The 115,343-nt window shown below is 53.9% G+C and carries 100 protein-coding genes, 1 other RNA gene and 1 pseudogene (2 of these 102 only partly in view); 95 read left to right on the top strand and 7 right to left on the bottom strand.

The window, feature by feature from the left end:
* The 29 genes and pseudogenes from addB to rnpB form a co-directional block, all read left to right on the top strand.
* A protein-coding gene (gene addB / locus EHV15_RS30160) for a helicase-exonuclease AddAB subunit AddB (protein ID WP_128634509.1) crosses the window boundary here: on the top strand, positions 1-655 show its 3' end. The gene continues 2,942 nt to the left of window position 1, outside the view; the window shows 655 of its 3,597 coding nt (coding positions 2,943-3,597); the start codon falls outside the window, past its left edge; its stop codon occupies positions 653-655.
* Entirely contained in the window at positions 652-4,656 is a 4,005-nt protein-coding gene (addA, locus tag EHV15_RS30155) for a helicase-exonuclease AddAB subunit AddA (RefSeq protein WP_128634508.1), read from the top strand. The genes addB and addA overlap by 4 nt, the downstream gene beginning before the upstream one ends.
* 456 nt (positions 4,657-5,112) lie before the next feature.
* Positions 5,113-6,049, top strand: a pseudogene (locus EHV15_RS30150) (ABC transporter ATP-binding protein).
* A 46-nt stretch (positions 6,050-6,095) separates the two neighbouring features.
* Positions 6,096-6,617: a hypothetical protein gene (locus tag EHV15_RS30145; RefSeq protein ID WP_128634507.1), complete on the top strand. Its 522-nt coding sequence runs from the start codon at positions 6,096-6,098 to the stop codon at positions 6,615-6,617.
* A 253-nt stretch (positions 6,618-6,870) separates the two neighbouring features.
* Positions 6,871-7,458, top strand: coding sequence for an RNA polymerase sigma factor (locus tag EHV15_RS30140; RefSeq protein WP_128634506.1), 588 nt, complete (start codon positions 6,871-6,873; stop codon positions 7,456-7,458).
* A complete protein-coding gene (locus EHV15_RS30135) occupies positions 7,433-8,494 on the top strand; it encodes a hypothetical protein (RefSeq protein ID WP_128634505.1) in 1,062 nt (353 codons plus the stop codon). The genes EHV15_RS30140 and EHV15_RS30135 overlap by 26 nt, the downstream gene beginning before the upstream one ends.
* Positions 8,495-8,690: 196 nt before the next feature.
* Positions 8,691-9,764, top strand: coding sequence for a hypothetical protein (locus tag EHV15_RS30130; RefSeq protein ID WP_128634504.1), 1,074 nt, complete (start codon positions 8,691-8,693; stop codon positions 9,762-9,764).
* A 756-nt stretch (positions 9,765-10,520) separates the two neighbouring features.
* The gene (locus tag EHV15_RS30120) at positions 10,521-10,823 is read left to right on the top strand and encodes a hypothetical protein (RefSeq protein ID WP_128634503.1); all 303 of its coding nucleotides are present in this window, start codon (positions 10,521-10,523) and stop codon (positions 10,821-10,823) included.
* A 360-nt stretch (positions 10,824-11,183) separates the two neighbouring features.
* Positions 11,184-11,549, top strand: a complete 366-nt coding sequence (locus EHV15_RS30115; protein ID WP_128634502.1) for a histidine triad nucleotide-binding protein — start codon at positions 11,184-11,186, stop codon at positions 11,547-11,549.
* Positions 11,550-11,652: 103 nt separating this feature from the next.
* Positions 11,653-11,826 (top strand): 30S ribosomal protein S21, encoded by a 174-nt coding sequence (gene rpsU, locus EHV15_RS30110; RefSeq protein WP_005547957.1) that lies wholly within the window; start codon positions 11,653-11,655, stop codon positions 11,824-11,826.
* A 15-nt stretch (positions 11,827-11,841) separates the two neighbouring features.
* Complete coding sequence (locus EHV15_RS30105; protein WP_128634501.1) at positions 11,842-12,285, top strand: GatB/YqeY domain-containing protein; 444 nt, start codon at positions 11,842-11,844, stop codon at positions 12,283-12,285.
* A gap of 182 nt (positions 12,286-12,467) precedes the next feature.
* Positions 12,468-12,755, top strand: a complete 288-nt coding sequence (gene yqfC, locus EHV15_RS30100; protein WP_128634500.1) for a sporulation protein YqfC — start codon at positions 12,468-12,470, stop codon at positions 12,753-12,755.
* 3 nt (positions 12,756-12,758) lie between these two features.
* Positions 12,759-13,940 (top strand): sporulation protein YqfD, encoded by a 1,182-nt coding sequence (gene yqfD, locus EHV15_RS30095; RefSeq protein WP_128634499.1) that lies wholly within the window; start codon positions 12,759-12,761, stop codon positions 13,938-13,940.
* Positions 13,941-13,946: 6 nt separating this feature from the next.
* Entirely contained in the window at positions 13,947-14,918 is a 972-nt protein-coding gene (locus tag EHV15_RS30090) for a PhoH family protein (protein WP_128634498.1), read from the top strand.
* Between the two features lie 18 nt (positions 14,919-14,936).
* On the top strand, positions 14,937-17,237 hold the full coding sequence (locus EHV15_RS30085; protein ID WP_128634497.1) for an HD family phosphohydrolase: 2,301 nt from the start codon (positions 14,937-14,939) through the stop codon (positions 17,235-17,237).
* Positions 17,209-17,706: an rRNA maturation RNase YbeY gene (gene ybeY, locus EHV15_RS30080; protein WP_128634496.1), complete on the top strand. Its 498-nt coding sequence runs from the start codon at positions 17,209-17,211 to the stop codon at positions 17,704-17,706. Before EHV15_RS30085 ends, ybeY begins: the two co-directional genes overlap by 29 nt.
* Positions 17,706-18,086, top strand: coding sequence for a diacylglycerol kinase family protein (locus EHV15_RS30075; protein WP_128634495.1), 381 nt, complete (start codon positions 17,706-17,708; stop codon positions 18,084-18,086). The genes ybeY and EHV15_RS30075 overlap by 1 nt, the downstream gene beginning before the upstream one ends.
* Positions 18,087-18,618: 532 nt before the next feature.
* Positions 18,619-19,032: a cytidine deaminase gene (cdd, locus tag EHV15_RS30070; protein ID WP_128635612.1), complete on the top strand. Its 414-nt coding sequence runs from the start codon at positions 18,619-18,621 to the stop codon at positions 19,030-19,032.
* A gap of 36 nt (positions 19,033-19,068) precedes the next feature.
* Entirely contained in the window at positions 19,069-19,971 is a 903-nt protein-coding gene (gene era, locus EHV15_RS30065) for a GTPase Era (RefSeq protein WP_128634494.1), read from the top strand.
* A gap of 109 nt (positions 19,972-20,080) precedes the next feature.
* Positions 20,081-20,215 carry a YqzL family protein gene (locus EHV15_RS30060; RefSeq protein WP_128634493.1) on the top strand — a complete coding sequence of 45 codons (135 nt, stop codon included), beginning with the start codon at positions 20,081-20,083 and terminating at the stop codon, positions 20,213-20,215.
* Between the two features lie 50 nt (positions 20,216-20,265).
* On the top strand, positions 20,266-21,015 hold the full coding sequence (gene recO, locus EHV15_RS30055; protein ID WP_128634492.1) for a DNA repair protein RecO: 750 nt from the start codon (positions 20,266-20,268) through the stop codon (positions 21,013-21,015).
* 664 nt (positions 21,016-21,679) lie between these two features.
* Positions 21,680-22,567: a glycine--tRNA ligase subunit alpha gene (gene glyQ / locus EHV15_RS30050; protein WP_128634491.1), complete on the top strand. Its 888-nt coding sequence runs from the start codon at positions 21,680-21,682 to the stop codon at positions 22,565-22,567.
* Positions 22,560-24,635: a glycine--tRNA ligase subunit beta gene (glyS, locus tag EHV15_RS30045; protein ID WP_128634490.1), complete on the top strand. Its 2,076-nt coding sequence runs from the start codon at positions 22,560-22,562 to the stop codon at positions 24,633-24,635. The genes glyQ and glyS overlap by 8 nt, the downstream gene beginning before the upstream one ends.
* Positions 24,636-24,848: 213 nt before the next feature.
* Positions 24,849-25,304 carry a YaiI/YqxD family protein gene (locus EHV15_RS30040; protein ID WP_128634489.1) on the top strand — a complete coding sequence of 152 codons (456 nt, stop codon included), beginning with the start codon at positions 24,849-24,851 and terminating at the stop codon, positions 25,302-25,304.
* 100 nt (positions 25,305-25,404) lie between these two features.
* A complete protein-coding gene (gene dnaG, locus EHV15_RS30035) occupies positions 25,405-27,225 on the top strand; it encodes a DNA primase (RefSeq protein WP_128634488.1) in 1,821 nt (606 codons plus the stop codon).
* A gap of 45 nt (positions 27,226-27,270) precedes the next feature.
* Positions 27,271-28,392 carry an RNA polymerase sigma factor RpoD gene (rpoD, locus tag EHV15_RS30030; RefSeq protein WP_128634487.1) on the top strand — a complete coding sequence of 374 codons (1,122 nt, stop codon included), beginning with the start codon at positions 27,271-27,273 and terminating at the stop codon, positions 28,390-28,392.
* 228 nt (positions 28,393-28,620) lie between these two features.
* The gene (locus tag EHV15_RS30025) at positions 28,621-29,391 is read left to right on the top strand and encodes a tRNA (adenine(22)-N(1))-methyltransferase (RefSeq protein WP_128634486.1); all 771 of its coding nucleotides are present in this window, start codon (positions 28,621-28,623) and stop codon (positions 29,389-29,391) included.
* Positions 29,367-30,482, top strand: a complete 1,116-nt coding sequence (locus tag EHV15_RS30020) for a Nif3-like dinuclear metal center hexameric protein (protein ID WP_128634485.1) — start codon at positions 29,367-29,369, stop codon at positions 30,480-30,482. Before EHV15_RS30025 ends, EHV15_RS30020 begins: the two co-directional genes overlap by 25 nt.
* Positions 30,483-30,562: 80 nt before the next feature.
* An RNA gene (gene rnpB, locus EHV15_RS30015) (RNase P RNA component class A) lies at positions 30,563-30,967 on the top strand.
* Between the two features lie 90 nt (positions 30,968-31,057).
* Here the strand turns inward: rnpB and EHV15_RS30010 are convergent.
* Positions 31,058-32,989 carry a S8 family peptidase gene (locus EHV15_RS30010; RefSeq protein ID WP_128634484.1) on the bottom strand — a complete coding sequence of 644 codons (1,932 nt, stop codon included), beginning with the start codon at positions 32,987-32,989 and terminating at the stop codon, positions 31,058-31,060.
* A gap of 155 nt (positions 32,990-33,144) precedes the next feature.
* On the opposite strand from EHV15_RS30010, the gene EHV15_RS30005 reads away from it, so the two are divergent.
* The 6 genes from EHV15_RS30005 to thiI all read left to right on the top strand — a co-directional run bounded on the left by EHV15_RS30005 (position 33,145) and on the right by thiI (position 37,870).
* Positions 33,145-33,651, top strand: coding sequence for a YpuI family protein (locus tag EHV15_RS30005; protein WP_128634483.1), 507 nt, complete (start codon positions 33,145-33,147; stop codon positions 33,649-33,651).
* 108 nt (positions 33,652-33,759) lie between these two features.
* On the top strand, positions 33,760-34,008 hold the full coding sequence (locus EHV15_RS30000; RefSeq protein WP_342774071.1) for a DUF1540 domain-containing protein: 249 nt from the start codon (positions 33,760-33,762) through the stop codon (positions 34,006-34,008).
* 36 nt (positions 34,009-34,044) lie between these two features.
* A complete protein-coding gene (locus EHV15_RS29995) occupies positions 34,045-34,467 on the top strand; it encodes a hypothetical protein (RefSeq protein ID WP_128634481.1) in 423 nt (140 codons plus the stop codon).
* A 170-nt stretch (positions 34,468-34,637) separates the two neighbouring features.
* Positions 34,638-35,375, top strand: coding sequence for a lytic transglycosylase domain-containing protein (locus EHV15_RS29990; RefSeq protein WP_128634480.1), 738 nt, complete (start codon positions 34,638-34,640; stop codon positions 35,373-35,375).
* 102 nt (positions 35,376-35,477) lie between these two features.
* A complete protein-coding gene (locus EHV15_RS29985; protein WP_128634479.1) occupies positions 35,478-36,617 on the top strand; it encodes a cysteine desulfurase family protein in 1,140 nt (379 codons plus the stop codon).
* Between the two features lie 17 nt (positions 36,618-36,634).
* Positions 36,635-37,870, top strand: a complete 1,236-nt coding sequence (gene thiI / locus EHV15_RS29980) for a tRNA uracil 4-sulfurtransferase ThiI (protein ID WP_128635611.1) — start codon at positions 36,635-36,637, stop codon at positions 37,868-37,870.
* A gap of 86 nt (positions 37,871-37,956) precedes the next feature.
* On the opposite strand, the gene EHV15_RS29975 is transcribed toward thiI, so the two are convergent.
* Positions 37,957-38,661, bottom strand: a complete 705-nt coding sequence (locus tag EHV15_RS29975; protein ID WP_128634478.1) for a TerC family protein — start codon at positions 38,659-38,661, stop codon at positions 37,957-37,959.
* Positions 38,662-38,789: 128 nt separating this feature from the next.
* Here EHV15_RS29975 and EHV15_RS29970 point away from each other — a divergent pair, with 128 nt between their 5' ends.
* The 6 genes from EHV15_RS29970 (at position 38,790) to EHV15_RS29945 (ending at position 44,202) form a co-directional block, all read left to right on the top strand.
* On the top strand, positions 38,790-39,452 hold the full coding sequence (locus EHV15_RS29970) for a TerC family protein (RefSeq protein ID WP_128634477.1): 663 nt from the start codon (positions 38,790-38,792) through the stop codon (positions 39,450-39,452).
* Between the two features lie 170 nt (positions 39,453-39,622).
* Positions 39,623-40,129, top strand: a complete 507-nt coding sequence (locus EHV15_RS29965; protein WP_128634476.1) for a hypothetical protein — start codon at positions 39,623-39,625, stop codon at positions 40,127-40,129.
* Positions 40,130-40,267: 138 nt separating this feature from the next.
* On the top strand, positions 40,268-42,109 hold the full coding sequence (gene typA, locus EHV15_RS29960) for a translational GTPase TypA (protein WP_128634475.1): 1,842 nt from the start codon (positions 40,268-40,270) through the stop codon (positions 42,107-42,109).
* 48 nt (positions 42,110-42,157) lie between these two features.
* Complete coding sequence (locus EHV15_RS29955; protein WP_128634474.1) at positions 42,158-42,466, top strand: YlaH-like family protein; 309 nt, start codon at positions 42,158-42,160, stop codon at positions 42,464-42,466.
* An 89-nt stretch (positions 42,467-42,555) separates the two neighbouring features.
* Positions 42,556-43,647 carry an LCP family protein gene (locus EHV15_RS29950; protein ID WP_128634473.1) on the top strand — a complete coding sequence of 364 codons (1,092 nt, stop codon included), beginning with the start codon at positions 42,556-42,558 and terminating at the stop codon, positions 43,645-43,647.
* Positions 43,648-43,749: 102 nt separating this feature from the next.
* On the top strand, positions 43,750-44,202 hold the full coding sequence (locus tag EHV15_RS29945; protein ID WP_128634472.1) for a pyridoxamine 5'-phosphate oxidase family protein: 453 nt from the start codon (positions 43,750-43,752) through the stop codon (positions 44,200-44,202).
* 41 nt (positions 44,203-44,243) lie between these two features.
* On the opposite strand, the gene EHV15_RS29940 is transcribed toward EHV15_RS29945, so the two are convergent.
* Complete coding sequence (locus EHV15_RS29940) at positions 44,244-44,831, bottom strand: YhcN/YlaJ family sporulation lipoprotein (RefSeq protein WP_178075989.1); 588 nt, start codon at positions 44,829-44,831, stop codon at positions 44,244-44,246.
* A 128-nt stretch (positions 44,832-44,959) separates the two neighbouring features.
* Between EHV15_RS29940 and EHV15_RS29935 the strand changes: the two genes are divergently transcribed.
* Complete coding sequence (locus tag EHV15_RS29935; protein ID WP_128634470.1) at positions 44,960-46,291, top strand: PhoH family protein; 1,332 nt, start codon at positions 44,960-44,962, stop codon at positions 46,289-46,291.
* Between the two features lie 844 nt (positions 46,292-47,135).
* Positions 47,136-48,404, top strand: a complete 1,269-nt coding sequence (locus EHV15_RS29930; RefSeq protein ID WP_128634469.1) for a sugar ABC transporter substrate-binding protein — start codon at positions 47,136-47,138, stop codon at positions 48,402-48,404.
* Here EHV15_RS29930 and EHV15_RS29925 read toward each other — a convergent pair whose 3' ends face one another.
* Both EHV15_RS29925 and EHV15_RS29920 read right to left on the bottom strand, forming a co-directional pair.
* Positions 48,405-49,481, bottom strand: a complete 1,077-nt coding sequence (locus EHV15_RS29925) for a coiled-coil domain-containing protein (protein WP_128634468.1) — start codon at positions 49,479-49,481, stop codon at positions 48,405-48,407.
* A 129-nt stretch (positions 49,482-49,610) separates the two neighbouring features.
* A complete protein-coding gene (locus EHV15_RS29920; RefSeq protein WP_036621366.1) occupies positions 49,611-49,847 on the bottom strand; it encodes a DUF2626 family protein in 237 nt (78 codons plus the stop codon).
* 344 nt (positions 49,848-50,191) lie between these two features.
* Here EHV15_RS29920 and EHV15_RS29915 point away from each other — a divergent pair, with 344 nt between their 5' ends.
* From EHV15_RS29915 to ftsZ, 27 genes are all read left to right on the top strand, one after another.
* The gene (locus tag EHV15_RS29915) at positions 50,192-50,842 is read left to right on the top strand and encodes an RsfA family transcriptional regulator (RefSeq protein WP_128634467.1); all 651 of its coding nucleotides are present in this window, start codon (positions 50,192-50,194) and stop codon (positions 50,840-50,842) included.
* Between the two features lie 159 nt (positions 50,843-51,001).
* Positions 51,002-51,961 carry a ketopantoate reductase family protein gene (locus EHV15_RS29910; protein WP_128634466.1) on the top strand — a complete coding sequence of 320 codons (960 nt, stop codon included), beginning with the start codon at positions 51,002-51,004 and terminating at the stop codon, positions 51,959-51,961.
* A gap of 52 nt (positions 51,962-52,013) precedes the next feature.
* Entirely contained in the window at positions 52,014-52,400 is a 387-nt protein-coding gene (locus EHV15_RS29905; protein ID WP_246061824.1) for a DUF3397 domain-containing protein, read from the top strand.
* A 232-nt stretch (positions 52,401-52,632) separates the two neighbouring features.
* Positions 52,633-54,336, top strand: a complete 1,704-nt coding sequence (locus tag EHV15_RS29900) for a peptide ABC transporter substrate-binding protein (RefSeq protein WP_128634465.1) — start codon at positions 52,633-52,635, stop codon at positions 54,334-54,336.
* Between the two features lie 206 nt (positions 54,337-54,542).
* Positions 54,543-55,475 carry an ABC transporter permease gene (locus tag EHV15_RS29895; protein ID WP_128634464.1) on the top strand — a complete coding sequence of 311 codons (933 nt, stop codon included), beginning with the start codon at positions 54,543-54,545 and terminating at the stop codon, positions 55,473-55,475.
* 3 nt (positions 55,476-55,478) lie between these two features.
* A complete protein-coding gene (locus EHV15_RS29890; protein WP_128634463.1) occupies positions 55,479-56,441 on the top strand; it encodes an ABC transporter permease in 963 nt (320 codons plus the stop codon).
* An 11-nt stretch (positions 56,442-56,452) separates the two neighbouring features.
* A complete protein-coding gene (locus tag EHV15_RS29885) occupies positions 56,453-57,448 on the top strand; it encodes an ABC transporter ATP-binding protein (protein ID WP_128634462.1) in 996 nt (331 codons plus the stop codon).
* Positions 57,445-58,389: an ABC transporter ATP-binding protein gene (locus tag EHV15_RS29880; protein WP_128634461.1), complete on the top strand. Its 945-nt coding sequence runs from the start codon at positions 57,445-57,447 to the stop codon at positions 58,387-58,389. The genes EHV15_RS29885 and EHV15_RS29880 overlap by 4 nt, the downstream gene beginning before the upstream one ends.
* Before the next feature lie 185 nt (positions 58,390-58,574).
* Positions 58,575-60,212, top strand: a complete 1,638-nt coding sequence (gene bshC / locus EHV15_RS29875; RefSeq protein ID WP_128634460.1) for a bacillithiol biosynthesis cysteine-adding enzyme BshC — start codon at positions 58,575-58,577, stop codon at positions 60,210-60,212.
* 16 nt (positions 60,213-60,228) lie between these two features.
* Positions 60,229-61,497 (top strand): adenosylhomocysteinase, encoded by a 1,269-nt coding sequence (locus EHV15_RS29870; protein WP_128634459.1) that lies wholly within the window; start codon positions 60,229-60,231, stop codon positions 61,495-61,497.
* Positions 61,498-61,857: 360 nt separating this feature from the next.
* Positions 61,858-62,295 carry a division/cell wall cluster transcriptional repressor MraZ gene (gene mraZ, locus EHV15_RS29865; RefSeq protein ID WP_128634458.1) on the top strand — a complete coding sequence of 146 codons (438 nt, stop codon included), beginning with the start codon at positions 61,858-61,860 and terminating at the stop codon, positions 62,293-62,295.
* A gap of 99 nt (positions 62,296-62,394) precedes the next feature.
* Entirely contained in the window at positions 62,395-63,369 is a 975-nt protein-coding gene (gene rsmH, locus EHV15_RS29860; protein ID WP_128634457.1) for a 16S rRNA (cytosine(1402)-N(4))-methyltransferase RsmH, read from the top strand.
* Positions 63,370-63,840, top strand: a complete 471-nt coding sequence (locus tag EHV15_RS29855; RefSeq protein WP_128634456.1) for a hypothetical protein — start codon at positions 63,370-63,372, stop codon at positions 63,838-63,840.
* A 23-nt stretch (positions 63,841-63,863) separates the two neighbouring features.
* Positions 63,864-66,137, top strand: coding sequence for a penicillin-binding transpeptidase domain-containing protein (locus tag EHV15_RS29850; protein ID WP_128634455.1), 2,274 nt, complete (start codon positions 63,864-63,866; stop codon positions 66,135-66,137).
* A 68-nt stretch (positions 66,138-66,205) separates the two neighbouring features.
* Positions 66,206-68,479: a penicillin-binding transpeptidase domain-containing protein gene (locus EHV15_RS29845; RefSeq protein ID WP_128634454.1), complete on the top strand. Its 2,274-nt coding sequence runs from the start codon at positions 66,206-66,208 to the stop codon at positions 68,477-68,479.
* 161 nt (positions 68,480-68,640) lie between these two features.
* Positions 68,641-70,593: a stage V sporulation protein D gene (locus tag EHV15_RS29840; protein WP_128634453.1), complete on the top strand. Its 1,953-nt coding sequence runs from the start codon at positions 68,641-68,643 to the stop codon at positions 70,591-70,593.
* A 78-nt stretch (positions 70,594-70,671) separates the two neighbouring features.
* The gene (locus EHV15_RS29835; protein WP_128634452.1) at positions 70,672-72,162 is read left to right on the top strand and encodes a UDP-N-acetylmuramoyl-L-alanyl-D-glutamate--2,6-diaminopimelate ligase; all 1,491 of its coding nucleotides are present in this window, start codon (positions 70,672-70,674) and stop codon (positions 72,160-72,162) included.
* Positions 72,162-73,559 (top strand): UDP-N-acetylmuramoyl-tripeptide--D-alanyl-D-alanine ligase, encoded by a 1,398-nt coding sequence (locus tag EHV15_RS29830; RefSeq protein WP_425464493.1) that lies wholly within the window; start codon positions 72,162-72,164, stop codon positions 73,557-73,559. The genes EHV15_RS29835 and EHV15_RS29830 overlap by 1 nt, the downstream gene beginning before the upstream one ends.
* Before the next feature lie 26 nt (positions 73,560-73,585).
* Entirely contained in the window at positions 73,586-74,551 is a 966-nt protein-coding gene (mraY, locus tag EHV15_RS29825) for a phospho-N-acetylmuramoyl-pentapeptide-transferase (RefSeq protein ID WP_128634450.1), read from the top strand.
* A 2-nt stretch (positions 74,552-74,553) separates the two neighbouring features.
* Entirely contained in the window at positions 74,554-75,978 is a 1,425-nt protein-coding gene (gene murD / locus EHV15_RS29820) for a UDP-N-acetylmuramoyl-L-alanine--D-glutamate ligase (RefSeq protein ID WP_128634449.1), read from the top strand.
* A 49-nt stretch (positions 75,979-76,027) separates the two neighbouring features.
* Positions 76,028-77,125: a stage V sporulation protein E gene (spoVE, locus tag EHV15_RS29815; protein WP_128634448.1), complete on the top strand. Its 1,098-nt coding sequence runs from the start codon at positions 76,028-76,030 to the stop codon at positions 77,123-77,125.
* A 4-nt stretch (positions 77,126-77,129) separates the two neighbouring features.
* The gene (gene murG / locus EHV15_RS29810; RefSeq protein ID WP_128634447.1) at positions 77,130-78,251 is read left to right on the top strand and encodes an undecaprenyldiphospho-muramoylpentapeptide beta-N-acetylglucosaminyltransferase; all 1,122 of its coding nucleotides are present in this window, start codon (positions 77,130-77,132) and stop codon (positions 78,249-78,251) included.
* Between the two features lie 238 nt (positions 78,252-78,489).
* Positions 78,490-79,395 carry a UDP-N-acetylmuramate dehydrogenase gene (gene murB, locus EHV15_RS29805; RefSeq protein WP_128634446.1) on the top strand — a complete coding sequence of 302 codons (906 nt, stop codon included), beginning with the start codon at positions 78,490-78,492 and terminating at the stop codon, positions 79,393-79,395.
* A 16-nt stretch (positions 79,396-79,411) separates the two neighbouring features.
* The gene (murA, locus tag EHV15_RS29800) at positions 79,412-80,692 is read left to right on the top strand and encodes a UDP-N-acetylglucosamine 1-carboxyvinyltransferase (RefSeq protein ID WP_128634445.1); all 1,281 of its coding nucleotides are present in this window, start codon (positions 79,412-79,414) and stop codon (positions 80,690-80,692) included.
* 92 nt (positions 80,693-80,784) lie between these two features.
* Entirely contained in the window at positions 80,785-81,555 is a 771-nt protein-coding gene (locus EHV15_RS29795) for a cell division protein FtsQ/DivIB (protein ID WP_128634444.1), read from the top strand.
* A gap of 244 nt (positions 81,556-81,799) precedes the next feature.
* Entirely contained in the window at positions 81,800-83,053 is a 1,254-nt protein-coding gene (gene ftsA, locus EHV15_RS29790) for a cell division protein FtsA (protein ID WP_128634443.1), read from the top strand.
* A gap of 57 nt (positions 83,054-83,110) precedes the next feature.
* Positions 83,111-84,229, top strand: a complete 1,119-nt coding sequence (gene ftsZ / locus EHV15_RS29785; protein WP_128634442.1) for a cell division protein FtsZ — start codon at positions 83,111-83,113, stop codon at positions 84,227-84,229.
* 749 nt (positions 84,230-84,978) lie between these two features.
* Here the strand turns inward: ftsZ and EHV15_RS29780 are convergent.
* Positions 84,979-85,860: an AraC family transcriptional regulator gene (locus EHV15_RS29780; RefSeq protein ID WP_128634441.1), complete on the bottom strand. Its 882-nt coding sequence runs from the start codon at positions 85,858-85,860 to the stop codon at positions 84,979-84,981.
* 148 nt (positions 85,861-86,008) lie between these two features.
* Here EHV15_RS29780 and EHV15_RS29775 point away from each other — a divergent pair, with 148 nt between their 5' ends.
* From EHV15_RS29775 to EHV15_RS29670, 22 genes are all read left to right on the top strand, one after another.
* The gene (locus EHV15_RS29775) at positions 86,009-87,295 is read left to right on the top strand and encodes a Gfo/Idh/MocA family protein (protein WP_128634440.1); all 1,287 of its coding nucleotides are present in this window, start codon (positions 86,009-86,011) and stop codon (positions 87,293-87,295) included.
* Between the two features lie 260 nt (positions 87,296-87,555).
* Complete coding sequence (locus EHV15_RS29770; RefSeq protein WP_128635609.1) at positions 87,556-88,440, top strand: ABC transporter permease; 885 nt, start codon at positions 87,556-87,558, stop codon at positions 88,438-88,440.
* Complete coding sequence (locus EHV15_RS29765; RefSeq protein WP_128634439.1) at positions 88,440-89,309, top strand: carbohydrate ABC transporter permease; 870 nt, start codon at positions 88,440-88,442, stop codon at positions 89,307-89,309. Before EHV15_RS29770 ends, EHV15_RS29765 begins: the two co-directional genes overlap by 1 nt.
* 87 nt (positions 89,310-89,396) lie before the next feature.
* Positions 89,397-90,932: an extracellular solute-binding protein gene (locus tag EHV15_RS29760; RefSeq protein WP_128634438.1), complete on the top strand. Its 1,536-nt coding sequence runs from the start codon at positions 89,397-89,399 to the stop codon at positions 90,930-90,932.
* Complete coding sequence (locus EHV15_RS29755; RefSeq protein ID WP_128634437.1) at positions 90,905-93,169, top strand: AraC family transcriptional regulator; 2,265 nt, start codon at positions 90,905-90,907, stop codon at positions 93,167-93,169. The genes EHV15_RS29760 and EHV15_RS29755 overlap by 28 nt, the downstream gene beginning before the upstream one ends.
* Positions 93,170-93,370: 201 nt before the next feature.
* Positions 93,371-95,422, top strand: coding sequence for a glycoside hydrolase family 65 (locus tag EHV15_RS29750; protein WP_128634436.1), 2,052 nt, complete (start codon positions 93,371-93,373; stop codon positions 95,420-95,422).
* Between the two features lie 76 nt (positions 95,423-95,498).
* Positions 95,499-96,644 (top strand): oligogalacturonate lyase family protein, encoded by a 1,146-nt coding sequence (locus EHV15_RS29745; RefSeq protein ID WP_128634435.1) that lies wholly within the window; start codon positions 95,499-95,501, stop codon positions 96,642-96,644.
* 240 nt (positions 96,645-96,884) lie between these two features.
* The gene (locus EHV15_RS29740; protein ID WP_128635608.1) at positions 96,885-98,000 is read left to right on the top strand and encodes a glycoside hydrolase family 88/105 protein; all 1,116 of its coding nucleotides are present in this window, start codon (positions 96,885-96,887) and stop codon (positions 97,998-98,000) included.
* A 162-nt stretch (positions 98,001-98,162) separates the two neighbouring features.
* Positions 98,163-99,152: a sigma-E processing peptidase SpoIIGA gene (gene spoIIGA / locus EHV15_RS29735; RefSeq protein WP_128634434.1), complete on the top strand. Its 990-nt coding sequence runs from the start codon at positions 98,163-98,165 to the stop codon at positions 99,150-99,152.
* Between the two features lie 57 nt (positions 99,153-99,209).
* Positions 99,210-99,932, top strand: a complete 723-nt coding sequence (sigE, locus tag EHV15_RS29730; RefSeq protein ID WP_128634433.1) for an RNA polymerase sporulation sigma factor SigE — start codon at positions 99,210-99,212, stop codon at positions 99,930-99,932.
* Positions 99,933-100,025: 93 nt separating this feature from the next.
* The gene (gene sigG / locus EHV15_RS29725) at positions 100,026-100,808 is read left to right on the top strand and encodes an RNA polymerase sporulation sigma factor SigG (RefSeq protein ID WP_036621413.1); all 783 of its coding nucleotides are present in this window, start codon (positions 100,026-100,028) and stop codon (positions 100,806-100,808) included.
* A 151-nt stretch (positions 100,809-100,959) separates the two neighbouring features.
* Positions 100,960-101,772, top strand: a complete 813-nt coding sequence (locus tag EHV15_RS29720; RefSeq protein ID WP_128634432.1) for a MerR family transcriptional regulator — start codon at positions 100,960-100,962, stop codon at positions 101,770-101,772.
* 149 nt (positions 101,773-101,921) lie between these two features.
* Complete coding sequence (locus tag EHV15_RS29715) at positions 101,922-103,871, top strand: FAD-binding protein (protein WP_128634431.1); 1,950 nt, start codon at positions 101,922-101,924, stop codon at positions 103,869-103,871.
* Between the two features lie 147 nt (positions 103,872-104,018).
* Positions 104,019-104,354: a YlmC/YmxH family sporulation protein gene (locus EHV15_RS29710; RefSeq protein ID WP_128634430.1), complete on the top strand. Its 336-nt coding sequence runs from the start codon at positions 104,019-104,021 to the stop codon at positions 104,352-104,354.
* A 65-nt stretch (positions 104,355-104,419) separates the two neighbouring features.
* Positions 104,420-105,271, top strand: coding sequence for a peptidoglycan editing factor PgeF (gene pgeF, locus EHV15_RS29705; RefSeq protein WP_128634429.1), 852 nt, complete (start codon positions 104,420-104,422; stop codon positions 105,269-105,271).
* Positions 105,272-105,279: 8 nt separating this feature from the next.
* Entirely contained in the window at positions 105,280-105,972 is a 693-nt protein-coding gene (locus EHV15_RS29700) for a YggS family pyridoxal phosphate-dependent enzyme (protein WP_128634428.1), read from the top strand.
* Positions 105,972-106,418, top strand: a complete 447-nt coding sequence (locus tag EHV15_RS29695) for a cell division protein SepF (protein WP_128634427.1) — start codon at positions 105,972-105,974, stop codon at positions 106,416-106,418. Before EHV15_RS29700 ends, EHV15_RS29695 begins: the two co-directional genes overlap by 1 nt.
* Before the next feature lie 7 nt (positions 106,419-106,425).
* Positions 106,426-106,695 carry a YggT family protein gene (locus EHV15_RS29690; RefSeq protein WP_128634426.1) on the top strand — a complete coding sequence of 90 codons (270 nt, stop codon included), beginning with the start codon at positions 106,426-106,428 and terminating at the stop codon, positions 106,693-106,695.
* Positions 106,696-106,704: 9 nt separating this feature from the next.
* Positions 106,705-107,487: a YlmH family RNA-binding protein gene (locus tag EHV15_RS29685; protein WP_128634425.1), complete on the top strand. Its 783-nt coding sequence runs from the start codon at positions 106,705-106,707 to the stop codon at positions 107,485-107,487.
* 130 nt (positions 107,488-107,617) lie between these two features.
* Positions 107,618-108,130 carry a DivIVA domain-containing protein gene (locus tag EHV15_RS29680; protein ID WP_128634424.1) on the top strand — a complete coding sequence of 171 codons (513 nt, stop codon included), beginning with the start codon at positions 107,618-107,620 and terminating at the stop codon, positions 108,128-108,130.
* A 961-nt stretch (positions 108,131-109,091) separates the two neighbouring features.
* Positions 109,092-112,187 (top strand): isoleucine--tRNA ligase, encoded by a 3,096-nt coding sequence (gene ileS, locus EHV15_RS29675; protein WP_128634423.1) that lies wholly within the window; start codon positions 109,092-109,094, stop codon positions 112,185-112,187.
* A 151-nt stretch (positions 112,188-112,338) separates the two neighbouring features.
* Positions 112,339-112,689 carry a DUF5665 domain-containing protein gene (locus EHV15_RS29670; protein WP_128634422.1) on the top strand — a complete coding sequence of 117 codons (351 nt, stop codon included), beginning with the start codon at positions 112,339-112,341 and terminating at the stop codon, positions 112,687-112,689.
* Here the strand turns inward: EHV15_RS29670 and EHV15_RS29665 are convergent.
* Positions 112,676-113,413, bottom strand: a complete 738-nt coding sequence (locus EHV15_RS29665; RefSeq protein ID WP_128634421.1) for a TraR/DksA C4-type zinc finger protein — start codon at positions 113,411-113,413, stop codon at positions 112,676-112,678. The genes EHV15_RS29670 and EHV15_RS29665 overlap by 14 nt on opposite strands.
* 231 nt (positions 113,414-113,644) lie before the next feature.
* Between EHV15_RS29665 and lspA the strand changes: the two genes are divergently transcribed.
* The 3 genes from lspA to EHV15_RS29650 all read left to right on the top strand — a co-directional run.
* Complete coding sequence (lspA, locus tag EHV15_RS29660; RefSeq protein ID WP_128634420.1) at positions 113,645-114,142, top strand: signal peptidase II; 498 nt, start codon at positions 113,645-113,647, stop codon at positions 114,140-114,142.
* Positions 114,139-115,086, top strand: a complete 948-nt coding sequence (locus tag EHV15_RS29655) for an RluA family pseudouridine synthase (protein WP_128634418.1) — start codon at positions 114,139-114,141, stop codon at positions 115,084-115,086. Before lspA ends, EHV15_RS29655 begins: the two co-directional genes overlap by 4 nt.
* 146 nt (positions 115,087-115,232) lie before the next feature.
* Positions 115,233-115,343, top strand: partial view of an LL-diaminopimelate aminotransferase gene (locus EHV15_RS29650; protein WP_128634416.1) — the 5' portion only. It continues 1,143 nt past the right edge of the window; only the first 111 of its 1,254 coding nucleotides appear in the window; it begins with the start codon at positions 115,233-115,235; the stop codon falls past the right edge of the window.

The raw sequence follows: 115,343 nt of genomic DNA, 5'->3' as shown, positions 1-115,343 counted from the left end.
GACCGACCTGAAGCTGCACGAGGTATATTACGGGTTGGCGCTGCAAATGCTGACGTACCTTGACGTGCTGTTGTCCTCGGCGGAGGAATGGCTCGGGCGTCCGGCCATCCCGGCGGGTACATTATACTTCCATGTGCATAATCCCCTGCTGCAAAGCAGCAACGCTATGAGCCCGGAACAGGCGCAACAGGAGCTGCTCAAGCGCTTCAAGATGAAGGGCCTGCTGCTGGCGGATCGCGACGTGATCGCGAAAATGGATGGACAACTGGAAAAAGGGTATTCCGATATTTTGCCGGTGGCTGTAAAAGCGGACGGCGGATTTTACAGCAGCGCCTCGGTGGCTACGCCGGAGCAGTGGCGAACGCTGCTGCGCTCGGTTCGGCAAACGATCACCGAGATCGGCACGCGCATTACCGATGGGGACGTGCGGATTGCCCCGTACCGGATCGGCGTGGAGACGGCGTGCACGCATTGCGTGTACAAGCCGGTATGCCGGTTTGAGGAGTCGCTGGAAGGCAGCTCTTATCAAATGCTGAGCAGACCCGGGAAGCAGGAAATTTGGCCGCTTCTGGAACAGGGTGGCTGGCAAGCAGGCGGACGGGAAGACGGACAACAAAGCGAACACGGAAGCGGAAAGGAGGCCATGCCATCATGATGACGGTCCCGGCAAAACCGCAGGGAAGCACCTGGAGCGACGACCAATGGCGGGCGATCACGCTGTCCGGCGGCGACATGCTGGTCGCGGCGGCGGCAGGCTCGGGCAAAACGGCGGTGCTCGTGGAGCGGATCATCCGCAAGCTGACGGACCCGGAGCGGCCGCTTAGCGTCGACCGGCTGCTGGTCGCGACGTTCACAAAGGCCGCCGCCGCGGAAATGCGGCAGCGGATCACGGAGGCGCTGGAAAAGGAGCTGACCAAAGATCCGGCGAACGCCGAAATCAGCCGCCAGCTTGCCATGTTGGGACGCGCCTCGATCACGACGCTGCACTCCTTCTGCATGGAGGTGATTCAGCGCTACTATACGCTGATCCCGCTCGATCCGGGCTTTCGGATCGCGTCCGAAAGCGAAACCGCCCTGCTGCGGCAGGAGGTGCTGGAGCAACTGTTCGAGGAAAAATACGGCGCTGCCGTACCGGGCAGCCCTTTCCTTATGCTCGTCGACCTGTTTGGCGGGGAGCGCAGCGACGACGCGGTGTTCGCGCTGGTGCTGCGGCTCTACGAGTTCTCCCGCAGCCATCCTTGGCCAGAGGGCTGGCTGCGCCAGGCTTCGGCCGCTTTTTTGGCCCCAGATGCGGGGGCCCTCGAAAATACGCCCTGGGTCGCCAGCATCCTGGCGGATACGGCGCTCACGCTGGGAGGCGCCAAGGGGCTCCTCTACCAGGCCAAGGCGCTGGCCCTGTCGCCCGGCGGACCCGAGCCGTACGCGGCGACGCTAGAGGAGGAGCTGGCCCTCGTGGAGCGTCTGCAGGAGGCCGTGGCCGCCGGAAAGTGGGCTTCGCTCTTCGAGGTTTTTCAGACCGTCGCTTTCGGCAAGCTGAAGCCCTGTAAAAAGGATCAGACCGATCCGGAGCTGCAGGAGCGGGTCAAGGCGCTGCGCGAGGAAGCGAAAAAAACGATCGCGGATTTGCGCACGCAGCTATACGGCCGGCCGGCCGGGGAATTCCTGCGGGAGCTGCACGAAATGGCGCCGCTGCTCGGCGCCTTGTCCGATCTGGTCAGCGAATTCGGCGAGCATTACCGGCAGGAAAAGGTGGCCAAGGGATGGCTTGATTTTTCCGACCTTGAGCATTATTGCCTGCAAATTTTACGCCACCCGGACTCCGCGCCGGACGAAATGCGTCCTTCGGAGGCCGCGCTCGAATACAGGCAGCAGTTCGATGAGGTGCTGCTCGATGAATATCAGGACACCAATACCGTCCAGGAAGCGATCGTCCGGCTCATTTCGCGGGAGGCGCCCGGCAACCGGTTTATGGTCGGCGACGTCAAGCAGAGCATTTACCGCTTCCGTCTGGCGGAGCCGGGGTTGTTCCTGGAGAAATACCGGAGCTACGGCGACGATTTCGCGGGAGCGGGCCTGCGCATCGATTTGGCCCGCAACTTCCGCAGCCGGCGGGAAGTGGTGGACGCGGTCAACCTGCTGTTCCGGCAAATCATGAACCAGAACGTGGCCGAAATCGCTTACGATTCGCGCGCCGAGCTGGTGTACGGGGACGGGTTCCCGGATGGCGAGGGGGATGATTACCGTCCCGAGCTGCTGTTGATCGACCGGGACAACGGTGCCTCGAATGAGGCCGCCGATGCCGGGGAAACGGGAAGCGGCGGCAGCTTTTCCGCTTCGGCGGCGGACGGTGAGGACGGCGGTGCGGAGGACGAAGCCGCCGTGCTGGAAGCGGTGCGCCTTGAGGCGCGCGCGATCGCGGCGCGCATCCGCGGCATGCTGGGCGATGGCGGCGCGCCGCTGCGTATTTACGATAAGCAGCTAAAGGCTATGCGGCCGGTACGCTACGGCGATATGGCGATTTTGCTGCGTTCGACGTTATCCTGGGCGCCGGCGATGATCGAGGAACTGCGGCTGGAAGGTATCCCGGCGTACGGGGAGCTGAGCCAGGGGTATTTTCAGGCCTCGGAAGTGGAAACGATGTTTTCCCTGCTGCAGGTGGTGGACAATCCACTGCAGGATATTCCGCTTGCGGCCGTGCTGCGTTCGCCGCTGTTTGGTTTGTCGGAGGAGGAACTGGCGGAAATCCGGCTTGCTGCCCCGGGGGGAAGGTTTTATGAAGCCGTTCTGGCGCGCGCCAAGGGCGGAGCATCCGAGGGAACGGACGCTGCGGACGGCGGGGACGGGGTCGCGCCTCTGGATCAAGCCGGCGGGGAGGAATTGACGGACAAGCTGAACGGCTTCTTGCAGCGGTTAAATGATTGGCGAAACCTAGCGAGGGAAGGGGATCTCAGCAGCCTTATCCGCGTGATTTACCGTGAGACCGGATATATGGACTGGGCCTACGGGCTGCCGGGAGGAGCGCAGCGGCAAAGCAATTTGCTGGCCCTGCTGGACCGGGCGCGGCAGTACGAAGCTTCCGCGCAGGCTCCGGGCTTGTTCCGCTTTTTGCGGTATGTCGAACGGCTGCGGGAAAACGGCGGCGATCTCGGCGCGGCGGCGGCTTCCGGAGAGCAGGGCGACGCGGTGCGTATCATGACGATTCATAAAAGCAAAGGGCTGGAGTTTCCGGTCGTGTTTGTGGCCGGATTGTCCAAAATGTTCAACCGCCAGGATTTGAACGCGCCGTTTCTGATGCACAAAGAGATGGGCTTCGGTCCGAAATTCGTGGATGCGGAAACCCGCGTCAGCTACCCGACTTTGCCGAATCTGGCCATCCGCCGGCGCGCCCAGATGGAGCTGCTGGCGGAGGAGATGCGCGTGCTGTACGTCGCTTTGACCCGGCCGAAAGACAAGCTGGTGCTCGTATCCGCGGTGAAAAATTTGCGCAAAGCGGTCGAGGCCTGGGGAGCGGCGCTGGAAGCGGCGGTCGAGCAACTGCCGGACTATATGCTGGCGCGAGGCCGCTGCTATCTCGACTGGATCGGGCCCGCGATCATTCGTCACCGGAGCGCTGCGGAGCTGCGGCGGTTTGCCGGGCTCCCCGAGCAGGCATCCGCTGTGCTGCCGGACGGCGCTTCCGATTGGGCCGTCGCGTTCGTCTCCTCGCGGGAGGTGGCCCAAACGGGCAGCGCCGAAGCGGCGGCAGCGATGTCGGCGGCAGCGCCGGAGGGAGCCGTGCCGGATGCGGCAGCGCTAAAAGCGCTGCTGTCCGGCGGGCCGGTGGCGGTACAAATCGACTCCGCCGCCGACGCAAAGCTGCGGGAGGCCGTCGCTTCCCGGCTGGACTGGACGTACCCTTACGCCGCGGCCAGCCGGGTTTCCGCCAAAACGTCGGTGACGGAGATGAAGTCGCTGCTGACGCGGCCGGAGGAAACCGCGCGCGACGTCTTCGCCGCGGCGGAGCTGCGGCAAGAGCGGGAGACGCCGGAGGACGAGGTGGAGTTCCGGCTCCACTTGCGGCGTCCGCGTTTCATGGAGCAGCGTAAGGCTACGCCGGCCGAACGGGGGACGGCCTACCACATGCTGATGCAGCATCTGCCGTTCGAAGACGGTCCCGGCGAAGCGCTCGTCCGGTCCACATTGGAACGGCTCGTGGCGCGGAAAATCATGACGGCCGAACAGGCGGCGGAAATCGATCCGGCCAAAATCGCGGGGCTGCTCAACAGCCCGCTTGGCGAGCTGCTCAAACGCGCCGATTGGTTGCAGCGCGAAATGCCCTTCAGCTATGGCTTGCCGGCTGCCGAGGCGTCTGGGCAGCTCAGCGGACTGGAATCCGGGAATCCGGAGGCCGAGGCGGCGGCAGGGCTGCAGCTGGCAGGGGAAACAGTGCTGATCCAGGGGATCGTTGACTGTCTGTTTTCGGCGGACGGCAAGGTGTTTTTGCTGGATTATAAAAGCGACCGGGTCCTTGATCATCGCGGCGGCGTCGAAGCTTTGGCGGCTTCGTACCGTTTTCAGCTGGATCTGTATGCTCAGGCGGTGGAAGAAATTACGGGCCAGCCGGTGGATGAGAAATGGCTGTACTTCTTCGACAGCGGCGATGCCGTCAAACTGTAAGGGAAAAAAATGGCGCTATTTCGGCGAAATTATCTATTATGTTTGCAATAGAGGAATTTTATGTCGCTATTTTCTCGAATCCCGGGGAAATGGCCGATGTTTTCATCTTTCATAGGGTATAAGACCCAAAAATTCCGCTATTGGTGATGAACATGATCAAATGTAGAAAATAAGACCGTGATATTCCGCTATTTTTGCAGGTCGCTACCGTTGGATTGGGAAAAAGGAAGAGAAGTGGCGAAAAAGGAGCAGGGGCATTGAAAATTCGAACGGGTTCAGTGTCACGACGCTGATTCCTTACGGCGGACATGAAAAAACTCATCCCTTCCCCTCCCCCTCCGCTTCCCGAAAATCATGAATAATCTCATTTTCAAAGGATGAACTTATGCACTGACATAAGGGCATCCTTTTTTTCTATGATAAGGACATGAACCGAAAGGAATGGAGTGGATTACGCTGGACGTACTAGAGATCAATGGATTGACGAAAAAATTCGGCGATTTTATCGCCGTCGACAACATTGTCTTTCTCCGTCAGGGACGGTGAAATATTCGGTTTTCTCGGCTCCAACGGCGCGGGCAAAAGCACGGCGATCAACCTGATCGCGTCGCTGCTGCGGCCGACCGCCGGAGAGATTCGGATCCTCGGCAAATCAATCGCCAAACACAGCCGCTTCGCCAAAATGAATCTCGGCATCGTGCCGCAGGATTTGGCAATCTATCAGGATATAACGGCTTATGAAAACGTGAAGTTTTTCGCCGGGCTATACGGGCTGCGGGGGGCGGAACTAAAGGAACGGACCGAGGAGGCGCTCCGTTTCGTCGGGCTTGAGGACAAGAGCAAGGGCATCCCGAAAAACTTCTCCGGCGGGATGAGGCGGCGGCTGAACATCGCTTGTGCCATCGCGCACCGCCCGAAGCTGATCATCATGGACGAACCGACCGTGGGCATCGACCACCAGTCGCGGAACTATATTCTCACTTCCGTCCGCAAATTGAACGAGATGGGCTGCACCATCATCTACACCAGCCATTACATGGAGGAGGTCGAGGAGATTTGCTCCCGCATCGCGATCGTGGATCACGGAAAAATCATCGCCGACGGCACGAAAGAGCAGTTGATCACGACGATCACGGACGTCAAGGACATCCGCATCGAATTAAAGGAAGCGGAAGACCGGCATGTCCGGCTGGTGGAGGCGGTGCCCGGCGTACGCAGCGCCGCTCGCGAAGGCAACGTGATCCGGATTCGCAGCGAGATGTTTGTGGATAATTTGAGCAGCATACTGAAGCAACTGATGGACAACGACGCGGTGATCCGTTCCGTGGAGGAGCGGGAGCCGAATCTGGAAACTGTGTTTCTGACGCTGACAGGGCGCAATCTGCGCGACTAACCCGTTTTTGCCCCACCCGCAGAACCGAAAGTTGGAGGTTGAATCTATGAATATCTTATCGATCGCGGCCACACAGATCAAAAGAGATTTCCGCGACCGCTGGACGCTGATTTTTATGCTGGCGTTTCCTATCGTGTTAATGCTTATACTCGGAACGGCGCTGGCGGGTACGTTTAACGGCACGATCGAGGTCGGTGATATCCGCGTGCTGGTGCGGGACAAGGGCGAAAACGCCGCGCTCTCGAAATCCTTTTCCCAGGAAGCGGCCCAATCCGGCATCACCTTTACACCGCTGCAGGCGGGAATGGACGGACGGAAGGAAGTGGAGCAAAACCGGTACGATGATTATGTGGAGCTGACCGGCAGCGGCATTTCGCTGTACGCGGGCAGTCAAAATGCCGTTGCAAGCGGCATCGTACAGGGGATGATCACCGCTTTTGCCGACAAATACAACGCGGTTTCCGCGGTGTTGCAAGTTGTGCCCGGACAAGCCGATTCCTTCTTAAGGTTTATCTGGAAGAGTGCTATTTCCTTTATAGGCTGTGTTTTTCTTCTTTTATCTTTGTGATTCAATGTAGGGAAGCACATCGAGAAATAATAAAGGCCGGCATATCCTCTAGGAGATTGTACTGAATAATTTGCCGGCTTCGTACGATACAAATGGAAAACAAGGCTTCTCTAGTGTTTTATACCCGTAAATATTCTTTTTCTTTTTCATCATTTCAAGGTCGATGATGTTACCAAGTATTATTTTTGATGTTGCTGTCACAAAATGAGCTGCTTAGGTGTATTAAGAGTGTAGGCAGGAGGGGGGATGATTTTTGGATAGAGACTACAGAGAGTATGAATCAAACTCAGGAGAAATTGAGATGCTGGTTGAAAGGACTAAACTTGGTGATAAGGAAGCCTTCGCTTCAATTATAAGAAACTATGAAAAACCGATGTATATCTATTGTTACCATATGCTCAAAAACAAGGAAGAAGCCGAGGATGCTAGGCAAGAAATCTTTATTAGAGTGTATGAACAGATACATAAGTATCGTCCAAATATGAGTTTTTCGGCATGGCTGTACAAAATTGCCTACAATTACAGTCTGAATCAAATCCGGGGCAAAAAAAGGTGGTTTCGTTTTATAGATCGTTATAAATATGATCAGCCTGAGACCTCGACTCAGCAAATAGACAGTCAAACTACACTGAAGGATTTTCTAAATTTACTGACGATCGAAGAGAGACATATATTAGTTCTCCGGGCGATTCATCAATATCACTTTGACGAGATTAGTGAAATGTTGAATATGAAACCAGCAACTGTGCGCAAAAAGTATGAACGCCTTCGCAAAAAACTACAGACGAAGGAAGTTAATGAAGGAGGAAGAGTGAATGCGTCAATCACCAAATCCATCTAAAACTCTAAGTATTCAACAGGTGGAGCAAATGATTCGGGATACGGAGACGCCAGAGCATAGCATTAGTCAACAGATTGTAGAAAAACTTGAATCAAAAAGCGTGCCACCCCAAAAGCCAGTCTTCACAAGAAGAGTGGGAGTCATCGCAGCGGCCTTGGTTGTTTTTTGTGTGTTTCTAACTCCTGTCATGGCTCAAACTATAGAGCGGCTATCATTGCTTGACTATTTGAATCCTTTTGTCGAAGAAATGAAAATGAATCCAAATGAGAAGGTGGATACACTTTATGCGACAGGTTTGGATGGGAGTAAGTATTTTCATACGGGGATGATTCGCTTTGATGACATTGAGGACCAAGAGTTTAAAAGCCAGTTGCAAAGGGTCTGGAATGAGATTTTTCCCCAGGGGGAAGAAATTAATGATGTGATTATGTACGAATATGATACGAACACATTTCACATAGAGGCGCGAAACGAAAACAGATCCATCGAATTTGACCAAGGTAAATGGTATTATGCGCAGCAAACGATTGGAGAGGAGCAGGTTCCAGATGCTGCAAAAGATGCAGCGGACCAAGCTTTTCATAAAGTTGGGGATTTTAAAGAAAGTGAACGGTCAGTAAGTCAAATGATCTTAAGACCCGATCAAAATCCGGTGTATAAGTTCGTGTATCATACACACAAGGGTTCTATCCTCATTGATGTACAAAAAAATACGAATCAGATCACAAGGGTATTAGCTTTTCCGTTGTCGGATCAACTTAATAAATTGGATGATAAAAATAAATATCATGACTTAGTTGACAAAACAAAAGCAATTGAACTGGACAAGATTCATGAGGAAGCAGTGAAACAAGCTAAAGTATGGATGAATTTGGACTTGGCTGATTATACCGTATCCAAACTTGAATCACGGTTTGATACATTAACTTTCACAAAAGAGGGTTCTCCAGACGTGACTGCGCTATTCACCTCTAAAGGAACGATCTATTCAATTAAAATTGAACTAAAGCAGTTATCTGAAAAAGGAACGGACTAATCAAGAAGATGCAGGGATTAGGCTGAATTAAAATGGCTCAAGCTGTACTGCCTGGCAAGTTGAACGTGCTGTTGCCCGGTCTAAGGCAGAGAGAGGGGGTGATGACTACTGTTTTTCTATAGATTCATTTCAACGTGACTGAAGCATTCCATTAAAAAGCTGTGGGTAAGCAAAAAAAATAAAGGAGTTTATTAATATGAACAAAAAAATAATTTTTCCTATCGTCGGAGTAGCCTTATTATCAGGAAGTCTGCTTGGATATGATACACCGATTCAAGCTAATACGTATAACAACGTGGATGTGAACATTGAGCAAGATGCTAAATCTGAGCAAACGCTTATGCAAACGGCTCAGGCAAAACTTGAAGAATTGACAGGAAATACGTATACGTTAATTCAAGGAACGGCTACGAAAGATTCTATCCATTTTAAAAGAGAGAACTTCAAGGACGATATTATTACTTATAAAAAGAATGGAAAGCTCGAAGATATCGGTATTAACATCAATTATGAAGATCTAAACGGTGGGAAATATCAAACCAAACTGAAGGAAACGTGGGAAGCTTTGTTCCCAGGGGAAACACCAAAGTATGTCAGCATCTCAGAGTCTATCTACCGTGTGGGTACAATCTCATCGAATGCCAAACAAAATAAACAAGTTTATATGGAAGACAACGGAGAGCTGCATGGCGTAAATTATGCACCTGACGATGCCCCGGTAAGCGTGCAGAAGAAGGCTGCTCAGGTATTATCCAAGCTTACTAATGGAAAGGTCAAGCAGGGTGCTAAGTTGGATCGTATGTTTGTCCGTGATGGCAAACCAAATGTGTATCAATATAAGTATAAATCAAAAACGATGGATGTGAGCTTTGCCATTGAAGAACAAACGCTGGAACTGCTCCAAGCAGGCGTACATCATAGTAATGGTAAAAGCATAGATAATTACGAAGAATTCCAAAAGGAAGAAAAAGCAAAAGATGCAAAGATCAAGAATCTGACGTTGGATACATTAATGAAGAATGCAGTGAAAGACGCAAAAACGATGCTAAATCTGGATTTGAAAGGATATAAGGGAGCAAGAGGAACAAATGCATGGGACAAGGATCAAATGACGTTTACCAAAAAAGGGGCTCCCACAGTCATTGCCACAGTGGATACAGACGGATCGTTTAACGACTTTATAGTAGAGAAGTATGGTCAGCATCTCAGTTTCGACGGAAACACGATCGTAGGGCCTGCAAATGAGGAACCAAAATTATTAATCAACTAATTCTAAATGTGGAAATCTCCTATATAATGAAAGGGCGTCTATCATGAAGGGACTGACCTATGCGCAAATACCAATATTTACCTTCTAAGGAACACTTCGACAGCACGAGAGAGTAGGAGGAACGTTTAGGGAATATGTATGTATTCCAAATTAAGTTCAGACAGTAATAAATAGAGATGATTAAGACTCATCCACAGTAAGCCTCTCCGTAATCCGGAGGGGCTTTGGTTACTCATCAGCATACCACCAATCGACTCCATTTATTGGTAGAAATGAAGGGTAGTTTACACTCTTCAAACAGAGGCGAAAACGAGTTGTTTTTATGTAAAATTTCAGCCGAAATTTTTACCAAAAAGGTTACGGTTTCTTCGTTTTACTGCCAACCCTTTCGATGGTATACCCTCAATATTCAAAGAAAGAATTTTGTGAAAATATGTCAAATTGGAGCTTGTGTAGGATGATTAGGTACACAACATGTCGAAACGATCATCCTTATTTCATCGCTTGAGCCAGATGAGAGACTTCCGCTTTACGTAAAGTAATATCAGTTTAGCGTAGGTTATCTGGGATTCCCCGGCAACAAAGATGCCAAGTCCGGCAACCTGAATAATGCGCTGAGCAAGACGTCTTCACCGCTGATTGCCACCTTTGATGCGGATATGATTCTGCAGCACACGTTTCTGATGAAAACCGTCCCTTATTTCCTGCTCTCCACGTTTATCGAAGAAAATGGAGAATGGCGGCTCCGCCGTGAGGATGAGATCGATCCAACCTTTAAACTGGGACTGGTTCAGACACCGCAAAGTTTCTATAACCCGGATCTGTTCCAGTTCAATCTGTACCTCGATTGTGGCCTATGTGGTGCTTAAGAAAAAGTGGAATCTGTGGAAAGTGCTGATTGCACTGGATGTGATGGTTGTACTGTACTATGCCGGCATCCTGGCCTTGTATCTGTTCTCCATGCCGCTGGATGAAGCGATCCGACTGGCCGGTTTTGAGCGTTATGCCTCAAGTATCGTTGTGCTATTTGCTGGTGGATTGGTGCTTTGCCGCTGTTGACATGGAGCGCACGTTTCATTACCGGATTGGTGAGGTTCCTGACTATCAGGCTTTCAAGACGGTGCAGACGAATAGGAAAAAATAATGATACAAGACAGTTTGTGTAAGTAAAGGGAAATTCATTTTTTTAGGTGATACTAATCACAGATACAGTATCACTCTGCTGTTATACTACAGTTAAGCCGACATCACTTTGCAAGCACCCCGCCGGACGTATTGGTGAGGAGAAATTCTTGTTTTTCCGCCCAATACGTCCGTGCGACCAGCTATTCTTATAGGAGTAGCAGGGTGCTTCTTTTTTTTGCCTTTTTTCGGTATGATGGATCTATTGGAAAAGACAACCGAATTAGGAGGATCAAGATGGACAACTGTTTGTTCTGTAAAATCGTAGAAGGATCGATTCCGTCCAGTAAAGTTTACGAGGATGACCGGTTTCTCGTATTCCGCGATATTCAGCCAGCCGCGCCTGTGCACGTGCTGATCATTCCGAAGAAGCATATCGGTTCGATGGACGAGGTCGCTCCGGAGGATTTTGTTTTGATTGGCGAAATGCACCGGATCGCCCAGGATGTCGCCAGACAGCTCGGCGTCGCTGAAAGCGGGTACCGTTTGATCAACAATTGCGGCCCGGACAGCGGACAGGCGGTGCAGCATATACATTACCATCTGCTTGGCGGGGCGAAGTTGGGGGCCTTGGTACAATCTTCCGACTCGCATGCGCTGTAAAGGGCTATTTAGAAGTTGACACTCTATTTCACTTTCCCCTATAATGAAGTTTGATGAACCGTGTTATGCTCTTGGACGGTCTGGTCGGAGGGAGGGAAAACTGGTGTCTGAAACTAAAGTTCGCAAAAACGAGACAATTGATGCTGCACTTCGTCGCTTTAAACGTTCCATCGCGAAAGATGGAGTATTGGCTGAGGTGAAGAAACGTAAGCATTATGAAAAGCCAAGCGTAAAGCGCAAGAAAAAGTCCGAGGCTGCTCGTAAGAGAAAGTTTTAGGAGGATTTAGCTGCTATGAATCTTAGCGAGCGATTGAACGAAGATATGAAGCAAGCGATGAAGAATCAAGACAAGTTCAAGCTCTCCACCATACGAATGGTTCGCGCTACGATGAAAAATCTTGAAATAGATTTGAAAAGAACTTTGAACGATAATGAAGTGCTTGATATCCTTAGTCGTGAAATCAAACAGCGCAAAGATGCCCTCCAAGAATTTGAAAAAGCGGGTCGTGACGATCTTGCCGAACAAGTGAAAGCGGAAGCGGAGATCCTTGCTGAGTATCTTCCCGAACAGCTAACCGAAGAAGAAATTAAAGTCATTGTACAGCAGACCATCCAGGAAACCGGTGCTTCTTCGAAAGCCGATATCGGGAAAGTGATGAGCGCGCTTATGCCAAAGGTGAAAGGCCGGGCAGAAGGCAAGCTTGTTAACCAGGCGGTTCAACAGCTTTTGCAATAACTCACAGACGAACACCTTCTACGTTACTATTGATGTAGAGGGTGTTTTTTCATTTTCATAAAGAGGTAGTTCAAACGCAATTTATGATCCCGTTCTCCTGGCGAGGGCGGGATTTTTTCCATTTTCATAAATCCTCGGCCCCCCGCATAATTTGTACAGTAGGGGAAGGAGGATTGCCTCATATGAGCCGGTTTGTCCGCAAAATCCGCAAATGGACGGTCGATGCGCTCGACCTGCCCAGCGACCTTGTATACGATTTGCCCAGGCTCACCTTGATCGGAGGTCAGCAGTTGTACATAGAGAATCACCGGGGCGTCATCCACTTTTCTCCCGAGGAGCTGCATTTGGCGCTAAGCCAAGGCACTTTGGAGGTGGAGGGTAAGGAACTGGTCATCAAAGCGATCATGCCCGAGGAAGTGGTTATTGAGGGCCGAATATTCGGCATTAAGTATCGAGGAATGGAGGAGTAAATCGTGAAATTACCGGCCATCACCAAACTGCGCGGCGTGGTCACCATCCTGGTCCGCGGGGGGAAGACCGAACAGCTCGTCAACGAGCTGGCCGGACAAGGCATCGAGGTCTGGGACGTGATGCCCTTGCCGGAAGGGCATATGGAAATGAAAGTGGGGCTTTCCGATTTTTTTCGCTTGCGTCCCTTTTTAAAAAGGACAGGCTGCCGGATATCCGTCAAAGGACGGTCAGGGCTGCCTTTTATTATGACGCGGGTCCGGAAAAGAAAAGCGTTTATCGCCGGCTTTGCCTTTTTTATCGCGGCAATCTTTTGTTTATCCTCGCTGGTATGGGATATTGAGGTTCAAGGCAACGAGAAAATCGCCACTGAAGACGTGCTTGCCGCCGCCAAGCAGGAAGGGCTTTATCCGTTTCAGTGGATTTTTCGCCTGCCCAAACAGGACAAGCTGTCGGCGGAGTTGACGCGCAAGCTTCCGGGGACATCCTGGGTCGGCGTCTCCCGGACCGGCACGCGGATCACGATACAGGTGGTGGAGGCGACCAAGCCGAAGGAAGAAGCGCTGCTCAGCCCGCGCCATCTCGTCAGCAAATCCGATGCGGTCGTTTCCCATATTTACGCGGAAAAGGGCCAGCCGGAAGTGAGCAAAAACGACCGGGTCAAAAAAGGCCAGGTGCTCGTATCCGGTTTTCAAGGAGGCAAGGCCGTCGTTTCCAAAGGCGTGGTGCGCGGCATCGTGTGGCATGAATACAAGATCGAGGTGCCGCTTTTGCATAAACAGAAAGTGTACACCGGGGAAAGGAAGCAGCGGGGTTATTTGTATTTCGGAAACACGGCGATCCAACTCACCGGTTACGGGAAAATTTCGTTCCAGCAATCGGAGACGATAACCGAGCTTGATCCGCTCACCTGGAGGAGCTTTAAGCTGCCGATCGGCTGGATGACCGAAAAGGTGCTGGAAACGACGGACATGGAATGGAAACGGACCGCGGAGCAGGCCAAGCAGGAGGGGATCGAGCGGGCGAAACGGGATATTTTGGCCAAATACGGCGTGGACAGCCTCATTATGAATCAAAAAATTTTGCATGAGAACACAGACAATGGTAAAGTTTATATGAAAGTGCATTTTGAAGTAGAGCAAAACATTGCGGAAGAACTTCCGATAGTACGAGATCAAGGAGAATGAGGCTATTTGTCTGAACAACTGGTGAGCATCAAGTTACCGCTTCAGAGCGCGGGGGAAGGACTTGCTTTATTTGGACCCCAAGACGCGTTCCTGAAATTAATCGAAGAGCATTTGCGCGCAGGCATCGTTTTGCGCGAATCGGAAATTGCGATCCGCGGCGAACAGCATGAGGCGGAGAAAGTGGAGCAGTTGTTTGAGGTATTGCTCGAACTGATTCGCAACGGGTATGTGTTGACCGAAAGGGACGTACTCTATGCGATCGAACTCGCCAAAGATTTCCGGGCGGATCAACTGCTTGATCTATTTAAAGGCGAAATTGCGGTCACATACCGGGGTAAGCCGATCCGCGTCAAAACGATCGGACAGAAGCATTACGTCACGACGATCAAGAAACGGGACGTCGTGTTTGGGGTCGGTCCGGCCGGTACGGGGAAGACGTATCTTGCGGTCGTGCTGGCGATCGCGGCGCTGAAGGAAGGAACGGTCAAGCGGATCATTTTAACCCGGCCCGCGGTGGAAGCCGGAGAGAGCCTTGGCTTTTTGCCGGGCGACCTGCAGGAGAAGGTCGATCCTTACCTGCGTCCGCTCTACGATGCGCTCTATGACGTAATGGGGCCGGAGCAAACGGCCAAAGCGCTGGAGCGCGGCCTGATCGAAATCGCGCCGCTGGCGTATATGCGCGGCCGGACATTGGACGATTCGTTTATTATTTTGGACGAGGCCCAAAATACGACGCCGGAACAAATGAAGATGTTCCTGACCCGGCTGGGCTTTGGCTCCAAGATGGTCATTACCGGAGACGTTACGCAGATTGACTTGCCCAAAGGCAAGAAGTCCGGGCTGGTGGAAGCTAAGACGGTTTTAAGCGGCATCGAGGAGATTGGTTTCGTATACTTTGCCGAATCGGACGTTGTCCGCCATTCGCTGGTACAGAAAATCATTGTTGCATATGACCGTGCTGCTGAAAATCAAGGGTAAGCAGGAGGGCTGTCTTTTATGACGAATAACGATCAGCAAAATAAAGGCGCGTTTCAATCCGCCTTTGCGGGATGGAAACATAGCACAACGGTGCGTTATTTGTTGTATGCGGTGCTTGTCGTTATGCTGTATGCCGGCATGGCGCCCAAACTGCTGCCCGAAACCTATGATATCGCCGTGGGACTGCCCAGCGACAAAGAGATTATGGCGCCGATGGACATCCCGGACACCAAAGCGACGCTGAAAGCCCAGGAGGACGCGGCCGAGAAGGTCGGACAAGTTTATACGATTCTCCCGCTTCGCAATCAAGCGCTGGTCGGCCAGATGCTGGACCGGATTTTCCGGCTGAATCAGGACGATCAGGTGTCCGAGGACGACAAAATCAAAATTTACCGCGAAGAGCTGCCGCAGCGCGTTAAGGACTACGTTCAAACTTTTATTATGAATAACCGGAACAACAGCGCTTATTCGGCGACCTTGTTTGAGGAAGTCACCCAGCGGATCGATGAACAGCAGTACCCTATTTCCGAGGAAACGTTCATCAAAATTCCCCGCTTGACCGCTGAGGACATCAACGAAATGAAAACGGTGGCGGCCGATATCGTGGCCCGCTTGACGGCGGATCCGATCGTGGACGCCCAGACGGCCCGGACCAAGGTGGCGGAAATGGTCAGCACGAGTTCCCTGAGCAAGCGGACTTCCCGGGAAGTCGTGCAGGAGCTGGCGCGGCTGTCGATTACGGCCAACAATTTTTACGATGAGGAAGCGACGAAGGCGGCCAAGGTTGAAGCGCGTGAAAATACGCCCACCGTCTATATCAAGCAAGGGGATGTCCTCGTTAAAAAGGGCGAAAAAATTACCGAGGAAATGTACACCCTGCTGGAGAAAAACGGGCTGCTGAAGGACGAGGTCGACTATTCGCCGCAGTTTGGCTTGATCTTGCTGTCCCTGCTGATGGCGACGGGACTTATTATGTATATCCGCCATTCGGAAGGAACCGGCCGGTTTAAATACAATAACGCCCAATTCGTCATGCTGCTGATGATTATTTTGATTACGATCGTTTCGATGCATGTCATCAACCTTCTGCAAGACGAGCAGCATTCGTACATCGGCTATTTGGCGCCGATCGCGACGGGGGCGATGCTGATCACGCTGCTGCTCGAAGTGCCGCTGGCTTATATTTGCTCCATCCTGTTCAGCGTGCTGGCGAGCATCATTTTGAATGTGCATCAAGGGGAGATTTTTGATTTTAAGTTCGGCTTTTTCGCCCTTGTCATCTCCTTTGCTTCAATATTCGCCATTCATCGGGCCAGCCAGCGGTCGACGCTGCTTAAGGCGGGAATCATGATTTGCCTGTTCGGTTCGTTTGCCGTCTTTTCGCTGACCTTGCTTGACAAAAATGACTGGACGCAAACCAGCACGCTGTACGATTTGGGTTTTGCCGTGGCGGGGGGCCTGTTAACGACGATCCTCGTTATCGGTCTGATGCCGTTTTTCGAGGTGACTTTCGGCATTTTGTCCGCGCTGAAGCTGGTGGAGCTGTCCAACCCGAACCATCCGCTGCTGCGCAAGCTGCTGACGGAAACGCCGGGAACGTACCACCACAGCGTCATGGTCGGCAATCTGTCGGAAGCGGCCGCGGAGGCGATCGGAGCCAACGGGCTGCTCTGCCGGGTCGGGTCGTATTACCATGATATCGGCAAGACAAAACGGCCGAGTTATTTTATCGAGAATCAGAACAATATGGAAAATCCGCATGATTTCATCGATCCGAAGCTGAGCAAATCGATCATTATCGCCCATGCCCGGGACGGCGCGGAAATGCAGAAGGAATATAAAATCCCGAAGCCGATTCGCGATATCGCGGAGCAGCATCACGGAACGACATTTTTGCATTATTTTTACCACAAGGCGCTGCGCCTGGCCGAAGAGCAGGGGGTAGAGCCCGACTTCACCGAAGAGGATTTCCGGTATCCGGGGCCCAAAGCCCAGTCCAAGGAGGCGGCCGTCGTTGGCATTGCCGACAGCGTGGAGGCGGCCGTGCGCTCGCTGCGCAAGCCGACGGTGGAGCAGGTCGAATCGATGATCGAGAAAATCATCAAAAGCCGGCTTGACGATCACCAGTTCAACGAATGCGATTTGACGCTGCGCGAGCTGGATATCATCGCCCAGACGCTAAAGGAAACCGTCATGGGGATCTTCCATTCCCGGATCGAATATCCGGAGGAGATCAAGAAAAGCCAGGAAAACAAACAGAATGAAGAGAAAGACAGGGGGCAGGGCGTAAATGGGCCTACAACTGGCTTGGAGCAATGAGCAAGATAAAATGGAGATCGGCCAGGACCTGATCGATTTGCTCGATCGGGCGCTGCAGACCGCCGGGGAGGCGGAGGGCATTACCGAAGGGGAAGTCGCTTTGACGTTCGTGGACGATGCCGCCATCCACGAGTTGAATCGGGATTACCGCGGGATCGACCGGCCGACCGACGTCCTGTCGTTTGCGATGAACGAGTCGTTGGACGAGGAGCTTGAAATCGTCTATGAGCTTGAAGAAGATGAAGAGCTGGACGATTTGGCCGACGTGCTTGGCGACATCATCATTTCCGTTGAGAAGGCCAAGGCGCAAAGCGACGAATACGGGCATTCCATCGAACGCGAAATCGGCTTTTTGTTCGTCCACGGGTTTTTGCATTTGCTCGGCTACGATCATCAGGACGCGGCGAGCGAAGCGGAAATGATGGGCAAGCAGGAAGCGGCGTTGGCCAAAGTAGGGCTGACGCGCTGATGAAGCCCAAAGCCAGGTGGACCGCTTCGTTCCGGTATGCGCTGGAAGGGATCGCGGCTTCGCTGAAGACGCAGCGGAATTTGCGTTTTCATTGTTTTGCCGCCGTCGTTGTGATTGCGGCTTCCTTTTATTTTGCACTTCCGCCCCGCGATATTGCCGTCCTGCTGCTGACGATCGCTTTGGTGATATCCCTCGAGCTGGTGAACACGGCGATTGAGGCGGCGGTTGATCTTATCACCCCGGAGCGGCATCCTCTCGCCAAACTGGCCAAGGATGCCGCTGCCGGGGCAGTGCTGGCTGCGGCGGTTTTTGCCGTCGTGATCGGGGTATTGATCTTCTACAGGCCGGTTATAGCCTGGTTTCACGCTTTGTTCGGCTGAAACCTAGAAATCGGCGCATGACACCCGGCAAACGGCCGGCAACTGGAACGACGAACCCTCCGCCCTTCAAAATAGCGGAACTTTGTGTTCTTATTATCCGGAGTCGCAGCATACTGATCCCCATTAGCGACATTTTTTGTCCTTATTTACCTATGAATGGTCCCAAACGTAGGTATTTCCTTACGATTTGAGCAAATAGCGACTTTAATTTCCTCTATTTCTCTCAAATGGACGGATACCGCTGAAATAACGCCCTTTTTTGCCCTTATGTTTTTCGCTGGAGTTTCTCGGGCAGCCTGGTTATAGCCGGTTTTCTCGGTGCAATACCAAATAGCGCCGCCACTTATCGGCGGACTCCTGCTTTGATATTCAGCGGCATCCCGCTTGCCTGGGGCCCTTCGGTCCAAGTACCATCGCATTGGAAGGATGAACAGGTTAGCCTGAAGATGTGCGCCTGATTGCTTTGTCAAACGCTGTTTGTGTTAAAGCCTTGTTATCTTGGTCATTTAAGGAGATGATATAGTTTATGGTCATGGATTACGAAAAACTGCTTCAAGAAGCAATAGAGGCCCGTAAAGCGGCTTATATCCCATATTCGGGTTTTGGCGTAGGCGCGGCGCTGCTGGATGAGCGCGGACAAGTGCATCGCGGCTGCAACGTCGAAAACGCCGCCTATTCCCCAACAAACTGCGCCGAGCGTACGGCTCTGTTTCGCGCCGTTGCCGACGGACACCGCCCCGGCAGCTTTCAGGCGATCGCCGTTGTCGCGGACACGGACGACCCCGTCGCTCCCTGCGGCGTTTGCCGCCAGGTAATGCTTGAACTGTGCGGTCCGGACATGCCGGTCATTCTCGGCAACCTGCGGGGCGGCGTCCGCCATACGACGGTTCGCGAACTGCTTCCGTACGCCTTTGCTCCTTCGCATTTGGAGGAGTCCGGCAAATAATCCGCCAAGTCACTAAAGGAAAGGAATAAACGACTTATGTCAAAAGCGAAATTCAAATCCGGCTTCGTAGCGATTGTCGGACGGCCAAACGTCGGTAAATCGACGCTGATGAACCACATTATCGGCCAAAAAATCGCCATCATGTCCGATAAACCGCAGACGACGCGGAACAAAATTCATGGGGTGTACACCTCGGAAGCGATGCAGATCGTCTTTTTGGATACTCCCGGCATCCATAAACGCCAGTCGAAGCTTGGCGACTATATGAACACCACGGCGCTGAACACGCTGGGAGAGGTGGAAGCGGTGCTGTTCCTCGTCGATGTCGCGGAAGGTTTGGGCGGCGGCGACCGGTTTATCATCGAGCGTCTGAAGGGCGTCGGTACGCCGGTCATTCTTGTGCTGAACAAAATCGACCGCGTCGAGCCGGAGCAGCTGCTGCCGATCATGGAGGAATACCGCAAGCTGTACGAGTTCGCGGAAATCGTGCCGATTTCGGCGAAGCTCGGCAACAACGTAAACACGCTGATCGAACAAATCGGCAAATATTTGCCGGAGGGGCCGCAATATTATCCGGAGGATCAGGTGACCGACCATCCGGAACAGTTTGTGTGCGCCGAACTGATCCGCGAGAAAATTTTGCATCTCACGCGCGAGGAAGTTCCGCACTCGATCGCGGTGACGATCGAAGATATGCGCGTGCAGGAGAACGGAGTCGTCTATATCTCCGCCGTCATTTTCGTCGAGCGCGATTCGCAAAAAGGGATCATCATCGGCAAACAGGGGGCCTTGCTTAAGGAAGTCGGCAAGCTGGCCCGTCAGGATATCGAAAATTTGCTGGGTTCGAAAATTTTTCTGGAGCTGTGGGTGAAAGTCAAAAAAGACTGGCGCAATCAGGAGCGTATCCTGCGGGACCTCGGCTTCCACAAGGACGCTTAAGTCCGGCGTATTCTATACTGGGAGTTATTGCAACGCATAGTTCCGGTCCTTCGGCACATCCTATTCTTTGAAGATGCAGGCGTCATTTCCGAAGAAAGGATGAATACGAATGCGAGATTTTTCGTGGAAGTATTTTGCGATGACTGGAGATGTCGATGCTTACTTGCTGTATAAAGAAGCCTGCGGCAGTTCCGACGAGGAGGCTGCGGCCGAAGAGCTGGTCTTGGAAGAAGAGGCCGAGTGACCGAAGGGAAGAATCGGGAGCAGCAGCCAGGACGGTTTGGGGGAAATATCATGCTTTACAGGGTGGAAGGAATCGTCATCCGCAGCATGGATTATGGTGAAGGCAATAAAATCATTACTTTATGCACGGAAAGCTATGGTAAGGTCGGGGTTCTGGCGCGCGGAGCCAAAAAGGTGAAAAGCCGGCATGCGGCGCTGACCCAGCCTTTTACGTACGGCGAATATGTGTTTTTTCGTCAAAACGGGGGGCTCGGAACGCTCAATTCAGGTGAGATCATCGAATCTCACTTTTCTTTGCGTGAGGACCTTTTTTTGGCGGCCTATGCTTCTTATGTCTGCGAGCTGCTGGACCGGACCTTGCAGGACGAGGAGGTCGGGAGCTTTTGGTTCACGCAATTAAAAGCTTGCCTCGACGCGCTCTCATCCGGGAAGGATCCGCAAATCGTCGTCCATTTGTTCGAAATGAAAATGCTGCAGGCCGCGGGCTACGGTCCGTCCTTCGCCAGCTGCATTGCCTGCGGGAGAACTGATGAGTCGCTCTATGTCAGTCCCCGCTTGGGCGGGAAGCTGTGCGGCGGCTGCCGGCACCAAGACCCGGCGGCGATGAAAGTATCGCCCGGAACATACAAGCTATTGTCGCTGTTCGAAAAAATGGATCTGCGCAGGCTCGGCAACGCCAGCGTCAAGGATGAAACGAAGCAGGAGCTGAAAACGGTGATGCGGGCCTTCATGGACATGCAGCTTGGCCTTAAGCTGAAATCGCGGAATTTTCTCGATCAGCTGGACAAATATGAGATTTGACGAGCGGCATAAAATCATATATTATAAATAAGAATTTCTCCTTTTTGGAGACATGCGTTGAACGGGAAAAGTAGTGAGATGGGAATTTGATTTGGTTTTGGCAAAAAAACAGCTTTTCAGCACCGAGAAGGTTGGATGAAGCTGGGACTGAGTAACGGAGCGTAGGGGAGCCTACGTGAGCAACGGAAGGCCCTGCTGAATTCAAGATTCGATGCCGAGTATGCCTCATGAATAACTTCGTGATCAAAAGTTGATTTTTTGCCTACCTTGAAAGCGAGCTGGGGATGGTGGGAGCCTGGCTGGATCGTCTCACGAAAACGGCGCCCCGGGAGCATGAAATGAACGTGAAAAGCGGATTTGCACACCGGGTTTGTGCTTTAGCGCAGGGTCGCACGCTTGACCGAAACATGGTTGCAAATCAAGTAGGGTGGAACCGCGGGAACTTTCAGCTCTCGTCCCTACGTCTGTCAGCAGGCGTAGGAGGCGGGGGCTTTTTGATTTGCCTCGTTACGATCGGCTGATGCGCGGGCAGGAGCGGCTGAGCCTTGTTTTACGGGCGGCGCTCCTTCAAGTTCCAAAGCCCAAGCGGCGGGCCTTTCGGCGCCGGCCGAGACAACTCCGTTTCGTGTTGGGTATCCTCTATAGTGCAAAGGAGATGTGGTAGATGAATTTTCAGCAAATGATTTTAACGCTGCAGCAGTTTTGGGCGGAACAAAATTGCATCGTCGTTCAACCGTACGACGTGGAGAAGGGGGCCGGCACGCTCAACCCGATGACCTTCCTGCGGGCGATCGGTCCGGAGCCGTGGAACGTAGCTTATGTGGAGCCCTCCCGGCGTCCGGCCGACGGCCGTTACGGGGAAAACCCGAACCGGCTGTATCAGCATCACCAGTTTCAGGTCATCCTTAAGCCGTCTCCGGACAACATCCAGGAAATTTACCTCGAAAGCTTGAAACGGCTCGGCATTAATCCGCTGGAGCATGACATCCGTTTTGTCGAGGACAACTGGGAGCATCCGGGTCTCGGCGCGTGGGGCCTCGGTTGGGAAGTGTGGCTGGACGGGATGGAAATCACCCAGTTCACCTACTTCCAGCAGGTCGGCGGGATCGAAGCGAATCCGGTCGCGGTGGAAATCACCTACGGGATGGAACGTCTTGCCTCCTACATTCAGGACAAGGAAAACGTGTTCGAGCTGGAGTGGGTGGACGGTACGACTTACGGCGACGTTTTCCATCAAGCGGAATATGAGCATTCCAAATATACGTTTGAAATTTCCGACGTCAAAATGCTGTTCACGTTGTTTAATATGTACGAGCAGGAAGCCGGCAAAGCGATGGAGCAGCATCTGGTGTTCCCGGCGTACGATTACGTGCTGAAATGCTCGCATACGTTTAACCTGCTCGATGCCAGAGGCGCGATCAGCGTAACGGAACGGACCGGTTATATTACGCGGGTACGGAACTTGTCGCGGCAAGTCGCCGCAACGTATTTGGAGGAGCGCGAGAAGCTCGGCTTCCCGATGCTTCAGAAAGGGGGAGCTGCACGTGGCTAAAGATCTGCTGTTTGAAATCGGTTTGGAAGAAATGCCGGCCCGCTTTATCCGCGGAGCGATGGAGCAGTTGAAGGAACGGACGTCAAAATGGCTGGAGGAGTCGGTCATTGCCCACGGCGCCGTTGAAGCTTACGCCACGCCACGCCGTTTGGCCGTACTGGTAAGAGATGTGGCCGAAAAGCAGGAGGATGTGCACGAGGAAGTCAAAGGCCCATCGCGCAAAATCGCGCTGAATGAAAATGGCGAGTGGAGCAAAGCGGCGCTCGGATTTGCCCGCAGCCAAGGGGCCGAACCGGAGCAGTTTATGTTCCGCGAGGTTGCCGGCACGGAATACGTCTATGTCAGCAAAAGCCGCACAGGCGTGGAGACAGCGGGGATTTTGGCCGAAGGGCTGCTGGGTATTTTGCAGGCGATGAATTTTCCGAAAAACATGCGCTGGGGCAGCTACGACTTTAAATTCGTACGCCCGATCCGCTGGATGGTGGCCTTGTTCGGAAAGGACGTGGTCGACCTGGAAATCGCCGGCGTCAAATCGGGCAACGTTACGCGCGGCCATCGTTTTCTCGGTGCCGAAACCATCATCAAAGAGCCGGCGGCGTATGTGGAAACGCTGCGCTCCCAGTTCGTCATCGCGGACGTGAATGAACGCCAAACCATGATCCAAAGCCAAATCGACGCCTTGGCCAAGGAAAAAGGCTGGCATATCGCGGTGAAGGACGATCTGCTGGAAGAAGTGCTGTTCCTGGTCGAGACGCCTACCGTGCTGTTTGGCGCGTTCGAGGAATCGTTCCTGAACATTCCGCAGGAAGTGCTCATCACATCGATGCGCGAGCATCAGCGTTATTTCCCGGTATTGGACGGCCAGGGGCGCCTGTTGCCTTATTTCGTCACCGTCCGCAACGGGAACAATGCTTCCCTGGACGTCATCGCCCGGGGGAACGAAAAGGTGCTGCGCGCCCGGTTGTCCGACGCGAAGTTCTTTTACGAGGAAGACCAGAAGCTGGCGATCAAGGACGCGCTGTCCAAGCTGGAAAGCATCGTGTTCCATGAAGAGCTTGGCACGATCGGCGACAAAGTCCGCCGCATTCGCCGCAATACAGAGAAGCTGTCCGCCCTGGTCGGCGCCGACAGCGGCACCGCCGAAGCGGCCGCGCGCACTGCGGAAATCTGCAAATTCGACCTCGTTACGCAAATGGTTTACGAGTTTCCCGAGCTGCAAGGCGTGATGGGCGAGGATTACGCCCGCAAAGCCGGGGAGCCGGAAGCGGTGGCGAGAGGGATTTTCGAGCACTATCAGCCGCGTTTCGCCGATGATGCGGTGCCTGCGTCCACCGTCGGTTCGATCGTCAGCATCGCCGACAAGATCGACACGATCACGGGCTGCTTCTCGATCGGGATCATCCCGACGGGTTCTCAGGATCCGTACGGTTTGCGCCGTCAAGCGGCCGGCATCGTGCAGATCGTTTTGGAGCACAAGCTGCCGATTTTGCTGACCGATATTTTCAAAATCGCGTTGGAAACTCATCAGCAGTTCCAGGGGCTAAAACGCGGTGAAGAGGAAATCCTGAAAGATCTGCTGGAGTTCTTTGGGCTTCGCGTCAGAAAGACGCTGTCCGACAACCTGCGTTACGATGTCGTGGATGCCGTTATCGCCGCAGGATATGATGATGTCGTGTCCGTCGTTGCCCGGGGGAACGCGCTGATGGATGCCGTAACCAGACAGGCGGACTTCAAACTGACGGTTGAATCGTTCGGACGGGTAAGCAACCTGGCCGCCAAAGCGACCGGCGAAAAAGTCCGTTCCGATCTGCTCGCCGAACCGGCGGAACAAGCGCTGCATGAAGCATGGCGCGCGGTTACGGACAAATACCGCGAGGCGCTTGCCCAGCGGAATGCCGCCGAGGCGCTTGAAGTATTCAGTGGTTTGAAAGACGCTATCACCGTTTTCTTCGATGCCGTCATGGTCATGGCCGAAGACGAAGCGATCCGCAAGAACCGTTTGGCACTGCTTGCCGCTATCGACAGCGATCTCAAGACGTTCGCCGATTTCGGCAAATTGGTTTGGTAGGGAGCCCGGCATATTGTTCATAACGGACACCAGCGCCGTTATTTGAGCGAAATCGGGAGTTTTCAGAATCTAACGGACCCCAGTGATCTTATTTGGCGTTAAAACGCGTGTTTTCGACCCTTTTCGGGTAAATAAGAGCACTTCGGTCCGTTAGAAATTAAAATGAAGTCACATTAGAGACAAATGATAGGCACATTCCCGGAAGGCGAGGCGATGATTATGCGCATTGTCGTGGATGGGGACTCCTGCCCGGTGAAGGCGGAGATCGCCGAGACGGCCGGCCGTTACGGCGTCCAGGTAGTGATGGTTTCTTCTTATGACCACACGCTGCAGCCGGCGGACGGAGTTGCGGTCATTCAGGTGGACCGGAGCAGTCAGAGCGCCGATTTGTATATCGCGAACCATGTCGCGAAAGGCGATATCGTCGTCACCCAGGATTATGGCCTTGCCGCGCTGGTTTTGGCCAAATCCTGCTCCAGCTTGTCGCCCCGCGGCGAAATCTTTCATCCGGGGAATATCGATCGTTTGCTGGAGCGGCGGCATGTTCACGCGAAAGCAAGGCGCGGAGGGCAGCGCCATAAAGGGCCGAAGCCTTTCACGAATGAAGATCGCAAACATTTTGCCGAAGTGCTGTCAAAACTTTTGGAACATTTGCAGGAGAATGTATAGTTTTAGCGAATTACTATTTACGTGTCATAGAGAAGCTTCAAAATGTCCGAAATTTTGACGTATTGAATGATTCTCTTTGCGAAAGATGAAGGTGATTTGAATGAGTACCGGACGCGGCATTCCGGAAGAAGTCATCGAGGCCGTTTTGCGGCAGCATGATATCGTCGACACGGTCAGCAAGCACGTTCATCTGACAAAACAGGGCAAGTATATGAAGGGGCTTTGTCCGTTCCATTCGGAGAAAACCCCGTCTTTTACGGTAACCCCCGAACGGCAAATCTTCCACTGTTACGGCTGCGGCAAGGGCGGAAACGCCATCAAATTCAGGATGGAAATCGAAGGGTTAACTTTTCCCGAAGCCGTCCGGATCATGGCGGAAGAGGCGCATATTCCTTATGAAGACAAAGGAAGAAGCTTTGGGGATTCGCCGCAAAACCGGGAATTGGAGCAGCTGTTGCAAGCCCATGAATGGACCTCCAAGTTCTATCACTATTTGCTGAAAAATACGGAATACGGTAAACCGGCCATGGAGTATTTGAAATCGCGCGGTTTTACGGATAAAGCGATCGACACGTTCCAAATCGGTTACGCCCCGGCCAGATGGGATACACTGGTCCAGTTTTTGGACAAACGCTCCTTTGATCTCGGCGCGATGGAGAAGGGCGGGCTGTTGTCCTCGAAGCAGGATGGGAGCGGGTTTGTCGACCGGTTTCGCGATCGGGTCATTTTTCCTTTGCACAACCGGAGCGGTAAAGTCATAGCATTTGCCGGCAGGGTGCTTGGCGAAGGGCAGCCGAAATATTTGAACTCCCCGGAAAGCAAGCTGTTCAGCAAAAGCCGGACGTTATACAATTTGCATCAGGCGAAAAACGAAATCCGGAAATCGCGGCAAATTGTGTTGTTTGAAGGCTACGGCGACGTAATCAGCGCTTGGGAGGCGGGGGCTCATAACGGGGTGGCCACGATGGGAACCGCGTTGACGGAAAGCCATGCATCCATGATGAGGAGTCTGGCGGACGAAGTACTAGTGTGCTATGACGGAGATCAGGCCGGACAAGCCGCCGCGCTCAAGAGCATTCCGATTCTGGAGAACGCCGGTTTTCAGGTCAAGATCGCGCTGCTCAGCGAAGGGCTGGATCCCGACGAGTTTATCCGCAAATACGGGGCGGACCGATTCAAACATCAAATATTGGACGGCGCCGTCTCATCCGTCAAATTTAGGCTTATATATCTGAAAAAAAACCATATACTGCTAGAGGAAGACGGAAAGGTCGCTTACATCAAGGAAGCGATGCCCATTATCGCGGCGCTGGCTTCGCCAAGCGAACGCGAGATATATTTGAAGGAATTGTCCGCCGATTTGCAGGTGTCCTTCGACAGTTTGAAGCAGGAATGCAACGAACTTAGAACAGCCATGCAAAAAAAGGCAAACGCCGGGGATAATAAGCCCGAACGGTGGAATAATGGTAGGCATAAAAAAGGGCAGGCCTCGATGCCGGCTCTGCTGCCCGCTTATCAAGTGGCGGAACGGAGATTGCTTTCTTTTATGCTGCAGGACGATGAGGTGGCCCGTTATGTGGGCGATCGTCTTGGCACCAATTTTAACATCGAAGATCATGTGGCGATTGCCGCTTATCTATACGCCTATTATGCGCAGGGAAAAAACCCGGATGCCAGCCGGTTTATCTCCTCGCTTCAGGATGATCGGCTTGAGCAGACGGTCATTTCGATCGCGATGACGGATACGCCGGAGGAATGGACGACGCAAGAGCTGGATGATTGCATTCGGGAGATCCGCAAAGTACCGATCCTCGCGCAAATCAAGCAGAAGAAGGAAGAAATGGTGTCCGCGGAACGAGCCGGGGATTTTATGCGTGCGGCGCAAATTGCAAGTGAGATTATTGCCCTAGAGAGACAGTAAGACGATGGACTTTCGGTGACGTTTCTAGGGAGGAGGGAGCCAGATATGACGAATGACCAGCATGCTGAACTAGAAACTGAATTGACGCTGGACCAGGTAAAGGATCAGCTGATTGAGCAAGGCAAGAAAAGATCTTCATTATCTTATAAAGAAATTATGGAGAAGCTCTCGCCCTTCGACCAGGATCCGGAACAAATGGACGAATTTTATGAACAATTGGCGGATTTGGGCATCGATGTCACGGGTGACGGCGATGAAGAACATCGGCGCGGGGATGAGGAAACCTCGCATGATGACGATTTTAACTTTGACGACGATTTGAGCTTGCCGCCGGGCATCAAAATCAACGACCCTGTCCGTATGTATCTGAAGGAGATCGGCCGGGTTCCCCTGCTTTCCGCAGATGATGAAATGGAATTGGCCAAACGGATCGAAAACGGGGATGAAGAAGCCAAACGCCGCCTGGCTGAAGCGAATCTTCGCCTCGTGGTGAGCATCGCCAAGCGCTACGTGGGGCGCGGAATGCTATTCCTCGATCTCATTCAGGAAGGCAATATGGGCCTCATTAAAGCCGTCGAGAAATTCGACCACAAGAAAGGTTTTAAATTCAGCACGTACGCAACGTGGTGGATTCGCCAGGCGATTACGCGGGCGATTGCCGACCAGGCGAGAACGATCCGGATTCCGGTTCATATGGTGGAAACGATCAACAAGCTGATCCGCGTCTCCCGCCAGCTGCTGCAGGAGCTTGGACGCGAACCCACGCCGGAAGAAATCGCTGCCGAGATGGATCTAAGCGTCGAGAAAGTCCGTGAAATCATGAAAATCGCTCAGGAACCGGTATCGCTGGAAACGCCGATCGGGGAAGAGGACGATTCCCATCTGGGAGATTTTATCGAAGACCATGAAGCTTTGGCTCCGGCGGACGCCGCCGCTTACGAGCTGCTGAAGGAACAATTGGAGGACGTTCTGGATACGCTCACGGAACGGGAGGAGAACGTGCTTCGGCTTCGGTTCGGACTGGACGACGGACGGACGAGAACGCTGGAGGAAGTCGGCAAAGTGTTCGGCGTAACGCGGGAGAGAATTCGGCAAATCGAAGCGAAAGCGCTCCGCAAGCTTCGCCATCCGAGCCGCAGCAAGCGGTTGAAGGATTTTCTCGAATAAGCGTCACGGGTAGGCGTGTTAGCTCTGACCTTCTGCAGCCAAAGCAGCAAGGTCATTTTTGTTAAAAGAGGTGCTGCCTTTGAATCAGGACAAGAAAGGGAGCTGGAAACTTGGGTCCCTTTCATTTGGCATAATTTCCTTCTTTTTCTTTATTGTTTTTTATTTTAGCGCTTTTCCCTGGGGTTTGCAAATCGCAGGGCCGCGCTGCTGGGTGGTGTGGATCGCTTCATGAAATTATCCGCAAGATTGCAGCGAATATCCGATTTGCTGCCAAAGGGCTGCCGCTTTGCCGATATCGGGTCGGATCACGCCTTGCTGCCGGTATCGGCGGTGCAGAGCGGCCGGGCCGCATTTGCCGTGGCCGGCGAGGTCAACGACGGGCCGCTGGAGGCGGCTAGGCGTCAGGTCGCCGAGGCCGGGGAGACGGAGCGGATTTCCGTCCGCAAAGGAGACGGGCTGGCCGTCATCGCTCCCGGCGAAGTGGACGCGATTACGATCGCGGGTATGGGCGGAGCCTTGATCGTTTCGATCTTGGACGGCGGCAAGCCCAAGCTGGCCGGGGTTAAGCGGCTGGTGTTGCAGCCGAATGTTGGCGAGGAGTTCGTGCGCCGCTGGCTCGCCGAAAATGATTGGTTCCTGGCGGAAGAAGCCATTCTGGAGGAAGACGGCAAAATATACGAAGTGATGATGGCGGAGGCGGTTTCCGATGCCGCGGCGCGGAATGCGCAGCTGTACGCGGATCGCGAATTAACCGATCATGAAGGCCGCGGGATCACGCTTTCGAAAGATTTGCTTTTTTTGATGGGACCGCGGCTTACGCGCGAACCGGGCGATGTTTTTTGTAAGAAATGGGAATCCGAAATCCGCAAGCTGGAGAAGATCCGGCGTTCGGTGGCCGCATCCGCCTTGGAAGCGTCCCGGGAAAAGGAAGAGGAGCTGGGGCGGCTTACGGAACAACTCACGGAGGTGCTGGCATGTTTGCAAAAGGTCAAACGGTAATTCAATATATGGAGCAGCTTGCTCCGAAACATGTAGCGATGGAAGGCGACAAAATCGGGCTCCAGCTCGGCAGCCTGCAAAAGGAAATCCAAAACGTGCTGATCGCCTTGGACGTCAACGAGGCGGTGGCGGACGAAGCGATTGCCGTAAGCGCCGATTTGATCATCGCCCACCATGCGATCATTTACCGCCCGCTTGCCAATCTGCAGAGCGATACGCCGATGGGCAAAGTGTACGAGAAGCTGATCAAAAACGATATCGCGGTGTACATCGCCCATACGAACCTGGATGTGACCGACGGCGGAATGAACGACTGGATGGCCGAGGCGCTCGGCATTGAAAGCGCCGCTCCGCTGGAAGACCTGCATACCGACAACCTGTATAAATTGGTGGTGTTCGTACCGAAGGATCATCATGAGAAGGTGCTGAACGCGATGCTGGAGGCCGGGGCGGGCGCCATCGGCAACTACAGTCACTGCAGCTTCAATATCGAAGGATACGGCACGTTCAAACCCGGAGAAGATACCGATCCTTATATCGGGACGCAAGGTAAACTGGAGAAGGTGGAGGAAATCCGCATTGAAACGATCGTCCCGCAAAGCCTGCGCAGCAAAGTGATTCAGGCGATGCTGAAGCAGCATCCTTACGAAGAGGTCGCTTACGACCTGTATCCGATGGAGCTCAAAGGGCGGACGCTGGGACTTGGCCGCGTCGGCAAGCTGCGAGAGCCGGTTACGCTGGAGGATTTCGTACAGCGGGTTAAAGAGCGGCTGGACGTGCCGATGGTGCGCGTTGTCGGCGACCTGAAGCGGCCGGTCCGCAAAGCCGCCGTGCTGGGCGGATCGGGCGGCCGCTATTGGAAGCAGGCGCAGTTCCGCGGTGCCGATGTGCTCGTCACCGGGGACGTCGATTACCATACGGCCCAGGACGCCTGGATGGCCGGAGTAGCTATCGTCGATCCGGGGCATAACGCCGAAAAAATCATGAAGCGGAAAGTGGCGGAGTGGTTGACGGAGAAGCTTCATGAAGGCAAATATGACACAAAGGTGCATGTTTCCGCCATCAATACGGAACCGTTTGTTTTTATGTAAACCATGAATCTCCAGTATTTCCGCTGATTCACACTTGTCAGCGGCCGTCAATGTCTGTATACTATGTAATGTTGCCTATGAAAGTTTGACAGACAATCGCCGGCGGCTTTAAGGCCGCGGGAGGAAAGTCCGGGCTCCACAGGGCAGGGTGCTGGATAACATCCAGTCAGCGCGAGCTGAAGGATAGTGCCACAGAAATGGACCGCCGATGGCCGCCGCAAGGCGTGCACAGGCAAGGATGGAACCGAGGTGTAAGAGACCCCGAGGAACGCTGGCGACTTCGTTCCTGGTAAACCCCATCTGGAGCAAGACCTAATGGGACGCAGCTTCTTAGGAAGCAGCCTTTGCCCGAGGCGCGTCCGGGTTGGTTGCTGGAGCCGTTCAGTAATGTGCGGCCTAGATAGATGATTGTCGCTCGAGGCGGGAGGGTAGTTCCCGTTATAACCGCAAAGAGTACAGAACCCGGCTTACGGCAAACTTTCAACACTGCAAGGCACGATATAATTTATATCTATGAACAAAGCCTCCGCGGCGCGTGTATGCATTTACGCGCTGCGGAGGCTTTTGGTTTGAACTTACTTATTCTGATCGATCACGCGGTCCATTTTGCGCTGGATCGATTGCGGCCAGAACTGCAGCGGGGCGGTCCCGCCGCCGGCGGCCTGCAGCGCGGCATACACGTCAACCTGGCCGTATCCGTAATATTTGTCCCGGCCGGCATCGCCGAGATCGATCACGTTTTTGCGGATAATGTCCATGACCTCCGTATTTTTCAGGTCGGGATTGATCGAGCGGATCAGAGCCGCCAGGGCAGACACATGCGGGCTGGCCATCGAGGTGCCGGATAAAGCGGCGTACTGGTTGTCCGGATAGGTGCTGGCAATGCTTTCTCCGGGGGCCATGACATCGATGTAGTCCCCGTAATTGGAGAAAGAAGCCTTATTCAGATTATAGTCCGTAGCGGAGACGGACAATACCTCCGGATAAGCCGCCGGGTAGCCCGGGCGTTCCGTATTGTCGTTGCCGGTGGCGGCGATCAGCACGACGTCATGGTTATAAGCGTATTTGATCGCCTCATGCAGAAACTGGGCGTCCGCGTAGTTGCCGAGACTCATATTGATGACCTTGGCCCCGTGGTCCGTAGCCCAAATGATCCCCTGCGCCACGGAGTAGGTCGTCCCGGAGCCGGATTTGTCGAGCGCTTTGACCGGCAGGATTTTGCCGCCCCACATCATCCCGGCGATGCCTTCGCCGTTATTGACGTTGGCCGAAATGATGCCCGCTACATGGGTGCCGTGGCCGACGTCGTCTTTCGGTTCCGCGTCGGGATTAATCACGTTGTAGCCCTTCAGCAGCCGTCCTTGCAGGTCGGGATGCTTGAGGTCCACGCCGGTGTCCACGATGCCCACGATCACGTCGTTGCTGCCTTTGGACAGCTGCCATCCCCGGTTCGTCTCAATGATCGGCAGGTTCCATTGATATTCCGAGAACAGCAAGTCATTCGGAATTTCCGGCGTTTCCTCCTTCAGTCCGGTATTCGCGTTATCGCTAAAGAAGCCGCCATCGTCCCCAAATCCCTCGCCGAACTCATTGGTAAGATACAAATAGTGCGGCTCGATATACTTGGGCTTCCACTTTTTCTGGAAATAACGTTTTAACTGCTTCATGTCCATGTTTTCGGAGCGGAAAATATACGTGTGATTCAGCTTCCGCGCCTTTGGACCGTTGATGTCCTTTTCGATCTGCCGCATTTCCTGCGGCGTCGGCGCCTTGTTGAAGGTAACTACGATTTCGTTCTCATAGTAATGGCTCGCTTTTTCATTGTCATGACCGGTTTTGACGGTGATGTCGCGAAGCGTGTCGGCATGCACGGATTCAATTTTGAAATTGCCTTCCTTCGGATAGGGAATCAGCCGTAAATTTTTGTGCTGGTGTTCTTCAACCCGGTTCAAAATGCCGGTGTCCATGATCGCGATAACGCCTTTTTTCCCGGTTTTGGCCGGCTCCGCCGAGACGAAGTATTTGGGCTGTTTTTCCGGAAAAACAGGGGATTCGTAGGACCTCGCTTTGTTCAGGGCCTTGCGGGCGTAGCTTACATACGTATCAAGCTGCACTTTCACCGCCGGATCCGGGTGGAAATCCGCACGGCGAAACTGCTTTTCTTGCCGGCTTTCCGCATCATACCAAAAAATCGCCTGAAACTGCTTGTGATCTTTCTGCAGCTCCTGAGCCGAATTGGGCAGTTTGCCGGATGGAGCTTGCGCAAAAGCGGAAGCAAGGGCGCGAAGATGCCCTTTGGCGTCCAGGCGGTAGAGGCGTTCCGTTGCGGTGACATCGCGCCGCAGCAAGTTTTGCTTCAGATGCTGTTCTTCCACCGGTTTCGGTACGGAGAGCTTGGCTACTTGATTTCTCGGTCTTGCATCGTTGTCCGTTCTCGGAAACAGGGAAATCGCCGCAATGGCGGCGGCTCCCGTCAAACCGATCGCGGCCCATCTGCGCCAGTTCATCGTTGATCCTCCTTCACATTCGTCATGCCGATGGGTATAGCGTGAGGTGAACGGCCTGTTTTTATTCTTGAGGGATACCGTATTTGGCCAAATTGTGATACGATAAGGGCGTTAATGACTATACCGATCATTACAGGTGAAGGAGAATTGTTTGCATGCCACAAGCCAATAACATCAGGCAACTTTGTGAAACTGCCAGGGAACAGCTGAAGAACGCGGCCAGCCGGCTCGAGACGTTTCTGAACCATTATTCGCTGCCGCAGCTTATGGAAGGCCAAAACGAAGACATCGGTTTATTTTACAAAGGATTGCTGTCAGACCTGCGGCATTTGCTCGTTTATTGCGAAGATTGCTATGAGAAGCTGGGAATCGTGCTTCGCCGCGGCACCTTTGATCAGGAATCGGCCGAAAAAGCGCTGTATCATGTGTACCACGACTGTGTGAATAACTTCTTCTATCCTAAAAACGAAAGCTACTCCGAGGACGGAAGATATGCATATACGGGGCAAGACGCCATCCGGTTCCGCAAGAAACCGTCCCGCCCTGCGCGCGATGTCGTGCTCGATATCACCGGGGTGTTCGAGGAACTGCGCGACGATCTGACCTATTATGAAAGCGATTATTTGACCCAGCTTCGCTTGAACCGTGCCCATTCCAAATAAACCGAATTCACCGCTTAGAAAACTGGATGCCCATTTAGGCATCTTTTTTTATTTTTGCCCCGATTTGTCAGCCCGTGATCTGCATAGCTGGTTGCCGCTGCGGGAAAAATGTTAACCGAGGTGATCAATATGCCAAACGGGGATAAACCCTTGGTAAAATGCAGCGTCTCCAACTGTACGTATTGGGGAGAAAAAAATGTGTGCAACGCCGATGTGATTATGATCGATATCGACCAGCATGCCGATCGTCATTATAAAGCGGAATTTGCCGGCGAAGCGTTCGATACGGAGCATCGGGATACGGCAGCGTCGTCCTCGGCCACCTGCTGCCATACGTTTAAAGCGAAATCGTCTTAACCGGAAATACCAACCTACTAGCGGAGGTGCTTATTGATGACTGATTCCATAAAAGAAGAAGACAAAACGGATCTGCCGTCAACCGAAAAGCAAAACCGGATCGACTATCCGCGTAAAGACTACCGTGAGGAATATGCCGCCGAAGTAACGCCTGCGGGAACGTTCAGCGGAAACGCGGTTCGTGGGCGCAATGCGGATACGGATGGAGAAATCCGCGATGTGAACCGGGTTGAAGGCGCCGATTCGGACGTAAACACGGCCGGACGAACGGTTGGCTATGTCGGCGTTGGTTTGGGGATCGCCTCGCTTTTCCTGTGGTCGATTATTTTGGGTCCGCTCGCTGCCGTGATGGGTTTTTACGCTTACAGCCAAGGCAATAAAACATCCGGAGCATGGGGGATCGGGCTTGGGATCGTGTCGACGCTTAGTTATTTTGTACTCATGCCGTTTACTCGTTAATCACCGCCGTTTTCCCCTTGTTTTTAGCTGTTAACGGCTGGCTGACGTCGCTTCTCCGGACGTTGGCCTTTTTCGTTTTCGCCTTTTTTCGCAAAAAGAGGTGGTTATTGAGGCCATTTGCGTGTAAAATATAGGCATCGAACTTGTACACGGAAAGAGGAGTAACACGCATGCAAATTGATCCGCGCACTTTGGGACAGCTCATTCAGCTGCAGACTATGAACGGCCTGGATCTGCAGGGAACTTCGGTGGAGCGCACGGGCGCCGATACCGATGGCTCGTTGTTTGATATTCTGCTTCAGGAAATGATGTTGGCGGAGCAAGGGGAGACGGCCGCTTCGGCTTCGTCTTTGCCGGGATACTTGCCGGCAAGCGGTTTGGATTTATCGGAGGCGCTCGCCATGCTTTCGCCGTCGCTGGTAAACATGGGCTATGCGGACGCGGTCTCTATGGCCCCTTCCAAAGCTTCAGCACCGCTGCCTGTGAAAGGCGAAGATGATATCGAAGCTTTGATCGCCCGGGCCAGCCGTACATACGGCGTTCCGGAAAGCCTGATCAAGGCGGTTATCGATACGGAGTCGTCCTTTAATCCTATGGCGGTTTCATCCGCTGGGGCCAAAGGGCTGATGCAACTGATGGACGGAACGGCACGCGGGCTCGGCATCAGCGATCCGTTTGATCCGGCGCAAAATATCGACGGAGGCACCCGGTATTTATCCCATCAACTGAGCCGCTTCGGCGGGGAGCTGAAAACGGCGCTGGCGGCCTATAATGCCGGCCCGGGGCGTTTGCAAAGGCTGGGGATCAGCAACGACGAGCAGTTGATGGAGAAGCTGCATATGCTTCCGCAGGAAACGCAAAACTATATCCGCAAAATTTTGACGGCGCAAACCAAATACGAAGTCTGATGAACTAATAAAAATTTAGAGATCGTAAAGAAAAAACGCTCCGAATCCTTTTCGAATTTCGGCGTTTTTTCTTTTGGTCTTTTTTGGAATGAAGGTGAAACGATGATTTATTTCGACCACGCGGCTACAACGCCCCCTTATAAGGAAGTGACCGAAACGGTGGCCGAAGTGATGGGCCGTCATTACGGGAACCCGTCTTCCTTGCACCGGCTTGGTGAAGAAAGCGGGAAGCTGCTGGACAAGGCCCGTGAGGTTTGCGCGGCAGCGCTGTCGGTAAAACCCCGGGAGATTGTTTTTACAGGCGGGGCTACGGAGAGCAACAATACGGCGATTAAAGGTGTCGCCCTGCAGTATACTAACCGGGGAAAACATCTGATTACGACGGAAACCGAACACCCGTCCGTCCACGAATGCTGCAAGCAGCTTGAGTCCTGGGGCTGGGAGGTTACCTATCTGCCGGTCGATGCGGACGGTCTGGTGTCCCCGGAACAGGTGCAGTCGGCGCTTCGCCAAGACACCGTGCTTGTTTCGGTCATGCATGTCAATAATGAAACCGGGACCGTTCAGCCGGTTGCGGAAATCGGCGCGATGCTGAAAGAAAAGGCGCCGCGGGTGCTGTTCCATGTGGACGGGGTGCAGGGGTTCGGGAAGCTTCCGCTTGCGCTTGATGGCTCCGGCATTGATTTATACAGCTTGTCCGCGCATAAACTAAGAGGGCCCAAAGGGGTCGGCCTGCTATACGTCCGTGAAGGGTTGAAGCTGTCTCCGCTGTTGGCGGGCGGCGGCCAGGAAGGCGGGCTGCGCTCCGGCACGGAAAACATACCTTATATCGTCGCTTTCGCCAAAGCGCTGCGTCTCGCGCGCGAAGGGCAGGCTGACCGGGCCGCCAAACTGGGAGCGTTGAAGAATCGCCTGCTCCGGGGGCTAATGGCGTTGCCCGAGCTTTTGATCAATACGCCGGCGGCATCCGCGCCGCATATCGTTCATTTTTCGTACCCGGGAATGAAAGCGGAGGCGCTGCTCCATATGCTGGAGGAAGAGGGGTTTTTCGTGTCAACCCGTTCGGCTTGCTCTTCCAGACGAAGCGAACCGAGCCGCGTCCTGCTCGCCATGGGAAAAAGCCCGGAAGCGGCGGCGTCCGGCATTCGGATCAGCCTGGGGGAAGAACACGATGAACAGGATATTGACGTTTTGCTCGCCGCGCTGAAAAAATCGGTTCAGCGGCTGCAAAGCTTACGATAGGAGAGAACACATTTATGTTGCTGTATGATATGTTGCTGCTTCGGTTCGGAGAAATTACGGTCAAGGGGCGGAACCGCCCCCGATTTGAACATGTGGCGCTCAAGCATGTAAAGACGCTGCTTCGCGCCTACCCGCGAACGGAAATCCGGCGCGAGTTCGGGCGGATCTACATCGTGCTGAACGGCGAGCCCGCACAGGCGATCATCGAGGAGCTGAAAAATGTGTTCGGCTTAACTTCGATCAGCCCGGTGAAGGTGGCCGCCTCCCAGCTGGAGGATATCGTGGCCGCTGCCGTATCTTTTATAAAAGAGGCGTCCGTCAAAGAGGGGACAACGTTTAAAGTGCATGCCCGGCGCGTGTGGAAGGCGTTTCCTCATTCCTCCCAGGAGATGAACCACCTGGTCAGCAAGCCGATCCTGAATGCGTGTCCGCAGTTGAAAGTGGACGTGCACCGGCCCGAGCTTGAACTGCGCGTGGAAATTCGCGAGCAGGGAACCTATTTGTTCTCCGAGGTCATTCCCGGTCCCGGAGGGTTTCCTCGGGGCACAAACGGCAAAGCCATGCTGCTGCTGTCGGGCGGAATCGACAGCCCGGTGGCCGGCTGGTCCGCGATGCGGCGGGGGCTTGAAATCGAATGCGTGCATTTCCACAGCTATCCGTTTACGAGCAAAAAGGCGGAGGAGAAGGTGATCGACTTGGCTGCCGTGTTGTCCAAATATGCTGGGGAAATCAAACTGCATCTCGTGCCGTTTACGGACATTCAGACGTCTTTGGCGCAAACGGGGCAGGACAATCTGATCATCACCCTGATGCGGAGAGCGATGCTGCGCATCGCCACCCAGCTTGCCGAGCGCAGCGGCGCTTTGGCGCTGGTGACGGGGGACAGCCTTGGTCAGGTGGCGAGCCAAACGTTGTCCAGCATGAACGCGATCGGGCGGGCGACCGACCTGCCGCTGCTCCGCCCGCTGGTTATGAGCGATAAGCTGGACATTATTTCTTTGGCGCAGCAGATCGGAACGTACGATTTGTCGATTTTGCCTTACGAGGACTGCTGCACACTGTTTGTGCCCAAATCGCCTTCGACTAATCCGAACTTGCGGATACTGGAAAATATCGAGCGCTCGCTGCCGGATTTGCCGCAGCAGATTGAGCGGGCCGTCGAGGGGACGGAGACGATCCTGATCCGGCCGGGACGTGAAATCAAACGTAAATCGCCGGCGGAAGAGGAAGTCGTGCAGAGCAAGTGGTTTTGACCATAGGTGCGGCCACAATGAAAAAGCGCGAGCACAGAGGGATGATTCCTTAATGCTCGCGTTTTTTCATTTGTTGATCCTGCTTCTTAGTGCGTTGCCGGATGGGTGCGGGTGTTGTCCTTTTCTTTCTGTTGGCGTCTCTTCTTCAGCAAGCCTGCCAGCAGCACACCGCAGATCATGACCGCGATCAGCCCGTACCGCAGGATGGGGTTGTCCTCAAAGAACGCGAGAAAATGCGGTTCCTCCGTGATCATATTGGCCGCGGTGTAAGTCAGCACAGCGGCACCCAGATAGGCGATCCACGGAAACTTCTCCAGCAGCTTGATGAACAGCGTGCTTCCCCATACGACGATCGGCACACTGATCAAGAGGCCGATGACGACAAGGACCATATGCCGCTGGGAAGCGCCGGCGACCGCAATCACATTGTCGAGACCCATGGCGGCATCGGCAATGACGATCGTCCGCACGGCCGGCCACAGCTTATCCTTCGCTTCGATGCTGTCGTGGTCGCCTTCATCAGCCAGCACTTTATAGGCGATAAAAATCAGCATCAGTCCGCCAGCGGCCAGCAGCCATGGAATACCAAGCAGCCAAACGACGATTAAGGTCGCCGCAATCCGCAGAACGATAGCGCCGGCAGTCCCGTAAATAATCGCCTTCTTCTGAACGGTGCGGGGGAGCTTTCTCGCAGCCATGCCGATGACGATAGCGTTGTCACCCGCCAAAATCAGATCAATAAAAATGATGTTGATCAGGGACAGGAAAAAAGCAGCACTAAATAAATCCATTATGGTCACTTCCTTATAAACGTAAATACGTATGAATGCTCCAAAAGGGTTCACTTGTCCGAAGACGATTTTTCAAAATGGCATAGCTTGGCTCAATTCCTCATACAAGTTGTAAGGGAGGGATGAGCGTGGAGCATTTGTTTTTATTGTCGGAAATTTTGATTATAAATTTGGTGCTGAGCGGCGATAACGCGGTGGTCATCGCGATGGCCAGCAAAAGCCTGCCGCTGCATCAGCGCAAACGGGCGGTGTGGTGGGGCGCCCTGGGAGCGGTTCTGCTCCGTTGCGCGCTAACCTGGATCGCCGTCATATTGTTGAAGATCCCTTTTATTCATGCCGCGGGAGGGCTTCTCCTTGCGGCAATTGCCTTCAAGCTGCTGCTTCCGGCGCATGAGGACGATTCCCGCGTTGCCGGGGCGGCATCGATGTGGAAAGCGGTGCAGACGATTCTGGCCGCGGATTTCGTAATGAGCCTGGACAACGTCCTGGCCATTGCCGCGCTGGCGAAAGGCGACCTGTCCATCCTCGTGATCGGGATCGCCATCAGCATTCCGATCGTCGTCTGGGGGAGCAATCTGATTGCCGATTGGCTGCAGCGCCTGCCGATCCTGACCTACGCGGGGGCGGGCATCCTCGGTTATACGGCCGGCGACATGTTTCTGCAGGATCCGCAGCTGGGCCCGGCGCTGTCGGCAGCCTTGCCGAACGTGGCCCATGCCGTGCCGGCGGCGGTTGCCGTGCTCGTTATTATGTTCGGCTGGATGAAAAAATATAAGGCCGGACGCAGCTGAATCGCCTGGAATCAGGGGGAACGGCCCGACTTTCGGCCGGCCTGGAAAGTCATTTTTCGGACCGCAGAGGGAGGAGTGGTTTTTTGCCCGATTTTCAGCTAAACTGGAAGAGAACGGGGATGTCGTAATTTGCTGCGGCCAGTCCCTCATTGTCTTCTGGAAGGTGTGTGATGGATATGTCCGACAACAACAAGCTGATGACGGGGATTTTGATTCTGGCTGCCGGGATCGTCATCCTCCTGGGGAAATTGGGCTTTTTCAGCTTTCTCGGAAGAGCGTTTTGGCCGCTTCTTCTGCTGATTCCCGGAATTTTGCTGCACCTGTGGCATTTCTGGAGAAAGGGACCTTCCGAGCTGCTTCTGCCCGGGGCGATATTGGTCGTATACAGCATCGTTTTCTTCATCGGCATCATCGGCGGGTGGGATACGCTGAAATACACCTGGCCGCTGTTTTTCCTGGGGATCGCCGTTGGTTTGTTCGAATACGACTATTTTTCACCGCGCCGCCAGAACGGCATGTTTATCGCCGCGCTGATCATCGGGGCGATTTCCGTCATTCTGCTGGGATGGACATTATTTTCGCTGTCGCTGATTTATGTGCTGGCCATCCTGCTCATTATCGGCGGGATTTGGCTTATCGTGGTGCGAGGCCGCGGGAAAAACCGGAGCATCTGGTAACGGTGCAAGTTCTTGAATTTTGCGCGATTTCGCGTATAATATAAACGATATGTCAAGCGTCGGCATTTTGTCCGGCGCTTTGTTTTGTGGCAGCTTTGTGGCAGAAATATAGAGACGAAAGGATATGGAGATAAACCTATGCATGATAGAAGTCAAATCCGCAACATTGCGATTATTGCTCACGTAGACCATGGCAAAACGACGTTAGTCGACAAGCTGCTGCAGCAATCCGGGATTTTCCGGGAAAACGAAGCCGTTCAGGAGCGGGCGATGGACTCCAACGATCTGGAGCGGGAACGCGGCATCACGATTTTGGCCAAAAATACGGCCATCACGTATAAAGATTATTTGATCAACATCGTGGATACCCCGGGACACGCCGATTTCGGCGGTGAGGTGGAACGGATCATGAAGATGGTTGATGGCGTGCTGCTCGTCGTCGACGCTTACGAAGGCTGCATGCCGCAGACGAAATTCGTGCTGCGCAAAGCGCTGGAGCATCACTTGACACCGATCGTCGTCGTCAACAAAATCGACCGTCCGGCCGCGCGCCCAGCCGAAGTCATCGATGAGGTACTGGACCTGTTTATTGAATTGGAAGCTAGCGACGAACAGCTGGATTTCCCGGTGGTGTACGCGTCCGCGCTGAACGGAACGTCCAGCCTTGATCCGGAAAAACAGGACGACAATATGCTGGCCCTGTACGAAACGATTATCGAGCATATTCCGGCGCCGACCGAAAACGTTGAAGAGCCGCTGCAATTCCTCGTAACGCTGATGGACTATAACGAATATTTGGGCCGGATCGCGATCGGGCGCGTCAACCGCGGCGTCATCCGCCAGGGGCAGCCCGTGGCCGTGATGACGCGCGACGGCGGCAAAAAAGCGGCCCGCATCGAGAAGCTGTTCGGGTTCCAAGGCCTTCGCCGCGTAGAGATCGAGGAAGCCGGAGCCGGCGACATTGTCGCTGTGGCGGGGATCAAGGACATCAACATCGGCGAAACGATCGCCGACTCGAACCAGCCCGAGGCGCTGCCTGTCCTGAAAATTGACGAGCCCACGCTGCAAATGACGTTCCTCGTCAACAACAGTCCGTTTGCCGGCCGCGAAGGGAAATGGGTCACCTCCCGCAAGCTGCGCGAACGCCTCTTCAAGGAACTTGAGACGGACGTATCGCTGCGGGTGGACGAGACCGACAGCCCGGATGCGTTTGTCGTGTCGGGACGCGGGGAGCTGCACCTCGGCATTCTGATCGAAAATATGCGCCGTGAAGGCTACGAGCTTCAGGTATCCAAACCGGAGGTCATCGTCCGCGAGATCGATGGCGTGAAGATGGAGCCGATCGAACGGTTGCTGATCGACGTTCCTGAAGAAAGCATGGGCGCGGTAATGGAGAGCCTCGGCTCCCGCAAGGCCGAAATGGTGAACATGATCAACAACGGAAACGGCCAGGTGCGGCTTGAGTTCCTGATCCCGGCCCGCGGACTCATCGGGTACCGGACGCATTTCCTGACCTTGACCCGCGGCTACGGCGTTATGAACCATGCTTTTGACAGCTACGGTCCTTACGCGGGCGGCCAGGTCGGCGGACGCCATGAAGGCGTGCTCGTTTCGAGTGAAAACGGCGTATCGACGCTGTACGGCATCTTGTCCATCGAGGATCGCGGGATTCTGTTCGTCGAACCGGGCACCGAAATTTACGAGGGCATGATCGTCGGCGAACATACGCGCGACAACGACATCGTCGTAAACATCTGCAAAGAAAAACAGCTCACCAACGTCCGGTCGGCGACGAAGGACGAGACGGTGAAGATGAAAACGCCGCGGCTGTTTTCGCTGGAACAGGCGCTGGAATATTTGAATGATGATGAATACTGTGAGATTACGCCGAAATCGGTCCGCCTGCGCAAAAAGATTTTGAACAAAAGCGAACGCGAACGGGCCGAAAAACATCGCAAAATGTCGGAAGCCAATTTATAATAGAAGGGTACTTGCACTGCATTATCCTTTTAAAGGAGGACGCACAAATTGCAAGCCTGGTTTGCGCAACATCCGGTCATTTCGTATCTGCTGATTTTGGTGCTGATCATTTTCGTGTACAACAAGGTATTTCGCGCGCAGCAAAAGCTTCCGCTATGGAAGGAAGCGATCCTGTACCTGCTTATGGCGCTAGGTTCTTTCCTGCTGCTTATTTTTCAAATCGATAAGCTGCCGATAATCCAGTGCCTTCTTGTTGCCGTTGCGCTGATGCTGATGGTACGCATCCGTTATTTTGTCGAAGGGCGGCAAAAGAAAAAAGATGGGGCGAACCCGGCCTCGGGCGACAAGTCGGCATAATTTTCCGGGAAATAAACCGGTAACTTTTCAGCGATGCAATTCGTCTTTTAGATGCGGCTTAATATCACAGAAATAAGGTGTTTGATTGCATGAGTTCCAATCGCAGTGGTTTGCCTCCCAGAAGGCAAAACCATAATCGATCCACGAAAAAAGCGGTAAAGAAGAAGAAAAAGTCGAGCGGGATCAGGACATTTTTCAAAATGCTGCTGACGGTCATGATCGTTGCGATCATCGGCGCGGGGTTATATGCGGGGTATTTGATCTACACGACCGATCAGGTGATCGATGCAACGGGTACCTCGGAAACGGTGGCTCCGGAGAAATCGGCCAAGGTCAAGCCGCTTACGATGCTCCTGCTCGGGACGGATTACCGTCCGGAAACCGGGACCCATCTCAGCGACGTGATGATGGTGGTTGCGATGAATCCGAACACCAAATCCGCTACGGTCGTCTCGCTCCCCCGCGATACCAAGCTTGAACTGGACGGCTATAAAACGAACAAAATCAACGCGTTTTACCCGAACTTCCTGGTAGCGGAGAAAAAAAGCGGCATTCCTGCCGAACAGGAAATGAAGACGATGATGAGCAAATTTTTCGATACTTCGATCGATTACGTAACGGTGATCAACTTCCAAGGTTTTCGCGATATCGTCGACGCTTTGGGCGGTGTGGATGTCAATGTCGATGCCAACATGTGTTACCGGGATAGAGCCGACGGTACGGATATCAACTTGAAGAAGGGGGCCCAGCACCTGAACGGGGAAGATGCCCTCGGGTATGTCCGGTACCGGAAGTCCAACTGCAGCCCGAAAACGAAAGGCTCTGACGATTTTGACCGCAACCGGCGCCAGAACGAAGTGCTTCACGCCTTGATCGACCAAGCCAAGTCGCTTAACGGGGTTTTGGGGGCGGGCAAAGTGATCCAATCCGTAGGCAAAAACCTGGAGACGGACTTGGAATCGGAGCAAATGAAAAATCTGATTTCCGCCTATTGGAACATTTCTAAGGAAAACGTAGATTTCATGCCGATTACCGGGGACTGGAAAAGCCCTTACGTATATTTGCACCAGGATGAGCTTGATGCGGCCAAACAAGCCTTGAAGGATGAGCTTGCCGGGACGAAGCAGCCGGCTCAGGAGGAGAATGCCGCGGAGGCGGCGGACGGGTCATTAAACGATTGAATGCAAGTTTTGCCTCATGCTATAATACAATTAACTTACAGGATGACTGAAGTTCCCTAAGTTCAATCCCTAGAAGGGTTATGTGCAGGAGGGCTGGTAATTATGTCAGAGATCGTCACCCAATTGTCCGATTCGCTTTTCGACACTCTCCAGTCCGAAACGTTTGTACTGTTGAATACGGTGGACCGGGAATCCGGGGGGCCGACGTCCAGCGCCATCTCATGGGTTTACGCCGTTGACCACGCCACGCTGCGGCTGGCTCTGGATCATCGTTCGAGACTCGTCGGCAATATTAAGGCCAACCCCAGAGTTACGGTTTCGGTGTTCGGCAAGGAAACGATTTATGCCATTAATGGCCGGGCAACCGTTGTAGAAGACCCTCTAGAAGGGGTTCCGTTCAAGATGTGCTGTTTCGATGTGCGTATCGACGCGGTGCGTAACGCCTTGTTTTACGGAGCGCAATTGGTTTCCGCTCCGGTTTATGCCAAAGTATACGACCAGCGTGCCGCGGACATGCTGGACAGCCAAGTATTTGCCGCGATGAAAAAAGCCTAGCGACTTGTTCGCCAGGCTTTTTTTGCCTTACTGGGACAAACTTAGCGGGTTTTTGGCGGGATTTGTCTGTTCTGATCGCCCGGGGCCAAATTCATTCTCGTGGGGCTTTCGCCCGTCTGTGGCCGGGTGCCGCTTGGCATCTGCGGAACGATCCGCCCGATAATATCGGCGAGTTCAGTGGCCAAACCGGCTACGGGATGGCCCTGCCGGATTTTTTTTCCGACTTCCGCGAGGCGCTGGTTCAAGTCCATATCGGCCGTTATGATCGCCCCTGCCCCTTGGGGATCTTTACGAAGGGCTTCAGCCACTGTATATTTGATGCTTCCTACGCGGGCACGTTCCAGCCGGCTGTCGACGTCGATGCCGACGACGGCGGTATTGCCCATGACGACGCAATGCGCGCCTTTGACGCCAGGCACTTTTTCAACAAGTTTTTCCAAATACACTTGTCTATCCCGATCTGACATGTTCCCAGCGTTCGCCATATCCGGACTTACGTTTGGGCTCACGCTTTGCGTCCGGGGAACAGTGCCTGTTTGATTTTGTGGAGAGGGTGATGCCTTTTCAGTAGCAGTTCCGCAGCTCGCAAGCAGGGGAGCCGTCAATAACAAACACAGCCATATTCGCATAGTTGGATCCGTCCTTTCGGAAATGATCTCTTGATTCGACGATAAGTTATCACGATATAGATTTCCCGGGGCGGAAAAAAATATGTATGAAAACATAAGGCTGCAATGACCGCGGTGGAGGGGATAAGATGAAAAAAATCTTTGTATTGGATACCAATGTATTGCTGCACGATCCGAATGCGATTTTTGCCTTCGATGAACATGATGTAGTCATACCGGCCGTCGTGCTGGAGGAGATCGATACGAAGAAGCGCAACGCCGACGAACTGGGCCGCAACGCCCGGGGCGTCTCTCGGCTGCTCGATGGATTGCGCGAAACGGGTCACCTGCACGATGGGGTTCCGCTCGAAGGCGGCGGCAGGATCAAAGTGGAGTTAAACCATCGCAGCTTCATCAAAGTCCAGGAGATGTTCGGCGAGGTGACGAACGATAACCGGATTTTGGCCGTGGCGCTCAACTACCATTTGGAACAAAAGGAACTGCCCGATCCGCGGCCGGTCGTGCTGGTCAGCAAGGACGTGCTCGTCCGTATCAAAGCGGATGTGCTCGGACTGACCGCTCAGGATTATTTATCGGACCGTACGGTCGGGCCAAGCGATTTGTACGGAGGATATTCCACCATTAAAGTCCATCCTTCGATCATCGATGAGTTTTACACCTATCGTTCCTTACCGGTCAAACTGCTGGGACTCCATTATTCCCTTTATCCGCACGAGTTTGTTATTTTAAAAGATGAGATGGGCAGCGGAAAATCCGCCCTGCTGAAACTGAATGACGACGCCAGCCGCCTTGAGCCGCTGTATTTAAGCAATGAGCCGGTATGGGGAATCAACGCCCGCAACGCGCAGCAGCGGATGGCGCTGGAACTTCTGCTGAACGACGATATTCCGCTGGTGACGATCACCGGCAAGGCGGGAACCGGCAAAACGCTGCTGGCCCTGGCCGCCGGCCTGCTTAAAGTGGAGGACGAACACAAATACAAGAAGCTACTGATCGCCCGCCCCGTCGTGCCGATGGGGAAGGATATCGGATTTTTGCCCGGGGAAAAAGAAGAAAAGCTGCGTCCCTGGATGCAGCCGATCTACGATAACCTGGAATTCCTGTTCGATACGAAAAAGTCAGGGGATATCGAGAAAATATTGATGGGGCTCGGCAGCATCCAGGTGGAGGCGCTGACCTATATCCGCGGGCGCTCCATTCCCGGGCAGTTTATTATCGTGGATGAGGCGCAAAACCTGACGCGCCATGAGGTGAAAACGATCGTGTCCCGGGTCGGGGAAGGCAGTAAAATCGTACTCATGGGAGATCCTGAGCAAATCGACCATCCCTATCTCGATTTTTCCAGCAACGGCCTGACGGGTCTCGTGGAACGCTTTAGGGATCAGGGAATTAGCGGACATATCACGCTGGAGAAGGGGGAACGTTCCAAGCTGGCGCAAGTGGCGGCCGATTTGCTGTGAAAAGAGGTAGTTCAAAAAGCCCGCTTTTGATCACGAAGCAAATCAAGAAGTAACTCGGCATCGAATCTTGAATTCAGCCGGGCCTTCCGGTGCTCACGTACCCAAAACGTACGCTCCGCTCCTCAGTCCCTAGCTTCATCCAACCTTCTCGGTGCTGAAAACCGGCCTTTTTGAACTCATACTAAAGTGTGTGAAAAGATAAAGAACAATTTAGGCGCGAGCTGATCCGGCTCGCGTCTTTCTAAACAGAATTATAAAAATTCCGGCTAAAGGACTCCAGAGACGTTATCTGCGGAAAAATGGAGGTTTGCAAAATATAAGGGACACAGATGACCTTATTTACCTCGAATCGGCCCGGGTGAACTCTTTTAGAGCAAAATAGAGTCATGTGGGTCCGTTAGGCTGGGAAATACCCGGGAAATGGGCGAATAACGTCGCTGGAGTCCGTTAGAGCAGTGTCCCACAAATTAGAAAGAGCCGAATTACTCGGTACTTCTGCTCTTGAAAGAAGGGGAAGGGTACTCGTAGTAGAACAAAAGAGGGAATGGGTATGGGGTGGAAAGTTTACGGCCCGCCTTTAGAGTCAGGTTCTAACCTTAAAGTAAGTTCCATAAGAACCTGACTCTAACAGCGGGTGGAACCCCATACCCATCCCTCCCCTTGCACTTAGCGTATGGGTTTGCATGACAAAGAACCTCGCCAGTGGCGAGGTTTTTTCTAATTTTTGGCGGGACAATTTGATTTGTCATTTGTTACAATAAATAGCGATAGTTTTATGACAGGGCCGTACAGAGGCTAGGGATTACTCCTACTCCTTCCTCTGGGGCGGAGAGGATGAACGGGTGTGAAGCGGAAAAACCATTGGGTGCTTTTTGCCCTCCTTCTTCTGGCATTGATCAACTTGTCCCCCAGCAAGGAAACGGGGCTGGTCCGTTCCGAGGACCGCGGCGACGAGCCGCCGGTCAGTGTTCCGCAAACCGAGGTTCCGCAGGAAACGGGGCAAATCCGGGTAGCGGTGCAGATGAACGAGGCCGATTTTCGCCAGCTTGAGCAAATGAACCGGACGTTTATGGACAGCCATAAGATCCAGGTCGAGCTGACGAACGTTGCTTCGGAAGAAGCCTACGCTTCGTTTCAAAATTTGTTGAAGCTGGGCGAGTCGCCTGACGTTCTGCTGCTGGACAATGCTTGGGTGCGTCAATTCGCGGCGGACGGATATTTGCTGCCAACGGAAATCTACTATTCGGGGGTTTTGTCGGGAGAAGTATTAAGCGTTTCCCTCATTCCGAACGAATGGAACGGTTATGTGTGGGGAGTACCGGCGGATGCCGACCCTTATGTATATGTATTCTCCGATGCTGTGCTGAAAGATATGGGGATGGATACGCCCCCGGATTCGCCGGACGCGTGGAATGATCTGCTTGCGTCCGGTTCCGAAAAAAGACGGCTTCCCCAGCATTTGCTGGGTATGGACGGAAGCGACCCTTATGCTTCTCTGACACTGCTTTGGCAGCTTGGCGGCGCCCGGGAGAACGTACAAGCTTCCCCTTTTGCGCTTAACGGCGAAATGCGAGCCGCGCTAAAACGGCTGGAGCAGCTTCGGCCCCTTTTGATATCGTCGGATTCGCCGCAGGCGGGTAATCAGGACTTGTGGAGCAAACTGCAACGCGGCGAGCTTGCGATGATATTAACAACGGCTTCGGAGGCCGCAAAGCATCCGCAAGCGGGGACAACCGTCATGTTTCCCGGGAAGCAGCGGGACCGGTTTACGACCTGGATCGCCGGGCGGAGTTTCGCGGTTTCTTCGCATTCCCAAAACGCCGATGCCGCGGGGGAGTGGATCGAAGCGATGACCTCCTCCGACAGTCAAAGCCAATGGTTTGAAGCGACGGGGCACCTCCCGGTATCGCGTGCGATCTACGATGAGGCTGTGAAATACAAGCTGCCGGATTGGATCTCATCGTTTGCGGCATCGGGAGCGATATCCGCGGTGCCGGCCGGAAGCGGCCTTCCGGCCGGGCTGGAGGAGTTTTCCGGTCTCATGAAGCAGTATTTGAACGGCAAAATGAGTGCAGGGTCTTTTGCGGACAAGCTTGGCCGGATCGGCCAATAATCAAAACGACAACTTCAGTTTGACGACTAAAATTCCCTGGGCAATCATCACCTCGGTGGCTTCTACAAAAGGAACGATTTTTTTGGGATAAAAGCCAAGATCAAAATCGCGCTCGAGCTCGGCCCGGGTCGTGTCGGGCAGCTCCAAGCCGTTGAACAGCAAACGGTCAACGTGGAAAGTAATGGAGTTTTCCGGTTCATGTTCTACGGTGTAATGTCCTTCCACTTTAAGCTTAAGCTGTTCCCGGCTGCCCTGCACGGTAATTTGGTTCTCAAGGAAGGTGAAGCTGATGTCTTTCAGCAGTTCGTTTTTGCGATGCAGAAATCCGTTAAGCTCTTCCTGCCGAATCGTAAGGCTGTAACCGCCTTTTTCGGCGGCCAGGCTGTCCTCGTATTCATTCAAAAAGTCGGGAAACTCGGACATCACCGCGGACAGCGCTGCGAAATATTTTCTCAGCTCATAGAGTCCGACGTTTTCCCAATAGGCCATCAATTCCTCGATCATCGCTTTCAATTTTTCCGGATCCGCGCTAAGGCCGAGGGATTTGTCCACTTGCTGCTGCAGGGCAGTGACACGCTCCCGCTGAAGCTGAAGTTCCGCCTTCATCCGCGCAAGATCGTCCGACACGACTTCCAGCTCCTGTTTCGTATGCACCAGACCGGCATATTCGGATTTGTACTTGCCCAGCACGATGCGGTCGCGCTCCAAGATCAATTGATAATAATCCAGCACGGTAAAAAAATCCTTTAAACTCCCCGCCGACAGCAAGGCGGCAAACAGATTCTCCCGCTCCCCCATATAATAAGCGCGTATACGCGCTCCTGCCTGTTCCCGGCTGCTCCGGATTTGTTCGTTTTTCTCGGCCAGTTGTGCGGACAGTTGACGAATCGCCGTTTCCGTCTCCTGCTGCCGGGCTTCAATGCGGGCGATCTCTCTATCGATCTCCTTGATGGACAAGCTTTGCTCCAATATTTGCTGTTCCTCTTCCGTAAACGGCTCGGCCCATACCGGCGGCGGAAAGAGGGAAGCGAAGATGAAAATCAGCAGCAATATCAAGGATGGATAATGTTTGTTCAAAAAAGATCCTCTCCCGTGAGTAGTTGTACTATATATATATGTTACCAAGCGAGGAAATAGCAGGGATCATGAAAAAAGGCGGCTCGACCTGAGGTCGAACCGCCTTTTGCAATGCTTTTTTTATTCGGATTATAGTGGCAAACCCATTTTGAAGACCGTCCAATAGCTGAAACCTGTAAAGGCGACGATCATATATCCCCAGAACAGCAGGATATACGTTCTTTCCGTAAACTTCAGGTAACCGAAAAGAACGAAAAAGGCGGTTTGCAGGAAAAACAGCAACGCCATTTCGGTCATACCGCCGGCAAAGGCCATGAGTCCAATGGCAAGGGTAAAGAAGCCAAGGACACGGAACATGCGTGCCACGAAAAATCCCCCTTTCATATGTATCAACGAACATCCCATTTCTTTAATCATTATACCCGTTAGCCTGATATGTGTAAACGAAAAGTCAATAATTAGCCTGGGTTTGCACGGCGAAATGTGATGAATATTATGGTAAATACTTGGATTTCCCGATGTTTTTCTTTACGTTTATTCATTAGGTATGGAGAACCCCGATTTTGGAAATACATTTTAGTATCAAATAGATTCTATGAACTCTATGAGAGGCATAGAAATGGAGTAAGAAGCTTTTCACTTATTCGCCTGCCGGAATGCCGGCGGGAAAACGGATTAAGACTAGGATGTCGTTAGGAGGTTTTTATAGCATGACAGCAGTGAGACAAGACGCATGGAGCGCGGAAGATGATTTAATTTTGGCCGAGGTGACTCTTCGCCATATTCGGGAGGGCAGCACACAGCTTACCGCATTCGAGGAGGTTGGGGAACGGATCGGCAGAACGGCGGCCGCTTGCGGGTTCCGCTGGAACAGCTGCGTCCGTAAAAAATATGAAGCGGCGATCAGCATAGCCAAAGCCCAACGGCAAAAACGGAATTATATGAAAAAGCAATCGTCGCTCTCGGCAGGTTCCGGCATCGCTTCCCTCGCTTCGGTGGAGACGGAGGACGGTTACCGAAGCGAAGGCGTGACGGAAGAAACGATTTCCATCGATGCGGTCATCCGCTTTTTGCGCGGCTGGAAAAACACGGTGCAGGAAACGAACCGGCATGTCAAAGCGCTGGAAAAGGAATTGCGGGAAAAGGAAGAGGAAATGGCCGCGCTGAAGGAGGAAAACGAACGCCTCTCGGCGCAGGTCAATGAAGTGCAAACCGACTACCGAGCGGTTAACGATGACTACAAGGCTTTAATCCAAATCATGGACCGGGCCCGCCGCCTTGCTTTTCTGAACGAAGAGGACGAAGAAAGCAAATCGCGATTTAAGATGGACGCGAACGGAAATTTGGAGCGTATCGAGTAGGGGGCGCAAAACGCAAAAATCCCGTTAAAACACAGGAAAGTTGATAGAAGTCCCGCCGTATGGCGGGATTTTTGTGTTTTGGGGGAAGGGTTTGGTATAAAATGAAGAGGAATAATTATAGAGGATTTGCGATAAGACAGCGAAGGGAAGTTAGCTAAGGTGAAGATAGATATTGTTGGGGCGGGGGCGCTTGGGCTGCTGTTTGGCGGGAAACTGGCTGCGGCGGGAGAACGTGTGCGGTTCTGGGCAAGGACGGCCGAGCAGGCGGCGCTGCTCCGAAAGGAAGGAATCGAGCTTACGGAGCCTGACGGAACGGTGCATATTATAGAAGGAAAACGGTTTGCGGCGGGCACGCTTGATCATACGGCCGGAACGAATTTGGCGGAGGAACCGGATTGGCTGCTGTTGATGACGAAGCAGGGCCACATTACCGAAGCTTTATTGTCAGCTTGCGGCCGCCTTGCCGGAAAGGATACCAACATCGTTTGTTTTCAAAATGGAGCAGGGCATTTGGAACGGATCCGGCAAATGATCCCGGGACAGGCGCTGTATGCGGCGATCACCACGGAGGGAGCAAAACGATCGGACGGCCGCCGCGTAACCCGCGCCGGTTTTGGTGAAACGCGCGTCGGAGTCCATCAAGCGATGGATTTTCCTGATTTTTCGGGAGAAAGTTTGGTAAAAATGCTCCAAAAGGCAGGATTTGATGCCTTTTTGTCGAATGACATCGGGAGAGAAATGTTCAGGAAGCTGCTCATCAATGCGGTTATCAATCCGTTAACGGCGATTTGGCGGATTCCGAACGGCCAATTGCTGGAATCGGAGGCGCGAAGATCGGTGATGCGGCAGCTGTGCGACGAAGGGGAACGCATTTTTCGGGCAAACGGGATCGCGTACGACGCCGATATCTTTGCGCAAATCCTGGAAGTTTGCCGCTCTACCGCCGGCAACACCTCGTCGATGCTGAAGGATATCCTCTCGGGAAACCCGACGGAAGTCGATTTTATCAACGGCCGTCTGGTGGAAATGGCGCGCGCCAAGCAGGTTTCCGCCCCTGGACATGAGCTGGTCTGGCAGCTTATCAGGGCGATGCAACCTGACATGAATATAAAAATATAGTTACTAACTTTTTGTGTGAGCTTTTCTTTTCCAACATAAAGGAGGTGGGTTTTTGAGTGTTTTGGCCACTTTTCTTATCGTGTTTTCCATGATTCCGGTCATTCCGTTTCTGCTCGTTTATTTCATATATTACTATGGGGTAAAACGCGAGAAAAAAGCCGCCATTATGCTGGCGATGGACGTCACGACGTTGTTTCTGATCTTGGGGGCGGCCGCCTTGTTCAACAATGTGTTTCACTCCACGTTTGGTTTTTACTTGATCGTTATTATTCTGCTCGTTGCCGGCGGATTGATCGGCGGGGCGCAGACACGCCTGAAAGGCAAGGTGGACGTGCGGCGGCTGCTGCGCGCGGTGTGGCGCTTGACGTTTGCGGGGACAGGGGTCGCTTACATTCTTTTATTTATAATCAGTTTTATTACATATATTTTGACCGCCTAAACTATACTATACAAACCACAAATCTCCAAATGACGAATAAAATCATGACACTCGAGGTTAATTGTTAAGAAAGAGCGATTGTCAATATGGGATAACGGACGATTTTGTTACATGAGCGGGCCGTTTTTGGCGAAAAACGCGGAATTACCGAAAATTTATGTTGGATTTTTTTGACCGCTGGTTGTATAATCTAAAAACATATACCACAATATTTTAAGGGGGATATCGCTAGATGAAGAAGAGTAAAAGTCTACTCCTGCTTCTGACGCTCGTTCTCGCCGTGGGCACTTTGCTTTCCGCGTGCGGATCAAACGGCGGCAGCAACGGTGCTGCTAACGGAGGCAACAACACGGCATCCAACAGCGGCGACAGCGGTGAGGAGAAATTAGCCGCGGATCAAACGCTGAAAATCAACCTGAGCGCGGAACCGCCTACATTCGATCCGGCTCAAGCCCAAGACAGCCAGTCCAACACGGTGCTTAAGACGATGTATGAAGGTCTTACGCGTCAGGATGGATCCGGTCAATCCGTTCCGGGTGTAGCCGAAAAATGGGAACCAAATGATGATGGCACTCAATACACGTTCCACCTTCGTAAAGATGCAAAATGGAGCAATGGCGATCCTGTAACGGCAAATGATTTCGTGTTTGCGTGGGAGCGCGTGCTGAGCCCGGAAACACAACCGGCGGCTCCTTATGCTTACCAATTGTATTATTTGAAAAACGCTCAAGAATATAATGAAGGAAAAATTACCGATTTCAGCCAAGTTGGCGTGAAAGCGGTGGATGATTATACACTGCAAGTTGATCTGGTAGCTCCTACGCCTTATTTTGTAGGCCTGACCTCTTTCTACACTTATTATCCGGTTCACCCATCCGTCAAGGATGACCCGAAATGGGCGGTTGACCAAAGCAAAATGATCGTAAACGGCCCGTTCACGCTGACCAATTGGGTGAAAGGCTCAACGATCGAAGTTACGAAAAACGAAAACTACTGGGATAAAGACAACATCAAGCTGAACAAAATCAACATGACTTTGGTGAACAGCAGCTCAACGGAATTGGCTGGTTACCAAAACGGTGAGTTGGATCGCGCCGGCCATCCGAACGGTGAAATTCCAACCGACCAAATCCCGATTCTGAGAGACCAGCTGAAAGACGAACTGGAAATCAAAGGTATCGCAAGTACCTATTACTACGAATTTAACGTAACGGCCGAGCCGTTCGATAACGTGAATATCCGTAAAGCCTTTGCTATGTCTATCGACCGTCAAGCGATCGTCGATAACGTAACCCTTGGCGGACAGCTTCCGGCGTTCGGTTACGTTCCTCCGGGCATCAAAGGCGTAAACGACGAATACCGCAACGAGCACAAAGACGACTATTTCACGGAAAATGTGGAAGAAGCGAAAAAACTGCTTGAGCAAGGCATGAAGGAAAAAGGTTATACGAAACTTCCGGAAATCACGTTGATCTACAACTCCAGCGATGCGCATAAGAAAGTAGCGCTGGCTATAGCCGACATGTGGAAGAAAAATCTTGGCGTTGACGTGAAGACACAAAACCAAGAATGGGCCGTATTTGTCGAAAATCGCCAAAACCTGAATTACCAAGTGGCTCGTGCCGGCTGGACCGCCGACTACAACGATCCGATGACGTTTTTGGATATGTGGGTAACTGACGGCGGCAACAACGACACCGGTTTCTCCAACGAGGAATACGACAAGCTGATTGCCGAAGCGAAAGCTACCGAAGATATGGCTAAACGCGATGAAGCCTTCGCAAAAGCCGAAAAAATCTTCATTCAAGACAACATGGTCGTGATGCCGCTTTACTACTACACGAACGTTGCGGCCGAGAAGCCATACCTGAAGGGTGTATTCCTTGACTTTAGCGGTGCTGTTGACTATACCCGCGCGTACCTGCTCGAACATTAATCCGTAAAGGGCAGGCCCATGCAAGAACGAAGCGAATAGCAACTTCGGGATATATATGTGGGCTACTTCATATATATCCCGATTTTTTATGTGCGGTTTTCTCCCAAGTATTTCGTACTTATACAAATATATGGAATAGACAAACTAGTTCTTTTCACCTAGAATCGATATGTGTCGAAATATACAAGAAGGAGGTGTGAACGGGCATGATACGTTATATTGCCAATAAGTTTTTTTACATGTTGGTTTCGTTATTCATTCTGATCTCGGCCACCTTTTTTCTGATGAAAGCCATTCCAGGTGATCCGCTAACGTCAGAAAAACAGGTGCCTCCCGCGATTAAGGAGCGCCTTTATGAACAACTTGGACTCGACAAGCCCGTTTATCAGCAGTATTTAAAATATTTGAGTGATGTTGCGCACGGAGATTTGGGCATTTCCATGAAGATGATTAACCAGGATGTGTCCAAAATCATCGGGCAAACGTTTTCGGCGTCCTTGAAGCTGGGGATCGTCGCGATTATCGTTGCCGTAATCGTCGGGGTGCTGCTTGGCATGCTGGCAGCATTGTATCATCGCAAATTGATCGACAATGTGGCTATGGTGCTGGCGGTGTTAGGGATCGCGGTGCCGAGCTTTGTAGTTGCTTCTTTGCTGCAATATGTGTTTGCCTCCAAGCTGCACTGGCTTCCGACGATGGGCTTTAAGGGACCGCTGTATTACGTGCTTCCTGTAGCGGCGTTAACCGCGCAGCCGATCGCTTTTATCGCCCGTCTGACGCGTTCAAGCATGCTGGAAGTATTGCATGCCGACTATATCAAGACGGCCAAAGCGAAAGGTTTGGGCTGGATGGCGATTTTGTTCCGCCACGTTATCCGCAACGGAATTATGCCGGTCATTACTTATCTTGGGCCAATGACGGCCGACATCGTTACCGGCTCGGTCGTAATCGAGCAAATCTTTGGGATTGGCGGGATCGGCAAACAGTTCGTGCAGGCGATCAGCGTCCGTGACTATCCGCTGATTATGGGGATTACGATCTTTTACGGGGTATTGCTGATGTCGGCGCGTTTTATAACGGATATCGCTTACGTATTCGTAGATCCGCGAATCAAGCTAAGCGGAAGGAAGGAGGGCTAAAGGATGGATGCGAATTCCGTAAAAGTGATGCCGGCTCCGGCGGATCTGACCCCCGAGGATTTTCGGAAAATCGGAACGGACGAGAAAGAAGCCGAGGTCATTCAGCGCGAGAGTATTTCCGCATGGCGGGATGCCTGGTATCGTTTGTGCAGCAACAAGATGGCTATGACGGCGCTTGTCGTCCTTGTTATCATCTCACTTGCCGCTATCGTCGCCCCATGGATCGTCGAAAAAATCAATGGTTTAAACTATTATTCCAATGATCTGATGAGCACCAACAAGGGACCGTCCGCTCAGCACTGGTTTGGGACCGACGACCTCGGTCGCGATATGTTCGTCCGTACTTGGATGGGCGCGCGAATTTCTCTGATTGTAGGTTTGGCTGCCGCATGCATCGACTTGTTGATCGGTGTTATTTATGGCGGTATCATGGGATACTTTGGCGGCCGCGTTGATGAAATTATGAATAAGTTTTCCGAGATTTTGTACGCTATTCCGTACCTGCTGGTGACGATTTTGCTGCTGGTCGTGCTCGAGCCAAGCCTGGGAACGATCATATTGGCTTTAACGATCACGGGCTGGATCAACATGTCGTGGATTGTCCGCGGCGAGATTATGCAGCTCAAAAACCGCGAGTTCGTGCTGGCATCCCGTTCGATGGGCGCAGGCTCGGGGCGTTTACTGTTCCGCCATCTGCTGCCAAATGCGGTTGGACCGATCATCGTCACGGTGACGTTGTCCGTACCAAAAGCGATTTTTGCCGAAGCGTTCTTAAGCTTCCTTGGTCTTGGTGTGCAGGCTCCGATCGCATCGCTTGGTTCCATGATTAACGATGCTTTGACAGGATGGCTGTACTATCCGTGGCGCATGTTGTTCCCGGCCATATTGATCAGCTTGATCATGCTGGCGTTTAACATTTTCGGCGACGGCCTTCGCGACGCGCTGGATCCTAAACTGAAGAAATAGGAGGTGGAATGATGGAGCCGATTCTACAAATCAAAGATTTGCATGTGTCCTTTCAAGTCAGAGGCGGAGAAGTCAAAGCTGTTCGCGGCATGAACTTCGAAGTGGGGAAAGGGGAAACGGTCGCGATTGTCGGTGAATCCGGCAGCGGTAAAAGCGTAACGGCCCAAACGATCATGCGTCTGATTCCGTCCCCTCCGTCAATCATTAAGCAAGGTGAAATTATTTTTCAAGGCGAAAACCTGTTGACCAAAAGCAATAAACAAATGGAAGCCATTCGCGGTAAAGATATCGGCATGATTTTTCAGGACCCGATGACCTCTTTGAATCCTACCATTAAAGTAGGCCGACAGATTACCGAAGTGTTAATCAAACATCAGAAAATGTCAGCGGGCGAAGCGAAAGAGCGTGCCATTGAAATGCTGAAGCTAGTCGGCATTAAAAATGCGGAAGCCCGCTTTAACCAATACCCTCACGAATTTTCCGGGGGCATGCGGCAGCGCGTCATGATCGCTATTGCTCTTGCATGCCGTCCGGCGCTGCTGATCGCGGACGAACCGACGACAGCGCTTGACGTTACGATTCAGGCACAAATCATGGACGTCATGAAAGAGATGCAGGAGCATCTCGGCACTTCCATCATTTTGATTACCCACGACCTTGGTGTCGTTGCCGGCATGTGCGATCGCGTCATCGTCATGTATGCCGGGGAAGTTGTAGAAACCGGAACGAAGTGGGAAATCTTTAAAAACCCGCAGCATCCTTACACGAAAGGCTTGCTGCGCTCGATGCCGCGGTTGGATCAAAAGAAAGGGGAGCCCCTTATTCCTATTATCGGCACTCCGCCCGATTTGATTAAACCGCCGGTTGGCTGTCCATTTGCGGCACGCTGCGAGCATGCGATGAAGATTTGCGAACGCATCGATCCGGGAGCGACCGTATTCAGCGATACGCATACGGCCCGTTGCTGGGATCTTCATCCGATGGCCAGGGAGGGACAGTCGTCATGAGTATTGGGAAAACGTTGATCGAAGTCGAAGGGCTCAAGAAATATTTTAACGTCGGCGGCGGCAATGTGCTGAAAGCCGTTAACGACATCAGCTTCTCGATTGCCGAAGGCGAAACGCTAGGCCTCGTTGGCGAGTCGGGCTGCGGGAAATCGACCGCGGGACGCACGATCCTTCGCTTGTACGAGCCAACCGCCGGCAGCATTCGTTTTAACGGAACCGATATTACGAAACTTCATCCGCGGAAAATGAAGGCGATGCGCCGCGATATGCAGATGATCTTCCAAGATCCGTACGCCTCGTTGAATCCGCGGTTTACGGTTACGGATATCATCGGCGAAGCACTGGACATCCACGGCATGGCCGGATCGCGGGCGGAGCGCAAAAAACGCGTGGAAGAGCTGCTTGATATGGTCGGCTTGAATCCCGATCATGCGACGCGTTATCCGCACGAATTTTCCGGCGGACAACGGCAGCGGATCGGAATTGCCCGGGCGCTGGCGGTAAATCCGAAGTTCATCATCTGCGACGAACCGATTTCGGCGCTCGACGTGTCCATTCAAGCGCAGGTGGTCAACCTGCTTAAAGAACTGCAGGACCGCCTCGGTTTAACGTATTTGTTCATCGCCCACGATTTGTCGATGGTTAAACATATCAGCGATCGCGTAGCCGTCATGTATCTGGGCCGGATCGTTGAGCTCGCGGAAAGCGAAGAGCTTTACGCCAACCCGCAGCACCCGTATACGAAGACGCTGCTGTCCGCGATTCCGATTCCGGACCCGGAGATCGAAGCGAACAAGAAGCGGATTCACTTGGAGGATACGGGGAACGGCCCGATTACTTCCAAGGACGGCAATACCGACGGCGGATTGTTCGATCTGGACAATTCGGAGCTGGTTGAAGTGTCCAAAGGTCATTTTGTGGCGATGCCGAAAAAAGGCTAAGCTGTTTTGTGGTAAACTCCGGCTGCACGGTTAAACCGGCAGCGGGAGTTTTTTGCCGTTTATGCCGTTTCAGGCTTACGGAAAGTGAGAAATTTAACAAAAGTAAGGTTATCTTTGACGGGTACGCAGAGTATCCGGTACAATCAAGGAAGGTTTGCATGGAAGAACAGGAGGCAGGTAACCTGATGAATATAGTAGAAGATCTTCTGGCGCCCGCCGGGCCGCTTGCGGAAGCATATGCGCATCGTTTTGGAGCGGTCGCCGCTCTTTACGAATATGATCCGGCGTTGGATGAAAGCTGGCACAGACGGCTCAAATGGCTGGATGAAACGGAGCATCGCCGGATAAACCGGACCGCCTTGGTAAGCCGGCTGCGCGAATACAATCGTCTGCATAATCCGGATGCCGCTGTGGAGCAGGCGCTCAGCAGGCTAGCGCAACCGGGGACCGCGGTCATCGCCGGCGGGCAGCAAAGCGGCTTGTTTACCGGGCCGCTGCTGGTGATTTATAAGGCGATCACGATTATTAAAGCGGCCAAAACCGCCGCCGCCAAACTGAATCGGCCGGTCGTGCCGGTGTTTTGGATTGCCGGGGAGGATCACGATTGGGATGAAGTGAATCATTCCTACTTTTTATCTCCGGATCTGCAGGTCAAGCGTATTCGCATCTTGCGCGATGCGGATAACCGCCTGCCGGTCAGCTTTAGCCAGGTCCAAAGGGAGGAATGGGAGCAGGCGGCGGATGAGCTGGAGCAACTGCTTCCGGGCAGCGAGTTTAAGTCCGGCTTGATGGAGTTGTTCAGACGTTCCGCTGCGGAATCGGCGAGTCTGTCCGAATGTTTCGCCAAGCTGATGGGTGCCTGGTTCGGCAAATTCGGCCTTGTGCTGCTGGATTCCGCGGATCGCGAGCTCCGTAAGCTGGAGACCCCGGTATTTGAAGCAATCATCCGGCAAAACGACGAGCTGGAGTCGGCTTACTTCGAAAGTTTGCGCGATTTGGCCGGGCTAGGATACGAACCGCAAGCCGAAGTAAGCGAAAGCGGAGCCAATCTGTTTTACATACATGAGCAGGAGCGGCTGCTGTTGTTCAAGCGGGAAGGCGGCTTCGCCGACCGGAAAGGGAAGGTTTCCTTCACCCGGGATGAACTGTTGGCCGAGCTTCGCGAGCATCCGGAGCGTTTCAGCAACAATGTGTTGACCCGGCCGCTAATGCAGGACAGTATTTTGCCGGTTCTCGGCGCCGTGCTGGGTCCGGGGGAAATCTCCTACTGGGCGTTAACCCGCAAAGCGTTCGGCAAGCTGGGCTTGCAAATGCCGCTGCTGCTGGCGCGGGAGTCTTTTACCGTGGTGGAGGGCACGTTGCAGAAGCATATGGAAAAATACGGCCTTAGCTGGAACGACGTCAAAGACCTTGAGGTACTGCGGCAAAAACGCGAAGCGTGGCTGGCAAATCAGGACGCGCTTCATATCGATGCCCGTTTCGACGAAATCAAGTCGGCTTTTGGCGAAATGTACGATCCGCTGATCGAACAGCTCGCCGCTATCCAAAACGGGCTGCTGAAATTAGGGACTGCCAATCGCGATAAAATTTACGATCAGATCGACTATTTGCGCGGCAAGGCAAAGGATGCCCTGGAAAAAAGCAATGAAGCGGGATTGCGCCATTTCGAGCGGATTGAGTTATCGCTGATTCCTCTGCGGAAGCCGCAGGAACGGGTTTACAACATATTTTATTATATGAACCGGTTTGGCGCGGAATGGATTGACGTATTGATGGATATTCCTTATGACATCACGGGTACGCACCGAATTATTTATTTATAGAGGAGGCAGATCAAAAATGAGTTCAGCAGCGATTCAAAACAGCATTATTACGGACTTGAAGCTTGCGCCGGAGGGGCATCTCAAAATCGATTGGGTGGAGGCCCACATGCCGGTGCTGAACCGGATCCGCAAACAGTTTGAAGCGGAACAGCCGTTTAGAGGATTGAAAGTGACGATCTCGCTCCACCTTGAAGCGAAAACCGCTTATTTGGCGAAAGTGGTGCAAGCCGGCGGAGCCGAAGTGACGATCACCGGAAGCAATCCGCTGTCGACCCAGGATGATGTCTGCGCGGCGCTCGTGGAAGACGGGGTTACGGTATTTGCCAAATACAACCCGGAACCGGCGGAGTACAAAGCTCTCTTGATCAAGGCGTTGGAAACGAAACCCGATCTGATCATCGACGACGGCGGCGATTTGGTGACGATCCTGCATTCCGAACGGCCGGACCTGCTGGGAAATGTCCGTGGCGGCGCCGAGGAAACGACGACCGGCATTTTGCGCCTGAAAGCGATGGATAAGGAAGGAAAACTTAAATTCCCGATGGTCGCGGTAAACGATGCATACTGCAAATATTTGTTCGACAACCGCTACGGCACCGGACAATCGGTGTGGGACGGTATCAACCGCACGACGAATTTGGTCGTCGCGGGCAAAACCGTCGTCGTCGTCGGCTACGGCTGGTGCGGCAAAGGCGTGGCGATGCGGGCCAAGGGGCTTGGCGCAAACGTTATCGTCACCGAAGTCGATGCGATCAAAGCTGTTGAAGCCTACATGGACGGGTTCCGCGTAATGCCGATGCTGGAAGCCGCCAAACTCGGCGATTTCTTCGTGACGGTAACCGGCAACCGGGACGTCATTCGCGGCGAGCATTACGATGTGATGAAAGACGGGGCGATTTTGTCGAATGCCGGCCATTTCGACGTAGAGGTGAACAAACCCGAACTGCAGGAGCGTTCCGTCTCGGTGCGGACCGTACGCCGCAATATCGAGGAATATCAATTGAAGGACGGACGGAAAGTGTATATCCTTGCCGAAGGCCGTCTCGTCAACCTCGCGGCTGGCGACGGACATCCGGCCGAAATCATGGACATGACGTTTGCGCTTCAGGCGTTGTCGCTGAAGTATGTCAATGACCGCTATAAGGAAATCGGCAGCACGGTCGTTAACGTGCCGTATGAACTCGATGAGCAAGTAGCCCGCTTCAAGCTGGAAAGCCTCGGCGTAGGCATCGACACGCTTTCCGCCGAGCAGCGCGCCTATCTCGACAGCTGGCAGGAGCATTAATCGGCCGGCCGAGGCGTGGCCAGGGCCTGTCATTTTGGCGAGCAGCCGGAGTATGATACTCCCGGCTGCTCGCTTTTTTGTTTATTCACCTCTGTGCGCCTCACCATAAGCTCACGTATCTTTCCTTGTCCAAACTATCTCCCTATACGCTCAGGTAACTTTCTCAGCTAGACTAGTTCTCTTTATAACAATTGCGATCGATAGCCCGAATTTTTCACTGTTACGCTGTACACCAGTCTCCCCCCTTGTTAAAAAATTTCCGCCCACAAGCAGGATTTTTCCGCTGAATGCAGAATAGGTACTTAACATGTGGAGCAAAGTGGTGTAAAGTGGGGGAAAGAGGTAGGGAGTGAGACAGCAATGTTTATGGGGGAATTCCAACATAGCATTGACGACAAAGGCCGGATTATTATCCCGGCTAAGTTTCGTGATCTCCTCGGAAGCTCTTTTGTGGTTACCCGCGGCTTGGACCAGTGTCTTTTCGTTTATCCGATGCAGGAATGGGAAGTGCTGGAACAGAAGCTGAAAGCTTTGCCGCTCATGAAGTCGGATGCGCGTGCGTTTACCCGCTTTTTTTTCTCCGGTGCTACGGAATGCGAGTGGGATAAACAGGGAAGGGTAAACTTGCCAAGCAATTTAAGGCAGTACGCGAAGCTGGAGAAGGATTGCGCCGTTCTGGGCGTATCTAATCGGGTTGAGATTTGGAGCCGGGACATTTGGGAGCAATACTTCCAGCAGTCTGAGGATACGTTTAACGAGATTGCCGAGAAGCTGGTCGACTTCAATTTCGACCTTTAAAAGGTAGTTAACAATATCTAAAGATAGTTAAAAAGCCGGCTTTCGAAGATGTAACCAGGTTTATTTAAAATCAAGTTCTAGTCTGGAGGGGCGTTAGTCGTGTTTCATCACATCACGGTGCTTAAAGAAGAAGCGACAGAAGGGCTGCGCATCAAGCCGGACGGCATTTACGTAGATTGCACGCTGGGGGGCGGCGGCCACAGCTCGGTTATTTTGTCCCGGCTTGGCGAAGGCGGCAGGCTGATTGCTTTTGATCAGGACGACTGGGCGCTGGACAATGCCAAAGAACGTTTGGCCCCTTATGCGGACAAGTTAACTTTGGTGAAAAGCAATTTTCGCCATCTGGAACAAAAGCTGCTGGAGCTGGGCGGTATCCCTCGGCTGAACGGGGTTCCGCAAGTGGACGGCGTGCTGTTTGATCTAGGCGTTTCGTCTCCGCAGTTCGACGAGGGGGAACGCGGCTTCAGCTACAACGCCGATGCTCCGCTTGATATGCGCATGGATCAAACGGCGCGGCTCACGGCCCGGGAAATCGTTAACGAATGGCCGGAGCGGGAAATTGCCCGCATTTTGTTCCAGTACGGAGAAGAGAAGTTCTCCAGGCGCATCGCCAAGGTCATTGTGGAGAGGCGCGAACAGGAGCCGGTGGAAACGACCGGTCAACTGGTCGAGCTGATCAAGGAAGGAATCCCGGCGGCGGCCCGGCGAACGGGCGGGCACCCCGCCAAACGCAGCTTTCAGGCGCTGCGGATCGCCGTAAACGACGAGCTTGGCGCGTTTGAAGACGGCTTGCATGCCGCGATTCGTTGTTTGGCGCCGGGCGGAAGAGTTTCGGTCATCACCTTTCATTCTTTGGAGGACCGCATCTGCAAGCAGATTTTTGCCGGTTATGTGGAGAAATGCACCTGTCCTCCCGACTTTCCGATGTGCGTGTGCGGGGGAAAGGGGTCGCTGAAGTTAATAAACCGGAAACCGGTGGTTCCGACGGAGAGGGAACTGGCCGAAAACTCGCGGGCGCGGTCGGCAAAATTGCGCGTGGCGGAGAAATTGCAAACCTTAGTGGAGGAATCGTAAATGGCTTATTCGCGGGGGAACTTGGCAGTAAAAGAAAAGTCAGCAGAACGTAAGTATCCGTCACAGCGCTATCGCGAAACGACGAAGGTCGTCACTCGCCGCTCAACGCTTCCGGTTCGCGAGAAACTGCTGTACATGGTGACGATTATTTTTTGCGTGGCGGTGATGGCCGGTCTTTTATGGCAAAATGTTACACTTTACAACATCAAGCGGCAAATGTTTAATTTGAATACGGATATTCAAGCGATGAGCGCCGAGATCAAGGAATTGTCGGTCAAAAAAGAAAAACTGGAGGAGCAAATCCCTGAGGAAGCGGCCAAACTTGGTTATGTTGAGCCGGAAGAAGAAGGGTTCCATGTTCAGGTTCCGGCGGGAGCATCATCGGCGGCAACTCCGGACGACAGCGCGGAGACTGACGGCTCATTGGAAGAGACGGGCAATGCGGATGGCCTGACGGCAATCCGAAAATAATCTTAGTTTAAAGAGGTTTTACCATGACCAAGAGAATAAAACTTCGAACATTGCTAATAGGGGGATGCGTCACCCTCTTTTTTGCTGTATTGATAGGAAGAGTGTTTTGGCTGCAGATTGTTCAGGAGGATTTTTGGCAGGCCCACGCCGAAGAACTATGGTCTACCAAAAAGGATTTGCCCGCCGCACGGGGAACGATCACGGACCGCAAAGGCGACGTATTGGCCATGGACGCTCCCGCCTATACGGTGGCGATCAATCCGGAGATCATTCATGCCAGCGGGCTGGAAAATGAAGTGACTGAGGGGTTAAGCCGGATTCTCGGTAAAGATGAGCAGGAGATGCGCGACCTCGTCAATGCCAAGACGAAAGACGGGAAATATTCCACCCATCGGGAAGTGCGCAACGAAGGCTTGAAAATTGACCAGGAACTCAGCGATCAAGTGGAAGCTTTCAGAAACAAGCTGCTGCAAGAGCATGAGAAATTGAAAGACACCGGCATTTATTTGATGAAGGAGCAAAAACGCTATTATCCTCAAAAGAGCCTGGCCGCTCATATTTTGGGCTATACCGACCGCGACGGAAACGCGGTGTCCGGCCTGGAGGCTTCTTACGACGAGGAGCTTAAGGGACAGGACGGCTACCTTGAATACAAACGCGACGGCAGGGGAATCGAGATCCCGAAAGCCAGCGAAATTTACCAGCCGGCGAAAAACGGGCAGAATCTGCAGTTGACGATTGACGATACGATCCAGCATTACATCGAACAAGCGATGAAGGAAGCGTATAACGAGCTGCAGCCGATCAGCATGAGCGTCATCGCCGTCGATCCGAAAACGATGGAAATTCTCGGGATGGCGAACATGCCTACATATAACCCGAATGAATATTGGGCCGACGTCGATCAGAAAAACTTTTACAACCATGCTATCAAATCGGTGTACGAGCCGGGTTCCACATTTAAAATTGTGACCTTGGCCGGGGCTGTTCAGGAAGGTCTTTTTAACCCGAATGCCACTTATATGTCGGGTAGTATCCGTGTTCCGGGGCGAACGATCCACGATTTAAAACGATCCGGCTGGGGGCCGATCACTTACTTGGAGGGTGTGAAACGTTCCAGTAACGTCGGTTTTGTCAAACTGGGTTATGAGATGCTGGGCCCCGAGCGGCTGAAAAGCTATGTCGACAATTTCGGGTTCGGGCAAAAGACGGGCATCGAGCTTCCGGGTGAGGCCAAAGGGATCGTGGACCCGGTGCAGCAGGCCGACTTCGCGGCGATGTCCTACGGGCACGGCAAGCTGCTCGTTACGCCGCTGCAGCAGGTCGTTGCGGTGTCGGCGGTGGCGAACGGGGGCAAGTTGATGGAGCCGCATATCGTCAAATCCATCACCGATCCGCAAACCGGTAAAACGGAGAAAACTGAACCTAAAGTTATCCGCCAGGTGATCACGCCGGAAACCGCAAAGGAAGTTGGCGGTTATTTGGAACAGGTCGTTTCCGACCAGAAAATCGGTACCGGCCGCCATGCTTACATTGAGGGTTACCGGATCGCCGGGAAAACGGGCACGGCCGTAAAAGTTGTCAACGGCGAATACAACTATTCCAAGCAGGTTGTTTCCTTTATCGGGTATGCGCCGGTTGACGATCCGAAAGTTGCAATCATCGTTGTAATCGACGAGCCGAAGGACCCTGAACTGGGCGGCGGTACAGCGGCGGGCCCGGTGTTCAAAAAAATCATGAATCAAATTCTGCAGTACATGGGCGTACCTAAAACGAGCGACGCCAACGCCGACAAAACTAAGCAGGCTGAGAGCGGGCCGAAGGTTCCCGACCTTAAGGGAATGGACGTGCAGAAAGCCAAAGACACCCTTGTCGCTTCAGGGATATCCTACGCGACCTTGGGAAGCGGTACGGGAATTATCTCCCAATACCCCAAAGCGGGAAGTTTCCTGAAAACGGGCCAATTTGTGTATTTGCTGACCGAAGAAGGGGCGAACATGAAAATCCCGAACCTGAAAGGAGAATCGCTGCGGGATGCGTTGGAGTTGCTATCGGTTCTTCAGGTGCCGGTCACCGCGAAGGGGGAAGGATACGTCGCCTCGCAAAAAGTGATCGAAGAAAACGGGGCGCGAAGGGTCGAATTAACGCTTGAACCGCCGGTCACCGAGGAGGCAGCGAAGGGGGAAGCGTCAGCCGGCAGTGAGGCGGCGGACGGCGAAGCCTCCGGCGAGTCCGCGGCAGGCGCGGACAAAAGCGGCGATGACGGACAGTCCGGCGGCGGGAGCCCAAGCGGCTAAGGCTCCGCCGGGGCCGGCGCTGACGCTAAAGCCGGCTCGGAAATAACGGCAATTGGAGAGGTCTTGCGATGATTAAAAGAATTAGACTGCGAACATTGCTGATAGGGGGATGCGCCACCCTCTTTTTTGCTGTATTGATAGGAAGAGTGTTTTGGCTGCAGATTGTTCAGGAGGATTTTTGGCAGGCCCATGCCGAAGAACTATGGTCCACCAAAAAGGATTTGCCCGCCGCACGGGGAACGATCACGGACCGCAAAGGCGACGTATTGGCTATGGACGCTCCCGCCTATACGGTGGCGATCAATCCGAAGACCATTCATGCCAGCGGGCTGGAAAATGAAGTGACTGAGGGGTTAAGCCGGATTCTCGGTAAGGATGAGCAGGAGATGCGCGACCTCGTCAATGCCAAGACGAAAGACGGGGAGTATTACACCCATCGGGAAGTGCGGAATGAAGGTTTGAAGATTGACCAGGAGCTTAGCGATCAAGTGGAGGCTTTCCGAAACAAGCTGCTGCAAGAGCATGAGAAAGTGGAAGACACCGGCATTTATTTGATGAAGGAACAGAAACGCTATTATCCTAAAAATAGCCTAGCCGCTCATATTTTGGGCTATACCGACCGCGACGGAAACGCGGTGTCCGGCCTGGAGGCTTCTTACGACGAGAAGCTTAAGGGAGAAGACGGTTATATCGAATATAAGCGCGACGGCAGAGGGATCGAAATCCCGAAAGCCAGCGAAATTTACCAGCCGGCGAAAAACGGGCAGAATCTGCAGCTGACGATCGATAATACGATCCAGCATTACATCGAACAAGCGATGAAGGAAGCGTATAACGAGCTGCAGCCGATCAGCATGACCGTTATCGCCGCCGATCCGAACACGATGGAAATTCTCGGGATGGCGAACATGCCCACCTACAATCCCAACGAATATTGGGCTGGCGTCGAGCAGAGAAATTTTTACAACCATGCCATCAGTTCGGTGTACGAGCCGGGTTCCACGTTTAAAATCGTACCTTTAGCCGGAGCTGTTCAGGAAGGTTTGTTTAATCCGGAGGATAGATATATGTCCGGGAGTATCCATATAGCGGGCCGAACGGTCAGCGATATTAAAGAATCCGGTTGGGGCCCGATCACATATTTGGAAGGCGTCAAACGTTCCAGCAATGTAGCGTTCGTCAAATTGGGCTACGAAAAGCTGGGGCCCGAACGCCTTAAAACCTACGTCGATAACTTTGGTTTCGGACAGAAGACCGGCATCGAGTTGCCGGGTGAGTACAAAGGGACCGTGAAGCCGGAGCAGCAGGCCGATTTCGCGGTGATGTCCTACGGGCACGGCAAGCTGCTTGTTACGCCGCTGCAGCAGATCGTTGCAATATCGGCTATAGCCAATGGCGGCAAGCTGATGGAGCCGCATATCGTCAAATCGATGACCGACCCTCAGACCGGGGAAACGGTAAAAACCGAGCCCAAGGTGGTGCGCCAGGTGATCACGCCGGAAACCGCCAAGGAAGTTGGAAGCTACTTGGAGCAGGTCGTTTCCGACCGGACGATCGGCACCGGTAAACACGCTTATATCGAGGGGTACAGGGTTGCCGGGAAAACGGGCACGGCGGTAAAGCCTGTTAATGGCGAATACACCAAATTGAAGCAAGTCGTTTCTTTTGTCGGTTACGCGCCGGTGGACGATCCGAAGGTCGCCCTGCTGGTTCTGATCGATGAACCGAAGGATCCTGATTTAGGCGGCGGTACGGCGGCGGGCCCGGTATTCAAAAAAATCATGAATCAAATCCTGCAGTATATGGGCGTGCCTAAAACGAGCGACAGCGGGGCCGAGAAAACGAAACAGGCCGCGAACGGGCCTAAAGTTCCGGAAATGAGCAAGCTGCCGGTTCAGGAGGCCAAAAACAAACTCGCTGCCCAAGGGATTTCCTACGTGACGTTGGGAAGCGGCTCTGAAATCATCTCTCATTTCCCGAAAGCGGGGAGCGTGCTGAAATCGGGCCAGTTCGTGTATTTGCTGACCGAAAACGGCGCCGATATGAAGATCCCCAACCTAAAGGGGAAATCGCTGCGCGATGCCATGGAGCTGTTGGCCGTGCTGCAGGTGCCGGCAACTGCGGCAGGCGAAGGTTACGTCGTGGCGCAAAAAGTCGTCGAAACGAACGGCGCGCGGGCGGTCGAATTAACGCTTGAACCGCCGGTCACGGAGGAGGCAGCGAAGGGGGAAGCGGCGGCCGGCAGTGAGGCGGCGGACGGCGAAGCCTCCGGCGGGTCCGCGGCGGGCGCGGACAAAAGCGGCAATGACGGACAGTCCGGCAGCGGGGGCCCAAGCGGTTAGGGCTCCGCTGGTCCTGCGCAGGCAAAAAAGCTCCTCCGCCGGGGAGCATTCCTGCGGGGACGCCTCCGCGAACTCGCCATAGCTTGTTCTAACCCCTGGTTGTCCTGAATATCCTTGATATGAAAACATTCAAACGTCAGGATGGGATAGGGGGGCAACCAGTGAAAATTTCCAAGTTTACCGTCAGACGAAGACTGTTCTGGCTGTTGATGGTGTTGTGTTTGTTATTTGCGGCCCTTGCCGTGCGCCTTGCCTATGTGCAGATCGGAAAAGGGGCGGAGTTGTCGGCCAAAGCGGAGGACTCCTGGCGCCGGAACATCCCTTATTCGGCAAAGCGGGGAGAAATTAGCGACCGGAACGGCAACGTGCTTGCTTACAATATCACGACCCCGACGGTCATGGCCATTCCGGTGCAGATCAAAAATCGGGAGCAGACGGCCAAAAGCTTGGCGCCTCTGGTCGGCATGAACGAGGACGAGATCTTGAAGTCGATCACCAAGAAACAATCCATAGTCAGGCTGCAACCCGGCGGACGCAAAATTACGATGGAAAAAGCGCAGCAAATTCGTGATTTGGCTCTTCCGGGTATTGTTGTTGCCGAAGACAACAAAAGATATTATCCTTATGGAGGACTTGCCGCTCATATCTTAGGTTTTACCGGCAGCTACAACCAGGGGCTGACCGGAGTGGAAAGCAAATACGAGAGCCTGCTGAGCGGCATGAACGGAAGCGTGTCCTATTTGTCCGACGCCGGCGGCAGATTGATGCCGGGATCGTCGGAGAAATATGTGGAGCCAAAAGACGGGCTGAACCTGACGCTGACGATCGACAAACCGATCCAAAGCATCATCGAGCGCGAGTTGGATCAGGCGATGGACCGGCTGCAAGCCGACTCGGCGCTGACCATCGCAATGAATCCGAAGACGGGCGAAATTTTGGGCATGGCGGCGAGACCGGGCTTTGAGCCCGGGCAATATCAGGAATACGATCCGGCGGTATATAACCGGAACCTTCCGATTTGGATGACATACGAACCGGGTTCCACGTTCAAGATTATCACCTTGGCCGCGGCGCTCCAAGAGAAAAAGGTCGATCTGCTGGGAGATCGTTTTTTTGATCCGGGGTATGTCAAGGTTGGCGGGGCCACGCTCCGCTGCTGGAAGAGGGGCGGGCACGGCAGCCAGACGTTCCTCCAGGTGGTGGAGAATTCCTGCAACCCCGGGTTCGTAGCGCTCGGGCAGCGCCTGGGCAAAGAAACGCTGTTCCAGTACATCAAAAATTTCGGCTTCGGCAGCAAAACCGGGATCGACCTGAACGGCGAGGAAAACGGAATCCTCTTCAAGCTGTCCCGGGTCGGCCCGGTGGAACTGGCGACGACCTCGTTCGGCCAAGGGGTGTCGGTGACGCCGATTCAGCAGATCACCGCGGTTTCGGCCGCGATCAACGGCGGGAAGCTGTATAAGCCTTACGTCGCCAAGTCGTGGACGAACCCCGACACGGGCGAGGTCGTCTCGGAATCGACGCCGCAGCTGGTGCGCCAGGTCATTTCGGAAGAGACGTCCAAGCAGGTTCGAACCGCACTGGAAAGCGTCGTCGCCAACGGCACGGGCGGCAACGCCTTCATCGATGGCTACCGCGTTGGCGGAAAGACCGGGACGGCGCAAAAGGTCATTAACGGGCGATATTCTGCAAACGAGCACATCGTTTCTTTTATCGGCTTCGCTCCGGCGGACGATCCGCAATTGGTTGTTTATACGGCGGTCGACAATCCGCAAGGGGTTCAATTCGGCGGTGTGGTAGCCGCTCCGATCGTGCGGAATATTATGGAGGATGCGCTGGAATACATGCAAGTTCCGCCCCGCCAAAAGCAGGTCACCAAGAAATACAAATACGGCGAGACGCCGATCGTCACCGTTCCCGATCTGATAGGACATACGGCGCAGGAGATCTATGAGGACCTCAACATGAACTTCAACCTGGCGAAATCGGGGGCGGGCAATGTGGTGATTAACCAGGCGCCGAAACCCGGAGCCCGGGTCGAAAAGGGTTCGACGATCCGGATTTATATGGGCAGCGAGGCGGATGCGGAACAACTGCATAATCATAATGAATAATTTTCCTGAACTTTGCAGTTTTTGGTGATAATATAGAGTGAGTGTTCACGAACGTTGTTGAAATACGGAGGGGTAGTTATGCTGCTTAAGGAATTGGCGACTTATTTGATAGCTTCACAAATACGAGGCGACGGGGAGCGGGCGTGCGAAGGCATGGCCATCGACTCGCGGAAGGTTCAGCCCGGCGATTTGTTTATATGCCTTCCCGGGCATACGGTCGACGGGCACGACTTCGCTCCGCAAGCCGCGGAAAAAGGAGCGGCGGCGCTTGTCGTGGAACGTTGGCTTGACGATTGTAAGCTGCCCCAGCTCAAAGTGAAGGACAGCCGTTTGGCGATGGCGGTTTTGGGCAACGTGTATTTCGGGTTTCCTAGCCGTCGTCTGAAGGTCATCGGCGTTACCGGAACGAACGGCAAAACGACAACGACTTATTTGATCGAACGCATTCTTGAGGATCAAGGACGCTCTACGGGGCTTATCGGCACGATTCAGCGCAAATTCGCCGGCAGTACGTATCCGATGTCGGGCACGACGCCGGAATCGCTCGAACTGCAGCGGTATTTGCACGAAATGGCCGAAGGCGGCGCGGATTACTGCGTGATGGAGGTGTCCTCCCATGCGCTGGACCAGGGCCGTGTTAAAGGAACGTTTTTCCGGACGGCCATCTTTACAAATTTGACCCAGGATCATTTGGATTATCACAGCACGATGGAAGAATACCGCGGGGCCAAGGGGCTGTTCTTCTCCCGCCTGGGCAACGCTTATCCGGCCGATCCGAACGAACGAAGCTACGCGGTCCTTAATGCGGATGACCCGGCAAGCTCCTATTTCGCCAAGCAAACCGCCGCGGAAACGATCACGTACGGGGTGGAGAACGAGGCCGATGTCCGCGCCTCGGACATTTCCATAACCGCGAAAGGCACCTTGTTCCATGTCGACACTTTCCAAGGCAGCGCCGATATTTCGCTGCGCATGGTCGGCAAGTTCAACGTTTACAACGCGCTAGCCGCGATCGCGGCCGCTTTGCTCGAAGGGATCCCGCTCGAACGGATCAAGGCCAGCCTGGAAGCGGTCAAAGGCGTGGAAGGACGGGTCGAGGCGGTCGATGAGGGCCAATCCTTCGCCGTCATCGTCGATTACGCCCATACTCCCGACGGGCTGGAGAATGTGCTGCGGACCGTTAACGAGTTTGCCCAAGGCCGCGTCATCTGCGTCTTCGGCTGCGGCGGCGACCGGGACCGCACGAAGCGTCCGATCATGGGGCGGATCGCCGCGAAATACGCCCAGCACGTCATCGTGACCTCCGACAACCCGCGCACCGAAAATCCCGATGCTATACTAAGCGACATCGAGCAGGGATTGCTCGGCGACGGGGTGGATCGCAGCCGTTATGAGCTGATCGTTGACCGCCGCGAGGCCATCCAAAAGGCTATTGAAATGGCAAGCCGTGAAGATGTAGTATTGATTGCGGGGAAAGGTCATGAAACCTATCAGTTGATCGGAACCGCGGTGCTCGATTTTGATGATCGAATCGTAGCAAAAGAAGCGATAAGGGGTTTGGCGAAGTGATAATTAGAAAATTGGCGGATATAGCCGCGATGTGCGGCGGAAAAGTGCGGGAGGCGGCCGATTCCGGCATTACGGTACGCGGCGCGGTTACCGATTCCCGGCAAATCGCAATGGACTGTTTGTTTATTCCGTTATCCGGGGAAAGGTTCGACGGCCACGATTTTGCTGCCGGCTGTCTGGGCGCGGGAGCGGCCGCAACCCTGTGGGAGCGGTCCAAAGGAACGCCTCCCGGGCCGGCCGTCCTGGTGGACGATTGCTTGGAGGCGCTGCAAACGCTGGCCAAGTCCTACTTGGTCCAGACGGGCGCTAAGGTAGTCGGCATTACGGGCAGCAACGGGAAAACGACGACTAAAGACCTCGTTTACGCGCTTTTGTCCACGACGTATAAAGTGCATAAAACCAAAGGGAATTTCAACAACCACATCGGCCTGCCGCTGACGATCCTGGCGATGCCCGAGGAGGCGGAGATCGCCGTCCTGGAGATGGGCATGAGCGGCCGCCGCGAAATCGAGCTGCTGTCCAAACTGGCCGAGCCCGAGACGGCGGTCATTACCAACATCGGCGAAGCGCATCTGCTGCAGCTCGGCTCGCGGGAGGAAATCGCGCGGGCCAAACTGGAGATCCTCGCGGGGATGAAGCCCGGGGGATTGTTCGTCTACAATGGGGACGAACCTTTGATTCCCCAGGTGCTCGCGGAGGCGGACACGCGGAAGCCGGAGCGGCTGCAGACCGCCACGTTTGGCCTAGGTCAAGGCAATGACGAATACCCGACCGGGATGATGTTTATGGAGGATCGCATTCTGTTCACTTCAAATGAGACCGGCGGGGAGCCGCTGGAGCTGCCCCTGCTGGGCGAGCACAACGTGGTGAACGCTTTGGCCGCGCTCACGGTCGCCCGCCGCTATGGGGTCAGCGAAGCCGCGATTCGGGACGGGCTGAGCCATGCCGAACTAACCGGGATGCGGATCGAGCGCATCATCGGCGCAAGCGGCGTGACGATCCTGAACGATGCGTACAATGCCAGCCCCACTGCGATGAAAGCGGCGATCGGAGTGCTGGAAAAGATGAAAGGGTTCCGCCAAAAAGTCGCCGTGCTCGGGGATATGCTCGAGCTTGGAGCCTCTGAGGAGGAATACCACCGCGAGATCGGCGCCGCCTTGACACCGGGTCAAGTGGATCAGCTTTTTACTTACGGGACTCTGGGCTTGAAAATCGCCGAGGGCGCGTCCGAACATTTGGAACCTGCGCGCATTCACGCATATACTGATAAAACTGAACTCATCCGCAATTTGATTTCGCAGCTCCATCCGAAGGACGTCGTGCTGGTCAAGGCTTCCCGGGGCATGAAGCTGGAGGAAATCGTAGACGCGGTTAGACATAGCAATCTAAAGCACTAAACACCGGCGAGAGGGGGTGAAATCCCATGGATTTTGGACTAATTCTGTTAACGATCGGCGTATCCTTCATTCTGGCCGTCATTTCGGCGCCGCTGATCATTCCGCTGCTGAGACGGCTTAAATTCGGCCAGCAAATACGCGGGGAAGGGCCGCAAAGCCACCAGAAAAAGGCGGGCACGCCAACGATGGGCGGCGTTATTATTTTGCTTGCCTTTACGTTGTCTTTTCTTAAATTTTCGGTCATCAACACCGATTTCTACGTACTGCTGATCGCTACGCTCGGCTTTGGGCTGATCGGTTTTCTCGATGACTACATCAAAATCGTATTTAAACGGTCTTTGGGATTGACGCCCAGACAAAAATTGTTCGGACAGCTGCTGTTCGCCGGTATCATGTGCGTTTTGCTCATTTCGGAAGGGCACAGCACGGCGATCGGCATACCGGGCACCGGGTGGTCTTTTGACCTCGGCGGCTGGTTTTATTATCCTTTTATCGTTGTCATGATGCTGGCAATCAGCAACGCGGTGAACTTCACCGACGGTCTGGACGGACTTCTGTCCGGCGTGAGCGCGATCGCGTTCGGCGCGTACGCGGTGATCGCGATGCAGGCGACTTCGATCCCTTCCGCGGTCTGCGCGGCGGCGATGATCGGGGCGGTGCTTGGCTTCCTCGTGTTCAACGCGCACCCGGCCAAGGTGTTTATGGGCGATACCGGATCGTTGGGGCTAGGCGGGGCGATCGGCGCGATCGCCATCATCACGAAAAGCGAGCTGCTCTTCCTGGTGATTGGCGGCATCTTCGTCATCGAAATGCTGTCCGTCGTCATTCAGGTGACCTCTTTTAAAACGAGGGGAAAACGGGTTTTCAAAATGAGCCCGATTCACCACCATTTTGAGCTGTCAGGCTGGTCGGAATGGCGGGTTGTGGTGACGTTTTGGGCTGCCGGACTTATCCTGGCGGGCATTGGACTTTACTTAAGCAAGGGGTTGTAATCATGAAGCATCCAGAAGAATACCGGGGACGCCAGGTGGTCGTGATCGGTTTAGCGAAAAGCGGCGTTCAGGTCGCGAAAACCCTGCATCATTTTGGAGCCGTTGTTACGGTTAACGATAAAAAGGAGAGGGAACTGTGTCCCGAAGCATCCGAACTGGAGGCTTTGGGAATTTCTGTTGTATGCGGCGGACATCCGGACGGACTTGTCCATCCCGGCGTCGAACTGGTGGTCAAAAACCCCGGCATCCCGTACTCGGCCCCGCCTGTGGCCAAAGCGCTGGAGCTGGGTATCGACGTCGTGACCGAGGTGGAAGTCGCCTACCGGATCAGCCCGGCGCCGATCATCGGGATTACGGGTTCCAACGGGAAGACGACGACGACGACATGGGTCGGTAAAATGCTGGAAGCCGCCGGGCTTCGTCCGCTCGTCGCCGGCAATATCGGCACCCCGCTGTGTGAAGCGGCGGAGACGGCGAGCGCCGAAAACTGGCTCGTGGCCGAACTTAGCAGCTTTCAGCTTAAAGGGACGCAGGCGTTCCGCCCCAAGGTTGCTTGCCTGCTTAATGTGGCGGAGACCCATCTGGACTACCACGGTACGATGGATGACTATGTGGCCTCCAAAGCCAAACTGTTCGCCAATCAGGAAGCGGCGGATACGGCTGTCGTCAATTGGGACGACCCTACATGCCGGCAGCTCGTGCCCTATATCCGGGCAAAACTGATCCCTTTTTCGATGACGGAGGAGTTGAAGACGGAAGGGGTGTACATCCAGCCGGCCTATGTTCCGGATATGGAGGACGGACTTGACCGCAGTGTCATGTACCGGGGGGCGGACGGCGTGGTGCGGAAAATTGTCGATGTGCGCGACATTGCCCTGCCCGGACGCTTCAACGTGGAGAACGCTTTGGCGGCGGTTGCCGTCGCCCTGGCCGCGGGCGCGGCGCCGGAGGCTCTCGTAGAGCCGCTGCGCACGTTCCGCGGCGTGGAGCACCGCTTGGAATACGTCGAGGAGAAGCGCGGCGTGGTTTATTACAACAATTCCAAAGCGACGAACGCGAAGGCGACGATCATGGCGTTGGGCGCCTTAACGGCTCCGATCGTGCTGATCGCCGGCGGGCTGGACCGGGGCTCCGATTACATGGAGTTGGTGCCCGTCTTTAAACAAAAAGTGAAGGCGCTCGTCGCCTTGGGGCAAACGAAGGAAAAAATCGCCAAAGCCGGAGAACTCGCGGGTCTATCCGCTATCGTGGTGGTCGATAATGGTGACAGTGCCGCGGAAACGCTGCGGACCGCGCTGAAGGAGGCAGCGGCTTTGGCCGCATCCGGAGATGCTGTGCTGCTCTCTCCGGCATGCGCCAGCTGGGATATGTTCTCTTCCTACGAAGAGCGTGGACGCATTTTTAAAGAGGCGGTGCATACCCTTTAAGTAGGGGGGTGGAAAAGCCCCTACTTTCTGTTAAGAGGTGGCATCCACGATGGGCAAGAGCCGTACGGCGCCGGATTTTTGGCTTATGGCCAGCATCCTCGGACTGCTGGCGATCGGAATTGTGATGGTGTACAGCGCGGGTTCGGTACTCGCTTTTCATGATTACGGCGATTCTTTCTACTTTGTGAAACGTCAGCTGTTGTTCGCCGTACTCGGACTGGTCGCGATGTTTTTGCTGATGAATTTCGATTACCGGCTGTTGCGCAAATACGCGAAGGTGGGGTTGGTCATTTGCTTTGCCCTGCTCGTGATCGTGCTGATCCCCGGCATCGGGGTCGTCCGCGGGGGAGCGCGAAGCTGGCTGGGCATCAGCTCGTTCGGCATCCAGCCGTCCGAGTTCATGAAGCTGGGCATGATTTTGTTCCTATCCTACTTCCTTAGCCAGGAAGGTTACAAGATTACGAATTTCACCAAAGGTCTGCTGCCGCCGCTTGGCGTGATCGGTCTAGCGTTCGGTCTGATCATGCTGCAGCCCGATTTGGGGACAGGCACGGTCATGCTTGGCGCCTCGCTGCTGATCGTCTTTACGGCCGGAGCCCGAATCCTGCATCTGGCCGGTCTGGCGGGCCTTGGGGCGCTTGGATTCGTGGGCCTGATTCTGGCGGCGCCCTACCGCTTGCAACGGATTACCGCTTTTCTTGATCCCTGGTCCGATCCGCTCGGCGCGGGGTACCAGATCATCCAGTCTTTGTACGCGATCGGCCCCGGCGGGCTTGCTGGGCTGGGGCTCGGGATGAGCCGGCAGAAATACAGCTATGTGCCGGAGCCGCAAACCGATTTTATTTTTTCCATTTTGGCCGAGGAGCTTGGCTTTATTGGCGGACTGCTCGTCCTGCTGCTGTTCCTCATTTTGGTGTGGCGCGGCATGAGGGTCGCGATGACGATCGACGACACGTTCGGCAGCCTGCTGGCCGTCGGCATCGTCGGGATGGTCGCCGTCCAGGTCGTGATCAACATCGGCGTCGTGATCGGCCTGATGCCCGTCACCGGCATTACGCTGCCGCTTATCAGCTACGGCGGATCTTCGCTGACGCTTATGCTGACCGCGTTAGGCATTTTACTTAATTTATCCCGTTATGCGAGGTGAGAATATGCGCGTCGTACTGAGCGGCGGCGGAACCGGGGGACACATCTACCCCGCGCTGGCCGTCGCAAGCCAATGCGCTGCGGAATTTCCCGATTCCGAATTTTTATATATCGGCGGCCAGAGAGGGCTGGAAAGCTCGCTGGTTCCGAAGCAAAACATTCCGTTTAAAGCGATCGACATCACCGGCTTTCGCCGCAAACTGTCGATCGAAAATATAAAGACCGTCATGCGTTTTCTCAAAGGAGTGCGCGCGTCCAAAAAACTGCTGCGGGAATTTAACCCCGACGTCGTCATCGGGACGGGCGGATACGTATGCGGACCGGTCGTTTACGCGGCCGCCAAGCTGGGTATCCCGAGCGTCATCCATGAGCAAAACGCCATTCCGGGGCTGACCAACCGTTTTTTAAGCAAATACGTGTCGACCGTGGCGGTGAGCTTTGAAGGCTCGGAGTCGGCGTTCCCGGGAGCCGGGAATGTCGTATATACCGGCAATCCGCGGGCTACGACCGTTCATGCGGCCGACAAGGCGAAGGGCTTTGCCTCCCTGGGGCTTGCCGCAAGCAGTTCGGTCGTGCTCGTCGTCGGCGGCAGCCGGGGGGCCAAAGCGATCAACGAAGCGATGATCGGCATGGCACCGCTGCTTGCGGAAGCGCCGCATCTGCAATTCGTTTACGTCACCGGAGAGGCTTACCATGAAGCGACGCTCGAAGCCATTCGCGGCAAACTGGGCGGGCTCCCGGATCATTTGCAGGTGCTTCCTTACGTTCACAACATGCCGGAGGTGCTGGCCGCGACTTCCCTGATCGTGGGACGAGCAGGAGCGTCCTCTTTGGCGGAAATCACCGCGCTCGGAATTCCGGCGATTCTGATTCCGTCGCCCAACGTGACGAACAATCATCAGGAGAAAAACGCCAGGACTTTGGAGCGGGCCGGGGCCGCCGAAGTCATTTTGGAGCCGGACTTGAGCGGGCAGAGCCTGTTCGGCTCGATTCAGCGGATCATGAACGAGCTGTCCGTCCACGCCTCGATGTCGGCGGCTTCCCGCCGTCTCGGCAAACCGGACTCGGCCCATTTGCTGGTGGAGGAGATGCGGCGTCTTGTCCAAAGCCGCGGAAATCGCCGCTAACGCGGAGAAACAAAGGGGCCGGAACTGGACCTGGGCGATTGTCACACTCTCCGTGAGGAAGGCATAAGATACTCTATAAATCGTGACAATCCAAGCGGAGCGAAAAGGACAACGGTTAGCATGATTTGCTCCGACGGACCCGGGCAGCCGGCTTCGTTTACGACGGCATGAACCTGATTATGCCGGCGGCATCAAGGCCGGGGTGTTTTCCGCCTACAAGTCAAGGAGGGATTTTACGATGCAGCATTGGATATCGAATTTGACCAGGCAGGGAGTCGGAACGGTATTGCCGAACGAGCCGATGTCAAAATATACAACATGGAAAATCGGGGGTCCCGCTGACGCGATGGTCGTACCTGAGAATCCCGGGCAGCTGTCCAGGCTGGTCCGGCTGCTTCATGAAGAGCAGGTGGCTTGGATGGTGGTCGGCAAAGGCTCAAACATGCTTGTCTCCGACCAAGGAATTCGCGGGTGCGTGATCCGATTGGGCTCCGGTTTGGAGCAGATCGAATTTGACGGAAACGAGGCCCGGGCCGGAGGTGGCGCTTCGTTCGTCAGGCTCAGCATCATGGCGGGCAAACAGGGGCTGACCGGCTTGGAGTTTGCCGGGGGCATCCCCGGAACGGTGGGGGGAGCCGTATATATGAACGCCGGCGCTCACGGGTCCGATGTGTCACGTATATTTAAATCCGCTGACATTGTTCTGGAGACGGGTGAATTGGTCACTTACACCGCAGAGGATATGAAATTTGACTATCGGCATTCCGTACTGCATGAACAGCGCGGCATTGTGGCCAAAGCTGAATTTATGCTGGCTTCCGGCGACCGGCTGGAAGTCGCCGCCGCCATGGCGGCCTACAAGGACCGCCGCCGCAAAACGCAGCCGCTTCAGCAGCCGTGCGCCGGCAGCGTCTTCCGCAATCCGCCGGGAGACCATTCGGCCAGACTGATCGAGGCGGCCGGACTTAAAGGCTTAAGGGTCGGAGGAGCCGAAGTATCCACGCTGCACGCCAATTTCATCGTCAATACCGGGCAAGCGACAGCAGAGGACGTTCTAACGCTCATGGAGGAGATCAAGGCCGCCGTCAAAGGCAAATTCGGCGTAACGCTGGTGCCGGAGGTTTTTTTCGTGGGCGAACGGTAAACTCGGAGGTGATACATTGGACAAATTGGTGATCGAAGGCGGGAGACCCCTATCAGGAACCATTCGTATCCATGGAGCAAAAAATGCCGCACTGCCGATTCTGGCCGCTAGTTTGCTGTCCGAAGGCAAGGTGCAACTTCGAAATGTCCCCCGTCTGCTCGATATTGATGTCATGCTGGGCATACTCGGCCGTCTTGGCTGCAAAGCCGTCCATTTAGGGGATACGGTTACGGTCGACACGGGAAGCGCGGATTCAAGCCATGTGCCGGAGGATTTGATGAAGCAGATGCGGTCGTCGATTTTTTTGATGGGGCCGCTGCTCGCCAGGTTCGGGGAAGTTTGCATTTACCAGCCGGGCGGGTGCGCGATCGGCGAACGGAAAATCGATTTGCACTTGAAAGGGCTGGAGGCCTTGGGAGCGCAAATTGAGGAAAGCGAACAGCAAATCCGGTGCAGGGCCGGCAAGCTGGTCGGCAGCGATATTCACCTTGACTTTCCCAGCGTTGGAGCGACGGAAAACATCATGATGGCGGCCGCGCTGGCGGAGGGGACGACGGTAATCAGCAATGCCGCCCGGGAACCGGAAATTCAGGATTTGCAAAACTTCCTGAACGCCATGGGGGCGGACATCATCGGCGCCGGAACGGACACGATTAGGATTCGCGGCGTAGAGCGGCTGTATCCATGCGATTACGAGGTTATCCCCGACCGCATCGTTGCCGGAACCGCGCTGATCGCCGTAGCCGCGACGCGCGGAAGCGTAACGCTGACACACTGCAATCCGGCGCACCTGGTGTCGCTGCTTCAGGTGCTGCGGCGGGCAGGTGTTCAAATCGGAGCTGCCGATGATATAATAACGATTAGCAGCGCAGGCCGTCCGCGGGCGGTGGAACGGATCGTGACTTCGCCGTACCCTTCCTTTCCGACCGATCTGCAGTCGCAAATTATGGTATTGCTTGCGTTGGCGGACGGACTCAGCGTGATGAAGGAGACCGTGTTCGAGGGCAGATTCAAGCATGTGGACGAATTGGTCCGAATGGGCGCCGACATTTCGGTCGATTTGAATCGCGCTTTCATTCGCGGGGTGCCAAGATTGTACGGAGCCACCGTGGAGGCCACGGACCTGCGGGCCGGTGCCGCGCTGGTCATTGCGGGGCTTGCGGCGCAAGGCAAAACGATCGTGGAGCAGGTTCATCACATCGATCGCGGCTACGACCGGATCGAAACGATGTTCCAGCGTCTCGGGGGCTTAATCCATCGCGAATCGCCCGTACTGAAGCAGCTTGATTTAGCCTGAGGCTTGGCCTTATATCCCCTCCGGCCGGAGGGGATCAAGGCTTTTGGACGTTGTTCTATTATTATTTATTCAGAAAGTTGCGGAGAAATGATATGCCAAAAGCGAATGTACCTGCCCTGAAAGAGCCGGAAAAACCGAAAAAGAAAAGCGACCGAAAAGTGAAAGTCATCCTCATTTTGCTGTTCCTCTCTTTGCTCTGCGTGCTTTTTTTTCGCTCGTCTTTAAGCAAGGTTTCGGCGATTACGTTTCACGGCAATACGTATTCCACGGAGGGTGAGCTTTTGGAGGCCGCCGGACTGGAAGTCGGGGCTCCGTTTTTTGCCGTCAGTTCGGGGAACGTTCAGCGCAAATTGGAAAGCATTCCTTCCGTGCAGCATGCGGACGTAAACAAAAAATTCCCGGGAACCATCGAAATCGAGATTGAAGAATTTCCTCTTGCGGCCTATGAGCTTACCGGCGACGGGATGTTGAACGGACTGCTGGCGAACGGCACCAAAATCCCGCTGCAAAACGGCTCCATGCCGGTGGACAAGCCTATTTTGACCGGGTGGAAAGCGGATGATCCCAATCTGGTTAAACTCTGCAAAACGTTGTCGGAGATTCCTGGCGAGTTGACCGCCGATATATCCGAGATCGTTCCTTCGCCAACCTTGTCTTATCCGGACCGGATCAAAATGTATACGCGCTCCGAATTCGAAGTGATTTCCGCGATCTCGCTGCTGCCCAAGAAGGCGGAGTATTTGAACGAGATTTTGCAAAATCAGGATCCCGGACAGCTGAAAATGCTGGATGCCGATTCCTACGTGCCGTATCCCCCGCCGGAAAGCGAAGAGGCCGGCCAAAATGGCACTACTCATCAATGAAAAACAATGTTAAAATACATTTTATGGGCTAGTTGCCTATCTCCCTCTTTTTTCTTCTGATTTTTGCGCCTCGCGGCAGGGGTTGAATTTAGGTTTTTCAGGTCCTATTGCCCGATAAGATGTAAAACTTGGAAGTCAAAAAATTTGTAGAAAAAAGAGGGAAAGGTTAAACGGCGTTGAATATGTAGAGAGTGCATCTAACACGGTAAGTATATTTTGAATGGGAAATAGGAGGTGCCAGGGCTTGAGCAACAATGACATCATTGTTAGTTTGGACATCGGTACATCCAAAGTTCGTGCTATTATTGGGGAAATTGGCAATGGAACCTTTAATATTATTGGAGTTGGATCTGCCGACTCGGAAGGAATTCGAAAAGGCGCGATTGTAGATATTGACCAGACGGTCCAATCGATCCGCAACGCAGTGGATCACGCGGAACGGATGGTAGGAATTCAAATATCGGAAGTATATGTCGGCATTTCGGGCAACCACATCGGACTCCAAACGAGCCACGGAGTAGTAGCCGTACAAAATGAAGACCGGGAAATCGGCGAGGACGATATCGACCGCGTGCTGAAAGCGGCCGAAGTCATCGCCCTTCCGCCGGAACGCGAAATTATCGATATTGTGGCCAAGCAGTATGTGGTGGACGGGCTTGAAGGCATTCAGGATCCCCGCGGCATGATCGGGGTTCGTCTGGAAGTGGAAGCGACGATCATAACGGGAGCGAAGACCGCAATTCACAATTTGCTCCGCTGTGTGGAGAAATCCGGGCTGAAGGTCCGGGATTTGGTCTTGTTGTCGTTGGGCGCAGGGCAGCTCGCCTTGTCCAAGGATGAGAAAACGATGGGTTCGGTGCTGGTGGATATCGGTGCCGGTTCCACCACGATCGCTGTGTTTGAAGGCGGCACGATCGTGGCCACATCCACGCTTCCGATTGGGGGAGAATTTATAACGAACGACATTGCTTACGGTCTCCGCACGTTGACCGATCATGCGGAGAAAGCGAAGCTGAAGTACGGCTGCGCCTCGATCGAGGACGCCGCGCCGGACGTAACCTTTAAGGTAACGCGGATCGGCAGCAATGTGGACAAGGAATTTACGCAGGAAGATCTGGCTGCCATCGCGGAGCCTCGCGTTCAGGAGATCTTCCAACTGATCCGGCAGGAAGTGAAACGGCTTGGCTACAGCGAGCAGCCGGGAGGCTATATTTTGACGGGGGGAACCGTTTCGATGGCGGGGTTGCTTAAGATCGCGCAACAGGAATTGGCGGCTTCCGTCAGAATCGCCGTTCCGGATTACATCGGGGTCCGCGATCCCGGGTTTACCGGGGGCGTAGGCATTTTGTATAAGGTAATCAAGAACATTCGCGTCCGGAGCGCCGGACCGAAGAAGACGGCCGGACGGAGCAAACCCGCTTCGCCGGCGCAGGAGCCGGCTCGCAAGTCGGGCGGCCTGATGGAGCGTCTTAAAAATCTGTTCAGTGAATTTATATAGCAAATTCAAGGATGAAGAACGGGCCATCCATGCACATTGAGGGGGAGATGGAATAGTATGTTGGAATTTGATTTCGAAATGGAGAGCTTGGCTCAAATTAAGGTCATCGGGGTAGGCGGCGGCGGAAGCAACGCGGTCAACCGGATGATCGAAAACGGCGTGCAAGGCGTCGAGTTCATTACGGTAAATACGGACGCCCAAGCGCTTCATTTGGCCAAGTCCGAACATAAATTACAGATCGGGGATAAATTGACGCGCGGACTGGGCGCCGGCGCCAATCCGGAAGTAGGCAAGAAAGCGGCCGAAGAATCCCGCGAACTGATCGCAAATACGTTAAAAGGCGCGGATATGGTGTTTGTCACGGCCGGTATGGGCGGCGGCACCGGCACCGGGGCGGCTCCGGTCATCGCCGAAATCGCCAGAGAATGCGGGGCGCTGACCGTCGGCGTCGTTACCCGCCCATTTACTTTTGAAGGCCGCAAGCGTTCTTCCCAGGCAGAGCTTGGCATTGAAGGGCTGAAAGAAAAAGTGGACACGCTGATCGTTATTCCAAACGACCGGCTGCTCGAAATCGTCGACAAGAAAACGCCGATGCTGGAAGCGTTCCGTGAAGCGGATAACGTGCTGCGCCAAGCGGTGCAAGGCATCTCCGACTTGATCGCCGTACCGGGTCTGATCAACCTCGACTTCGCCGACGTGAAGACGATCATGACCGAACGCGGCTCCGCGTTGATGGGCATCGGCCTCGCTACCGGCGAGAACCGGGCTGCCGAAGCCGCCCGCAAGGCGATCATGAGCCCGCTCTTGGAAACGTCCATCGAAGGCGCGCGCGGCGTCATCATGAACATTACGGGCGGAGCCAACCTGTCCCTGTATGAAGTCAACGAAGCTGCGGAGATCGTGATCGCCGCTTCCGATCCGGAAGTGAACATGATTTTCGGCGCAATCATCGATGAGAACATGAAGGAAGAAATCAAAGTCACGGTCATCGCGACGGGGTTCGAGAATAAACCTGCGGTGCAGCCAGCCCGCAAACCGGCCGCTGCTCCGGGCATATCCGAGCCGCAGGACACGCGTCCGGCTTCGAACCTGCGGCCGTTCGGCAATCAGCCGAACGGAGATCAGCTCGACATCCCGACGTTTCTCCGTAACCGTTCGCGGAACAATAACGACTAAGCAAGGGTAGTACGTCTCCCCGAAGACCTTGTCCCCCATGTAGGGACAAGGTCTTTTTTTTCATTACAGAATTTATAAACTCAACTTTCGCAGCAAAAAATCGGCAGCAAGTCTTGATTTAGCTGGGTAAAGCAGCAATCCATTGCCGGAGTTGACGCTGAATCAGAGGCGGACAGTGTCTTCCCTAAATCGGTCAAGCAACTCGACCGTTTTGCTGCGATTCCGCTCAAACATGGAAGCGTGGAAGCGTCAACGATGAAGAGGGCGTCACGATCTGTCAAGGTCAACGCATCTGCCTTTTGCACCGTAGCCGTTTCGAGCAGTGTGTCTTGGTGTTCCTGCCTGCTGCTTGCCTTTGCATGATTATCCCTTTCGTTCAGAGAGCAGGAGGTGGGGGCTAGAGTAAGGGTTCCAAAAAAAGAGAGAAAAAGAGATAAGGAAAAAATGCCTGATTCCTTCTCCTAAGCCCGTCTAAATTATCTCGAACCGATCTGCTTCTCCACCAAATATTTTCTTCTCCCGAGCTTGTCGGTTTCTCTGCTACCTGATCAAAGGGGATAATCGTGCAAAGCGTCCGGACAGCGAGTGTTGATCTGCCGCCCACCTCAAGAAAAGAATACTTTAATTCGTTTGGCAGTTGATTTAGGTCGGGCTGATGTCTATAACTATGAAAGAAACCTCTTCTGTCTGATCGTAGAAGCTCGTCACTCTCGCTTCCAACGTATGGGTTGTACGAAACAGGTTTTTTCTTATCGGGGCGGGGAATTAACGGAGCGGTATAGACGAGGGGATAAGCCCGTCGTCTTTTTGAACATTTTTCCGAAATGGGAGAAATTGTTGAAGCCCGTGGCGATGGAGATTTCCGTAATGCTTAACTCCGTGTCCTGTAGCAGACGCCGGGCTTCCTTGATCCGGGTGAGATTGACATATTCGGCAAAGCCGAAGCCGGTTGTTTCCTTAAACACACGGCTAAGGTGGCTTTTGCTGATGTAGAAGCGGGCGGAAAGTCCGTCAAGATCAAGCGGCTCGCCGTAATGGGCATTGATATAGCGGACGATTTCCGTAATTTTTCGCTGCATCGCAGAGGGTTCCTCCTCCACCGCAGGAACGGCTTCACGCTTTTGGAGCGTCCTTGCCGTAAACAGCAGCAGTTCTGCGGCCATATGGGCAATATGCAGGCCGTAACCCGGCGGCTTCTCCATGAGCTCCTCCAATAGAGAAAGCAGCAACTCCTCCACTTTGAGACGCTCCTGCAGATTCAATCTGAGCACGGGGGAATCCTGGGAAAAAGCGGAAAGCAATAGCTCGCGGTCCTCCTCGTCCAGCGCCGCAAAATAGCTGGGCCGAAAGTAAAGCAGTATTCGCTCGTGCGAGGGAGAGCTTTTGTCCGAAGTTTTGTGCACTTCGTCCGATCCGATCAGAACCAGATCTCCGGGTTGGACGGCATAGGTACGGTCCTTGATAAAGTAGTACCGGCTGCCCGAAAACAAGTAATATATTTCATATTCGCTGTGAAAATGGTTGGTGGCCATCGAAAAATAACCGTTTCTCCGGGCAAACTCGATCCGAATCGGCCGGGAATTTCCGTTTTTTTCATCCATTAGAGTATCCGGAAGCTGAGAAATATCCATACGATCCGCACCTTTCCTTTCAAGTTTCTCAATTATAGCAAAATATGCGGGGTTTGGGTTGTTTTCCGCGTTAATTGCGGAGAATTTGTGATTTCACTATGCTATTCTTTCATTGAAAGAGTAACGTAAATGGGAGGGCATGGATCAGATGGATAAGAAAAGGTATGTACAGGTAGGCGTAGGGGGACGGGCGCGTTTTTTTTACGAAGCGATTGCGCGGGATTATCGGGAAACTGCTGAAATTGCGGCGTTTTGCGATATTAACCAGACCCGAATGGATGTTGCCAACAAAATTTTGACGGAAACCCATGATTATCCGGTGGTCCGCACCTATAAGACCGAAGAGTTCGACACGATGATCGGGGCGGAAAGGCCCGATGTCGTCATCGTTACCAGTGTGGACCGTACTCATCATAGATATATAGTTCGCGCCCTTGAGCTGGGCTGTGACGTGATCACGGAAAAACCGATGACCGTGGACGTGGAAAAGTGCAAGGAAATCTTCGATACCGTGGAGCGTACGGGACGCAAGGTCCGCGTTACCTTCAACTACCGTTATGCGCCTCACCACACCAAAGCCCGCGAGCTTATCGCCGGCGGCGCCATCGGTGATGTGCATTCCATCCACTTTGAATGGTTGCTGAACACGCGGCATGGCGCGGATTACTTCCGCCGTTGGCACCGGGACAAACGCAACAGCGGCGGGCTGCTCGTTCACAAATCCACCCACCATTTCGATCTGGTGAATTTCTGGATCGGATCCGAGCCGGAAACGGTATTCGCTTTCGGTGATTTGATGTTCTATGGCCGGGAAAATGCGGAAAAGCGCGGCATTACTTCCTTCTATCAAAGGGCGACCGGCAGCGCTGCGGCCAAAGGCGATCCTTTCGCGCTTCACCTGGACAGCAACCCCAATCTGAAAAGGATGTACCTGGATGCGGAACATGAGGACGGATACCAGCGCGACCAAAGTGTATTTGGGGACGGCATCAGCATCGAGGACACGATGGGGGTTATTGTCCGTTACAAGAACAAGGCGATCCTGACCTACTCCCTTAACGCCTATATGCCTTGGGAAGGTTACCGTATCGCCTTCAACGGTTCCAAGGGCCGGATTGAGATGAACGTTACGGAATCCTCTTATGTTAATGCGGGTGGAGACAAAGCGCTGGAAGGCGCTGTTGCAGGCAAGCGCATTATGGTCTACCCCATGTTTGACACTCCTTATGAGGTGCAAGTGGTAGAGGGCGAAGGCGGACACGGCGGAGGCGATCCGGTGCTGCTGAACGACCTGTTCGGTCCGCCCAATGAGGACATCTACAACCGGGCGGCGGACCACCGCGACGGCGCCCGTTCCATCCTGACCGGGATCGCCGCCAATCAGGCCATCAGAACCGGCCTGCCGGTCAAGATTGACGATCTGATCAACATCTAAGAAAAACGCACGTGAAATAACCGTTCTAACGGCTTGCTGCCATGCCGCGGAACGGTTTTTTTCATAAAAAGAACAAACCGATTCTCCACGTCATCAACAAATCCTGTTCACCTTCAAGTTGTCGCGGCCGCCTTCGTTTTGGTTCATTCCGCACGGGATTGCCCTATATACAGTTCAGCCGGGGCGGTGTAAAACTGGGGTAAAGTTTACAAGACAATGAATGAAGTTAAGGAGGCTAACGAGTTGTGACGGGGTTTTTCATGAATGTTAAAAAATACTGGATGCTGTATGCGATGGCGCTCCCGGGGATATTTTTTTTCATTATTTTCAAGTACGTCCCTTTGGCGGGAAGCGTCATCGCCTTTCAGGACTACCGGATTTTAGGCGGAATTCTGGGCAGTCCCTGGGTCGGACTCGACAACTTCAAATTTATTTTTACGTATCAGGATTTTTACAATGTGCTGAGGAACACCGCCGTCATCGCCTTCTACAAGCTGGTCTTCGGCTTCCCGGCCCCCATCATCCTGGCGCTGCTTCTCAATGAGTTACGCATCATGCTGGCCAAACGAATTATGCAAAGCCTGTTTTATTTACCTCATTTCCTCTCCTGGGTGGTGGTCGGCGGGATCGTCTTCGAGCTTCTCGCAAGCAAAGGCGTTGTCAACGCCATCCGTGGCTGGTGGGGGCTGGAGCCGGTGCTGTTCATGCAGGAGGAAAGTTATTTTCGTCCCATCGTCGTACTCTCGAGCATATGGAAAGAAGCGGGCTGGGGAACGATCATTTATCTGGCTGCGATTACCGGCATCAATCCCAATCTTTACGAAGCCGCGGTTATGGATGGAGCGGGCCGCTGGAAGCAGACTCTTTACATTACGCTGCCGACCCTGTTTCCTACTATTCTTACGCTGTTCCTGTTGAATATCGGGAATTTCCTGGAACTCGGTTTCGATCAGATTTATAACCTGTTGACGCCCATGACCTATGCGGTAGGGGATATTATTGAAACCTATGTTTACCGGGCCGGCGTGCTGCAGGGCCAATACAGCGTCACCACCGCAATCGGTTTATTCCAATCCGTCATCGGTTTTATACTTCTATGGATATTCAACCGTCTGGCGAGAAAATCAGAACAGGGGTTATGGTGATGAAACAGACCCATGGAGAAAAAATATTTCAGCTATTCAACTATCTGTTCCTGGCGGCCGCCTCCTTGTCCATGCTGTTGCCGCTCCTGAATTTGCTGGCCGTGTCCTTTAGTTCGCCCATAGCAGCGGACTCCAAGCGGGTGTTCCTGCTGCCTGTGGAATTTACCGCCGCATCCTGGGAGAAGATTTTGCATAATTCGGATCTTTGGCTCTCCTTCGGCGTTACGCTGTATATCACGGTGCTCGGGACATTGCTTAGCATGCTGGCCTCCATTCTGCTGGCATATCCCTTATCACGCAAGGAATTTCTGCTGCGCAAGCCGATTATGCTGGGGATCGTGATTACCATGATCTTTAACGCCCCCATGATCCCCTTTTTTCTTACGGTCCGGGAGCTCGGTTTGCTGAACTCGTTGTGGGTCCTCATTCTGCCGGGGCTAATCAGCACCTTCAATATGATTATCATCCGCACCTTTTTTATGGGCCTTCCCGGAGAATTGGATGATTCGGCCCGCATAGACGGTTGTACGGAGGGGGGCATCCTGTTCCGGATTTACTTGCCTTTGTCCAAGCCGGTACTGGCTACAATCAGCCTGTTCTACGCTGTAGGCTATTGGAATACGTTTCAGCGGGCTGTGCTGTTCATCCGCGATCCTGATAAATGGCCGCTGCAGATGAAGCTTCGCGCCTACCTGACCTCGCCGGAGGAACTGGCTTCCGCCAACCTGCTTTTGGGCGACTATAACTTCAATACGACCACCTTGAAGGCGGCGACGATATTGTTTGCCACCGTGCCGATCATCCTGGTTTACCCTTATTTGCAGAAATATTTTGTCAAAGGGGCCATGTTAGGTTCATTGAAAGAGTAGGAGGCCACCTGCTATTTCATCCGGTATTAAGCCGCAAGCCGGCTTGATATGAATAACAGTTCAGATTCCAAAAAGGAGGATACAAGTATGAAGAAGCGTTCGCTGGTTCAATCTTTGGCGGCCGTCTCCCTGGCGTTCGTATTCGCGGCTTCGCTGCTAACCGGCTGTTCCAAACAGGAGGAAACACCTCAGGCAAGCGGAGAAAACAAGCCGGTTCAGGTCAGTGTATTCAAAAGCCATTTGGGAGCGGGTACCCTGCCGGACAGCGATAATCCGCACGTGAAATACGTGGATGAGAAAACGGGAGTGGAGTACCGGTTGATCACTTCCCCTCCGGGCTCGGAGCCGGTGCAATACCTCAATGTCATGATCGCCTCGGCGGATTATCCCGATATTCTCCGGCCGGTCGGCGGTGTTGAGCAGGCGTTGATCAAACAGGGCGGGGCGCTGGCGCTGGATGAGCTGCTGCCCAAATACGCCCCCAATGTATGGAAGAATATCCCTGAAGAAGCGTGGGATATCGTCAGATCCGCTTCTCCCGACGGTAGGATTTATTATGTGCCCAAGGTGTTTCTGGTGCCTGAGCGGGCGCCGCTGATCCGCAAAGACTGGCTTGACAAGCTGGGGCTTGACATGCCCAAGACGGTAAGCGATTACAAAGAGGTGCTGAAAGCGTTCCGGGACGGCGACCCCAATGGCAACGGAGAGAAGGATGAGCTGCCGACCACCGGGCGGGAGTTCGGCAAGTGGATGGATCATCTGTTCGCCATGTACGGCGTAGCCATGTGGGAGGGCAATCCGGAGTGGGATATCTATGAAGGGCAGATTCAATATGCCGGGATCACCCCCAACATGAAAGCGGCCATCGGCTTCATCCGGGAGCTGTATGCGGAGAAGCTGTTGGATAACGAAACCTTCCTCAACAAGGGCGATGTGTGGATGGCGAAAATTAACAACAATCTGGTGGGCAGTTGGTTTCATCTCCCCGCCAACCTGGAGTCCCGCCACCAAGCCATCGCGCAAAAGCAACCCGAGGCTTACATTGCCGGCATGCCTTTGCCGAAAGCGGAAGGTTTCGACGGATTCGTCACCCAAAAGAGTATGGGCGAGCCGGAATGGCTGATTCCCGCCGCGTCCAAGGACAAGGCGGAGGCGGCGCTGAAGTTGCTGGATTTTTTCTATGATGAGAAAAACGCCGAATTTGTCCGGTTTGGCATTGAGGGGCTTCAGCATCAGGTGGTGAACGGGAAAAAGGTGCTGCTTCCCCAGGAGGACAATCGGCCGCTCGGTTTGGGCATGCGTAATCTGACGACCAAGGAGGACATGGACGAGCGCATTAAGGAGACCATTTCGGAAGACCTGCAGCAAATGGTGTCCGACATTTTTGCGGTTAGCACGGCGGACGCCCGCCGCATTGCGGGCGACGGACTGCCGAACACCGTGTACGAAGGATATCCGGACATCCAGTCGCACAAGCTGTTCCAGGAGTACTTGGCCAAGATCGTTATCGGCGAATGGCCGCTCGATAAGTTCGGTGAATTCGTGGACCGCTGGAAAAAGTCGGGGGGAGACGAGGTAACGAAACGGGTTCAAGAATGGTACGAAAAGGCCAAAGCCTCGTGAAATGGTTAAGAAGCAATCTTGCCCATATGGGGGCGCGGCTCGTACTGATTCTGATGATATCGGTTTTTCTGATCATTTTGACGGTCAGCCTGACCTCGTACTACGTATCAAAGTCGGTGCTTCAGGAGGAGCTGAGCGAGCCCCAGCGCCAGCTGCTGCAGCTCGACATGAACATGATCGACGACTCGATCCGGGAAGCCGATCAGGCGGCGATCCAGGTGGCGCTAAACGGCAGTGTTTATGATTTTTTTACGTCCCCCAAACAGGGGCCCTTGTCCATCATTAAGCAGGTATACCAACTGCTGACGACCTTGATCGACAACAACCGGTACGTCAAAAGCATCTATGTATACGATATGGCCCGGGACAGCTTCGTGGCGCTGCCGCAAGGCTATAGTTCCAGCAAGATGAATTTCGTGGATTCAGAGTGGGTCGGCGTTGCCGGCGAATTTGGCCAAAAGCGGGTGCTGATCAAGAAACGTCAAGTCCCGGAGGGGGCCGGTACGAAAGGCTCGGAGCTTACCTTGTTCCGCAAAATCATGATTCAAGACGAGTTCAAGGGCATTGCGGCCGTCAATCTCAAATTTGAGGAATTGTTCGCCAAGCTGAACGCTCCTTCCATCAAAAATCTCCACCGGATTCGCTATATTCTGGACGGAGACGGCAGCGTACTTTACTCGGCCTCCAATTACCGGGTCGATCATGAGGCGATTCTGCAGGCGCTGGGCAAGTTGGAGAATGGAAGGAAGGACCTGAACTTCAAGCGCCGCAAGATGCTAGTAAACCAATTGGAATCACCGGTAACCGGCTGGAAATATATATCTGTTGTAGAGCAGGACAGCCTCTTGGCCAAGTCCAGGAAAATTCGCGATGCCGTTCTTGGAGTGTCGCTTGCCGCTTTGGTTTTGGGCGTTCTGACCATCCGTTACATCAATGCCGTCGCTTTTCGCCCGGTTCGGCGGTTAAGGCAGCTGTTTAAAACATACGGTCCCCAGGATCTCGGGAACGGCCCGGGTGGCCCTGATCTGGAAAAGCTGGCGGGCGAGCTGTTGAACAATCACGCGCATCTCGCCCATCTTGTCCGGGAGACCATATCCGAGGCTTCCTCCAAGTTTCTGTACGATATTCATATCGGCCATCTGGCCTGCAAACGCGACATTCAAGAGAAATGGACCCGTTATTTCGCGGAGTGGACGGATGAGCCGGTAAGCGCCGTCATTTTGTCCATCGACCGGTACGAGTCGTTCGTCCGGGAGTTTTCGGCATCGGACCGCTCCCTGCTGAAGTTTGCCCTGGCCAACATTACCGCCGAGTTGTTCGAGCCGGAATGGAGAATTGTCTGCGCTGACTTCGGCAACGACAAGACGGCCATTCTGCTTCAACTGAGGCACGGCCAGGGCGCGCCGGAAAATAAACTGATGGAAGCGATCGGCGTTGCCGGCCAATTGCTTAAACTTAGCGTATCGGCGGGATTAAGCATGCCGCAAGCGGATTGCACCCGCTTGAAACAGTCTCTCCTGGAGGCGGAAAACGCGCTTACGTACCGTTTATATCAAGGCTACGGGAAGGTTATTTCGTTCCGCGAGGTTGCCGGCCATGAGGTGGAGGAGCCGATTCCCGTCGACGGGCTCCTGGAGGAGCTGATTATAGCCGCCCTGCAAGGAGACGAGAAGAGCTCCGAGGAGCATCTCCACCGGATGATTGAAGATATTCGGGGCTGGTACGGGTACCCGTCGGCGGCGCTGGCCTATTTGCAGGCGGCCGCGGAACGGGTCGGACAGCTGGGGACGGGGGACGAAGGCGCCTTGGAAGCGAGATTCGTTACCCTGAAGCTGGAGGATATCCGCAGCGAGCTGCTAAACCGGGTCCGGTCAGTGTCCCGCAGCTTTCGCAAGCGGATTGAGAGCAAGGATTTCATCCTCTGTCACCGGATGATCGATTATATGAAGCAGCATTTGGGCGAGACGATTGGCATTCCCGAGATTGCCGAGTCGATCAAGGCCAGCAGCAGCTTGGCCAGCCAGATTTTCAAGCAGGAAACCGGGAAGACGATCTACAACTACCTCACCCGCATTCGTATGGACCGGGCGGCCGAGCTTCTGCTGAAGTCGGATTACAAAATAGCGGAGATTGCGCGGATGGTCGGTTATCAGCATGAGAACAGCTTTATCCGCAGTTTTCGCAAAGTTAAGGATGTTACGCCCGGCAAGTATCGGGATGTGATGAAATTCCAATAAGCCTATGCTTCCGAAGCAAGTTTTGTTCGAAGTTGATTCAGGAAGCAACGCTCACAAAACTAAGTCTATGCTTCCGAAGCGAGTTTTGTACGAAGCCGATTCAGGAAGCAACGCTCACAAAACTAAGCCTATGCTTCCGAAGCAAGTTTTGTATGAAGCCGATTCAGGAAGCAACGCTAACAAAACTTTTAGGAGGTTGTTATGGACAGACGGCAGATCGTGGAACGCCACCAACCGGAATTGGACCGGTGGGATCCGTTGTCCCCTTTTGCGGTCGGCAACGGGGAATTTGCTTTTAGCGCCGATATTACGGGATTGCAGACGTTCCCGCAGCAATATGAGGTGCCGCTTGGCACGATGTCCAACTGGGGGTGGCATTTTAGCGGGGGGCATGACCGGTTTCGCTATGAGGATGCGGAACTTAGGCGGTACGATACGTACGGGCGTCCGGTCGGGTATCCCATGAATCCGGGCAGCAAGCCGGAGGCGTATCATTGGCTCCGCCAAAATCCCCATCGCTTGCAGCTTGGACGCATTTCATTCCGGTTTCTGACGGAATCCGGACAGGAGGCCGGTCCGCGGGATATGGCGAATATCCGGCAGCGGATGAACCTGTGGACGGGATGCTTGCACAGCGAATACGAGGTGGCGGGCGAACCTGTACGGGTCACCACCGTTTGCCATCCGCACATGGATACGCTGGCGGTCCGTGTGGAATCACCGCTGGTTAGACAGGGCCGGCTGCAGGCATTCCTGCTCTTTCCGGCTCCGGATATGACCCATACGGCGTGGGATAAGACCGTATTTCCGGCCTGGGATCAAGACGATCGCCACAAGTCCGAACTGATCAAGACGGACGGCAACTGGGCCAGGCTTCGCCGAAGCATGGACGAGGATGTATATGAGGTCGAATGGTCGTGGAATGGCGGGCGGCTGGAGCGTACCGGCGCTCATGAATTTACGGTCGTACCGGACGCGCAAAGCGAACCGTTTGAATTTTCGGTCGGATTTGCTCCGGAATCGCCTCGGACGGACCGGTTCGCCGAGACGCTGAAAGCCAGCGCCAGTCACTGGGAGTCCTTCTGGATGAGCGGCGGCGCGATCGACTTTGCCGGCAGCACCGATCCGCGCGCCTTCGAGTTGGAGCGGCGCGTCGTGCTGTCGCAATTCCTCTGTGCGATTCACAGCGGCGGATCGCTGCCTCCACAGGAGACCGGCCTGATGTATAACAGCTGGTTCGGTAAATCCCACCTGGAGATGCACTGGTGGCATGCCGCCCATTTCCCGCTATGGGGGCGCGGCAGCTACCTTCGCAAAAGTATGGGCTGGTACAACGGCATTTTACCTATTGCCCGCGATCTTGCCGCATCACAGGGTTATCAAGGCGCCCGCTGGCCGAAAATGGTCGGCTTCGACGGCAAACCCTGTCCGTCTCCCGTAGCTCCCGGGTTGATTTGGCAACAGCCGCATCCGATCGCCATGGCGGAGCTGCTCTACCTGGCGGAGCCGACTCGCGGGACACTGGAGCAGTTTCGGCGGATCGTCTTCGAGTCGGCGGACTTTATGGTCTCTTTTGCCCGCCATAACGAAGAAAAAGGGGTGTTCGAACTGGGGCCGCCGCTGATTCCGGCACAGGAATGCCATCCCATGCAGGTCAGCAAAAATCCGCCCTTCGAGCTGGAATATTGGAAGTATGGGCTGGAGACCGCGATCCGCTGGGCGGAGCGGCTGGGGCTTGCGCCGAATCCGCGCTGGGCCGAGGTGGCGGGAGCGATGGCACAGCCGCCGCAGGCTGGCGGGCTGTACTTGGCTCATGAACGGTGTCCGGACACCTTTACCGCTAAAAACCATGACCATCCGTCGATGCTCGGGGCGATGGGAGTTTTGCCGGGATCGCTTATCGATCGGCAGATCATGCATCAAACTCTTTTGAAGGTTAAGGAGGTCTGGAGATGGGATTCGGCTTGGGGGTGGGATTTCCCGATGTGCGCCATGACGGCGGCAAGACTCAGCGAACCGGACCTGGCCGTGGATTTTCTGCTGATGGATGAGGTCAAGAATACCTATTTAACGAACGGACATAACTACCAGCGCCCGGGCCTGTCGGCTTACTTGCCCGGCAACGGCGGCCTGCTGGCGGCGGTGGCCATGATGGCGAGCGGCTGGCGGGGAGGTCCAAGCGGCCGGAACCCCGGTTTCCCGCAGGACGGAAGCTGGGAAGTGCGGTGGGAAGGCCTGCATCCCTGGCTGTAACCGCCGGCGGCGGCAAGACCGGCTTGATTGAGGGCGGGTTGGCAAACAAAAATGAAAATGAGGAGGCTCGTGGGGCATGGGAAAGGGAAAAGGAGAGGTATGGCCCTCGGAACGCAAGACGTATCAGGATCGGTTTACGGGGGTTGAAGTGGTTCAACTGACGGATTATAAGGCGCATAGCTATCATTTATATTTTACCGAAAGCGGCTGGTATGACGGCGAACGGCGGTTGCTGTTCCTCTCGGACCGGGGCAACAGCACGAATTTGTTCAGCATGGACGTGGAGAGCGGAGAAATGACCCAGTTGACGGATTATCCGAACAACGATGAACTTGGCGCCTGGATTTTGCCGAACGGGAGCGCGGTGATCGTCAAGGCGGGCCGGCGGCTGGTCCGGCTGGATCTGGCCACGCTGGAGGAGAAGTTTCTGTACGAAGCGCCGCCGGGCTATAACTTGGGCAATGCCGGCGCATCGGCGGATAACCGGTATGTGCTGACCTGCGTTCAGGAGGACCTCTCCCACCGTATCCGGTTGGATTTGGGGAACGGCTATGTCGGACACCGCGAGTTGATGGAGGCGGCTCCCCACAGCATGATCATGCGCATTGATGCGGCAAATGGCGGCGCCGAGATGATCTACGAAGCGCGCCAGTTCATCACGCACATTAACGCTTCGCCGACGGAACCGTGGCTGATCACATATTGTCATGAGGGGCCTTGGCATCTGGTTGACCACCGAATCTGGGGGCTTGACCTGCGTACGGGTGAAACGTGGAAGATCCGGGAGCGTCTGGAGCCGGGAGAAAAGGTAGGGCACGAATTCTTTTTCCCGGACGGAAAAACGATCGGGTATCACGGGTTTCGCGTGAATGGCACCAACTTTTTCGGCAGCATTCTTTATGATAATACGGGCATGGAAGAAACGGAATTTTCTTTCGACACCTGGCACAGCTATGCGGACGGCCTGGGGCAGGCGGTTGTGGACGGCAAGGGTCCGGTCCGAACGTTAAGCTTATGGCGCAAAAACAACGGTATCTACGATGGGCCACGGACGCTGTGTGAGCTGCGTTGCAGTTTCCATTCGCAAAAGGTGCACGCGCACCCGAGATTTGACGCCGCCGGCAAGCGGCTGCTGTTTACCAGCGACAAAAACGGATATGCCAATCTGTATCTGGCGGCGATTCCCGAGGACTTCTCTTCGTTGCCGCCGTTTATGCTATAAGTGCGAGTTCAAAAAGTTGGGTTTACAGGACCGAGAAGGTTGGATGAAGCTAGGGACTGAGTAGCGGAGCGTAGGCAAACCTACGTGAGCAACGGAAGGCCCGGCTGAATTCAAGATTCGACGCCTGATCCACTACATGAACGGCTTCGTCATGGAAAGACGACTTTTTGAACAACCTCTATAAGCCGGAAAGGAGAGAATATCGTGCAGTTGGAAACGATCCATCGTGGGACTGGACGGATGTCCGTGAACATCGCCGATACCATTCTATCGAAAAGCAAAGACGGCTATCATTCCGATATCGCGGGCAAGTGGGGTTATGTGGCCGGCATGGCGCTGACGGCCCTCAGCCGGTTGAGCGACTGGGCGCAGGACACGGCGTATCAGGAGTTTGTGAAGCGGCATATCGATCTATTCATCTCTGAGGATGGTTTTATCGGAGGTGAATATGCTCTGGAAGATTATAATCTGGATCATATCAACATGGGGAAAAATCTGCTGAGGTTATGGCGCGAAACGGGCGTCGGGAAATACAAAAAAGCGGCGCAGCTGCTCGCGGTGCAACTGACCGGCCAGCCGCGGACGGAGGAGGGCGGCTATTGGCATAAGAAAATTTACCCGTTCCAAATGTGGCTGGACGGTTTGTATATGTCTTCGCCGTTTATGGCCGAATATGCGGCAACCTTCGGAGAGGAACGCTGGTTTGACGAAGCGGCCCGCCAGTTGCTGTTGGCCGAGCGGTACACGCGCAATCCGGAAACCGGGCTGTTGCACCATGCCTGGGATGAGAGCCGGGAGCAGCGATGGTGCGACGCTGCGATCGGGCGGTCCAGGCATGTATGGGGCCGCGCCATGGGCTGGTATGCGATGGCTGTGGTTGATTCCCTGGAGCATTTTCCGCTGAACCACCCGCAGCGCGGACAAGTGATGGGCATCTTCGAGCGCATGGCTCAGGCGGTATGGAAGGTGCAGGATGCCGGCAGCGGCGTGTGGTATCAGGTGATGGACTGCAACGCCCGTGAAGGCAACTATCTGGAAGCGTCAGGCTCCTGTATGTTGACCTATGCCCTGGCCAAAGGCATTCGGCTCGGCTATCTGTCGGGGCTGCCCCAATCGGCGGTTGAGCGGGCGTATGCAGGGGTTCTGACACAGTTTGTCACTATGGACGGGGAGGGCGTGCATCTTCATGGCATCTGTCACGGCGCCGGACTCGGCGGAGCCAAGTACCGCGACGGCTCGTACGCGTATTACTTGAGCGAAGCGGTCGTCAGCGATGTGCTGATGGGGATCGCCCCGTTGCTCCTGGCCAGTACGGAAATGGAACGGCTGTGGGGCAAACAGGGGGCTAAAGTTTAGAGACCTCACAGCAGCCAGTTACATGCCCCCGTTCTTCATTTTACGCGTCATGCACGTGCAAGTCCCTTAGGTCGACAAAAATAGTGGGTTTCTGCTTTCAATTTTAGACAGACTTTATAAGCCAATCTCTTTATACTGATAAGCATCTCCCCAGGCAGGTGAATGCCGTTGGTTGTTTATATCGATCTCCTATTTGCGATGAACCTATTGATCGACGCAAGTTTGCTGCTGGTTACGGCATGGATGCGGAAACAGAAGATCAAAGTATGGCGGATCGCCGTTTCGGCTAGCGTTGGAGCCATGTATGTCGTCATGATGTTTTTGCCGGAGCTTGAGTTTTTGTATACGTTTCTGATCAAGTTCCTGTTCTCTGTCGCTATGTTATGGATCGCCTTCGGCTTTGGCAGTTTACAAAACTATCTGCGGAACATGGGAGCTTTTTACATCGTTAATTTTGCGGCGGCGGGCGGGATCCTGGGCGTTCATTATTTGCTCCAAGACTATGGCGACCTGTGGAACGGAATATGGTATTCCGCGACCGGAGGGCTGGGGTTTTCGCTGAAGATTGGGGCCTTGTTTACGCTTGTCCTGTTTTTTGCCGTGTTATGGTGGTTTAAGCGGGTCATCGCGGCGCGTCATCGGCAGGAACGAATCTCCTCTTTTGTCGGAGAGGTCCGGGTGCGTATTGAAGATTCCGAGGTTCGCTGTTCGGGTCTGGTCGATACGGGCAACCAGTTATCCGATCCGCTCAGCCGATTGCCGGTAATGGTGATGGAGGTTTCGTTGTGGGAAGAACTGCTTCCTCCAGCTTTTCGCGGCAAGCTTGCTAAGGAGCGGGCGGACAACCTCATCATGGAATGGACGGAAGCCGGGGCTTTTCCCTGGCCGGAGCGGTTGCGTCTGGTGCCGTACCGCGGAATCAACAAGGGAACGCAATTTATGCTTGCGCTTAAGCCGGACGAAGTCAGCATAACTTTGGAGGGGCGGAATTATCATTCTACCCGGGTGCTTATCGGATTGGACGGAGGACGTTTATCATCGGAAGGGGCCTATCGGGCCATCGTGCATCCTGCGTTAGTAGAAGGTACGGAAGCGGAGCATCATCATCCGCCGGACATTTCCTCCGGGCTGGCCCCCGCTTCGCGGACGTAAGCGGACGGTCCGGATTTCACCAGTAAAAACGGGAACATGTATGGGAGGAACGAAATCATGCGTGCAAAATGGAAGTTGTTGCTGCAGCTTCAGTACTATCGGTTGTTGTTTATATTCGGACTAAAAAGCGAGGAAATCTATTATATAGGCGGAAGCGAAGCGCTCCCGCCCCCATTGACGCGCGAAGAGGAGGAGTATTTGCTCCAGCGGCTGCCAAGCGGCGACTCCGCCATCCGGGCGATGCTGATCGAACGCAATTTGCGGCTCGTCGTGTACATCGCCAGAAAGTTTGAAAACACCGGCATCAATATCGAAGACCTGGTCTCGATCGGAGCCATCGGCCTGATTAAGGCGGTCAACACCTTTGATCCGGAGAAAAAGATTAAACTCGCCACGTACGCTTCGCGCTGCATCGAAAACGAAATCCTGATGTATTTGCGCCGCAACAGCAAGATCCGTACCGAAGTTTCCTTTGATGAGCCGCTCAATATCGATTGGGACGGCAATGAGCTGCTGCTGTCCGACGTGCTGGGAACGGAGAACGATACGATTTACCGCAATATCGAGGAGCAGGTGGATCGTAAGCTGCTGCATAAAGCGCTCGACAAGCTGAGCGAACGGGAGCGAATGATTATGGAGCTGCGGTTCGGCCTGGTGGACGGGGACGAGAAAACGCAAAAGGATGTGGCCGATCTGCTCGGAATTTCCCAGTCCTACATTTCCCGTCTCGAAAAAAGGATCATCAAGCGCTTGCGCAAGGAATTCAATAAGATGGTGTAGTTGCCCGGCCTTCAAGGGCGGTTCATGCAAGGAATAAAAATACAGCCCAAGGAGATAATGATCATTAGTTTACTCCTTGGGAGGTAAGACACGATGACCCGAAACAAAGTCGAAATTTGCGGTGTCGATACCGCAAAATTGCCCGTTCTAACCAATGCGGAAATGCGTGAATTGTTCCACTCATTGCAGCAGGACCACGTAAGATCAGCCAGAGAAAAGTTAGTGAATGGCAATCTGAGACTCGTGCTGAGCGTCATCCAGCGATTCAACAATCGGGGGGAGTATGTGGACGACCTGTTCCAGGTGGGCTGCATTGGACTCATGAAAGCCATCGATAATTTCGATTTATCGCAAAACGTGAAGTTTTCCACCTACGCGGTGCCGATGATCATCGGGGAAATCCGCCGGTACTTGCGCGACAACAACCCGATCCGCGTATCCCGCAGCCTCAGAGATATCGCCTACAAAGCGCTGCAAATGCGGGACAACCTGACCAACCAAAACTCGCGGGAGCCCACGATTTTCGAAATCTCGGAAGCGCTTGGTTTGCCAAAGGAAGATGTCGTGTTTGCCCTGGACGCGATCCAGGACCCGGTATCGCTGTTTGAGCCGATTTACCATGATGGGGGAGACCCGATTTACGTCATGGATCAAATCAGCGACGACAAGAACAAGGATGTGTCGTGGATTGAGGAGATCGCTTTGCGCGAAGCGATGCAGCGGCTCGGACGCCGCGAGAAAATGATCCTGTCCATGCGTTTTTTTGAAGGCAAGACGCAAATGGAGGTGGCCGATGAGATCGGCATCTCCCAAGCCCAGGTATCCCGGCTTGAGAAATCCGCCATTTTACAAATGCAGAAACATGTGAAGTCGTAAATGAGAGGTCCCTTGGGGGCCTTTTTTTAATGGAACTGCGCGCCAGACTGGCTTACGATCGTTGTGAACAACTCCATATCTTCCTATCGTCAAGCTTCTGTAAAATTAGTATGAAGCATTAGCGCGGATTGAGACGGACGGAGGGGGACGCATGAAATATTGCATCGGCGAGTTTTCTTCACTTCTAGGCATTACGAGGGATACGCTGCGGCTGTACGAAAAGCATGACATCGTTCGGCCGGTGAAAGATCATAACAACAGCTACCGGTATTTTAACGATTTGGACGCCAGGGATTTGTTGATGAGCCGTTGGTACCGCAGCTTGCAAATCCCTTTGCAGGACGTGGCCGGACTCATCAAGCATTCTTCGGTATACGCCATATCGGAGAAGCTGGAGGACAGCCGGCAGCAGCTTAAGGAGGAGATCCGCAAAAGCACGATGCTGCTGAATAAATTGGACGAGCTGAACGAGGAGATCCAATCGATCGAAGCGTCCCTTTACCGGTGCAGCCTCAAACAGAAGCCCGGTTTATACCGCTTGAAGCAAACCGACAAAAACAGTCTGCTGAAAAACCGCGGATTGGAAAAAACGGTTAACGCTTTGATGGAAATGCTCCCGTATACGTTTTATTGCTTCCGCATCGAACGGGAGGCCGTCCTGGCGAACAATACGGATAACCTGGAGTACAGTTGGGGGATCACGGTATCGGAGGGCGATGCCGGGGAGCTTGGCCTGGAAATCCACGATCATTTGGAATTTATCCCTGCGTCCAATTGCGTTTCGGCGGTCATTGCATCCGCGGATGGAGATCATTTTACGAAAAACGCGCTGCAATTTATGTTGGACTATGTGGACGAGCAGGGCTATTCGATTTGCGGCGACGTGATCGGAAAGCTGATGCTGACGGAAAACCGGGAGGGGAAAAAACGTTCGTTTCTGGAGGTTAATATTCCGGTCTTGTAATAGGCAGCGTCTCCCCAAAGGAGTTGACATTGGTGCCGCACCAAGGTTTAGACTTTTTTTGAAGCTGGCCGATTACGGAAATACGCATTGTTATGTGAAAATAATCACTTTTTTGCGGCTTCGAATTATGGGATAGGGGGAGTAGCATCATGAGCGTCAAAAAACGGTTCAAATCATGGTTTGTGTTTTCCGTTTGTCTTGCGTTGGTGGTTTCCATGCTAAGCGGATGCGAGTCAACGGGGAATTCTCAGAAATCGGGCCCATCGTCCACGCCGGAACAATCTTCGTTTAAAGCCGGGACGTATACGGGGGAAGCCGAGGGGAAAGACGGAACGGTCAAAGTAGAAGTCACGATGGAGCAGCCGGATCAAATCAAGGATATCCAAATCGTCAGCCAAACCGAAACGGAAGGACTGGGTGATGCCGCGCTCGAAAAAATCAAAGAGCAAATCCTGCAAAACCAAACGTTGGCGGTGGACGCGGTCAGCGGCGCCAGCGAGTCGAGCGAAGCGATATTGACCGCCGTGGAAAAGGCCGTACAGCAGGCGGGCGGGGATTTAACGGCCCTGAAATCGGGCGGCGTTGCCAAAGCCGGCGAGGGAAAAACAGAAAAGCTGCAGGCTGATGTCGTCGTTGTTGGCGCGGGCGCATCCGGCGTGTCGGCCGCGGTTACGGCAGCGGATAAAGGGGCCAAGGTCATCATCGTGGAAAAAACCGCCGTCATCGGCGGCGCCAGCAATTTGTCGTGGGCGGGCAAGTTTTACAATTCGTCCGCCGCGGTTGAAAACGGGGTAAAAGTGAATATCGAGAAAGAAATCGCCGATTGGATCGCGAACAACCACTGGCGTGTGGATGCTGCGGCGATCCGCCAGTATGTCACCAAATCCGGCGATACTTACGACTGGCTGAAAAGCAAAGGTTATGTCACGACGTTCCTGAACTTTGCCGGGGAACAGCTTCATGTGCTTCCGACTTACGATACGCGGGAGCAAACGCTGCGCAAGATGCTGGCCGCGTCCGTAGAGAAAAACGGCGGCCAGGTCATTACCGAAACGACCGCCAAAGCGCTGGTGACCGATGCGAGCGGCGTGGTCGTCGGCGTGAAAGCAGAGAAGGCCGATGGAACCGCTCTGGAAATTTCCTCCAAAAGCGTGGTCATGGCGACAGGCGGGTACGCGGGCAACAAGGAAATGGTCAAGGAAGCGTTTGGTTTTGAAGGCGTAAACGGCGGCCTCGGCCAGAACATCGGGGAAGGGCTGAAAATGTCCTGGGCGGCCGGCGCCAAGGTTCCGGACAACTTCGGCGGGCAAATGCTGCATCAGACGCTGGCGAGAGCGACGAGCGGCCTGAAAAAGCAATATTCTTCATTTGAAGCCAGCTATCCGCTGATGCTGAGCTATCTTCCGACGCTGATGAACGTGGGGCCTTCCGGGGCAAGATTCAGGGACGAGGCGGCCACATTGACGTCGGTGGCCGCTGCGAATACGAGCGCCTTTAACGGCCCGTATCATTTGGTCATCGTTTCGAAATCGCAGCTTGACGCTCTGGAAGCGAAAGGGATGAACGGCGTCAAAGCTCCGGGACTTCCGGGGATGCCGCCGGAATTTTACGCCGACTTCACCGCTCAATTCAAGCTCGATACGCCATGGAAAAACGCGGAGCAAGTATTTGAATCCATGGTGAAAAACGGTGACGGTTATAAAGGCGATACGATCGAGGAATTGGCTCAAAGCGCCGGGATGGACGCCGAGGTGTTCAAGGAGGCCTTCGACAACTATACTGAGGCGACAAAAACCGGCGCAGACACGGAATTCGGCAAAGCTAAACAATACCTGATTCCGATGGGCGAGGGACCTTATTACGCGATTATCGCCGAAATCAACAATCTCGGTTCGGTTGGCGGCCTTCTCGTCAATACCAAATTCCAGGTTCTAAATAATGAACGGGTGCCGATCAAGGGGCTTTATGCGGTTGGGCTCGAATCCGAAGGCGTGCTGTTTAACGATACTTATGTCGGCAACGGCGTAGGCATCGGCTACTCGTTTACCTCGGGGCGTCTCGGCGGCGAAAACGCAGCGGCCGGCGCTCTCGCAAAATAAGCTTTGCAAGCAAAGGGACTTTTCCGGGCGGACCGCCGCGAACTTCGGGAAGGTCCCTTTTCCCGCTGTCATAAGCGCATCAGGGGAAAAGCTGGATCATATAGTAAAGGGACGGAAAGTATTAGGCGGGACGGGGGCGGTAAAACGATGGACAATGTGGTGAGAGCGAGTATGAAAATATCCGATTTTCAGACCAAGGATGTCATTAACGTGGTGGACGGAAAAAGGCTGGGGCATATCAGCGACCTGGAGCTGGATTTGCGGCAGGGCGTAATCGAGGCGATCGTCGTACCGGTAAATACGAAATTCATGGGATTGTTCGGCGGCGGCAGCGATCTGATCATTCCCTGGAGAAATATCGTGAAAATCGGCTCCGACGTCGTGCTCGTCAAGATGGAAGAACTGCGGGAGTCAAGGGTGCAATCTCCCTACGAAACAACCGTGTACATCGACCGGGACGGCCGGACGGAACGGCGCGGCTGATCCGCGAAAGGCAAATCGAATTATGGTACACTTAAGAAAGCAAACCGATCAAAGGGAGATGGATGATGGAACCGTTTATAAGAAATGCTATAAATCAGCAGCCGGAGCGTTTTGAGCTGGAGGCTTGGCGCGGGCTGATGCCGGGCCTAAGCGCCGGCTTTACCGGACGCGGCGGGGGCGTTAGCAAACCTCCCTATGACAGTTTGAATTTGGCGTACCATGTCGGAGACGATCCGCTGGGCGTACTGGAAAACCGGCGGCGCCTGGCCCGGGCGCTCGGGTTTCCGCCGGAGAGCTGGACCTGCGGCGAACAGGTGCACGGCTCGCAGATCGCCATCGTTCGGCAGGAGGACCGCGGCAAAGGTCACTTGGACCGGAGCAGCGCGTTCCAGGCGACGGACGGGCTGCTGACGAACGTGCCGGACGTCCTGCTGGCTTCCTTTTATGCCGATTGCGTTCCGCTCTATTTTGCCGATCCGGTCACCAAAACCGTCGGCTTGGCGCATGCCGGCTGGAAGGGCACCGTCCAGCTCATCGCCGGGAAGATGATCGAAACGATGGAGCGCGAATTCGGCAGCCGCCGCTCCGACATTCGGACGGCGATCGGCCCGAGCATCGGGGGATGCTGCTATGAAGTGGACGAAGCGGTGATGGGCAAAGTCAGGGAGGCGCTGCCCGGCCCGGAGCCGGATATGCAAGGGACTGCGATTTCGGCGCCGTCCAAAAACGAAGGCAAAACAATGCTGAACTTGAAAGAAATGAATCGAATCATTATGATAAAAGCAGGAATATTGCCGACTCATATCGAATGTACAACGTGGTGTACAAGCTGCCGTCCGGAAATGTTTTACTCGTACCGCAAGCATAACGGGGTGACGGGGAGGATGGCGAGCTGGATTGGCATGAAAGAGAGGTGATCCTTTCTTTGTCGCTGAAAGAACGGATAGAACTGGTGGAAGATCGCATTCAAGCGGCCTGCAAGCGGAGCGGAAGAAACCGCGATGACGTAAATATCGTTGCCGTCACCAAATACGTATCGGCGGACATGACCCGTTCCGTGTTGGAGGAAGGGATACTTCATATCGGCGAAAATCGCCCCCAAACGGCGGTGCCCAAATGGGAAGCGCTTGGCGGACAAGGGATATGGCATTTTATCGGCCATTTGCAAAGCAACAAAGCGAAGGACGTCGTCGGGAGATTTCAATACGTTCATTCGTTGGACCGGCTGTCGTTAGCCAAGGAATTGGAAAAGCGGGCGGCGGCGCTGGATCAGACTGTTTCCGCTTTTTTGCAGGTCAATGTTTCCGGCGAAGCCTCCAAGCAGGGAGTAGCGCCGGAGGAAGCGGCCGCCTTTCTGCGGGAGACCGCTGATCTGACTCATGTTAAAATCATCGGCCTCATGACGATGGCGCCGATTGTGGATGATCCGGAATTGGCCAGACCGGTTTTCCGGAGGCTCAGGGAGCTGCGGGACGAGCTGAACGCGCGGGGCGGGCTCTGGGGACCGCTGACGGAATTGTCGATGGGGATGTCGGGAGATTTTGAGGTGGCGATCGAAGAAGGGGCGACATGGGTGCGCCTCGGTACTCTTTTAGTAGGGAAAGGGGAAGAGACGTAATGGGAGTCATGAACCGGTTCATGAATTTTCTGGGACTTCAAGAGGAAGAAGAAATCGTGGAGCGGGAAAAATTTCCCGCCCAGGAGGACGAAATTGAAACCCCAAGCTTTGAACCCCGTAAAAATCAAAGAGGAAGCAACGTAGTCAGCATTCACTCCCAGAAAAACGTAAAAGTGATCCTTTACGAACCTCGTTCCTACGACGAGGCCCAGGAAATCGCCGACCATCTGCGCTCCCACCGGTCGGTGGTGGTTAATTTGCAGCGGGTCCGGAATGACCAAGCCTTGCGCATTATCGACTTTTTAAGCGGGACGATTTACGCGCTTAGCGGAAGCATCTCCAAAATCGGCAGCAATATTTTCCTGTGCACGCCGGATACGGTCGAGATTCAAGGATCCATCACGGAAATGCTGGCCGAGGATTCCGATTACAACAGAATGAGGTGATGACAGCTTGGTAGGAACTTTGTTGGATGTAGTTGACGTAATATATAGAATTTATTATTGGATGATAATAATCTATATATTTATGTCGTGGGTTCCGAATGTGCGTGAAAGCTTTATTGGTGAAATTCTCGGGAAATTGGTTGAGCCTTATTTGGCCCCGTTTCGCCGAATTGTACCGCCTCTGGGGATGATTGATTTTTCCCCGATTGTTGCCTTATTGGCACTTTGGCTGGCTTCCTTCGGATTAAAAACCCTTTTGATTTATGTCTTCGGGTAGTTTAGATATATGCGGGCAGACATATACGAACATTTCAGGCCGGAGGAGCGCCCCTTTGCCGACCGGGCCTCAGAATGGGTAACGAATGCCGGGGAATACCATGAGGTCAAGCGAAGCGACTTCCTGGATCCGCGGCAGTGTTTTATTTTGGAAACTTTGGCAAACCGCCACCCGGATGTGCAAATCCGGTTTGACGGCGGGCACGAAGATGCGGAGCGCCGCCGGGCGCTCGTTGCCCCGGATTACCGGGATCTTAGCCAGGAGCCGATGGGACTGAAAGTGCTCAGCATTACCTCGGGAGACCAAAAATTCACTTCGCTCCAGCATGGAGACTATTTAGGCGCTATTTTGGGACTTGGACTGAAGCGGGATAAAATCGGCGACATTCATGTGCGTGAAGACGGCTGCCATGTCGTGGTCGCCGAAGAGATCGCCCCGTTTCTCAATTTAAATCTTCATCAGGTGCATCGGGTTGGCGTGATCACGGATATTTTGGAGCCAAGCGAGCTGAAAACGGCGGAAAAAGAGCTCGAACCGATGGATTTGACGGTGGCTTCGTTAAGGCTGGACGGAATTGTGAGCGATGTATTCCATTTAAGCCGCAGCAAAGTGATGATTCCGATCAAAGCGGGCCGCTGCCGGGTCAACTGGCGGACGGAGGAGGACCCCTCGAAGCCGCTTAAGGCAGGCGACATCGTGGCGCTGCAGGGGTTCGGCCGTTTTAAAGTGCTTGAAGCGGAAGGGCTTACGAAAAAAGGCCGGCATCGTGTCAAAATCGGCAAATTTGTGTGAAGGTTTTGCAGGAGATGGCGGATTCTTGTCGAATTAATAGTTCGGACTGTTCCATAAAGCATATATCGTGAATCGTATCTAACGCCTTCCCGCCCGTCGGGAAGTTTTGAAATTTGAGGAGGTGGGGATCATGCCATTAACGCCGCTGGATATACATAACAAGGAGTTCTCCAGACGTATTCGCGGTTATGACGAGGATGAAGTTAACGAATTTCTTGACCAGGTAATCAAAGATTACGAAATCGTGATCCGGGAGAATAAGGAGCTTCACAATCAGCTGCTTGCCATGCAGGAGAAATTGGATCACTTTGCCAATATTGAAGAAACGCTGAGCAAAACGATCATCGTCGCCCAGGAAGCGGCGGATGAAGTGAAAAACAACGCGAAAAAGGAAGCGCAGCTGATCGTGAAGGAAGCGGAGAAAAACGCCGACCGGATCGTCAACGAATCGCTGGCCAAATCGCGCAAGATCGCCATGGAGGTCGAAGAGCTGAAAAAACAGGCTTCCATCTACCGGGCCAGATTCCGTACGCTTGTGGAAGCTCAGCTCGATCTGCTCAGCAGCGACAGCTGGGATGCGCTGGAAACGCGCGAGCGCGAGCGTACCGTAGATAAAGGGCAAGAGGTTCAGGAACTGTATTGATGCGTGTTACAACCTCTAGTGAATATTGACATGCGGCTGGCGAATGCGTTATAACTATAGACATACTGAATTTGCAATTGAATCGATTGGATTCGATGAAGGGAACCAGTACGCTGCGATTTTGTTCCCCAGAGAGTTGGCGGCCCGCTGAAAGCCAACGTTCAAAGCGCAGTCGGAATATCCTCCCGGAGAAGCAAAGCTGAATTTCCAAATAAGGAAAGATCAAAAGCCGATATTTTGATTTTTTTGTAAGATGGGTGTTCAAAATAGCGGCTTTTCAGCACCGAGAAGGTTGGATGAAGCTAGGGACTGAGGAGCGGAGCGTACGTTTTGGGTACGTGAGCACCGGAAGGCCCTGCTGAATTCAAGATTCGACGTCGTATCGGCATCTCGATCAGCTTCGTGATCAAAAGCCGATATTTTGACTTCCTTAGTAGTGGAAAGAGTAAGTTTTGCCGGTTGTCGGCCGTTACACCGACCCCATATGAAGCGTATGGGATCAAGTTGTCATGCTCTTTTCGCGCGGAGGCGTATCGTTCGGCGGAAGACGCATGAAACAAGGGTGGTAACGCGAGCCAGGTCTCGTCCCTTAGGGACGGGGCTTTTTTTGTTTGGCTTTAGCCTAAAGATCAGGGCTTAACGAAAGGATGCCGCAAGGTTAGTTGATCCGGTGCTATTTTAACGGTTGCCATGGAGCTTATTTGGCGGAAAAGACAGGGTTTCTGTTTTTAACGGTTGTCAGCGCGCTAATTTATGCGAAAAAGCCTATTTTCCCAAGAAAAACCGGGAATTAGCTCTCTGGCAACCGTTACAGCTGGCAGCTCCCCGTTTTGGCGGAAATAGCGGCTCTCACAACCGTTAAAATTCCGCCCCCACTTCCTGGCCGCATCGGCCAAGCGCCGATTTTGGCTTTGAGCCTTATGTTTTCCCATGAAGATCAACGAAAGGATGTTTGGAAGCCATGAAAAAAGTGGATGTCAAGGAAAACGCCCGTGCGCGGGACCTGCGCATTCTGGGCAAATGGAAGCAGGAGAACACGTTCAAGCGCAGCATCGAAAACCGCGCGGGACGCCCCAACTATGTGTTTTTTGAAGGGCCGCCGACCGCCAACGGCATGCCGCATATCGGCCACGTGCTCGGGCGCGTAATCAAGGATTTCGTCGGCCGCTACCAGACGATGAAAGGCTACCGCGTCGTCCGCAAGGCGGGCTGGGATACGCACGGCTTGCCGGTTGAGCTCGGCGTGGAGAAGGAGCTGGGCATTTCCGGCAAACAGGAAATCGAAAAATACGGCATCGAAGAATTTATCAAAAAATGCAAAGACAGCGTATTCGGCTATGAAAAACAGTGGCGCGAGTTTACCGAAGCGATCGCTTACTGGGTCGACCTCGACGATCCGTACGTCACCCTGAACAACAGCTACATCGAAAGCGTCTGGAACATCCTCGCGACGATCCACGACAAAGGGCTGCTGTACAAGGGGCACCGCGTCAGCCCGTATTGCCCTTGCTGCCAGACGTCGCTGAGCTCCCACGAAGTGGCCCAAGGCTACGAGGACGTCAAGGACCTGAGCGCCACGGCCAAATTCAAGCTGGACGACACCGGCGAATATGTGCTGGCCTGGACGACCACGCCTTGGACGCTGCCGGCCCACGTTGCCTTGGCGATGAATCCGGACATGGAATACGCCCGGGTGCAGCAGGAAGACGGCGTTTATATCGTGGCCAAAAACCTCGTGGAAAAAGTAATGAAAGGCGGCTTCAACGTACTGTCGACGCACAAAGGCGCGGAATTTATCGGCAAAACGTACACACCGCCGTTCGGCTACATCAAAGCCGATAAAATCAACGTGATCGTCGGCGCTTCGTTCGTAACCGATGCCAGCGGTACGGGGATCGTACACATGGCTCCGGCCCACGGTGAAGACGATTACCGCACATGCCGCGAGAACGGCATCAGCTTCGTCAGCGTCGTTAACGGCCAAGGCCGGTACACGGACGCCGTCAGCGATTTTGCCGGCCGTTTCGTGAAGGACTGCGATCTGGATATCGTCAAAATGCTGTCGGAAAAAGGCCTCCTGTACAGCAAAGAAAAATACGAGCACAGCTATCCGTTTTGCTGGCGCTGCAAATCGCCGCTGCTCTATTACGCGATGGAGAGCTGGTTTATCGAAACGACGGCGGTAAAAGACCAATTGATCGCCAACAACAATTCGGTCGAGTGGTATCCGGGCCATGTGCGCGAAGGCCGGTTCGGGAAATTCCTTGAGGACCTCGTTGATTGGAACATCAGCCGCAACCGGTATTGGGGAACCCCGCTTAACGTATGGGTGTGCCCGGACTGCGGCGGGCAGTTTGCCCCGCACAGCCTGGCCGAGTTGCGCGAGCATGCGGTGGGTCACGTTAGCGAGGACCTGGAACTGCACAAGCCGTACGTGGACGAAGTCAAGGTGCGCTGCCCGCACTGCGAGGGCGGAGTTATGGAGCGGACGAGCGAAGTGATCGACGTCTGGTTCGACAGCGGTTCGATGCCGTTTGCCCAACACCACTATCCGTTCGAAAACGAACAGACCTTTGCCGAGCAGTTCCCGGCGGACATGATTTGCGAAGGGATCGACCAGACGCGCGGCTGGTTCTACAGCCTGCTGGCCGTGTCTACGCTGTTTACGGGCAAAGCGCCGTATAAAGCGGTTATCGCCACCGGCCACGTGCTGGACGAAAACGGGCAAAAAATGTCCAAATCGAAAGGCAATGTCATCGACCCGTGGGACATCATTAATGAATTCGGCACCGACGCGTTCCGCTGGGCGCTGCTGTCCGACAGTGCGCCTTGGAACAGCAAACGCTTCTCCAAAGGCATCGTCGCCGAAGCGAAGTCGAAGGTGGTCGACACGCTGGTCAACACCCACGCCTTCTTGACGCTGTACGCGGGCATCGACGGCTACAAGCCGGAGGAGCATCCGCTGCGGCCATCGGCGAACAAACTGGACCGCTGGATTTTGTCGCGGCTGAACAGCCTGATCCTCGTCGTCGACAAAGCCCTTCCGGTGAACGATTTCGTAAATGCCGCGCAGGCGATCGAAGGGTTTATCGACGAGCTGAGCAACTGGTACATCCGCCGTTCGCGTGACCGTTTCTGGGGAAGCGGCCTCGGCGAAGACAAATTGTCGGCTTACCAAACGCTTACCGGCGTGCTGCTGACGTTATCCAAGCTGATCGCGCCGTTTGCGCCAATGTTGGCCGAAGACATTTTCACGAACCTTGGCGGCGGGGACAGCGTCCATCTGGCCGACTTCCCGCAAGCGGATGAAAGCTTGATCGATCTTGCGCTGGAGAAGGATATGGAAAGCGCGCGGCAAATTGTTGAACTGGCCCGCAACGTGCGCAACGAGACGGGCATCAAAACACGCCAGCCGTTGTCCAGCCTGATCGTGTCCATGGACCGTGATTTTGCCGTGGCCGACTACGAAGAGATCATCAAGGACGAAATCAACGTCAAGGCGATCGAGATCGAAACGAGCGACAGCGGATTCGTCGATTTTACGCTGAAGCTGAACCTGAAAGTAGCCGGCAAGAAATACGGCAAAAACGTCGGTTTCCTGCAGGGCTATCTGAAAGGATTGTCCGCGGACGAGACGCGGGCGATCGTGGACAGCGGCCGGTTTACCGTGACATCGCCGGAGGGCGAGGAGCTGACGGTGACCGCCGACGAGCTGCTGATCGAAAAGCAGGCCAAGCCGGGCTTTGCATCCGCCTCCGGTTACGGGATCACCGTGGCGCTGAACACGGACATCACGCCGGAGCTTGAGCAGGAGGGCTGGGTTCGCGAGGTGGTGCGGGCGGTTCAGGATACCCGTAAGAAGCTGGATCTTCCGATCGAAAAAAGAGTACACCTCTCGCTTGACGTCGATGACGAGCTGAAAGCGGCGATTACGGCGTTTGAAAACGTACTGCGCGAAAACGTGCTGATTACGGACGTCGCTTTCGTAAGGCTTGACGAATCGGCGGAGAAGGCCGATCTCGGAACCAAGTCAATCGGCATTTCCATTCAAGCGTAATCTACGAAAACGAAACTGAATGGACCGTACCAAGGACGGTCATAATAGAAGCAAACTAAAACAAACGAGCCCAGATAGTCTTTCCTTTCGTAAGCGAAAGGGAGACGGGCTCGTTTGCATTTTAAATGTGAGTTCAAAGGATGGGGTACCGATGATGCGTCGCAAAACGGCAGCCGAGCCGCCGGCCGAAGAGCTTCCCAAGACCCCGGAAGAGCGGGTGAATGCCATGTACCGCCTGACTCTGAGCTGGACCAGAGAGCTGGAAAAATCGCGGATTACCGAATATACCCAGCTCTTAAACCGGCCCTGGCGCCTGATTTGGCTGAACATATTGTCCGGTACGGCGAGAGGCGTCGGCATTGCGGTCGGATTTACTTTTTTTGCCGCTACGATCATTTACGTGCTTCAAGTTCTTGGCGCGCTGAATCTGCCGATCATCGGCGATTATATCGCGGACATTGTGCGGATCGTGCAAAGGCAACTGGAGCTTAATACGTATTAGGTCCGGTTCCGAGCGAATCTTCGCTTTCCAGATGTTTGGTGGCACTCATATGTTTGCGGTATACGCCGTTGCGGTAAAAACAAACGTTTTTTCCGTAAATGTCAGTGGCGACAAACGATTCGTAAGGCTCCACGAACCCGTCGAGCTCATTCGAGGCTTCGATTTCCATGTCATTATAATCATCGACTTCCGATTCATCGGCAAACGCCGGAGTGTTGGAGGTACCGAAGCTCTCCACGATCTGCCAGGCGTCTTCCCCGTCAAAACCGTTTTGGTCGTCCCGTTCATCCAGGCTGGTGCGCCCAAAAGGAGGAGACAAGAAAAGCTCTTCGATCGGGCGTTTGGCCGAAACGAACGTTTGGGGGCTGTGCTCCTTGCAGTATGCCGTTTCCGGAAGCGCGCTGAGGCGTTCGTATCCGATCGGTTTTCCGCAGGTGGAGCAATAGCCGTAGCTTCCGTCCTCGATGCGCTCAAGCGCATCTTCGACCCGGGCGAGCTGCAGTTCATGGTGTTCGGCCAGGGCGAGGTCCTTGCCCCGTTCGTACACCTCGGAGCCGAGGTCTCCGGGATGGTTGTCGATCGGGCTAAGTTCATTGGTATTGTACCGCATCGATTCGTTCATTCCGTAATGGTCGTTTTCTTTAAGCCTTTCGCTGAGCGAGGCCTGCGCTTCTTTCAGTCTGGCGGAAAGTTCGGACAGTTGTGTTTTCGTTAGATACGACATGGGTTTTCTCCTTTCTTTCCTGATCCTGGAACCGTTTCTTGAGCGGTTTCTTTTAGTGCGGGATAACCTCTCTTAGCGGTATTTTGCGCAGAAGCAGGGCGAATTACCTAAGGAAAATCCTTTCGCGCATGGACGGGCCAATTCCGGCTGTGCTACAATATACAAGGCTTACAAGTGGATAATCCTGCCGGTTGTTGAACCGCTGGAAATGAAAAACGAGGTGACTACCGAGTGGTATACTTTTTGATTGCATTGATTGTTTTTCTAATTGACCAGGGCACCAAATATTTGATTGCAACCGGGTTGACGATCGGAGAGCAAATTCCCGTCATCGGCAACTTTTTTCTCATTACTTCGCACCGCAACACTGGGGCGGCTTTCGGTATTTTAAAGGATCAGCGCTGGTTTTTTATCGCGGTGACGACGGTGGTCGTGATCGGGATCATCTGGTATTTGTTGAAAGTGCGAAAACAGCGGAACAAGTTGTTGCCTACGGCGCTGTCCCTCGTACTCGGCGGGGCGTTCGGCAATTTCCTGGACCGGGCCGTCAGCGGCGAAGTTGTCGATTTTTTACAGTTTAATTTTGGTTCTTACACGTTTCCGATTTTTAATGTGGCGGATTCCTGCATCGTGATCGGCGTCGCGTTGATCATTTTGGATTCGCTGCTGGAGATGCGCCGGGAAAAACAGGCGTCCCAGACCAACCATGAGCAAGAGGAGAACGTATGAGTTTAGACAAGCTTTATGAAGAAGCCGAGGACGGCACGCTCGAATGGACGATCGATTCCGCGGCTGCTAAGGAGCGGATTGACAAATACGTTAAAGGGCAGCTCGATGAGGACATTTCGCGGAGCCAAATTCAGCTGTGGATCGAAGCGGGGAACTTGGTTGTCAACGAAACCCCGGTCAAAGCGAACTATAAGCTGGCGGAGGGCGATCGTATCGTGCTGACGATTCCCGAGCCGGAAGCGGTGGAAATCGTTCCCGAGGATATTCCGCTTGATATTTACTACGAGGACAGCGACGTTATCGTCGTTAACAAGGCTCGCGGCATGGTCGTGCATCCGGCGCCGGGCCATGCTGGCGGAACGCTTGTCAATGCGCTGATGTTTCACTGCAAGGACTTGTCGGGCATCAACGGAGAACTTCGTCCCGGGATCGTGCACCGCATCGACAAGGACACATCGGGGCTGATTATGGCGGCGAAAAACGATAAGGCCCACGCCTCGCTGGCGGCGCAGCTGAAAGAGCACTCGGTGACCCGCAAGTATTACGCCCTCGTTCACGGTAACGTCAGCCATGACCAGGGGACGGTGGATGCGCCGATTGGCCGCGACCCCCACGACCGCAAAATGTATACGGTCATCGACCGGAACAGCAAACCGGCGGTCACGCATTTTCAGGTGGCGGAGCGTTTCGGCGACTATACGCTGCTGGAACTTAGGCTGGAAACCGGCCGTACCCATCAAATCCGCGTGCACATGAAATTCATCGGCCACCCGCTCGTGGGAGATCCGCTGTACGGACGAAGCAAAGGCGTCAAAATGAACGGACAAGCGCTGCATGCGGCCGTTTTGGGCTTCGAACACCCGGCGGACGGCCGGTATTTGGAATTCAGCGCGCCGATTCCGGCTGACATGGAGGATGTGCTTTTGGCGCTGCGAAACCGTTGATAATTCCCGGGAAATGTTCGCCTCCAGGAGACAGCTTGATCAAAAAGTACAAACGATCAGGTAATTAATCCATTCTCTATTCCGTGGTCTTCCCTCATATTTAAAAAAGTAGATTTTTTAACGAATATGAAGGAGATGGACGGTAAATGAGTACGGTGTATGGACAAGAAACCTACATTCAGCAGATATTTGCAGACCGGATCGGCGGAGCAAACTACGGTAAAGATACCGCTATTTATAAATTCGAGAAAATCAAA

The sequence above is a fragment of the Paenibacillus oralis genome (assembly GCF_003863965.1).
Classification (GTDB): Bacteria; Bacillota; Bacilli; order Paenibacillales; family Paenibacillaceae; genus Fontibacillus; species Fontibacillus oralis.
The sequence above is the reverse complement of the archived record's forward strand: the minus strand, read 5'-3'. Positions and strand labels throughout refer to the sequence as shown.

Excerpts from the sequence above, each read along its gene's own strand:
- EHV15_RS30025 (WP_128634486.1), top strand. The coding sequence starts at position 28,621 with ATGAAATTATCCGCAAGATTGCAGCGAATATCCGATTTGCTGCCAAAG.
- EHV15_RS29665 (WP_128634421.1), bottom strand. The coding sequence starts at position 113,413 with ATGTCGTATCTAACGAAAACACAACTGTCCGAACTTTCCGCCAGACTG.
- EHV15_RS29680 (WP_128634424.1), top strand. The coding sequence starts at position 107,618 with ATGCCATTAACGCCGCTGGATATACATAACAAGGAGTTCTCCAGACGT.
- EHV15_RS29710 (WP_128634430.1), top strand. The coding sequence starts at position 104,019 with ATGGACAATGTGGTGAGAGCGAGTATGAAAATATCCGATTTTCAGACC.
- EHV15_RS29835 (WP_128634452.1), top strand. The coding sequence starts at position 70,672 with ATGCTGCTTAAGGAATTGGCGACTTATTTGATAGCTTCACAAATACGA.
- yqfC (WP_128634500.1), top strand. The coding sequence starts at position 12,468 with ATGAGCCGGTTTGTCCGCAAAATCCGCAAATGGACGGTCGATGCGCTC.
- ftsZ (WP_128634442.1), top strand. The coding sequence starts at position 83,111 with ATGTTGGAATTTGATTTCGAAATGGAGAGCTTGGCTCAAATTAAGGTC.
- EHV15_RS29685 (WP_128634425.1), top strand. The coding sequence starts at position 106,705 with ATGCGGGCAGACATATACGAACATTTCAGGCCGGAGGAGCGCCCCTTT.
- EHV15_RS30115 (WP_128634502.1), top strand. The coding sequence starts at position 11,184 with ATGGACAACTGTTTGTTCTGTAAAATCGTAGAAGGATCGATTCCGTCC.
- EHV15_RS29900 (WP_128634465.1), top strand. The coding sequence starts at position 52,633 with ATGAAGAAGAGTAAAAGTCTACTCCTGCTTCTGACGCTCGTTCTCGCC.
- ybeY (WP_128634496.1), top strand. The coding sequence starts at position 17,209 with ATGGGCCTACAACTGGCTTGGAGCAATGAGCAAGATAAAATGGAGATC.
- murB (WP_128634446.1), top strand. The coding sequence starts at position 78,490 with ATGCAGCATTGGATATCGAATTTGACCAGGCAGGGAGTCGGAACGGTA.
- EHV15_RS29750 (WP_128634436.1), top strand. The coding sequence starts at position 93,371 with ATGGACAGACGGCAGATCGTGGAACGCCACCAACCGGAATTGGACCGG.
- EHV15_RS29760 (WP_128634438.1), top strand. The coding sequence starts at position 89,397 with ATGAAGAAGCGTTCGCTGGTTCAATCTTTGGCGGCCGTCTCCCTGGCG.
- spoVE (WP_128634448.1), top strand. The coding sequence starts at position 76,028 with ATGGGCAAGAGCCGTACGGCGCCGGATTTTTGGCTTATGGCCAGCATC.
- EHV15_RS29895 (WP_128634464.1), top strand. The coding sequence starts at position 54,543 with ATGATACGTTATATTGCCAATAAGTTTTTTTACATGTTGGTTTCGTTA.
- EHV15_RS29780 (WP_128634441.1), bottom strand. The coding sequence starts at position 85,860 with ATGGATATTTCTCAGCTTCCGGATACTCTAATGGATGAAAAAAACGGA.
- EHV15_RS30120 (WP_128634503.1), top strand. The coding sequence starts at position 10,521 with ATGAGATCGATCCAACCTTTAAACTGGGACTGGTTCAGACACCGCAAA.
- EHV15_RS29670 (WP_128634422.1), top strand. The coding sequence starts at position 112,339 with ATGATGCGTCGCAAAACGGCAGCCGAGCCGCCGGCCGAAGAGCTTCCC.
- EHV15_RS29880 (WP_128634461.1), top strand. The coding sequence starts at position 57,445 with ATGAGTATTGGGAAAACGTTGATCGAAGTCGAAGGGCTCAAGAAATAT.
- EHV15_RS29740 (WP_128635608.1), top strand. The coding sequence starts at position 96,885 with ATGTCCGTGAACATCGCCGATACCATTCTATCGAAAAGCAAAGACGGC.
- EHV15_RS29855 (WP_128634456.1), top strand. The coding sequence starts at position 63,370 with ATGGCTTATTCGCGGGGGAACTTGGCAGTAAAAGAAAAGTCAGCAGAA.
- EHV15_RS29935 (WP_128634470.1), top strand. The coding sequence starts at position 44,960 with ATGAAAAAAATCTTTGTATTGGATACCAATGTATTGCTGCACGATCCG.
- dnaG (WP_128634488.1), top strand. The coding sequence starts at position 25,405 with ATGAGTACCGGACGCGGCATTCCGGAAGAAGTCATCGAGGCCGTTTTG.
- EHV15_RS29885 (WP_128634462.1), top strand. The coding sequence starts at position 56,453 with ATGGAGCCGATTCTACAAATCAAAGATTTGCATGTGTCCTTTCAAGTC.
- recO (WP_128634492.1), top strand. The coding sequence starts at position 20,266 with ATGCTTTACAGGGTGGAAGGAATCGTCATCCGCAGCATGGATTATGGT.
- EHV15_RS29990 (WP_128634480.1), top strand. The coding sequence starts at position 34,638 with ATGCAAATTGATCCGCGCACTTTGGGACAGCTCATTCAGCTGCAGACT.
- EHV15_RS29765 (WP_128634439.1), top strand. The coding sequence starts at position 88,440 with ATGAAACAGACCCATGGAGAAAAAATATTTCAGCTATTCAACTATCTG.
- EHV15_RS29915 (WP_128634467.1), top strand. The coding sequence starts at position 50,192 with ATGACAGCAGTGAGACAAGACGCATGGAGCGCGGAAGATGATTTAATT.
- mraY (WP_128634450.1), top strand. The coding sequence starts at position 73,586 with ATGGATTTTGGACTAATTCTGTTAACGATCGGCGTATCCTTCATTCTG.
- EHV15_RS29845 (WP_128634454.1), top strand. The coding sequence starts at position 66,206 with ATGATTAAAAGAATTAGACTGCGAACATTGCTGATAGGGGGATGCGCC.
- sigE (WP_128634433.1), top strand. The coding sequence starts at position 99,210 with ATGCGTGCAAAATGGAAGTTGTTGCTGCAGCTTCAGTACTATCGGTTG.
- EHV15_RS30005 (WP_128634483.1), top strand. The coding sequence starts at position 33,145 with ATGCCACAAGCCAATAACATCAGGCAACTTTGTGAAACTGCCAGGGAA.
- era (WP_128634494.1), top strand. The coding sequence starts at position 19,069 with ATGTCAAAAGCGAAATTCAAATCCGGCTTCGTAGCGATTGTCGGACGG.
- EHV15_RS30000 (WP_342774071.1), top strand. The coding sequence starts at position 33,760 with ATGTTAACCGAGGTGATCAATATGCCAAACGGGGATAAACCCTTGGTA.
- EHV15_RS29795 (WP_128634444.1), top strand. The coding sequence starts at position 80,785 with ATGCCAAAAGCGAATGTACCTGCCCTGAAAGAGCCGGAAAAACCGAAA.
- typA (WP_128634475.1), top strand. The coding sequence starts at position 40,268 with ATGCATGATAGAAGTCAAATCCGCAACATTGCGATTATTGCTCACGTA.
- EHV15_RS30040 (WP_128634489.1), top strand. The coding sequence starts at position 24,849 with ATGATTATGCGCATTGTCGTGGATGGGGACTCCTGCCCGGTGAAGGCG.
- murG (WP_128634447.1), top strand. The coding sequence starts at position 77,130 with ATGCGCGTCGTACTGAGCGGCGGCGGAACCGGGGGACACATCTACCCC.
- pgeF (WP_128634429.1), top strand. The coding sequence starts at position 104,420 with ATGGAACCGTTTATAAGAAATGCTATAAATCAGCAGCCGGAGCGTTTT.
- EHV15_RS30145 (WP_128634507.1), top strand. The coding sequence starts at position 6,096 with ATGAATATCTTATCGATCGCGGCCACACAGATCAAAAGAGATTTCCGC.
- EHV15_RS30105 (WP_128634501.1), top strand. The coding sequence starts at position 11,842 with ATGAATCTTAGCGAGCGATTGAACGAAGATATGAAGCAAGCGATGAAG.
- EHV15_RS29715 (WP_128634431.1), top strand. The coding sequence starts at position 101,922 with ATGAGCGTCAAAAAACGGTTCAAATCATGGTTTGTGTTTTCCGTTTGT.
- EHV15_RS29870 (WP_128634459.1), top strand. The coding sequence starts at position 60,229 with ATGAGTTCAGCAGCGATTCAAAACAGCATTATTACGGACTTGAAGCTT.
- addA (WP_128634508.1), top strand. The coding sequence starts at position 652 with ATGATGACGGTCCCGGCAAAACCGCAGGGAAGCACCTGGAGCGACGAC.
- EHV15_RS29950 (WP_128634473.1), top strand. The coding sequence starts at position 42,556 with ATGAGTTCCAATCGCAGTGGTTTGCCTCCCAGAAGGCAAAACCATAAT.
- EHV15_RS30075 (WP_128634495.1), top strand. The coding sequence starts at position 17,706 with ATGAAGCCCAAAGCCAGGTGGACCGCTTCGTTCCGGTATGCGCTGGAA.
- EHV15_RS30135 (WP_128634505.1), top strand. The coding sequence starts at position 7,433 with ATGCGTCAATCACCAAATCCATCTAAAACTCTAAGTATTCAACAGGTG.
- bshC (WP_128634460.1), top strand. The coding sequence starts at position 58,575 with ATGAATATAGTAGAAGATCTTCTGGCGCCCGCCGGGCCGCTTGCGGAA.
- sigG (WP_036621413.1), top strand. The coding sequence starts at position 100,026 with ATGACCCGAAACAAAGTCGAAATTTGCGGTGTCGATACCGCAAAATTG.
- murD (WP_128634449.1), top strand. The coding sequence starts at position 74,554 with ATGAAGCATCCAGAAGAATACCGGGGACGCCAGGTGGTCGTGATCGGT.
- EHV15_RS29770 (WP_128635609.1), top strand. The coding sequence starts at position 87,556 with ATGAATGTTAAAAAATACTGGATGCTGTATGCGATGGCGCTCCCGGGG.
- EHV15_RS29975 (WP_128634478.1), bottom strand. The coding sequence starts at position 38,661 with ATGGATTTATTTAGTGCTGCTTTTTTCCTGTCCCTGATCAACATCATT.
- EHV15_RS29945 (WP_128634472.1), top strand. The coding sequence starts at position 43,750 with ATGTCAGAGATCGTCACCCAATTGTCCGATTCGCTTTTCGACACTCTC.
- mraZ (WP_128634458.1), top strand. The coding sequence starts at position 61,858 with ATGTTTATGGGGGAATTCCAACATAGCATTGACGACAAAGGCCGGATT.
- EHV15_RS30085 (WP_128634497.1), top strand. The coding sequence starts at position 14,937 with ATGACGAATAACGATCAGCAAAATAAAGGCGCGTTTCAATCCGCCTTT.
- EHV15_RS29940 (WP_178075989.1), bottom strand. The coding sequence starts at position 44,831 with ATGCGAATATGGCTGTGTTTGTTATTGACGGCTCCCCTGCTTGCGAGC.
- glyQ (WP_128634491.1), top strand. The coding sequence starts at position 21,680 with ATGAATTTTCAGCAAATGATTTTAACGCTGCAGCAGTTTTGGGCGGAA.
- EHV15_RS29995 (WP_128634481.1), top strand. The coding sequence starts at position 34,045 with ATGACTGATTCCATAAAAGAAGAAGACAAAACGGATCTGCCGTCAACC.
- EHV15_RS29695 (WP_128634427.1), top strand. The coding sequence starts at position 105,972 with ATGGGAGTCATGAACCGGTTCATGAATTTTCTGGGACTTCAAGAGGAA.
- EHV15_RS30060 (WP_128634493.1), top strand. The coding sequence starts at position 20,081 with ATGCGAGATTTTTCGTGGAAGTATTTTGCGATGACTGGAGATGTCGAT.
- cdd (WP_128635612.1), top strand. The coding sequence starts at position 18,619 with ATGGATTACGAAAAACTGCTTCAAGAAGCAATAGAGGCCCGTAAAGCG.
- EHV15_RS29745 (WP_128634435.1), top strand. The coding sequence starts at position 95,499 with ATGGGAAAGGGAAAAGGAGAGGTATGGCCCTCGGAACGCAAGACGTAT.
- rpoD (WP_128634487.1), top strand. The coding sequence starts at position 27,271 with ATGACGAATGACCAGCATGCTGAACTAGAAACTGAATTGACGCTGGAC.
- EHV15_RS29850 (WP_128634455.1), top strand. The coding sequence starts at position 63,864 with ATGACCAAGAGAATAAAACTTCGAACATTGCTAATAGGGGGATGCGTC.
- EHV15_RS30010 (WP_128634484.1), bottom strand. The coding sequence starts at position 32,989 with ATGAACTGGCGCAGATGGGCCGCGATCGGTTTGACGGGAGCCGCCGCC.
- EHV15_RS29890 (WP_128634463.1), top strand. The coding sequence starts at position 55,479 with ATGGATGCGAATTCCGTAAAAGTGATGCCGGCTCCGGCGGATCTGACC.
- EHV15_RS29655 (WP_128634418.1), top strand. The coding sequence starts at position 114,139 with ATGAGTTTAGACAAGCTTTATGAAGAAGCCGAGGACGGCACGCTCGAA.
- EHV15_RS30020 (WP_128634485.1), top strand. The coding sequence starts at position 29,367 with ATGTTTGCAAAAGGTCAAACGGTAATTCAATATATGGAGCAGCTTGCT.
- spoIIGA (WP_128634434.1), top strand. The coding sequence starts at position 98,163 with ATGCCGTTGGTTGTTTATATCGATCTCCTATTTGCGATGAACCTATTG.
- EHV15_RS29775 (WP_128634440.1), top strand. The coding sequence starts at position 86,009 with ATGGATAAGAAAAGGTATGTACAGGTAGGCGTAGGGGGACGGGCGCGT.
- EHV15_RS29720 (WP_128634432.1), top strand. The coding sequence starts at position 100,960 with ATGAAATATTGCATCGGCGAGTTTTCTTCACTTCTAGGCATTACGAGG.
- ileS (WP_128634423.1), top strand. The coding sequence starts at position 109,092 with ATGAAAAAAGTGGATGTCAAGGAAAACGCCCGTGCGCGGGACCTGCGC.
- EHV15_RS29755 (WP_128634437.1), top strand. The coding sequence starts at position 90,905 with ATGGTACGAAAAGGCCAAAGCCTCGTGAAATGGTTAAGAAGCAATCTT.
- EHV15_RS29965 (WP_128634476.1), top strand. The coding sequence starts at position 39,623 with ATGGATATGTCCGACAACAACAAGCTGATGACGGGGATTTTGATTCTG.
- EHV15_RS30130 (WP_128634504.1), top strand. The coding sequence starts at position 8,691 with ATGAACAAAAAAATAATTTTTCCTATCGTCGGAGTAGCCTTATTATCA.
- EHV15_RS29985 (WP_128634479.1), top strand. The coding sequence starts at position 35,478 with ATGATTTATTTCGACCACGCGGCTACAACGCCCCCTTATAAGGAAGTG.